Annotated in this window: 84 protein-coding genes, 1 tRNA gene and 3 pseudogenes (2 of these 88 running past the window's edge); 41 read left to right on the top strand and 47 right to left on the bottom strand. The window is 51.8% G+C overall.

Going from position 1 to position 115,343, the window contains the following annotated elements; translation table 11 throughout:
• The 18 genes from NDQ72_13385 to NDQ72_13300 all read left to right on the top strand — a co-directional run.
• Positions 1-1,250 carry the 3' portion of an acylphosphatase gene (locus NDQ72_13385; protein WKD27052.1) on the top strand. The gene continues 121 nt to the left of window position 1, outside the view, so only the last 1,250 of its 1,371 coding nucleotides appear in the window; the start codon falls outside the window, past its left edge; it ends in the stop codon at positions 1,248-1,250.
• Between the two features lie 61 nt (positions 1,251-1,311).
• The gene (locus tag NDQ72_13380; GenBank protein ID WKD27051.1) at positions 1,312-3,300 is read left to right on the top strand and encodes a glycosyltransferase; all 1,989 of its coding nucleotides are present in this window, start codon (positions 1,312-1,314) and stop codon (positions 3,298-3,300) included.
• Positions 3,297-4,838, top strand: coding sequence for a glycosyltransferase family 4 protein (locus tag NDQ72_13375; protein WKD27050.1), 1,542 nt, complete (start codon positions 3,297-3,299; stop codon positions 4,836-4,838). Before NDQ72_13380 ends, NDQ72_13375 begins: the two co-directional genes overlap by 4 nt.
• 84 nt (positions 4,839-4,922) lie before the next feature.
• Complete coding sequence (locus NDQ72_13370; GenBank protein WKD27049.1) at positions 4,923-7,205, top strand: glycosyltransferase family 2 protein; 2,283 nt, start codon at positions 4,923-4,925, stop codon at positions 7,203-7,205.
• Positions 7,202-9,472 (top strand): glycosyltransferase family 2 protein, encoded by a 2,271-nt coding sequence (locus NDQ72_13365; protein WKD27048.1) that lies wholly within the window; start codon positions 7,202-7,204, stop codon positions 9,470-9,472. The genes NDQ72_13370 and NDQ72_13365 overlap by 4 nt, the downstream gene beginning before the upstream one ends.
• A 114-nt stretch (positions 9,473-9,586) precedes the next feature.
• Complete coding sequence (locus tag NDQ72_13360; protein WKD30400.1) at positions 9,587-10,654, top strand: glycosyltransferase; 1,068 nt, start codon at positions 9,587-9,589, stop codon at positions 10,652-10,654.
• Positions 10,655-11,938: 1,284 nt separating this feature from the next.
• Positions 11,939-13,612 (top strand): aldolase catalytic domain-containing protein, encoded by a 1,674-nt coding sequence (locus tag NDQ72_13355; protein ID WKD27047.1) that lies wholly within the window; start codon positions 11,939-11,941, stop codon positions 13,610-13,612.
• A gap of 37 nt (positions 13,613-13,649) precedes the next feature.
• Positions 13,650-14,408 carry a 3-deoxy-manno-octulosonate cytidylyltransferase gene (locus NDQ72_13350; protein ID WKD27046.1) on the top strand — a complete coding sequence of 253 codons (759 nt, stop codon included), beginning with the start codon at positions 13,650-13,652 and terminating at the stop codon, positions 14,406-14,408.
• A 34-nt stretch (positions 14,409-14,442) separates the two neighbouring features.
• Complete coding sequence (locus NDQ72_13345; GenBank protein WKD27045.1) at positions 14,443-16,725, top strand: HAD hydrolase-like protein; 2,283 nt, start codon at positions 14,443-14,445, stop codon at positions 16,723-16,725.
• Positions 16,722-17,651 (top strand): hypothetical protein, encoded by a 930-nt coding sequence (locus tag NDQ72_13340; protein WKD27044.1) that lies wholly within the window; start codon positions 16,722-16,724, stop codon positions 17,649-17,651. The genes NDQ72_13345 and NDQ72_13340 overlap by 4 nt, the downstream gene beginning before the upstream one ends.
• A 34-nt stretch (positions 17,652-17,685) precedes the next feature.
• Positions 17,686-19,425 (top strand): hypothetical protein, encoded by a 1,740-nt coding sequence (locus NDQ72_13335; protein WKD27043.1) that lies wholly within the window; start codon positions 17,686-17,688, stop codon positions 19,423-19,425.
• A gap of 3 nt (positions 19,426-19,428) precedes the next feature.
• Positions 19,429-20,778 carry a phosphotransferase gene (locus NDQ72_13330; protein ID WKD27042.1) on the top strand — a complete coding sequence of 450 codons (1,350 nt, stop codon included), beginning with the start codon at positions 19,429-19,431 and terminating at the stop codon, positions 20,776-20,778.
• Positions 20,779-20,786: 8 nt separating this feature from the next.
• Positions 20,787-22,010 carry a glycosyltransferase family 29 protein gene (locus tag NDQ72_13325; GenBank protein WKD27041.1) on the top strand — a complete coding sequence of 408 codons (1,224 nt, stop codon included), beginning with the start codon at positions 20,787-20,789 and terminating at the stop codon, positions 22,008-22,010.
• A gap of 180 nt (positions 22,011-22,190) precedes the next feature.
• Complete coding sequence (gene pgm, locus NDQ72_13320) at positions 22,191-23,816, top strand: phosphoglucomutase (alpha-D-glucose-1,6-bisphosphate-dependent) (GenBank protein WKD27040.1); 1,626 nt, start codon at positions 22,191-22,193, stop codon at positions 23,814-23,816.
• Positions 23,817-23,946: 130 nt separating this feature from the next.
• Positions 23,947-24,801: a UTP--glucose-1-phosphate uridylyltransferase gene (locus NDQ72_13315; protein ID WKD30399.1), complete on the top strand. Its 855-nt coding sequence runs from the start codon at positions 23,947-23,949 to the stop codon at positions 24,799-24,801.
• Positions 24,802-25,044: 243 nt separating this feature from the next.
• Positions 25,045-25,845 (top strand): 3'(2'),5'-bisphosphate nucleotidase CysQ, encoded by an 801-nt coding sequence (gene cysQ, locus NDQ72_13310; protein ID WKD27039.1) that lies wholly within the window; start codon positions 25,045-25,047, stop codon positions 25,843-25,845.
• Between the two features lie 146 nt (positions 25,846-25,991).
• Positions 25,992-27,839: a glutamine--fructose-6-phosphate transaminase (isomerizing) gene (glmS, locus tag NDQ72_13305; protein ID WKD27038.1), complete on the top strand. Its 1,848-nt coding sequence runs from the start codon at positions 25,992-25,994 to the stop codon at positions 27,837-27,839.
• A 473-nt stretch (positions 27,840-28,312) separates the two neighbouring features.
• Complete coding sequence (locus NDQ72_13300; GenBank protein WKD27037.1) at positions 28,313-29,569, top strand: hypothetical protein; 1,257 nt, start codon at positions 28,313-28,315, stop codon at positions 29,567-29,569.
• On the opposite strand, the gene NDQ72_13295 is transcribed toward NDQ72_13300, so the two are convergent.
• Genes NDQ72_13295 through NDQ72_13275 form a run of 5 tightly spaced genes read right to left on the bottom strand, consistent with a single transcriptional unit; the run spans position 29,566 to position 34,833 of the window.
• Complete coding sequence (locus NDQ72_13295) at positions 29,566-30,573, bottom strand: spore coat U domain-containing protein (protein WKD27036.1); 1,008 nt, start codon at positions 30,571-30,573, stop codon at positions 29,566-29,568. The two genes, NDQ72_13300 and NDQ72_13295, sit on opposite strands and share 4 nt — an antisense overlap.
• Complete coding sequence (locus NDQ72_13290; GenBank protein WKD27035.1) at positions 30,564-32,891, bottom strand: fimbria/pilus outer membrane usher protein; 2,328 nt, start codon at positions 32,889-32,891, stop codon at positions 30,564-30,566. Before NDQ72_13290 ends, NDQ72_13295 begins: the two co-directional genes overlap by 10 nt.
• A gap of 47 nt (positions 32,892-32,938) precedes the next feature.
• Entirely contained in the window at positions 32,939-33,712 is a 774-nt protein-coding gene (locus tag NDQ72_13285; GenBank protein ID WKD27034.1) for a molecular chaperone, read from the bottom strand.
• A gap of 41 nt (positions 33,713-33,753) precedes the next feature.
• A complete protein-coding gene (locus tag NDQ72_13280) occupies positions 33,754-34,275 on the bottom strand; it encodes a spore coat U domain-containing protein (protein ID WKD27033.1) in 522 nt (173 codons plus the stop codon).
• 6 nt (positions 34,276-34,281) lie between these two features.
• A complete protein-coding gene (locus tag NDQ72_13275) occupies positions 34,282-34,833 on the bottom strand; it encodes a spore coat U domain-containing protein (protein WKD27032.1) in 552 nt (183 codons plus the stop codon).
• Between the two features lie 486 nt (positions 34,834-35,319).
• On the opposite strand from NDQ72_13275, the gene gdhA reads away from it, so the two are divergent.
• Positions 35,320-36,672 carry an NADP-specific glutamate dehydrogenase gene (gene gdhA / locus NDQ72_13270; protein ID WKD27031.1) on the top strand — a complete coding sequence of 451 codons (1,353 nt, stop codon included), beginning with the start codon at positions 35,320-35,322 and terminating at the stop codon, positions 36,670-36,672.
• A gap of 128 nt (positions 36,673-36,800) precedes the next feature.
• Positions 36,801-37,214 carry a nucleoside diphosphate kinase regulator gene (gene rnk / locus NDQ72_13265; protein ID WKD27030.1) on the top strand — a complete coding sequence of 138 codons (414 nt, stop codon included), beginning with the start codon at positions 36,801-36,803 and terminating at the stop codon, positions 37,212-37,214.
• Positions 37,215-37,225: 11 nt separating this feature from the next.
• Here the strand turns inward: rnk and rfaH are convergent, their stop codons facing one another.
• Genes rfaH through NDQ72_13230 form a run of 7 tightly spaced genes read right to left on the bottom strand, consistent with a single transcriptional unit; the run spans position 37,226 to position 52,140 of the window.
• Positions 37,226-37,753, bottom strand: a complete 528-nt coding sequence (rfaH, locus tag NDQ72_13260; GenBank protein WKD27029.1) for a transcription/translation regulatory transformer protein RfaH — start codon at positions 37,751-37,753, stop codon at positions 37,226-37,228.
• A 3-nt stretch (positions 37,754-37,756) separates the two neighbouring features.
• Positions 37,757-39,091: an aminotransferase class I/II-fold pyridoxal phosphate-dependent enzyme gene (locus NDQ72_13255; GenBank protein ID WKD27028.1), complete on the bottom strand. Its 1,335-nt coding sequence runs from the start codon at positions 39,089-39,091 to the stop codon at positions 37,757-37,759.
• Entirely contained in the window at positions 39,088-46,404 is a 7,317-nt protein-coding gene (locus tag NDQ72_13250) for a type I polyketide synthase (protein WKD27027.1), read from the bottom strand. Before NDQ72_13250 ends, NDQ72_13255 begins: the two co-directional genes overlap by 4 nt.
• Positions 46,401-48,023 carry an LTA synthase family protein gene (locus NDQ72_13245; protein WKD27026.1) on the bottom strand — a complete coding sequence of 541 codons (1,623 nt, stop codon included), beginning with the start codon at positions 48,021-48,023 and terminating at the stop codon, positions 46,401-46,403. Before NDQ72_13245 ends, NDQ72_13250 begins: the two co-directional genes overlap by 4 nt.
• Position 48,024: 1 nt before the next feature.
• On the bottom strand, positions 48,025-48,843 hold the full coding sequence (locus NDQ72_13240) for an SDR family NAD(P)-dependent oxidoreductase (protein ID WKD27025.1): 819 nt from the start codon (positions 48,841-48,843) through the stop codon (positions 48,025-48,027).
• Positions 48,840-50,075 carry a capsular biosynthesis protein gene (locus tag NDQ72_13235; protein WKD27024.1) on the bottom strand — a complete coding sequence of 412 codons (1,236 nt, stop codon included), beginning with the start codon at positions 50,073-50,075 and terminating at the stop codon, positions 48,840-48,842. Before NDQ72_13235 ends, NDQ72_13240 begins: the two co-directional genes overlap by 4 nt.
• 1 nt (position 50,076) lies before the next feature.
• Entirely contained in the window at positions 50,077-52,140 is a 2,064-nt protein-coding gene (locus NDQ72_13230; GenBank protein WKD27023.1) for a capsular polysaccharide biosynthesis protein, read from the bottom strand.
• Between the two features lie 325 nt (positions 52,141-52,465).
• Between NDQ72_13230 and NDQ72_13225 the strand changes: the two genes are divergently transcribed.
• The 4 genes from NDQ72_13225 to NDQ72_13210 all read left to right on the top strand — a co-directional run bounded on the left by NDQ72_13225 (position 52,466) and on the right by NDQ72_13210 (position 56,415).
• On the top strand, positions 52,466-54,463 hold the full coding sequence (locus NDQ72_13225; protein WKD27022.1) for a diguanylate cyclase: 1,998 nt from the start codon (positions 52,466-52,468) through the stop codon (positions 54,461-54,463).
• A gap of 115 nt (positions 54,464-54,578) precedes the next feature.
• Positions 54,579-55,526, top strand: a complete 948-nt coding sequence (locus NDQ72_13220) for an AEC family transporter (GenBank protein ID WKD27021.1) — start codon at positions 54,579-54,581, stop codon at positions 55,524-55,526.
• Positions 55,527-55,576: 50 nt separating this feature from the next.
• Positions 55,577-55,653: transfer RNA gene (locus NDQ72_13215), tRNA-Arg, on the top strand.
• A gap of 366 nt (positions 55,654-56,019) precedes the next feature.
• Positions 56,020-56,415, top strand: coding sequence for a hypothetical protein (locus tag NDQ72_13210; GenBank protein WKD27020.1), 396 nt, complete (start codon positions 56,020-56,022; stop codon positions 56,413-56,415).
• Here NDQ72_13210 and NDQ72_13205 read toward each other — a convergent pair.
• From NDQ72_13205 to NDQ72_13180, 6 genes and pseudogenes are all read right to left on the bottom strand, one after another.
• Positions 56,343-56,638: pseudogene (locus NDQ72_13205) on the bottom strand (integrase core domain-containing protein). The gene NDQ72_13210 and the pseudogene NDQ72_13205 sit on opposite strands and share 73 nt — an antisense overlap.
• Before the next feature lie 16 nt (positions 56,639-56,654).
• Positions 56,655-57,734, bottom strand: coding sequence for an IS110 family transposase (locus NDQ72_13200; GenBank protein WKD27019.1), 1,080 nt, complete (start codon positions 57,732-57,734; stop codon positions 56,655-56,657).
• A gap of 371 nt (positions 57,735-58,105) precedes the next feature.
• A pseudogene (ltrA, locus tag NDQ72_13195) lies at positions 58,106-59,422 on the bottom strand (group II intron reverse transcriptase/maturase).
• A gap of 334 nt (positions 59,423-59,756) precedes the next feature.
• A pseudogene (locus NDQ72_13190) lies at positions 59,757-60,231 on the bottom strand (transposase).
• Between the two features lie 361 nt (positions 60,232-60,592).
• Complete coding sequence (locus NDQ72_13185; GenBank protein ID WKD27018.1) at positions 60,593-61,648, bottom strand: DUF3137 domain-containing protein; 1,056 nt, start codon at positions 61,646-61,648, stop codon at positions 60,593-60,595.
• Positions 61,645-62,217, bottom strand: a complete 573-nt coding sequence (locus tag NDQ72_13180) for a LemA family protein (GenBank protein WKD27017.1) — start codon at positions 62,215-62,217, stop codon at positions 61,645-61,647. The genes NDQ72_13185 and NDQ72_13180 overlap by 4 nt, the downstream gene beginning before the upstream one ends.
• 911 nt (positions 62,218-63,128) lie before the next feature.
• Here NDQ72_13180 and NDQ72_13175 point away from each other — a divergent pair.
• Positions 63,129-63,608, top strand: a complete 480-nt coding sequence (locus NDQ72_13175) for a CreA family protein (protein WKD27016.1) — start codon at positions 63,129-63,131, stop codon at positions 63,606-63,608.
• Positions 63,609-63,614: 6 nt separating this feature from the next.
• Here the strand turns inward: NDQ72_13175 and NDQ72_13170 are convergent, their stop codons facing one another.
• Positions 63,615-64,193: a CAP domain-containing protein gene (locus NDQ72_13170; GenBank protein ID WKD27015.1), complete on the bottom strand. Its 579-nt coding sequence runs from the start codon at positions 64,191-64,193 to the stop codon at positions 63,615-63,617.
• A gap of 387 nt (positions 64,194-64,580) precedes the next feature.
• On the opposite strand from NDQ72_13170, the gene NDQ72_13165 reads away from it, so the two are divergent.
• The 3 genes from NDQ72_13165 (at position 64,581) to csiR (ending at position 68,273) form a co-directional block, all read left to right on the top strand.
• Positions 64,581-66,026 (top strand): NAD-dependent succinate-semialdehyde dehydrogenase, encoded by a 1,446-nt coding sequence (locus NDQ72_13165; protein ID WKD27014.1) that lies wholly within the window; start codon positions 64,581-64,583, stop codon positions 66,024-66,026.
• A gap of 40 nt (positions 66,027-66,066) precedes the next feature.
• The gene (gene gabT / locus NDQ72_13160; protein WKD30398.1) at positions 66,067-67,338 is read left to right on the top strand and encodes a 4-aminobutyrate--2-oxoglutarate transaminase; all 1,272 of its coding nucleotides are present in this window, start codon (positions 66,067-66,069) and stop codon (positions 67,336-67,338) included.
• A 224-nt stretch (positions 67,339-67,562) separates the two neighbouring features.
• Positions 67,563-68,273, top strand: coding sequence for a DNA-binding transcriptional regulator CsiR (gene csiR / locus NDQ72_13155; GenBank protein WKD27013.1), 711 nt, complete (start codon positions 67,563-67,565; stop codon positions 68,271-68,273).
• A gap of 97 nt (positions 68,274-68,370) precedes the next feature.
• Here csiR and NDQ72_13150 read toward each other — a convergent pair whose 3' ends face one another.
• The 3 genes from NDQ72_13150 to dctP form a co-directional block, all read right to left on the bottom strand.
• Positions 68,371-69,690, bottom strand: a complete 1,320-nt coding sequence (locus NDQ72_13150; protein WKD27012.1) for a TRAP transporter large permease subunit — start codon at positions 69,688-69,690, stop codon at positions 68,371-68,373.
• A gap of 128 nt (positions 69,691-69,818) precedes the next feature.
• Positions 69,819-70,361: a TRAP transporter small permease subunit gene (locus tag NDQ72_13145; protein WKD27011.1), complete on the bottom strand. Its 543-nt coding sequence runs from the start codon at positions 70,359-70,361 to the stop codon at positions 69,819-69,821.
• The gene (dctP, locus tag NDQ72_13140) at positions 70,354-71,373 is read right to left on the bottom strand and encodes a TRAP transporter substrate-binding protein DctP (protein ID WKD27010.1); all 1,020 of its coding nucleotides are present in this window, start codon (positions 71,371-71,373) and stop codon (positions 70,354-70,356) included. The genes NDQ72_13145 and dctP overlap by 8 nt, the downstream gene beginning before the upstream one ends.
• A gap of 667 nt (positions 71,374-72,040) precedes the next feature.
• Here dctP and alr point away from each other — a divergent pair.
• Positions 72,041-73,288 (top strand): alanine racemase, encoded by a 1,248-nt coding sequence (alr, locus tag NDQ72_13135; protein ID WKD27009.1) that lies wholly within the window; start codon positions 72,041-72,043, stop codon positions 73,286-73,288.
• A gap of 252 nt (positions 73,289-73,540) precedes the next feature.
• Here alr and NDQ72_13130 read toward each other — a convergent pair whose 3' ends face one another.
• The 10 genes from NDQ72_13130 to hutC form a co-directional block, all read right to left on the bottom strand.
• Entirely contained in the window at positions 73,541-74,782 is a 1,242-nt protein-coding gene (locus NDQ72_13130) for an aminotransferase class I/II-fold pyridoxal phosphate-dependent enzyme (protein WKD27008.1), read from the bottom strand.
• 57 nt (positions 74,783-74,839) lie between these two features.
• Entirely contained in the window at positions 74,840-76,249 is a 1,410-nt protein-coding gene (locus NDQ72_13125; protein ID WKD27007.1) for an FAD-binding oxidoreductase, read from the bottom strand.
• Between the two features lie 47 nt (positions 76,250-76,296).
• A complete protein-coding gene (locus NDQ72_13120; protein WKD27006.1) occupies positions 76,297-77,646 on the bottom strand; it encodes a hypothetical protein in 1,350 nt (449 codons plus the stop codon).
• Between the two features lie 160 nt (positions 77,647-77,806).
• Positions 77,807-78,733, bottom strand: a complete 927-nt coding sequence (locus NDQ72_13115) for an FAD-binding protein (protein ID WKD27005.1) — start codon at positions 78,731-78,733, stop codon at positions 77,807-77,809.
• Between the two features lie 14 nt (positions 78,734-78,747).
• Positions 78,748-79,497, bottom strand: a complete 750-nt coding sequence (locus NDQ72_13110; protein ID WKD30397.1) for an electron transfer flavoprotein subunit beta/FixA family protein — start codon at positions 79,495-79,497, stop codon at positions 78,748-78,750.
• A gap of 64 nt (positions 79,498-79,561) precedes the next feature.
• Positions 79,562-81,094 carry a histidine ammonia-lyase gene (gene hutH / locus NDQ72_13105; GenBank protein WKD27004.1) on the bottom strand — a complete coding sequence of 511 codons (1,533 nt, stop codon included), beginning with the start codon at positions 81,092-81,094 and terminating at the stop codon, positions 79,562-79,564.
• Between the two features lie 26 nt (positions 81,095-81,120).
• Entirely contained in the window at positions 81,121-82,800 is a 1,680-nt protein-coding gene (gene hutU, locus NDQ72_13100) for a urocanate hydratase (GenBank protein WKD27003.1), read from the bottom strand.
• A gap of 71 nt (positions 82,801-82,871) precedes the next feature.
• The gene (hutG, locus tag NDQ72_13095) at positions 82,872-83,837 is read right to left on the bottom strand and encodes a formimidoylglutamase (GenBank protein ID WKD27002.1); all 966 of its coding nucleotides are present in this window, start codon (positions 83,835-83,837) and stop codon (positions 82,872-82,874) included.
• On the bottom strand, positions 83,827-85,041 hold the full coding sequence (hutI, locus tag NDQ72_13090; GenBank protein ID WKD27001.1) for an imidazolonepropionase: 1,215 nt from the start codon (positions 85,039-85,041) through the stop codon (positions 83,827-83,829). The genes hutG and hutI overlap by 11 nt, the downstream gene beginning before the upstream one ends.
• Positions 85,042-85,297: 256 nt before the next feature.
• A complete protein-coding gene (gene hutC / locus NDQ72_13085) occupies positions 85,298-86,014 on the bottom strand; it encodes a histidine utilization repressor (GenBank protein WKD27000.1) in 717 nt (238 codons plus the stop codon).
• Between the two features lie 174 nt (positions 86,015-86,188).
• Between hutC and NDQ72_13080 the strand changes: the two genes are divergently transcribed.
• Positions 86,189-87,157, top strand: a complete 969-nt coding sequence (locus NDQ72_13080; GenBank protein WKD26999.1) for a GlxA family transcriptional regulator — start codon at positions 86,189-86,191, stop codon at positions 87,155-87,157.
• Between the two features lie 119 nt (positions 87,158-87,276).
• Positions 87,277-88,224: an ABC transporter substrate-binding protein gene (locus NDQ72_13075; protein ID WKD26998.1), complete on the top strand. Its 948-nt coding sequence runs from the start codon at positions 87,277-87,279 to the stop codon at positions 88,222-88,224.
• Here NDQ72_13075 and NDQ72_13070 read toward each other — a convergent pair.
• From NDQ72_13070 to NDQ72_13050, 5 genes are all read right to left on the bottom strand, one after another.
• Positions 88,215-89,048: an alpha/beta hydrolase gene (locus NDQ72_13070; GenBank protein WKD26997.1), complete on the bottom strand. Its 834-nt coding sequence runs from the start codon at positions 89,046-89,048 to the stop codon at positions 88,215-88,217. The two genes, NDQ72_13075 and NDQ72_13070, sit on opposite strands and share 10 nt — an antisense overlap.
• Before the next feature lie 102 nt (positions 89,049-89,150).
• A complete protein-coding gene (locus tag NDQ72_13065) occupies positions 89,151-90,752 on the bottom strand; it encodes a BCCT family transporter (GenBank protein ID WKD30396.1) in 1,602 nt (533 codons plus the stop codon).
• A gap of 195 nt (positions 90,753-90,947) precedes the next feature.
• Complete coding sequence (locus NDQ72_13060) at positions 90,948-91,403, bottom strand: thioesterase family protein (GenBank protein ID WKD26996.1); 456 nt, start codon at positions 91,401-91,403, stop codon at positions 90,948-90,950.
• The gene (locus NDQ72_13055; protein ID WKD26995.1) at positions 91,403-92,359 is read right to left on the bottom strand and encodes an L-carnitine dehydrogenase; all 957 of its coding nucleotides are present in this window, start codon (positions 92,357-92,359) and stop codon (positions 91,403-91,405) included. The genes NDQ72_13060 and NDQ72_13055 overlap by 1 nt, the downstream gene beginning before the upstream one ends.
• The gene (locus NDQ72_13050; GenBank protein WKD26994.1) at positions 92,356-93,276 is read right to left on the bottom strand and encodes a 3-keto-5-aminohexanoate cleavage protein; all 921 of its coding nucleotides are present in this window, start codon (positions 93,274-93,276) and stop codon (positions 92,356-92,358) included. Before NDQ72_13050 ends, NDQ72_13055 begins: the two co-directional genes overlap by 4 nt.
• A gap of 125 nt (positions 93,277-93,401) precedes the next feature.
• Between NDQ72_13050 and NDQ72_13045 the strand changes: the two genes are divergently transcribed.
• Positions 93,402-94,913, top strand: coding sequence for an amidase family protein (locus NDQ72_13045; GenBank protein WKD26993.1), 1,512 nt, complete (start codon positions 93,402-93,404; stop codon positions 94,911-94,913).
• Between the two features lie 53 nt (positions 94,914-94,966).
• On the opposite strand, the gene NDQ72_13040 is transcribed toward NDQ72_13045, so the two are convergent.
• From NDQ72_13040 to NDQ72_13015, 6 genes are read right to left on the bottom strand one after another with little or no spacing between them, the layout of a single operon-like run.
• Positions 94,967-95,248, bottom strand: a complete 282-nt coding sequence (locus NDQ72_13040) for an amphi-Trp domain-containing protein (protein ID WKD26992.1) — start codon at positions 95,246-95,248, stop codon at positions 94,967-94,969.
• Positions 95,249-96,589: a metallophosphoesterase gene (locus tag NDQ72_13035; protein ID WKD26991.1), complete on the bottom strand. Its 1,341-nt coding sequence runs from the start codon at positions 96,587-96,589 to the stop codon at positions 95,249-95,251.
• Positions 96,590-96,607: 18 nt separating this feature from the next.
• Positions 96,608-97,300 carry a histidine phosphatase family protein gene (locus NDQ72_13030; GenBank protein WKD26990.1) on the bottom strand — a complete coding sequence of 231 codons (693 nt, stop codon included), beginning with the start codon at positions 97,298-97,300 and terminating at the stop codon, positions 96,608-96,610.
• Positions 97,300-98,415: an HprK-related kinase B gene (locus tag NDQ72_13025; protein WKD26989.1), complete on the bottom strand. Its 1,116-nt coding sequence runs from the start codon at positions 98,413-98,415 to the stop codon at positions 97,300-97,302. Before NDQ72_13025 ends, NDQ72_13030 begins: the two co-directional genes overlap by 1 nt.
• Positions 98,412-99,314 carry a GAK system ATP-grasp enzyme gene (locus NDQ72_13020; protein WKD26988.1) on the bottom strand — a complete coding sequence of 301 codons (903 nt, stop codon included), beginning with the start codon at positions 99,312-99,314 and terminating at the stop codon, positions 98,412-98,414. Before NDQ72_13020 ends, NDQ72_13025 begins: the two co-directional genes overlap by 4 nt.
• A complete protein-coding gene (locus NDQ72_13015) occupies positions 99,307-100,833 on the bottom strand; it encodes an aminoglycoside phosphotransferase family protein (protein WKD26987.1) in 1,527 nt (508 codons plus the stop codon). The genes NDQ72_13020 and NDQ72_13015 overlap by 8 nt, the downstream gene beginning before the upstream one ends.
• Before the next feature lie 176 nt (positions 100,834-101,009).
• On the opposite strand from NDQ72_13015, the gene NDQ72_13010 reads away from it, so the two are divergent.
• The 9 genes from NDQ72_13010 (at position 101,010) to uxuA (ending at position 111,347) form a co-directional block, all read left to right on the top strand.
• The gene (locus tag NDQ72_13010) at positions 101,010-102,275 is read left to right on the top strand and encodes a GAK system CofD-like protein (GenBank protein WKD26986.1); all 1,266 of its coding nucleotides are present in this window, start codon (positions 101,010-101,012) and stop codon (positions 102,273-102,275) included.
• A gap of 378 nt (positions 102,276-102,653) precedes the next feature.
• Positions 102,654-103,406: a GntR family transcriptional regulator gene (locus NDQ72_13005; GenBank protein ID WKD26985.1), complete on the top strand. Its 753-nt coding sequence runs from the start codon at positions 102,654-102,656 to the stop codon at positions 103,404-103,406.
• Positions 103,403-104,614 carry a D-galactonate dehydratase family protein gene (locus NDQ72_13000; GenBank protein ID WKD26984.1) on the top strand — a complete coding sequence of 404 codons (1,212 nt, stop codon included), beginning with the start codon at positions 103,403-103,405 and terminating at the stop codon, positions 104,612-104,614. Before NDQ72_13005 ends, NDQ72_13000 begins: the two co-directional genes overlap by 4 nt.
• A 14-nt stretch (positions 104,615-104,628) precedes the next feature.
• A complete protein-coding gene (locus NDQ72_12995; GenBank protein ID WKD26983.1) occupies positions 104,629-105,651 on the top strand; it encodes a Zn-dependent oxidoreductase in 1,023 nt (340 codons plus the stop codon).
• Positions 105,652-105,736: 85 nt separating this feature from the next.
• A complete protein-coding gene (locus NDQ72_12990; protein WKD26982.1) occupies positions 105,737-106,705 on the top strand; it encodes a TRAP transporter substrate-binding protein in 969 nt (322 codons plus the stop codon).
• Between the two features lie 99 nt (positions 106,706-106,804).
• Positions 106,805-107,383, top strand: a complete 579-nt coding sequence (locus tag NDQ72_12985) for a TRAP transporter small permease (protein WKD26981.1) — start codon at positions 106,805-106,807, stop codon at positions 107,381-107,383.
• A gap of 2 nt (positions 107,384-107,385) precedes the next feature.
• Positions 107,386-108,669 carry a TRAP transporter large permease gene (locus NDQ72_12980; protein WKD26980.1) on the top strand — a complete coding sequence of 428 codons (1,284 nt, stop codon included), beginning with the start codon at positions 107,386-107,388 and terminating at the stop codon, positions 108,667-108,669.
• Positions 108,670-108,671: 2 nt separating this feature from the next.
• On the top strand, positions 108,672-110,153 hold the full coding sequence (locus NDQ72_12975) for a mannitol dehydrogenase family protein (protein ID WKD26979.1): 1,482 nt from the start codon (positions 108,672-108,674) through the stop codon (positions 110,151-110,153).
• A 15-nt stretch (positions 110,154-110,168) separates the two neighbouring features.
• Positions 110,169-111,347, top strand: a complete 1,179-nt coding sequence (uxuA, locus tag NDQ72_12970) for a mannonate dehydratase (protein ID WKD26978.1) — start codon at positions 110,169-110,171, stop codon at positions 111,345-111,347.
• A gap of 81 nt (positions 111,348-111,428) precedes the next feature.
• Here the strand turns inward: uxuA and NDQ72_12965 are convergent, their stop codons facing one another.
• The 4 genes from NDQ72_12965 to NDQ72_12950 form a co-directional block, all read right to left on the bottom strand.
• Positions 111,429-112,928 carry a sodium:solute symporter family protein gene (locus NDQ72_12965; protein ID WKD26977.1) on the bottom strand — a complete coding sequence of 500 codons (1,500 nt, stop codon included), beginning with the start codon at positions 112,926-112,928 and terminating at the stop codon, positions 111,429-111,431.
• A 157-nt stretch (positions 112,929-113,085) separates the two neighbouring features.
• A complete protein-coding gene (locus NDQ72_12960; GenBank protein ID WKD26976.1) occupies positions 113,086-113,478 on the bottom strand; it encodes a RidA family protein in 393 nt (130 codons plus the stop codon).
• The gene (locus tag NDQ72_12955; GenBank protein ID WKD26975.1) at positions 113,475-114,962 is read right to left on the bottom strand and encodes a D-aminoacylase; all 1,488 of its coding nucleotides are present in this window, start codon (positions 114,960-114,962) and stop codon (positions 113,475-113,477) included. The genes NDQ72_12960 and NDQ72_12955 overlap by 4 nt, the downstream gene beginning before the upstream one ends.
• A 1-nt stretch (position 114,963) precedes the next feature.
• Positions 114,964-115,343, bottom strand: the 3' portion of a protein-coding gene (locus NDQ72_12950; protein ID WKD26974.1) for a MurR/RpiR family transcriptional regulator. The gene runs 484 nt beyond the window's last position; the window shows 380 of its 864 coding nt (coding positions 485-864); its start codon lies off the right edge, out of view; it ends in the stop codon at positions 114,964-114,966.

The raw sequence follows: 115,343 nt of genomic DNA, 5'->3' as shown, positions 1-115,343 counted from the left end.
TGATAGCCAGAGCGGCGGCATTTGAAGGCGCTGAAGTAGTTTGGCTAAATCGTCAAATGATTTTGATTCAACATAATGGTGTCCAACTATTTTTTTGGGATGTGCGATCTAACGAATCCGCGGTGGGTGCTAAACTGGCAACCCACAAGGGATACACTCACAGTTTTCTTAAGCGTGCAGCGGTATCAACACCGTCTGCCAGACAAGTAATGGATGCTGAGTCGGCTGTTCGTTTTTGGAAGGTGCTTGGTAAACCGGTGGTTGTTAAGCCACTTAGAGGCACTCGTGGGCGCGCAGTGGCGCTTAACTTAAATGATGAATCCTCAATCAATATAGCTTTTCACCAAGCCCGCTCTAGCGTCGGTGCGTTAGTAGAAGAGCAAGTGCATGGCAGCGAATATCGTTTTTTTGTATTGGGCGATGATGTTTTGGCTGTGTTGGGGAAGGAATCTGCGCATGTTATCGGCGATGGTATCTCCACTGTGGAAGCCTTAGTTGAAGAAAAAAATAGCCTACGCTCTATGAATCCACGCTTGATGACAAGTTTGATCCCACTGGATGAAATTGCTTTTCAGAACTTGGCTCGGCAGGGTTTAAACTGGCAGAGTGTACCCGATGCTGAGCAACATGTGGTTTTGCGACAGGAAGCCAATATTTCAAAGGGGGCCGATACTTTTGATGCTACCGATCTAGTGTCAGAACGAGCTAAGGCCGTTGCTGTTGCAGCTGTAAAGGCTTTGCCCGGACTAGATTGGGCTGGAGTAGATGTAATGTTATCTGACCCCTGCAATGAGCAGGGCGAGGTGTATGTCATTGAAGTTAATACTTGTCCCGGCCTAGGTGGGCACCACTTCCCAATGCGCGGTAAGCCTCGCGATGTTGCTACAGCGGTGTGGCGGCGGGCTTATGAAAAGCAGAAAGCGTTATCAAGCACGTTTTCTATCGTCCCTATCCCGGCAGCGCTTCCAGCCCGTTGCCAGCGGTTGGTGTCTATTGAAGGTAAAGTGCAGGGGGTAGGATTTCGTAAGTGGCTGCGTCGTGAAGCGGTAACACTAAACGTTGAAGGGTGGGTGCGCTATCGTCAAGATGGAACGCTGCAAGCAGCGCTGAAAGGTAAGCGTTCGGAAGTAGAGCAGTTGTTGGGTAAGCTCCACTTTGGGCCGCGTAAGGCCACAGTTGCAAAAATGTCGGTAGCCCCGTACAACCGCAAGCTTTCCCATTCAGGCTTCAAAGTATTTCAAACCCTTTAAATCTTGGCGCAAGGATTACGTGTGATATGTGTTCAACCCATTCGAGAGTCGTTGACTTATAGTGGCTATTATCTCGTATTTGAAAGCGCTTTTACCGTTTGCTAGCGCCAAAGAGCAGGGCGATATTGGGTTGCTAAATCACCACGAGGTGTTTGAGCAAGGCTACTATAAACAGCAATTGCCAGTTTGGCAGCGGTGGCTATGGGTAAGGCCAGAGCTGCATTTTTTACGCTTAGGTTGGCGTGGGGGGTTAACCCCTAGCTCTCGGTTTGATTCCCGGTGGTACACCTCTCGTTATGTAGATGTTCGGCGAGCTAACGTTAATCCCCTGGTGCACTTTCTGCGCTATGGCATTTATGAAGGGCGCTTGCCTTCCCCCGAGGGCCATATTAGTGATTTCCCTCTTTTCCAGGAGCAAGCGGTTTGGTTGCATCACCAGGCTTGGCATGGCCACGCGGGGGTGGCTATTCCTAAATTGCAGGTGTTGGCTGCTCAGGGGCAACCGGCGGCGCTGTGGTACTTAGCAGGCTGGTATTATGGTCAATCCCGCTATGAAGAGGCGTTGACGCATTTACAAACGCTTGCGGAAGGTGATGCTGAACGTTACCAGCAGTGGATCCCACAGGCGCTGTTGAAATGTTATGTACGCTTGGGTAAGCAAGCTGAGTTTGAAGCGCTGCGTGATAAACAGCATTTTTCAGGCAATGGCCTGGATGAGGCGATGCTGCAATTGGCGTCGGTTAATCTACCTTTGGATCAGCGGTTAGCCCCGTTAAATCAGTGGCTTGTTCGGCGTAAGCTGGTACCGTTGCTGCCGTTAGAGTCTAAAGGTGGCTTAGGACGATTAAAAACACGCCGAGTGAGAGCTAAGGTGCGTCGACGTATGCCGTTGGTATCGGTGGTAGTGCCTGCCTATAACGCTGAAAACACGATTAATGTGGCGTTGAAGTCATTGTTGGCGCAGAGCTGGCCCAATATTGAAATTATCGTAGTAGATGATGCTAGTACCGATGGCACGGTTAAACGAGTAGAAAAGAGAGCGCGTTTAGAACCTAAACTCACACTGATTCAGCATGAGAAAAACCAAGGAGCTTACAGCGCTAGAAATACCGGTGTTAAGGCGGCCAAAGGGGCATTTATTACGGTGCATGACAGCGATGACTGGTCGCATCCGCAAAAGATTGAACGCCAAGTGCTCGCACTTATTCAGCGTGCCAGTGTGATGGCTACCCAGTCGTTTTGGGTGCGGGTAGATGAGCACTTACAGCCGCTGGGGCCGTGGCATTTATGTACAGATTGGTTGGAGCCTAATCCTGCGTCTGTCATGGTGCGTCGTGAAGTGCTTGATACTCTGGGGCTGTGGGATGAGGTGGCGGTAGCGGCAGATAATGAGTTTGTAGAGCGGCTTCAGAAGCATTATGGCGCTGATGCGCTATTTAAGGTGGCTACCGATGTGCCGTTGGCGTTTTCATTAGTGCAGGCAGCGTCGTTAACCCAGCGCAAAACGACTCATGTGCGCAGCATTCATTGTGGTGTGCGGCATTTATATCATCAAGCTGCAGCGTGGTGGCGAAAGCGTCAAGTAGTGCCGGTAATGTCTAATGATGGGCTTCGCCGGCTTTTCCCAACGCCTCTTGGTAACCAACCACAGCCCTGTTTGCACTTTGATATTGCCGTCGTCGCAGATGTTTCTTCTCGAAACCCTGAGCTTTTGCAGTTGTTGAATACGTTGCTGCGACTACGTCATGAAGGCTACCGCGTTGTCGTTTGCCCCTGGAGCAAGCCAGATGATTTTAATACGCGTTGGCTAGCGGATGATATGTGGGAACTGTGTCATGAAGAGGGCATAGCTGTTGCCCATGGTGGTATCAAGCTGCGCTGTGGTGAAGTGCGTGTGCAGTCGCTTGCGCCCGCGCTTAGCTGGCCAGATAGCGTGCTGCAGCTTACCACGCGGGAAGGCGTGCGTGATCTGATAGGTAAACCACTTCCGGCTGCTCAAACAGACGCATTAATGGCGTATTTCGCTGGTGGTGGCCGAGTGGTGTTATGACAGCATGGCAGGCGGTTAGAAGCCTGGGGTGGGCGCATCACGAGAAGGGGTGGCGGCAGCATGGCTGGCGCTACCCTTTTTTGTGTTGGGCGGTAGCCCGCTTGTTTAACGAACAGTGGTATTTGCAGCATTACCCCGATGTGGCCGCTGGCGGGGGAAATGCCTTCGCCCACTGCTTGCTATATGGGCTTGCTGAAGGCCGTGAGCTTGCGCCGCGTTTCAGTATCACCGGTTATGGCGTTCGTTATAGTGGGAATCAGGCGTGGGAGCCTTACCATTCCGTTATCCATTACTGGTGGTGGGGCCGTTGGCGGGGGCTGAGCCCGTTGCCCTGTTTTACGGGCAGCGGTATACAAGCAGGCCGGGGTGGGCAGCGTTGTTTAGCGGTGTTTGCCCATAGCGTTGGTTCTCGGTTATATGGGGCGGAACGTAGTTTATTGGATGCACTTTCCACCCTGGAAACGCTGGGTGTCGCTACTGTGGTGGTGGTGCCTAACGCTAGCAACCCAAGCTACCTAGATGCATTGCTTCGGGTTAGTTGCTCCGTGTGTGTTATACCGTATGGCTGGTGGAGAGAGGGGGAAGCGGACCACCCTGAAACGCTTGCGTCTATGCAGTCACTGCTTGAAGCGGCGGGTGTAAATGCGGTTTATGTGAATACATTAACGCTTCAAGCCCCTTCGGTAGTGGCCAAGCGGTTAGGCTTGCCTGTGATGACGCACGTTCGTGAGTTACCTGCGCATGACCCTGCCCTTTGCCAGGCATTAAACAGCTCGGCGCAAGGGGTAGTGGCTCATGCGGCTGCTCATTCAGACCTTTTAATTGTGAACTCTCAGTGCACGGCGAAAGCGTTCCAAGAAACCGGCGTGCCAATGGCGGTTGTGCCTAATACAATTGATATGTGTGTTTGGCAGGCGGTTCCTGCTTTTCAGCCTGATGCGCAGCGCCCACTAAGGGTTGGGCTACTGGGAAGCTTGATCTATAAAAAAGGGTTGGCAGACTTTGTGGCACTTGCCGATGCCTTGGCACGTAAGGGCGTTGCAGTAGAGTGTTGTTTGTACGGGGCGAAAACCCCAGATTTAGATGACTTGCTTGATCAGCGGCGTGAAGTGGGTGAAGCGTTAGGTAGCCAGGGCAGTATATTCCATAAAGGCTATGTGCAAGAGCCTAAGGATGCGCTGGCGAATCTTGATATTGTGGTGAACCTCTCCCGTTTTCAGGAGTCTTTTGGCCGTACTGTATTAGAAGCGATGGCCGCTGCAAGGCCGGTGGTGGCCTATGAGTGGGGCGCGCTGCCTGAACTGGTGGCACATGGAAAGACAGGGTTTTTAGCTCCCTTGGGAGATGTGCAGCGGGTGGCGCAATGGATTGAAACACTGGCCAATGACCCCGCGTTGCTTGTCTCTATGGGAAATGCTGGCCGCCAACGAGCCAACGCTCTCTTTGGTACCCCGGCGCATCAAGCCGCCATGGCGAATGCTTTAAGCCGCCTCTTTCCTGCTGTCACCACGAACGTCAATCAAACGAAGTGTGATTAGATTAGCAACGACTGGGAGTTAGGGACTATTTCAACCTCGAAGAGGCTGCCCCGGCTAGGTGTTGCGGCAGTTATTAAAAATGAATTGGATGCACTGCAAGAGTGGATTGCTTTCCATCTGGCGGTAGGCGTCGAGCATTTTATTATTGCAGACATTGGTAGTAGCGATGGTTCTTATGCCTATCTACGTGAGCTTAAACGCCTTGGTTTAGTGACATTAGTACGTCCATCGGGTGTGGATGATACGTCAAGTGAGCCGTTCTCAAGTGAACCCTTCGTTTACCACTCGCTATTAGCCGCGTGCCCCGCGACGTTAGATATCGTTGCCTTCATTGGTGTCGACGAATTTTTATTGCCGCTAGATGAGCATGGTGCTCAGACCATGATTGCCAACAAGCCTAATCCAAAACGACTGCCTAATTGGCTTGGCGAGATATTCAGTGATCCAGAAGTGAGTGCCTTGGCGCTTAATTCTGCATGTTTTGGCTCTTCTGGTGAGCGTTTTCGGGGCGATGGCTTGGTGATAGAGCGTTTTACGCAACGCTCTTCACGCACGTTTCGCTACAATCGATTCTACAAGAGTGTTGTGAGACCTTCGCGGGTACGTCATTTCGATAACGAGCGCCATGCGACGCTAAAAACGGGGCATTACGTTGATGGTGAAGGTAAGCCGCTACAAGTGGTTGATGGACGGCCCGGTGTCAGCCGCCGCGTGTGCTGGCAGGGGGCGCGGATCAACCACTACGCGGTTAAATCCGTGGAAGAGTTTGTGCTTAGCCGCGTAAAGCAACGTGCAGGCAGCGCGTTAACAGCTACGCAAGGTGATGCTTACTTCTCTCGCTTTGATCGAAATACCCGGAAGAGTTCCGTAGCTAAGGCCTGGGCCAGTTATGTTTACTTGCAGGCACTGTCGCTACCCAGCACAAGCGCATTTGCTGTGCCTTTTTATGCGCCTAGGCAGTCATGGTGGCGTAAAACGCTTTCGGCTTCCTTATCCTGGTGGAGGCATGCCCGTTATGCTTTTGTGCACTCTCGCTCTGCGCCACTAAAACCACCTATTACGGCTTGGAAACGAACGTGGCCACAACAGTCGCGGGGGCTGCTTACCCAGCGAGGTGTATTGCTTCAGGCTAGCCTGAGTGTTGCCGGTTTATCGCCTGTTAATGGCAATGTGCAGCTTGTCTGTTGTTGGCAAGAGGGCGTCGAATGCGTGCTTCCTGTTACTCGCTTTGAATTTACTGACGGCGAAAGTACAAGCGGTACTGTTCATTTCCGTGTTGAGCTGCCGGTTCGGGCTGGGAATGTAACGTTGTCTGCTGTGCTAACCACTGAAGCAGGCGAGCTGCGTATTCCACTAGAGCGTTTAACGCTGATGCCTGATGCTTCAGTGCAGGAGCTTCAGGCCAGTGCATTGATTGGCCAACAGGGCTGGCTGTTTCTTGATCAGGATACTAATGCAAGCCTGTACCAGCACCTTGGCTATATATCGTTACGGCAGGAAGCTCTCGATAATTGGGTTGCTTATGCGGAGGAGCTAACAACGCTTTCTGTCCAGGCAAACGCAAACGTCTTGATGGTGGTTGCTCCTAGCAAGGAGAGGGTGATGCACGCTTATCATCCTTACCCAATGGGCGCCGTTACACCGGTTGATCAAGTCGTTGAAGTATTACCAGATGCTTTTTGTTTGTATCCTGAAGCTTTGTTGAAACAGATGGGTGATGACGCTTACCACGTGACGGATACCCATTGGACCCAGCAAGCTGCCATGCGTGTTACCTGCGAGGCGGTGAGTCGATTAGGGCTGGCCGCGTTGGAAGATGCCGAACGTTGGTTTGCTGAGGATCAGTATAAAGTTGTGCAGGTGCGTGGAGATTTGGGAAGTAAGTTAAACCCCGTGCGCAGGGCGGCTACTCCGCGACTGAATTCGTTTGATCATCGGGAACTTAAACGCTACGACAATGGCCTGCCTAACTTTGGGCGTGTCATTGTGTGGGAAAATAGCGATGCGTTTCTTGATCAGTGTTGTTTGGTGATGGGCGCTTCTTCTAGCTATATGATGTTTCCGTTTTTAGTGCGGGTATTCCGGCGCGTGGTATTTGTACATAGCGCCGGTAATGTTGATGTGTCACTGGTTCATTCTGTCGCTGCCCAGGTAGTGTTAGTGCAGACAAATGCACGTTTTATGGTCGCGGCACCGCAAGTGACGTGGTCTTTGCAAGATACCATTCTTGAAAAAACAGAAGGCGTAAGCATGGAAGAACATACCGCTGCGTTTGCTCAACGTATGCCCGCTGAACAAACTGCTTTAGCGGGCTGGGGGGTGGATAAATGGAATGACTGTCTTCCGGAAGGGTGGTTTAGCGCGTGACGATAACAGCCAATATGCAAGTGGTGCTGGGCACGCTGTCATTTCAGCAAGTTCTACAGCCTAAAGATAATGTTGTGTGGGATGCCTTTCACCATCGCTGGGAAGCTTTAGACGAGTCGATGGAGTTTATCACCCAGCGTAATGTCTATTTACCTGGCTGGTATATGATTGAGCTGATGGTAGATCGTTCGGTCACCTCGGTAGCGGCCAGCTTTCGCTTTGAAGCAGGCAAGCGCACTTTCAATATTGATATGCCTCTACGCGTTGGCAAATTGAGTAAGCGGTTGGTGTATGTGCCCTGGGGCGTAAAGCGTATTGCTTTCAGGCCAATGAACGCGAAGGGGCATTTTTCAATACCGCATTTCCGTCTTGTGTGGGTAACGCCAGCGTTTGCGCGTGACCGCTTATTACAGCGTTTGATTAATATTCATCAGGATTATCGCGATATCACCCAAAAAGAGGCGGCTGGCATTATCCGTGAGCGCGCCCGAGAGCGGGGGGAGTCGTGGCGTAGAACGGTGATTCGTGAATATGAGTCTACCTATATTAGCTTATGTTCACGCCGAAACTACCGGCTTTGGGTGCGTAAGTTTGAGGAGACGCCTGACCCTGCGAAGACTGACCCAGCGAAGATACGGGCGGACATTCAGGCGCGTCAGGGCGTCGCTGAGACAGTACTTGAGACAGCAAGTGAGTCGGCTGGCGTTTACCATTTTTATATCCCTATCGCGGGTACCCATACTGTAGAGGCTCTTGATACCACGCTTTCAAGCCTTCAAGACCAATCCCTGGGCAATTGGAAAGCAATCTTGTTGCCTGCAGAAGCGTGTGCGGCGGAGGTTCGGCAGCACATCGAAACACGTGTTGCACAAGACCCGCGTATCACGGTGTCAGCGCCACAGGTAGAGCCTCACCAAACGGTGCTGTCTTCATCGGCGTGGGTGTCACTTCTGTGTCCTGGCGACAGGCTTGCAGCCCATGCACTTTACTCGTTGGCGGGCAGTGCGGGTGCTGACTTAATTTATAGTGATGAAGATGAAACAGATGCGGATGGAATGCGTCACTCGCCGCTTTTCAAGCCACAATGGAATCCGGACTTACTTCTTTCTCAGCCGTATATTGGCTGCGCTGTATGGGTTCGCGGAGATAAGCTACCAGCGCTAATGCCTGCCGGTGGCTTGCCTTGCGCCACCTCTGTAGGTAACTGGCAGGCTAAGCTGGCGCTAAATGCGTTATCGATTGGTTCTGAAGCTGGCGCAGTCAACGTTAAGCACATTAGCAGGATACTGTTCCATCGGGCGTCTCCGTTTACGCTGTCACCAACTGGCGATTACGCTTCGCTAGTGCGCCTTAGCCTCCAAGAAATGCAGTGCTCTGCTCAGGTGATTCCTGGGCGTGTAGTTAATTCTGCGCGGGTCAAGTGGCCTGTACCTTCTCCGCAGCCACTGGTTAGTTTGTTGGTACCTACCCGTGATGGTGTCGAAATACTTAAGCCGTGCGTGGATGCTATTTTGGAGCGAACCGACTATCGGCACTTTGAATTACTGATTCTGGATAACCAGTCTAGCTGTGCTAAAACGCTGGCTTACATGGACGAAGTAGAGCAACGCGATGCACGGGTAAAGGTGCTTCGTTGGAACCATGAGTTTAATTATTCTGCGATAAATAATTTCGGTGCTAAGCATTCAAATGGCGACATCATTGGCCTGATTAATAATGATGTTGAGCCTATTGATGGCGAATGGTTAACAGAAATGGTCAGCCAGGCATCCCGCCCAGAAGTAGGGTGTGTGGGCGCGAAGCTGTATTACCCCAATGGAACCATTCAGCATGGCGGCGTTGTATTGGGCGTAGGTGGTGTGGCTGGTCATGCGCATCGTTTTTTCCAACACAATGAAGAGGGCTATGCTGGCCGTTTGCAGCTTGTCCAAAACCTAACGGCCGTGACAGCAGCGTGTTTGTTGGTTCGTCGTGAAGTGTTTGAGAAAGTGGATGGCCTTAACGAACCCGACCTGGCTGTCGCCTACAACGATGTCGATTTGTGCTTAAAGGTTCATAAGCTGGGGCTGCGTAATTTATGGACGCCTTATGCAGAGCTCTACCACCATGAATCTATTTCGCGCGGGGCTGATGATACGCCTAAAAAACGTGCCCGTGCCTTGAAAGAAGCACGCTATATGCGAGAACAGTGGGGGCCGTTGCTCGATAGAGACCCCGCCTACAACCCTAACTTGACCTTAGCGCACGAGGATTTCTCACTTAGGTGATACACCGCGACGACCATCAATACCATGGCTGGTTCATTGCTACCGTTATCCTGTGATGCTAGGAAATATACTTAAAAATATGGAGTTAGGAAGTGAAGGAGTATTGGATTGAGCATGATTGAGCGGAAGATACCGCGAAAACGCCAGCACCGATGGGTAATGTTGCGGGACCGAGCTTACCCAACAGAAGATATCTATTTTTTAGTGTCAGCAGCACCAGAGTTAAAGAAGCTAGGTATTGAGGTTGATGAGGTTCAAACGCGTAGTCACTGGTTTCCATGGCGGTACACCAGGGCTTTGCCAGCCATGTTTGAAGAGGCGAATGTACTGGTTTGCCGGTCGCTACCTACCGTATGGCTGAAATGGTTAGCTCGTCACAAACATAAGCTGGGCCACATTGTTTATTTGATTGACGATAACGTAAAGGCAGCGGTGCACGACAAGACACTGCCTGATTCTTATCGTCGACGTATGAAGGATGTGGTTCATTATCAACCAGCTATATTGGCACTAACCGATGAAGTGGTGGCTTCCAGCCAGCAACTGGCGGATACGCTAAAGACTCAGCACTCGAAGGTGTCAGTGTTGACGCCGCCTTTGCTAGCGTCTTTACCAGGCTTTGCGCATTTTGACGCACCACCCTCTAGCAAAACGCCCTGGATGGTTGGCTTTTATGGCACACGAGCCCATGTGGCGGATTTAGAGCATATCGCGCCGGCGATGGTTGATCTTCATCATCAGCGTAAAGATGTCGCTTTTGAAATTATGCTGGGGCAGTACACACCCAAGGCTCTAAGCTCGCTGGCGCGCTGTTATACGCCTGCGCCACTGCCCTGGGATGCCTTCCGTGAATACCAGAGCCAGCAACGTATCCATATTGGTTTGGCACCGTTATGGCCAACAGAGTTTAACGCCGGTAAGTCGTACATTAAGTTTCTGGATATTGCAGCCATGGGCGGAGTGGGTATTTATAGTAACCGCTACCCATACAATGAGGTCGTTGAGCACGGCGTTGATGGCATGCTCGCGAACGATGACCCCAACGACTGGTTACAGTGCATGAAAACCTTGCTGAATAACCCTGCCCAAACCCTCGCTATGGCAAAAAACGCAGCAAAAAAAGCTGCCTCTATTGGTCATCACCAGCACGCATTTGAGTTTTGGCATGCACGAACGAGCTAGCGCCCCTATTAAGTGATTTTTATAACCGTTGCTTAGATAAAAACCGGCTCTTCAAGAGCTAATGCCAGTCAATTAAGGCTGACTGGCATTAGCCGATGGGCTGGTTTTTTTGTTTAATAAGTGCCTGACGATGGCTCTACCCCAGCCCACCGAGCCACCTCCGTCATTCCCGCAGGCCCTACCACTTCGTCATTCCCGCAGGCCCTGCTACTTCGTCATTCCCGCATGCCCTTAGCGGGAATCCATTTTGACCTTGGTTTTCGGGCTGCAGCGGAAAGGGTCAAGGTGGATTCCCGATTACCCCATTCGGGAATGACAGGTTTGAGGCTGATTCGGGAATGAAGTGCGGTGACGGGCATTAGACGATGGGCTGGGTTTTTTGTTTAATAAGTGCCTGACGATGACTCCACCCCAGCCCTCCGAGCCGCCTCCGTCATTCCCGCAGGCTCTGCCACTTCGTCATTCCCGCACGCCCTTAGCGGGAATCCATTCTGACTTGGGGTTTCGGGCTGCTGCAGGTCAAGGTCAAGGGCAAGGGCAAGGTGGATTCCCGATAACCCCATTCGGGAATGACGGTGCGGTGGCTCGGGAATGACACTTTCTATTCTGTCATTCCCACAGGCTCCGATCCGCCCTCGTCATTCCCACAGGCTCCGATCCGCCCTCGTCATTCCCACAGGCTCCGATCCGCCCTCGTCATTCCCACAGACTCCGATCCGCCCTCGTCATTCCCACAGACTCCGATCCGCCCCCGTCATTCCCACAGGTTCCGAGCCGCCCCCGTCATTCCCGCATGCCCTTAGCGGGAATCCATGTTGACCTGGGACTTCGGGCTGCTGTAGGCCAAGGTCAAGGTGGATTCCCGATAACCCCTCTCGGGAATGACGGTGCGGTGACTCGGGAATGATAGTGCGGTGCCGCGTTAAATAAAGCGCAACCTGAGGGGGAAAGCAATTTGTGGTGGTTCGCTGGTTCAGATAATTTAGGGCACGACAGCGAGACACTTTTTTCTTCACAAATATTGCCAACTCTGCCATGGTTATCCCTATTGGTATACGATGTATTCGTGAAGTGCTAATGATCACAGGCAAGAATCATGGCTCCGTATGCGCAGTGCCAAGAATCAACAAGCTGGCGTAGTCCAGCAACGCTAACAAAAACAGTAATTCACGCCAAAAAAGCTCACCTCGTAACAAAAGCTAACACTATCAGGTGCTTAGCTTGTCATGTATTAGTTTACTAAATATCTGCTTAGCAGAGTAAACATGATAAGGGGTGTGAGAAATGATGAACCAAAATGAATGCCAGGATCTGGTGGTTCTAGATTGTACTTTCCGTGATGGCGGTTACTACAATAACTGGGACTATTCCACTGAGTTGGCAAACCGCTATCTACAAGTAATGTCAGACTCTGGTATAGACTATGTAGAACTTGGCTTTCGAGCGTTGGAATCTAGCTCTTTCGAAGGTCCTTACGCCTACACCCCTGATTCCTGGATTAAGCGCCTCGACGTTCCCCACGATTTGAAGATCGGTGTAATGTGTAATGCGAAAGATCTTCTAAAGTACGGAAATCCAAAGGAAACTGTTTCCCAGCTATTTTGTAAAGCTGAAGACTCCCCCGTCACATTGGTGCGTGTTGCTGCTCACTTCAATGAAGTGGATAACTGCGGCGAGATCATGGAAGAGCTGCATAAGCTAGGCTATGTCACTGGCTTTAACTTAATGCAATCCAGTGGTCGCAGCCGCGATGAATTAATCAAGAAGGCCGAAATTGCAGCGGCTTGGCCCATTGACTCACTCTATTTTGCCGACTCCCTTGGCAACATGTTGCCCGACGATATCAGCTTTATCGTGAGTGCACTGCGTGAAGCTTGGAAAGGTCCTATGGGCTTCCATGCACACGACAATATGGGCATGGGGCTGGTTAATGCGCTGGCCGCTATTAAAGAAGGTGTAACGTGGATTGATGGTACGGTAACTGGCATGGGGCGTGGTGCTGGTAACGTACGCATGGAGTACCTGTTGCTGGAGCTGTCTAAACAAGGGATGCGTGAAACCGAGCTCGATGCATTAATGAGCCTGGTCATTGAAGAGTTTGAGCCCGTGCAACGGGAGTGTGGTTGGGGCCCAAGTATTTATTACCACCTTTCCGCGACCTATGGTGTTCACCCAACCTATGTTCAGGAAATGCTATCCGATGAGCGCTACAAGCCTGTCGCTATTGTCAAAGCGCTGAAGCGTTTGGGGGCAGCGGGTGCCAGCGGGTTCTCGCGGGATCGTTTAAAAGATGTAACTGAAAGCGAGCCACTAGTGAGTGTTGGTACGTGGGATGCCACTGGTTGGCTTGAAGGTCGTGATGTGCTGTTGGTAGGGCCAGGCGAAGAGGTGAAAAACCACCTGGAAGCGCTTGAATACTTTATTGAAAAGAAAAAACCTTACGTTATTTGTATCAATATCAACCCTTGGATTCCCAGCCACTTAATCGACTCATGGGCCGCATGTAACCCTGACCGCCTGATGTTAGATAAAGACTTTTATGCGAAAAATCAGGGGCTGCTATTAGCACCAAATGCTTTGCTCCAGTATGTAGATAAAGACACCTGGAACCACTGGACAATTCAAGACTACGGCGTCAGCGTCGAAAGTGGTGAATTGAAGGTGATGGCTGAAAACGCAACCATTCCCCACGCGCTTTCAGCAATTTATGCCATCGCGGCAGTAAATGCTGGTGGTGCCTCTAATCTTTATCTTGCTGGCTTTGATGGCTACACAAGTGAAGATCCTCGCCATAAACAGATGGAAAACGCACTAGGCCTGTATAACGAGCAACCTGGTGTCCTGCCGTTAACCTCAATTACTCCTACTAGCCTCTCTATCGCTACCGTTTCTCCCTTCTCTGAAGCTGTGTATCAGGGTGTGGAGAAAGAGATCTTTGCCCAAAGAATGTCCGCTTAATAGCAGGCGATGTATTACGTGCGCATGCAGATACTGCATGCGCAATTTATTTAATTTGGAGCAAATGATCGATATGAAGACACTTATTCTAATACCTGCACGCTATGCATCCACACGCTACCCAGGTAAGCCATTGGTAGACATTGCAGGTAAAAGCCTACTAAAGCGGGTTTGGGAGCGCTGCGTTCCTGTGTTGGGGAAAGAAAAAGTCTATATAGCAACAGATGACCAGCGGATTATTGACCACTGTGAAGAGCACGGAATGCAGTGGGTAATGACCCCTGATACCTGCCTGACGGGTACTGATCGCTTAGCGGCAGCAGCAGAAAAACTAGAGGCAGACCTCTATATTAATGTGCAGGGTGATGAGCCGATGATTCACCCTGACGATATTAAGAAAGTGATCGATCTAGCAGAAAAAACGCCTGGTGAGGTACTTAATGCCTACTGTGCTATTGAAACTGAGCAGGACTACAGTAGTAGAACCGTACCAAAGGTTGTCTTCCGGCCCGATGGTCGTCTTCTGTATATGAGCCGAGCTCCTATTCCTGGTACGAAAACCGCTGATTTTGTGCGTGCTAATAAGCAAGTTTGTATTTATGCATTTCCACCGCAGGCACTACGCGACTACGCTTCTAAAGAGCAAAAAACTCCTTTAGAGGAATTGGAGGATATAGAAATTCTGCGTTTTTTAGAGCTTGGGTATGAAGTGAGGATGGTGCCAGTTTCTGGTAGCTCCATTGCAGTAGATACTCCAGAAGATGTAGAGCGTGTGCTTAAGGCGCTAGAAGCTTAAACATTGATCGAAATAAGCCCCAGCGGATGGCGAGATGACCCAATACAAGCTAAATACACCGATTAAATCATTTAATACTTATGTATTTGATTGCGATGGCGTTTTATTAGACTCCAATCGAGTCAAAACGGAAGCCTTTTATCACGCAGCGCTTCCTTATGGGGAGCCTGCTGCACTTGCTTTCACTGAATATCATAAAGCCAATGGTGGTATTTCCAGGCAGAAAAAGTTCGAATACTTCTTTCTGAATATCCTTAACCTCTCTGAATTGCCAGAAGATAAGTACCAAAAAGCGCTGAATGATTATGGTAAGTTGACAGCCGAAGGGCTTGTTCGCTGTGAGGTATTACCCGGTGTACTTGAGTTTTTAACAAGCCTTCCAGCCCAAGCTAAAAAATTTGTTGTCTCCGGTGGGGCACAGGATGAGGTTCGTTGGGTACTTGAAGCTAAAGGGTTAGCAACGTTTTTTGACGGCATCTACGGTAACCCTGTTGATAAATTGACGTTAGTTAAAAATCTGGATTTAAAAGACAGCGATTACCCCGGTATCTTCTTTGGTGATGCCCGCTATGATCATGAAGTAGCCAAGGCTAATGGTCTTGACTTCATTTTTTTCTCTGCAGTCAGCGATTTTGATGGCTGGGAAGAGTATGTTGAAAGCCACAGTCTTCAAACATTTGAAAGTTTTACATCTCTAAGCGTCGCTGCTCAAATTGCTGAGCAAAAAGCATTGATTGAGAAGGAGAAAATTGAATCTGAGTCGCCTCCAGAGGTGGTTGAGAAGAAACGAAAGGCTTATTTCTTTGGGTTTCCTTTTTCAACAGAACGAAAATCTACCTTTACAGGTGGACACACTATTGGGCCAGGGGTTGTAAGCAAGCTCATTGAAGAGAATAACTCATCAGCTATTTTGTTTACATCATCTGCTAGCCACTATGTTAACTGGGACTCCGTAAACAGTGTAAACCAAAGAGTTGCATTCTGGGATACAGCTGCTGATAGTGTTGCTGGAATTTCAGAGTCAGAAATACAAGAATATTATTCTGTATTACCTACAGTTCAGGAAATGATTGAACGGAATCAGCTAGCCAGAAAGAAAGTTTTTTTTGATCCCAATCATCAAATAAGTAGTAGTGTAAGAAAAATTGCAATTAATAAAATAGCTTTTTGGGTTGATTGTGTAAAAACTGATAATATAGCTTTTTATATAAACTCTAACGTACCGCACTTAGCAGATGATTATGCCTGCTACTGTGTGTGTAAGGCCAATAATATACCAACGGCTTTTCCCTACCGTATGCCAATTGTTCCAGGTGTTTCGGCACGGCTTTATATTCCTGAATCACTTTATAATCATGATGAGGTTTATACTCGGGAGGGGGAGCTGATTAGCTATAGTCGAGATGAAGACTATGGTAATGAACTGCCAAGTGACTTGGAGCTAATTTATAAGGAAGTAGTGTTAGGTGATTTTACACTCGGTGGGTTATCGAAGGAAGTGCTGTTGAGAAAAGGTGGGCAGCCACCAAAGCAATATACGCCACCAGAAAAATCTAAGTCTTTGATGGAGAATATAAAGGATAATTTAATAAATAAAAAATCATTGTTTGATTTTCTTTATGTCAAGCAAGCATACACAACTAAGCAACGTAATCAGAAAGAGTACGATGAACTTTGTATTAGCGAAATCCCTGATTCACCCTTTGTTTATTTTGCGCTACATATGCAGCCTGAAGCTAGCTCTTCACCTCTTGGTGGTTTTTTTGCCGATCAGCTTCGTGCTATTAGATTTATTTCGGATAATTTGCCAAAAAGTTGGAAGTTATTAGTAAAGGAACATCCACATCAAAAATTAGAAGAGCGACCGGTAAATTTTTATAATGACATAATGAAATCAACTAATGTTAATTTGATAAGTATGAAATACTCTTCAGATCAGCTGCAAGAAAAGTCAAATGCTATCGCTACGCTCACTGGTACGGCTGCGTTTGAAGCTTGGCTAAAGGGGAAGCCAGCTTTAGTATTAGGTAATATTATATATCAAAGTGCCCCTGGGATTTATAAAATTAGATCGACTGAAGATATTGAATGTGCATTTAATAAATTGGCGTCAGGGGTGCTTCATAGCAAAGAAGATATTTGGCACTACCTTTCTTTCTTGGGATTAGCCTCATTTTTTGCGCACTTGGATGCATATATTGATCCGAGCATACCGGTCTATGAGCTAGACTTGGATGAAAATGAGAAAGAAATCGGGTATCGGTTGTCAACTGCTATTAAGGCCCAGGCTAAAAAGTTAGAAGAGGTGGTTCTGTGAATAATGCTGGTAATACTTCTTTTTCAGAAACTCCTGACGCAGTTTTTATCTGTAACTCCCCGCTGCACGTATATAATGCTCTACAGGCAGCGCATCACTGGGGGCTAGATACAGCTAATTGTGTACTCGTCTTTAAAATAATCACAGATAAAATACAGCTCGACTCCACTTTAGAAACATTGGTCAAGTGGAAGGAGGTGATAAGGATAGATCCGTTTCCTGTGCCGCCACGCTTAAAAGCAAAGGGAAACAAAAAAAGATATTTGCAGTATAAGTTTTTTAGAGAATGGCAGCGTAAGTTAGATTTTGCGAAAGGTGTACAATTTGTCTTTCTTTGCCATAATCGCCAAGTAGACAACAGAGTAATAGCTAGTTACTTAGATGCAAGAGAGCTAATCTGGTTAGAAGATGGCACGCTCTCTTATTTTTTATGGCAAGAGGAGAGGGTGTTTACTCCTGAAGTGCGGAAGCGTCGTTCCAAGGCTGCAGCTAAAAAAGCAGTTGCTGGTAAGAAACCAGCAGTGGCTAGTAAGGCGGTTGCTGGTAAGAAACCAGCAGTGGCTAGTAAGGCGGTTGCTGGTAAGAAACCAGCAGTGGCTAGTAAGGCGGCTGCTGCTAAACAACCTGCCGTAGCTAAGGCTTCAACTAAGAAACCTGCAGTAGGCAAGAAGGCAGTAGCATCTAAAAAAACAGCCATTGCTAAAAAGCCAGTTTCTAAAGCTCGGGCATCTACTGCTGCGATCAAAAAGACCGGAGCTGCTAAGCCTGCTGCAAGAAAAGCTATTAATAAAAATTCTTCTACTAAAGGGGTACCAAGAAAGTCACTAGGCTCTAAAGCTTCCGAAGGAAGGAAAGTTGGTGCTAGAGCGGCAGCTGGAAGAAAAGCTCCCGCAAAAGCTAAAGTGAATCCATCAAGAAAACGTTAAAAATTAACATTTCTTCCTAAAATTTGGTGATGCTATGAAGCTTGGTGTGCAAAAATTATATCGTAGAGCTTATAATCATTTATGGCACAGGAAGGTGCTGAAAAACCATGTGAACCTCCCTAAGAGCCAAAGCATATTTACTGTTTATGACTTGTTTCCAGTCAATGGTGTTAAGGTTGTCCATAATAGTCAACCCTTGCTAAAAGAGGCGTTGCTAGCAAAGCCATCTGATAGTAATCTTATTCATTTTCTAGGGGCTCCTTTTGTTGAGCGTGACCGGTTAAAAGAGTTTCACTATATTAACTGGCTTAAAGGTATCCGGCAGAAATTTCCCCAAGATGCTGACTTTATCTACTTGCTTCATCCTAGAGAAAGTGATGCGTTTGGCCAAAAGATAAAGAAAAATATAGGCGTGGAAGTCAAACGATTTGGTTTGCCTTATGAGCTAGAGCTAATGCGTATGGAAGTAAAGCCAACTATCATTGCCAGTTGGTTTTGTACTGCGTTAGATAATTTGTCTGAAGCAAATGTAGACCAGATTAAACTGCTGAGCTTTAAGCTACCTCCATTTAGTAAGTTACGCTTAAAACCAAATCAAAAACCAATCTTTGATGCAGCGGAAGATTTTTATCGCCGCCACAGCACGTCTGATAGCAAAGTTGAGGTATGTGAAATACCTTCATTACCTCAACCAGTTGCCCCCGTTGTTATTGAAGATCCACAAAAAGAGCTTGCAAGGCTAGTAAAGGTAGGTGGGCCGCTCTTGCGTGTGGTGCGATTACATCCTATTGAACATGCAGGTGCAACCACGCCCTTTGTAATGCTGAACCCAAAAGAAACTATCGCAATGGGGTTAAAACGCCTACTGGGTGAGTATTATGGTATCTCCCCAAATTTGAGTAAGTTACCAGATGGCGTACTATCCTTTATGGATATTACTGATGATGTGTTACAAGTACGCCAAAACTCTGCTGGCAAGACACTAAAGCGAACAGCATTAACATTTAATATCGCAGTTGATGGTGAGAAATTAATTAAATTCCTGGTGGAAGAAAATACGTTTGTCTATACAAGTGAGACACCTAAACCTGCACTTAGCGCTACCTCTACATATGGACAAACGCTAGTACCAAAACCAGTGCCGGAAGCAGAAGTAGCAGCAACTGATGAGGAGCCAAAGCCAACGCTCGCGGATCTATGTGCGGCTATACCAGAGTGTGAACAAGTCCTTATGCCGCGAACGAATCTGTCCGGTGATGCCTTTAAGTACCTGGATGCTCTTACTATTAATTATAGTAAACCGCAGCCTTTTGTTTTTTCAATCAAGATTAGTTTGGTAATTGAGGATGGCGAAGGTAGGGTGCTGATGGCTGAAAGACGCTCTTTCCCATCGCGTAACCAGTTTGATTTACCGTCAATGCGTGTTGCCCCAGGCCTTACTTTAGATAGTGCTTTTGGTAAGCTGACGAAGGATCTGCTTGGTTCTGAGGTGTTGCGTCTTCAAGCTCAACCTATAGTAGGCTTTGAACAATTGATTTCTTATCCTGAAGCACACAGGAAAGATGAATATATTCTAAATTTCGTCTATAAAATTGATGTTCCTAACAAGTATTTTGTATCTATGAAGACAACGACTGAGCTTACTAAACATACGTGGTGGGAGGCTGCCACGATTAGAAACATGCCAGTGCCTATTATTAGCACTAACGCGCTAATGGCTCTTGATTTTTATGCTGAGCGAAACACAGCTAAATGCCATTCCGTAGGGTTATAATTGATGCTGGCTGAGCACTATGCAGTGGTCGCAATTGATAAATTTAAGGAGGGTAAGCGAAAGCTTGCCCTTGCTTATCTGAAATTAGCATGCCTGCAACCAAATGTTACTGATTATATATATTTACTCCGTATAGAGGCGGAAGTGTGGGAGAGAGAATGGGTTTCGGCACTTAGCTATATAGATAGGGTACGGCCAGATAAGCTAGTGATTAGCGAGCAATGCCGTTACTACTGGGCATGCTCGCGATTATTCAGTGCCTTGGGGAAAAAGCGTAGTGCTTTATCCTATTTTAACTTGGCTATGGAGACAAGGGACTCTGAGCAGTGGAAAAGAATGATGCGAGAGTTACGGGACGCGCTGCCCGTGGCTGGCCGTGTGACTAAGCAATTTTCTTTTCCCGGCGGGTTTGCAAATAGAGGGTGTATACTTCATGTAGCCAATAAGAAGACTGAGTTTATTACTAAGTTCTACAAGGAGAAAGACAACTATATCCGCGAAGCATTTTTCTATGAATGTTGCGCTCCTCTCATCTCATCCACCTTTGTTTTAAGGCCGGTTTATTATTCTGGCCATAAAAGTCCATTTAAAGCAACTTGCTTTCCTTACATAAGTCAAGGTGAGGGTAGTGTTGAACCTATTGAAATTATTCCGCATGACAAGGTTTTAGAGTTAGTAGAGCGTTTAGGTAACGCTAGTTTTTATGCTGATAAACTAATTGGTCGTGAGTTTGATGACCATGAGCTTGAGAGTAGTGGTGGACTTTCTAGTATTAAGATAGATAGATTTCGAGTTCCGACTTTGCCTCTGTCATTAGGGCGCAATATGGTGAACCTAAGGAATACTCTCTTTAATGCGCATTATCCTACATCTTATAAATATCTTAGATTGATGCTTATTTTCTCCTTGAGAAGGATAAAGCATCTTCGTAATGTTTCGGTTTCATCAAAGCAATATGCGCTTGATATAGGTTTTTTCTTCTTAAAGAAAGCTCATTTTAATAAGCTGTTGGGTGATGATACGCTGGATAGTGGTTTTTGTCATGCTGATCTTAAAGCAGATAATGTGATTCTTTCGAGTGATGGAGAGTTTTTTGTCATTGATTGGGGGAATTTGTCTTTTGGCCCTTTGGGATATGATATTGCGACTTTTGTGTCTGAAGCAAATTTGAAATACTCTGAGGTTCAGTTTTTTTTGCATGATCAATTTCCATTTTCTGTACATAATAAGCTTTTTACATGGTGGGCTTGTTATTTTCATTGCCTTAGAAATTTAGAGAAACAAAAAGAGAGCCGTATTGGGGACGCTTTGTTGTTTTTAAGAAATAATATTATGTCTATTGATAACTGGTAGAGGAATAAGTGATTTTAAAAATTATATTTTTGCCAGTTCAGCTTTTTGTTTTTTGTGTCTCTTATTGCCGAAATTGCTTTTTTCTGAGCAATCGCTTAGATGCGTTTGCACTTTTTTTTATGAAGCAATCTTTCCCTTGGATTAAAGGAATTTTTGCCTACCGCTTGTTCGAGAAGAAGAAATTTAAAGAAGTGCTTTTGCTATATCGCCAAGGTGATTTGAAAAAATCGTCAGGCTTGTTTCTTCTTTCTATCGCATTATCTCGGCGAGCGACTGGAAAGGTGAATGATAGAACCATTAGTCTTCTAGTAGCAGCCGCTAACAGGGGGGCTAAAGTACTAAAGAATTACTATCTCTTTAAGTTAATTGCGACATTGCGAGAAACCCGCAGAATGACAGACTCTGAGTTACGTACCTTTGACTCTGAAATGGCTTCAGCTGGTCTATTGTATAAAAATTTTTACTATCGTGCTTGTTTGGAGTTGGCTTCTGAATTTTTACAGCAAAATAAAGTAGACGAGGCTAAAAAGTGGTATCAAGTTGGCCGTTTATCTCCATTTTCCTCTGCTAGCTATCTAGCACTAACCCATTATTTTGACCCATCGTCTGCGCATAGTGAAGTTGATCGATTAGTCTCCCCAGGGGTAAGTTTAATAGATATTGTCAAAATGTCGGAGGGGTCAATATGCGTAGTGGGGAATTCTCCTAGTGTTATTGGTACTAATGTAGGTAAGTGGGTTGATGCTCAACGCGTTGTGATCAGGTTTAATAACTACTCTTTAGGGCCTGAGTTTATAGATGACATTGGCTCCAAAACGGATGTTTGGGTACGAATGCTTCCGACACCACTGATTGACCGCACATTGCAACCAGGCGTCAGCTTAGTTGTTTTTACCGGGCCTAATTCTATCTATCGTTCTATACCGAAGTGGTCAGAGGTACTTGAGATTTCTTCTCAGGTAGAATCTACCGATTTTTTTGATGAAAAATTATTTTTTGAGCTGCAATCCATGATTGGTTCTCCACCTTCATCTGGCTTGATGACTTGCTATACTATTTATCGAGTTCTAGGCTACTTTCCTAAAAATAGTATGATTGGCTTGAGTATCGATGGCAACGTAGAGGAGGAGGGCGTTTATCACTACTCTGATCCGATGGCTTTTGCTGCGCCCCGTCACAACTGGAAAAAAGAGGCTAAAGTTTATAAGCAGCTTATTTCAGGTGTTCTTTGAATTGGTTTTATTGTGCTTCTTCCATTTTCTGCATTATTCCGCGTCGCTATATAATTAATAAATGTTGCAGAGCGATAAGGAGACGCCAATTAGATTTTCGTCTTTTGGTATACTGCGTTGGGTAGGGGAAAGCGTTCAAGCTGAAGTGTTTCTGAATTCTTAAATGTTAAGGTGCTCTTCATGGAAAATGCCATGGTAGCGAATATCATCAATTCCTTTTTTGATGAAACCCCGGATGCAAGTGTGCCTGAAGAGCGCGTGGCGTTCGGTACGTCGGGACACCGGGGCAGAGCGAAGGAGCGTACTTTCAATGCCGCGCATATTTTTGCGATTACTCAAGCGGTGGTTGATTACCGCTCTGAGGCTGGCTACCAAGGCCCGATGTTCGTTGGCTACGATACCCATGCACTTTCAAAACCCGCCTGGGAGTGTGCTCTTCGTGTGCTGGCCGCCAATAAGGTGCCCGTATTTATTGAGAAAGACCATGCTATTACGGCTACGCCACTGATCAGCCGTGCAATTTTGCAGTATAACTGTCCTCAAAAGCAGCATCTTCAAGATCAGGCAGTGTATGGTGCAGCGTTGGCCGATGGTTTGATTATTACGCCTTCGCATAATCCACCTGAAGATGGCGGCATAAAGTACAATCCGTCTCATGGTGGACCAGCTGATACTGAAGCTACAAAGTGGATTGAGTTTCGCGCGAATGCCTATTTACTCCGGCAATTATGTGACATTTCTCCGCTATCTTTAGAGCAGGGGCTTGCCCATGCTCAAGAGTACGATTTTACGGCTCACTATGTGGCTCAGCTGAGCAACGTGGTGGACATGGCCGCTATTCAAAATGCCAATCTTACTCTTGGTGTTGACCCCATGGGCGGTACAGCGCTGCCGGTATGGCAGGCAGTGGCTAAACACTATGGCTTGAATCTTGAGGTGGTCAATACGTCTGTCGATGCCAGCTTTGGTTTTATGCCGCCGGATCACGACGGTAAGATTCGCATGGATTGCTCTAGTCCTGATGCCATGGCTAACCTGTTACAGGTCAAAGATCGCTTTGATCTCGCTTTTGGCAATGACCCTGACGCTGATCGTCATGGCATTGTGGATGCCAATGGGCTGATGAATCCGAACCATTTTTTGGCGGTGTGCGTGGACTATTTGATTGGTCATCGGCCTGAGTGGGTGGAAACGCTCAGCATCGGTAAGACGCTGGTGTCTTCTTCAATGATTGATAGGATCGTGGTTTCTCATCAGCGTGAACTTTATGAAGTTCCGGTTGGCTTTAAGTGGTTTGTAGAAGGTCTGCACGATGGCTGGCTTGCTTTCGGAGGTGAAGAGAGTGCCGGTGCGAGCTTGTTAACGCGCGCTGGGAAGGCTTGGTCTACTGATAAAGACGGCATTGCGCTTTGCTTGTTAGCGGCAGAAATCACTGCGGTCACAGGGAAAACGCCTAGTGAATACTACCGTTCATTAACCGAGCGGTTCGGTGAGCCGTTCTATAAACGTGTGGATACGGCGTGCACTGTGGAAGAAAAGGTTGCATTTAAAAAGCTAAGTGCAGAAAGCGTTACTGAAACCATCTTGGCTGGTGACCCAATCACTGCTGTGCTGGTTAACGCCCCTGGCAATGGAGCGGCCATTGGTGGCTTGAAAGTTACCACTGACAATGGCTGGTTTGCTGCCCGCCCAAGCGGAACGGAATCACTCTACAAAGTCTATGCGGAGAGCTTCAAAGGTCCGCAGCATTTAGATGAGTTAATTGAAAGCGCCACCGCGCTGCTTTCTAGCGTGCTAAAGGAGTAAGTGTGACTTATTCGCTGGTTCCTAGCGAGAGTTGTCGCACCGCGCTACGGTAGGTGCAGAATATTTATTTTATCGGTTTTGCAGTGCGAGGTAAGCCCACAGCGCACCCGCAACAGAAAGGACGTTAATGATGACCCAAGTGCGTAAAGCGATTATCCCGGTAGCCGGTTTTGGCACACGCTTGCTACCTATCAGCAAGGCGATTCCCAAGGAGATGGTGCCCGTTGTGGATCGTCCGCTCATTCAACATGTGGTGGAAGAAGCGCTGGCGGCGGGTATTAATGAAATCATTTTGGTGACTCGGGCTGGGAAATCAGCCATTGAAGACCATTTTGATGCCCACTTTGAACTTGAGCACTCACTGGCTAGCAAGGGTAAGGATGCGCTACTAGAAACACTGTCTGCTATTTCACCGAAAAAACTCAAGGTGACTAGCGTTCGTCAGCCTAATGCCAAGGGCCTGGGTCATGCGATTTTCTGTGCCGCGCATCTGTTAGACAAAGACGAGCCGTTTGCCGTTATCCTTCCTGATGTATTGGTAAAGCCACAGGTTGGTAGCAATGCCTGTGATTTAGGCAGCATGGTAGAGCGTTGGAATACAAATAGCGCTTCGCAAATTATGGTGGAAGCGGTGCCTAGGGAAGACGTTTATCGTTATGGCATTGTTGACTGTGATGAACCTGCTGCCGGTGAGAGCGCCAACATGCGTGGTGTCGTAGAAAAGCCGACACCTGAAGAAGCGCCTTCACGTCTTTCAGTCATTGGTCGTTACGTGCTTCCTTATCGCATTATGGAGCTGCTGCGCGACCAGCCGCCTGGTGCAGGTAATGAAATCCAGCTAACGGATGCCATTGACCGTTTGATGCAGGAAGGTAAAACCGTGCAGGCGTTCCGCATGCATGGCCGCACCTTTGACTGTGGGCACATTGAAGGGTGGCTAAAAGCCAACACGACGCTCGCTCGCGAAGCGGGTTACGACGTGTAAGGTTAGAAAGAATCGTATTAGTAACTAAAGCCGCTCAGTTCATACTGCAGCGGCTTTTTTTGGTCATTCATATTACTAATTTGATCGCGGTGCAGCACTTTATAGGAGCGGGGGGAATTCACGATGGTTGAGGCTTTGCCGCTTGTACGGCCCAAGGGCGGCTGCGCCGCCATCGCCCACTGAAGTGGCCTCCTACAAGCGAGTGCCTTACCAGCGACTACATTAATCAATATAGGGGGTGGCATGCGAGCGTTACTGGAGCAGGTATTAAAAATTGCGTACGAAGCGGACGCTGCCATCGCTGCCGTCTATGCTCGTGAATTCAGTGTTGAGCTAAAAGGTGACAGCAGCCCTGTGACCGAAGCTGATCAGGCGGCGCATGATGTCATTGTGCGCGGTCTAAAAAAGCTTACTGTACAGTTGCCAATTCTTTCCGAAGAAGACGTTGATAGCTTTGCTGGCATCAATAGCGAAGGGCGCTATTGGCTGGTAGATCCGTTAGATGGCACGAAGGAGTTTATCAAACGCAACGATGAGTTTACCGTGAACATTGCGCTGATTGAAAACGGTAAGCCTATTCTTGGGGTAGTGACAGCGCCGGTGCTAAATGTTGCGTATATAGCAGCTGAGGGGGTTGGCGCTTTTAAAATTGATGCTGCAGGCCATCGTTATGCTCTTCACGTAGCGGGCAAGCCTACTTCGGGTGCCAGTTGGCGTGTGATGGGTAGTCGGTCGCACTCTAGTCCTGATCTTGCAGTATGGCTTGAAAGGTTAGGTAAGTATGAAATACTGCCCATGGGGAGCTCGCTTAAGCTCTGCGTGATTGCAGAAGGCAAAGCCGATGCGTATCCGCGCCTTGGTCCTACCTGTTTATGGGACACCGGTGCCGCACACGCTATTCTGCTTCAAGCCGGAGGGCGTGTTGAGACCTTAGATGGCGAGCCACTGAGCTATGCCAATCCCAGCGAAAAGCTCAACCCTGATTTTGTGGCGTGGGGCAGCCAGGAAGATCGTGCTTTGAAGGCTGAGCTAGGGGGAGAGTAATATGCTCCCCTTTAAAAGGCCGTTCATGGGATACTTTCTGTGGCTAATCCTTTGCGGCTAATCTTTTGTGGATAGCCATCTACTATTGGCTCTTTGCATAAGAGTGAAGGTCATTTTCGTTATAAGTCGTCATTAAAGGATTGCGTATGTGTGGAATTGTCGGCGCCGTTGGCGCAATGGAATGTACCCCGTTTTTGCTTTCAGGCTTGAAAGTGCTTGAATACCGTGGCTATGACTCTGCTGGGTTAGCCGTGCTAAGTGACTCTGGTACGCTAGCACGTGCCCGCGCCAAGGGGCGAGTGTCGGCACTTGAAGCCCGCGTTGAAGAGGAAGGCGTCGAGGGGAAAGTGGGCATTGCTCATACCCGTTGGGCAACTCATGGTGTTCCTGCTGAACGTAACGCTCATCCGCATATTTCGAGTGGATTGGCGGTGGTGCATAACGGCATCATTGAAAACTATGAAACCCTACGTGAAAAGCTTCAGGGGTTAGGGTATGAGTTCACTTCAGACACCGACACTGAAACCATTGCTCACTTAATTCAAGCCTGCTTTAAAGGTGAAATTGGCGAACCAGCGGAAAACTTATTTTCTGCGGTACGTTGCGCCGTGGCGCATTTGCATGGTGCTTTTGCTCTGGCCGTGATAAGTGAAGAAGAGCCGGATTGCTTGGTCGTGGCTCGTGAAGGTTCGCCGCTGATGTTAGGTATTGGTGATGATGGCCACTATGCCGCTTCAGATGCCTCGGCGCTGCTGTCTGTCACCCAGCGTATGATGTACCTGGAAAACGGTGATGTGGCGCGCTTAACGCGTGATTCGGTCACTCTGGTCGATGCTCTCGGCCAGCCTGCTCAGCGTGATGTAGTTATCTCTAGCCTTTCTGCGAATGCGGTTGAGCTAGGCGAGTTTAATCACTACATGCAAAAAGAAATATTTGAGCAGCCCCAAGCGTTGGGCAATACATTGGAAATGCTGAGCGGCGCCGGTCAACTGCAGCCGGGTATCTTTGGTGCAGAAGCTCAAGCCGTTTTTGAGAAAGTAGATTCCGTACTGATCCTGGCCTGTGGTACGTCCAGCTATGCGGGTATGACGGCTAAGTACTGGGTTGAGCAAGTGGCTGGTATCCCGTGCAATGTCGAAATTGCCAGTGAATACCGTTACCGCCAAAGTGTAGCGAATCCTAACCAGCTAGTGGTGGTTATTTCTCAGTCAGGTGAAACTGCTGATACGCTCGCTGCACTACAGTACGCCAAATCTATGGGCCACACCCACACGCTTGCGATTTGTAACGTTCCTGGATCTGCCATTGTGCGTGAAACGCTACTGCGCTTTATTACTCGCGCTGGTCCAGAAATTGGTGTTGCTTCTACGAAAGCCTTTACTACTCAGTTGAGCGCACTATTTTTGCTTACGCTTTTGTTGGCAAAAGCGAATCATCGGCTAGATGAAACAGCCGAGAAAGCTTATCTAGACGAACTACGCCATTTGCCAATCGCTGTTAAAAAAGTGCTGGCACTAGAGCCAAGCATAAAGGCGTGGTCGAAGCATTTCGCTAATAAGCAGCATGCGCTGTTCTTAGGCCGTGGCCGCCACTTCCCAATTGCGTTGGAAGGGGCGCTGAAGCTAAAAGAAATCTCTTATATTCATGCGGAAGCTTACCCTGCTGGGGAGTTGAAACACGGCCCGCTGGCATTAGTTGATGCTGAAATGCCTGTGGTGGTGGTTGCGCCTAACGATGAGTTGTTAGAAAAGCTAAAAGCCAATATGCAGGAAGTGAGCGCTCGTGGCGGTCAGCTTTATGTGTTTGCCGATGGGGGCAGCACCGTTAAGCCAAGTGAGGGCGTTAATGTACTGGTGATGCCGGAAAACTACGGCCTGCTTTCCCCTGTGCTACATGTCGTGGCACTTCAGTTGTTGTCGTACCACGTAGCGCTGGTAAAAGGCACCGACGTAGACAAGCCCCGTAACTTGGCGAAAAGTGTCACGGTGGAGTAATCCAGGGGCGGCTTCGCCGCCTCTGCGGGTGCCTTAGTAGGAATGTGGGGCATTCCCTCCGTTCTGTCATTCCCGCATGTCCTTAGCGGGAATCCAGTTTGGTTCAGGCATTCGGGCCTCGACGGGTAAGGTCAAGGTGGATTCCCGATAACCCCACTCGGGAATGACGGCTATGTGGAGCCGGGAATGACGCCTTCCGCCTTGTCATTCCCGCATGCTCTTAGCGGGAATCCAGTTTGGTTTAGGCATTCGGGCCTCGGCGGGTAAGGTCAAGGTGGATTCCCGATAACCCCACTCGGGAATGACGGTTATGTGGAATCGGGAATGACGCGGTTGCCCCCTTCGCTCATCCCTCACGAGATTCGTCGCTGCATCGAGAGCGGCTACACTTAGATTGGTTTCCATCGTATAGCCATTGGCGAGTATACTTTGGGCTGCGCTAGTTCCTTCATTTGGCTACAAGAGATTGCTTTATGGCACTATTGCCGAGCTTTTTTTTACGTTCATTACCAATCATTACAGCAGCTACGCCTGGTGCTTTTAGAATATTTGTTATTACATTTTCTATGTTCTTTATCGCCAGCGAAGAGGTGGTGGCTTTTTCCACGCAGTATACGCTTGCCGCATTTTTTGTGATGATTTGTGGTATAGGATTTTCTACGATACTAGTTAAAGGTATGGCGAAAGAAAGTAGCGTTAATACCTTTTTAAGCTATTCTTTGTCATCTGTTGTTGTTGGAGGGGCGGTATCTCTCATTGCTTTGCTGCTAGTGTCGTGGTTTCTAATTATTTCGGATTTTTTCTCACTGTTTTTCTTAGTGATTTCAACATCGGTTTATCAGGTGTTTAGAAATTATCTTATTTTTAAGAAAGATTTCTATCGGCTGTTGGTGAACGATATTTTAATAGGTTTTTTGTTCGTTGCTTGCATGCTGGGGGCTTATGTTTATCAAGATAAAATTGATAGCTCTGCTATTTTTTCTTTCTTGTCTTTTTCATATTTAGCATCGCTGTGTGTTGTCTTTTTCTGGCGTTACTATCAATCGTGCGAAGCGCCTAGTGAAGATGATGTAGCATTGATATCTAAGGATAAAATGGTCTCTAGCTTGGTGGTAGGCCTGTCGAATGCGGCAAGCGGGGGCGTAAGTTTTATTCTTCCTTCCTTTTTTGCCGCTTTGGGCGGGGGCGAGATCGCGATTGTTGCCTCTATTGCAGCCTTGGTTTTTAGCTCTATCTCCGCTGTTCCTAGGGGCGTGATCAATAACGGCACGGCGGCTTTATCAAAAATGATATTGGCAAAACATTTTGACAGTCAGTTTATATTTAGCCTGCGTCACAAAGTGAAAGTTATTATCGCTACGTTATTTCCTTCTTTAACACTCTTTATTTTTTTTTATTTGTATATTTTTGTCGAGATCAATGATTTTTTAGCATCGGTTGTTTTCGTAGTTGCACTTGGATTTTATATTGCCACCGCCCAGTTTGGTGTTGTTGAGTCCGTCATGATTAATTTATGTGGATATGAGCGACAAGCATTTTACTTTAATCTCATTATTTTTTTAGGCGTCATGATGGTATTTATACTGCCTAATCTCTTTCCCTCTATGCAAGATGTGTCCTTTATTGTTTATCTATTGCCAGTGCTGCTCGGGGGAATCAATATTTTTCGAATGCTCTGGTATCGGCAGTTGGTGAGCCGGTATTTTGGGATCGAAAAGAGCCTTGGCTAAAAAATAACATCGACAACAATCATATCGGTGTAGGTACCTGGTGGTGGTGTGTTTTGTCCCGGCAGTATCTCGGCACGGTAAGTAAAACCTTGAGGTATGCCGCTTGGCGTGCCGGGGTTTGTGTCGGCAGTGGAAGACGCGCGCCGTTCGCTGCCACCATTTCCCCAGCGGTTGTTGCCAGAGGCACCTTTGTAAAGCTGATAATCTAGGTATTGGCCGCTGTTTTCCATTCGACGGATGTTACCCGCAGCATGTTGGCCATCGCTTAATCCCACTGAGTAGTCGCTGCCTTTGGTGCAGGTAATATCAATCGTTCGTGTGACTGGATTAAAGCCAGCCACGAGTGGGGCACTGCCGAAGTCCACGTCAGGGGATTGAATCGAGCAGTCGGGGGTAACGGTTAGGCTCAGATTGATTGAGCTGGTGCCTGAGCCGGTGCGAAAGCTGAGACATATGAATAGTCCCGCATTGCAGATTCGCCAGTTCCAGTTAACTGTGAGCGTATCGGTGTAGGTGCCTGCAGAGATATTGGCAGTCGGCTGAGTACGAAATTCCATGGGTATCGCAACGTTCTGGCTGCCGACTAGGCCGAGTAGGTCGATCAGTACAGAGTTAAAGTAGTTATAGGTCGTATTGAGGAAGATTTCTTCGTTCTGTGAGGCAAGGGCGAAGATACGATAAGGAATTGCGTCGCTACTCGCGGCATTAACCAGTTGTCCTTGGTTGACGCTAGAGAGTGTGGCACGAATCCATTGGCTGGACACAATAGCTAGTCCGAGAAAAGCCCCTCGGCACACAGCCCCTGCGTTGGGTTGGGCTGAGGTAGTCTGGGGTGTGCTTCCAATAGCGAAGGAACTGACGTTGCCAAAGGTGGCGTTGACGCTCGGGCTGATCGTACAGGCCCAGGCATTAGGACTAATGGTTACTAAGGCTAATAGTATGAGGCCGATTAGCCAGCAGTGCTTGGGCCGTTTCGGCGTATCCTCAAGATTTCCTAACGACATAGTTGACTTCCCAAGTGGTGTATTGCATCAGAAAGAGTGTCAATGGGTAGGCTTAGCTTACAGCTATCGCCGCTGGGTAGCGTTACGTGGAGCTGATTATCACTTTCTAAACCTTCTAGGTAGGTCTGGCCATCCCAGCCTACCAGCGAAGCTGCGCCGCTGTCGGTTATGACACGGGAGCCTAGTGGTAAAGGGTTGCCCTGTGAGTCGACTAATACAAGCGTTGCTGCGATGACGCGCTTAACCGGAAAGTTAAGCAGATAGCCGCTTCTGGTATTGACGGCTACGCGCTGTTCAACGTGTGTTGCACTAAGGTTAGCGGGTAGTACTAACGGGTCTATCTCATATTTGCCTGCGTAGTAGGCGCGTGCCCAGGGGACGAGCAGGTGGCCACTGTCGCGGGTACTACCAACTAGCTGATTCTCGTAGCGCACAGGAACGTCGGCTTGGCCATCGGTGCTGACAACAACAAATCCGTCGCGTACGTAGTTAGCAGCAAACCATTGGTTGTCCATGCGTACTATTGAGCCTTTGGCATCAGCATAGTGCACGGTATCGTTGTGGGTACCGTACACGCCACCTCGAAGCTCAGTGGCGGCCCCGCGCCAAGCCAGCTCTGCTTGGCGATAGTCGCTTTCTGAACTGCGCTGTTCATAGGCTAGATTCCAGCCCCAGCCACCCTGAATTGGCGTTGTTTGGGTGTATTGGGTGCGAGTTGACATGCTGCCTTCTGCATCTCGGCGAACGCTAGCGCTTAGCGTGCCAGGACGGCTGCTTAGCGGTAGAGTAACTTGCGCTATAGCATTCCAATCCCCGCCGACTTCTCGGTTGGCCGATAGCGAGAAGTGCATACGTTCCCATAAAGGACGGCTGTAGGTCAGGTTCAGTAGCCGTGAACGGCTATCTTGATCTGTTTTAATATCGAAGTAGCCACCAGCTAAAGAGCCTAGGCGACCAAGGTTGAGGCCAGCAGTGAGCTGAGAGACCTCGCGCTGAGAGCTGTTGTTTGAATGGCGGTGCGTGTTGCTGGCTAGGTCGGTGAACTCCGCCTGTTCTATCTGATGGCGCAGCCCTAGATTGAAGCCGCGACTACGGTAGCGATATCCCGCCGTGTATGACTCGCCTGTAGTGCCTTGGCTGTAGCTCTGGCGATAGGCGCTCTCCAGTGTGCCAAGCCGCCATAGCTTAAAGGTGCCGCCTGCACCCGCCGTGGTGACATCACTGGTTGTCTCAGCTTGAAGTTCAAGGGTGAAGTAGTCATTGATGCCACGGCGGTAGCTGCCGGTCGCTGCAATGGTACCGTAAGCAAAATCGCGCTGGCCAAAGTCTTTGCGTAGGGCGCCGACGCTAGTACTGTAGCTAGTTAGGCCTGGGCTCAACAGTTCACTAGAAATATAAAAGGGTAGGTTGGTGGATACTCGGCGGCCTTGGCTATCCGTGGTTACTATCGTTGCTTCACCCGCCCCGGTAACCATTGGCATATTGGTTAGAGTGAAGGGGCCTGGAGTCAATGCCGTAGAGGATTGGCGCGTTCCATCAATAAACAGGTCGAGGGTTGTAGGAACAGCAACTTCGCCAGAGAACTCAGGCAGAGGATAAGTCACTAGGTCCGGCCGAAGAGCGAAATCACGGGAGATTTGAATGCCCCCTAAGCGTACCGCGTTGGTCCAGCCTAGCGGCCGGGTTATCACGTCACCTGCGGTGTAGTGGGTCATTGTCTCCTGGTCAGCGTGCTCCCAGCGGGTATCAAAACGTCGATAGCCTTCGTTAATGCCGCTTTCGCCCGTTAAGGCTTGTCGGTAAACCCCAGTGGTGCTGAATGTTCCGGTGGTGCCAAAAAGACGAGCTTCGTGACCAAGACTAGCCGTCGTGCTACCTTGCCGAGCATGGCTGATGTAGGCGTCATAATTGAATAACGCGCCTGGGCTGGCTTGTAGTGGGTAGCTACGGTTAGAACGTGTGCTAGCGTGATACTGATGGGGCAGCCAGTGAGCTGGAACATCGATATAAAGTCGTTGAGTCGGGCTGTGGTATTGGGCCTCAACGCCGTTCAAGCGGCCTATATTGATGGTCTCATCCTGACTGCCTAAGTGCTCGGTGGGTAGCCCGATTTCTAGCAAACGCTCGCGCTCAATCAACAGTGAACCATCTTGCTGGATAACGGGGATAACCTGCTGAGTAGGGCGTTGATTAAGGACGATTTCTAAATATAGCGCCTGAGTCGTATTGGTAGTACCCGCAGTGGGAGGTGCTGGAAGTGTTTGGCTAAGCGCCATCATTGGCGCCATTGCTAGTAGCAAGGTGCAGCAGCGAGACATTAGCCATACCTGTGTGAGGCTAGTGAAACAAACAGGCATACGAATGGCTATTTAGGTGAAATACGATGGTTTTCACCCAATATGTATGCGTGCAGCTCGCCTATCGGCCTGACCCCTGAAGGTAATGGCCAGCGGCGTGTATCGCCAGGCAGTACATAGCCGAGTAGTCCTTTGGATACTTCCTCATGGGTTGCTCCTTGCTTGAACACCACTTGGCTTAGGCGTACATGATGTTGGCCGGTATTCTGAATTTCCAACTGCGGTTGCCCGTTCTGTTGAATAATCCGCCAGCTTAGCCCTGGATAAAGCCCGCTGTTATCGCTGCTATGGTTGGCTAGACGTTCAGGTGGTGTGGCTCCCTCGCCGTAAACGAAAAGTGGTAACGAGTAACGCATCTGTAACCGCACCGCGGCACGAGGCGCGTTTTGCGGTTCATCGTTGGGTGCTAGTGCAGGAATCTCATCGACGATAATGCGGTAGGCCTGCTCTTGGCCAGTTGGCGGTGTTGCCTGCCGAATCAGGCGCACCATCTGGCGCTCGCCGGGAGCGATTGTCATCATTGGCGGGCTGCCAACGACGGACTGCTGAGGTTGGTAATGGTCATCCCCCCCTTCCTGCGACCATGAAAATATGCGCAACTGCATATTGACGGCTTGGTTGCCCTGATTTTCGAGCCAAAGGGCGCTTGCTTGCTGGTCGTTCTGAATAACAGGATAAATGGGCCAAATCAGCAGAGAGTTAGCGGTTGCGGAAAGCGGGCTCGCAAGCAGGCCCAGCAAAGTGAGAACGCCAGTCACGTAACGGAGGCGCATTGTTAGCATCGGTATTCCCCTTGGTTTCCTATTATCTCATCGATGAGATATCACCACTCTAAAGTGACCACTAATTCATCGCTATAGCTGCCAGCAGGCAGATTGCCGGGTAGCATAACCCTGCCCCAGACCGGCAGGGTAATATTGTCTGGTGTTGTCGACGTGTCTACGGATACTGGCTGGCTGATTCCTATGGCGCTCTGAAAAGCGGCGTCTCGATAGAGCTGATAGGCAAGCACTTCGTTGCCATTGGCGCGTTTGAGTTGGCGCTCTCCGTCCGGCTGCTGGCCACCATCAATTCGCAGTGTTAACGAAATCCCTGGTGTGCAACTCAACGTAAAAGAGCCTGAGGTGACCAGTGACGCACTGCGCGTTTCTTGGGAAAGCGCTGATGCGGCACCGAAGGCTAAGCTACCTATTATGCCAAGCTGTACGCCATTAGACGGGATCTCTTGGTTAACTAAGCAGCCCGGTGTGATGGTGGCCGATACTATAAAAGTATCCGTTGGCGAGGCTTGAGCAAGCCCCGCCACCATCACGATTGAGCTGACAAGTTGCCAGCCTTTGATCATTCAGCGTTACCAAGTTAGCTGAACTTGTAGTATGTCTTCGTAGGTGCCAGCAGGAAGATTGCCTGGGTTACCGAAGGCTTGGCCATAAAGCGCAATGGATTGAGTGGTGTCATCCGTAAATGGGTCTAGTGCGATGGTTCCGCTTAGAGCAAGCAGGTTCGTGTGGTTAGCATCGGTATATAGCGTATAGCCGACAAACGTGTTGCCATCTGGAGTATTTTCCATTGCATGAATAGCAGGAGCTGCTTGGCCATCATTAGCTCCCTCCAGCAAGGTAAAGGTCGGCGTGACGCCCGGTGAGCAGAGTATAGTGATGCCGTTACCGCCCGCTATCTCAGCATTGACCTGGCCGAATAGAGCTGAGTGGCTGCCAAAGGCTAGACTGCCGAAGTCGACCCCCGTACCTTCAGTGCCGCCAACCGAGCAAGCGGCTTCCAAGGTGATAGAGGCATCAATGGTGCCGGTAACGCTCTGGGCTTGGGCTAAGCTGGATGCAACAAAAAGTGTCGCTGCCAAAGTGCCAAGGCTAGCAGTGCGAGAGACGTTCAATAAACGCATGGTGAGCTCCTAAAAGAGGTGTTCCGTTGAACAAAAATGGCACCACAAAACTAGCTATAGCTGTTTATGGGGATCTAGAAGCGCTAGTGGCTAGCGACCTTTTTGCTTAATTGTAAATTAGCATGAATTGGCTTTAATGTAACTGTTATTAATATAGCTAGCGGGTGAGCGTTACATTTAGCAACACTAGTTTGTAGGCAGGTGGGTTTGGACGGTGTTGTTATCATCTGTTGAAATAGGCGTCTCCTATCGTAATGCGAGTGGTTAATGACGTTTTCTCTTTCTATTTTCGTTTAAAATTCGTTTATTAGAGTTTATTGATTGCACCAAGACGGGGCGATAAGGCTACCACTTTAGTCTATTTTTAATGTGTTTTTAGCCTATACCGAACCGGCATAGGGTATGCAGGTTTGCGTGCTCGCAGTTAAATACGTCATCGCTCTGGCCAGCAAATCGACGTTTTTAACTATAAAAGGGTGTCTGTATATGCCTTATGTTCACGATACGCTGACACGTTTAGCGAAAAGTAGCCCTGCACAAACTGAGTTTTATCAAGCCACTGAGGAAGTGCTTGAGTGTCTTCGCCCATTGTTCGAACGTGCGCCGCATTACCATCAGCACAGTATTATTGAGCGCATTGTTGAGCCGGAACGTCAGGTCATGTTTCGGGTGAGCTGGGTGGATGATGCTGGTCGTGTACAAGTCAACAAAGGCTATCGCGTACAATTTAATTCGGCGCTTGGCCCTTATAAAGGCGGTTTGCGTTTTCACCCCAGCGTGACGTCGGGCACCATTAAATTTTTAGGGTTTGAGCAAATCTTCAAAAACGCGTTAACGGGGTTGCCTATTGGCGGTGGTAAGGGCGGCGCTGACTTTGACCCAAAAGGGAAGTCTGACAACGAAATCATGCGTTTCTGTCAGGCGTTTATGTCGGAGCTTTATCGTCATATTGGGCCGCATACCGATGTGCCCGCTGGGGACATTGGCGTTGGTGGGCGAGAAATTGGCTATCTATTTGGTCAATATAAGCGTTTAACGGGCCGTTACGAGGGCGTGTTGACTGGGAAAGGCCTAAACTGGGGTGGTTCCCTCGGTCGTAAAGAGGCGACTGGCTACGGTGCGGTTTATTTTGCCGAGAACATGCTGGCAGCGAAAGGCGAAGCCTTGCGTGGTAAAACCTGCTTGGTATCTGGCGCGGGTAATGTGGCGATTTATACGATCGAGAAGCTCTATGAACTGGGTGCCAAGCCCGTTACCTGTAGTGATTCCAAGGGGACTATTCACGACCCTAGCGGTATCGATTTAGGCCTGCTAAAACAGTTAAAAGAAGTCCAGCGTGTATCGTTGGAAAGCTACCTGCATGAGCACCCGGAAGCTCAGTATATTTCGGCTCGGGATTACCCGCAGGATGGCCACGCGGTTTGGCGTATTGAAGGTGAGGCAGCGTTTCCTTGTGCGACGCAAAACGAGCTGACCGAAGCCGATGCCAAAATTCTGTTGGCGAATGGCGTTACCTGCGTGAGCGAAGGGGCTAACATGCCTTCCACCAAAGAGGCGGTAGATGTCTTTTTGGAGGCTAAAATTGCCTATGGACCCGGCAAAGCAGCGAATGCAGGTGGCGTGGCGACGAGTCAGTTGGAGATGGCCCAGAACAGCAGTATGGAGCAGTGGCCGTTAGACAAAGTTGACCAGAAGCTTAAACAGATTATGGCGGATATTCATCGACAGTGTGCAGATACGGCAAGTGAGTTTGGTGAACCTGACAATCTTGTATTGGGTGCTAACATTGCGGGCTTCCGTAAAGTGGCCGATGCGATGATTGAGCAGGGCGTTATCTAATCGCTTTTATTAGCTAAACCACATACACTGTCGTAACACAGTCCTTTCCCTCTGGGGAAGGGCTGTTTTCGTTGGTGCGTTTTATGCTCACTAACATCACTATTGATTGCTTTCCGAGGAGAGTAGAAATGGGGCAGCGTCCTCCTATTATCATTAATCGTCTTGATGCTGAACGACTTCAGCGCCTGATTGATAATGCATCTGAAAAAGACATGATGGTGGCGGAGCTACTGGAAGAGGAGTTGGAGCGCGGGGAGGTGCTTGACCCTCAGGACATCCCTGAGGATGTGGTCAGTATGAACAGCCAGATACGCTTTACTGACTTGACACGCGAACGTCAGATGATTCGCACATTAGTGTATCCTCATGCGCTTGAAAGCGTTGAGGATGGCATTTCGGTGATGGCGCCAATTGGCGCGGCGTTAATTGGCTTACGAGTGGGCGATGTCATTGAGTGGCCGCTACCCAACAACACCGAAGTACGCCTGCGTATCGATGCGATTTTCTGGCAGCCCGAGCGGGAGAAGCAGTTTCATCGATAAAGAGGGGAGTATCACCCCTCGCGCTTCTGTAAGCTATCAACAGAGATCTCGACATCCTGTGGGCGTTGTAGCACGTTAAGCAGCACAATGGCGCGCTCTTCGCCTTTGCAACGTTTGAAAACGGCTTCTAAATCTTTGAAGGGGCCGTCGGTGATCGTCACTTTTTCCCCTGCGCAGAAGTAGCTGTGGCTGCCTTCCTGATGATGCGGCTGTGCGCGAAGGGTATCTACCAAGGCATTCGGCACGGCGATGGGCGTGTTGCCAAAGGTGAGTAGGCGCAGTACGCCGCGGGTAGAGCGAATTGGCCGCCAGTTGCTGATGGTCTGATCCAGCCGAATAAACAGGTAGTAGGGGAAAAGTGGCTCGGTCACCAGCGTGAGTTTGCCTTGGCGCTTACGTTTAGCGTTAAGCACTGGGTGGAACACCTCATAGCCTTGATTGGTGAGATGTTCAGCGGCACGAAATGACTCGCCGCCTTTGCATTGAATCACATACCAGCAGGGGTTAATCCGCTCTGCTTGGGTTTCGAATTCCTCCATAAATCACCCTTTGGCGTTTGCGAGCAGTAGCGCGAGTGCATCCAGCGTTTGGTCAACATGGTCTTTCGTGTGTTCACAGGAAAGAAAAAAGCGCAGCCGAGCGCTTTTCTCGGGAACCGCAGGATACAGAATAGGCTGCACGTTAATGTGCTGTGCAAACAGTGCGTGGGAGAGGTGTGCCGCGAGCGGCGAGCTTCCCACAATAACGGGCACGACAGCAGAGCCAATACTGTGGCCGGTGTCCATTCCTCTAGCTTGAGCCTGCTCGAGGAAGTAGCGTGAAATTGCCTGTAGCTGGGTAACGCGCTCGGTTTCCTGGGGCATCAATTCCAGTACTTTAAGCGAAGGCGCGGCCACTTGAGCGGGCATGCCGACGCTGTAAAGAAAGCCGGGTGCAAAGTAGCGCAGTGTTTCGACCAGTGCTTTATTGCCTGCGATATAGCCCCCGCAGCCTGACAGCGTTTTGCTCATCGTCCCCATCCAGATATCAACATCGGTTGGATCAATCGCAAAGTGCTCTCGTAAGCCTAGGCCAGTGTCGCCCATGACGCCAAACGAATGCGCTTCATCGACCATCAGCCACGCCTGATGGCGTTGCTTTAGTTCAATAAAGCGGGGCAGGTCGGGGATGTCGCCATCCATGCTGTAAAGCCCTTCAATGACGACAAGAACGCGTTCAAATTGATGGCGATGACGACTTAACAGAGCATCAAGTGCGGCGGGATCGTTATGGCTGAAAGATATACGCTTGGCGCCGGAAAGCTGTGCGCCGACTAACGAGCTGTTGTGGATGTACTCGTCGTGAAGCACGAGGTCTTTCGGGCCCAATAGGTAGCCAAGGGTAGACACATTTGTTGCGTGACCGCTGACAAAAACAACCGCGTCTTCAACACCATAGATGTTGGCGATCGCTTGCTCTAGTTCACCGTGAATAGGTCGTTCACCCGAGACGACGCGACTGGCAGAAACGGAGGTGCCGTAGTGAGCCGCGGCGTCGGATGCCGCTTGAACAACCCGTGGGTCACCGGAGTAACCCAGGTAGTTGTAGCTGGCGAAATTGATGCACGCATGCCCATCAATCACGCTAGTAGCACCAGCGAGGCCGTCATGGACTTTAAAAAATGGGTCTATCAGCCCTAGCTGTTTTGCGCCTTGGCGCATCATGACGAGCTGTTGATAGCCCGGGTGGGCATCAAATCGTGTAAAGCGCTCGGGAACCGTCCGAGTTGCCTCGACGCCTGAGATAGCAGGGGCCTGGGTGCTGGTGGCACGGGGCGTTGGGCGCTTGCGTGCCTGTTCCAGCAGCTGTCGTTTCAGTTCAGAGCGCTTTACGGTCATGGTGTCTCGGTGGTAGATGTTGAAGCCGACTCATTGTTGAGTCCGTCCGCCCCGTGGCGAGCGGCCAGAGAGGCTAACGCATCTTGTGGCGCTTCTTCAACATCATTGTCATGCTGATGTAATTTTTGAATCAGCACACCTGCCAGTTTGTTCAGCGTTGACGCTTCACTCAACACCATCACCGGTACTTGCACGTTCAGGCGGTTCTCGATGGCAGTCATCAATTCAACGCCCATGAGCGAGTCAAACCCCATATCGTATACCGAACGATTGATGTCGATTTTCTCTTCATCAATCAGCAGGATACTGGCCAGTTCTGCGCGCAGTAGGTCGGTAATGGTGCTATGCAGCTCTTCCGGCGAGAGGTCGGCCAGTAGCGCGCTGATATCGTCATCGTGGTCAACGCTGCCATCATCATCGCTGGTGCGGGCAATTTCGTTAAACCGCGGTGCCTGGGCGGTGGGCAAGAAACGCGCCAGTGCTCCCCATTCAAGCTCAAGAACACCAAGGCTTGGCCCAGGCGTCAGCAGCATTTGTTCGAGCACGCTGAGGGCATCATCAGAGCGCAGCGCAGAACCGCCTAAGCGCTCTTGCAATGCATCCCGTGTACGCGTATTGCGCGCCAAGAAACCGACATCTTCAATGGCCCCCCAGCGGACGCAGGTAGCAGGAAGACCAGCGGCGCGACGGCGGGCAGCAAAGGCTTCTAGCCAGTGGTTGGCGGCAACGTAATTGGCCTGTCCTGGGTTGCCAAATAGCGTGGTCGCCGAGGAGTAGAGCACAAAGAAGTCGAGTGGGATGTCCTGGGTGAGAGCATCCAGATGGCGGGCACCGTCAATTTTAGGAGCCAGCACCTTTTGAATACGCTCGGCATCTAAGTTACGAATCAAGCCGTCGTCGATCACTGTTGCGGCATGCACGATGCCACGCAGTGGGCTAAGTTCGCGTTGCACGCGCGCCATAACGCTTGCTAGCGCGTCGTAATCGGTGATATCACAGGCTGCAGCCAGTACCTTCACGCCTTGGGCTTCAAAGGTCGCGATAGCGGCTTGGGCTTCTTCGCTAGCGGGGCCGCTGCGGCTTAGCAGGATAAGCTGACGTGCCCCTTTGCTGACTAACCATTGAGCCGTTTTTAGGCCAAAGCCACCCAAACCACCGGTCACTAGATAGCTGGCGTCGGCTGCGAGTGTCATAGCGCCGGTGCCTAATAGCTCGTTACGCGGTGGAGCAATAGGCTGTTCGTAGGTGACCACCACTTTGCCGATCTGGCGTGCTTGCTGCATATAACGGAAGGCATCAATCACTTGGTTGTGACTGAACGCCGTGAACGGCAGCGGGCTGAGTGTGCCATCGTTAAATAGCGCCATCATTTCACCGAACAGGCGCTGGGTGAGGGCAGGCTGCACTTTCATCAACTGGTCGGAGTCGATGCCGAAGTAGCTTAAGTTGTTGCGGAACGGGCGCAGGCCAATATGAGTGTTTTCATAGAAGTCCCGTTTACCTAATTCCAGGAAGCGACCAAACGGGCGTAATGCACGGAGGTTTTGGTTAATCGCTTCGCCTGCCAAGGAGTTCAGTACGACATCAACACCTTCGCTTTGCGTATCCTCTAGGATCTCTTCGGCAAACGTCAGCGAGCGGGAGTCGTAGATACGCTCTTCACCCATAAGGCGCAGGAAGTCGCGCTTCTCTTCAGACCCAACGGTGGCGTAGATATCGGCGCCCAGCCACTGGGCAATTTGCAGCGCGGCAATACCCACACCGCCAGCGGCACCGTGAATCAGTACTTTCTCACCGGGCTCCAGGCGCGCCAGATGTTTTAGCGCGTAGTACACGGTGAAGAATGTGGTCGGTATTGTTGCGGCAGCAGCAAAGCTGACGCCTTCCGGTAGGGGCGCGACGGCATTCTGGCTAGCAATCAGGCGGTCGCTGAAGCTGGCGGGTCCAAAGCCCACGACCGCTTGGCCGGGCGCAACGTGCTGAACATTGGCACCCACCGCGAGAACCTCTCCCGAGAACTCAAGCCCTAGGGTTGGGCCAGCGAAGCCATTTTCAATTGCTTCATCAGACAGTAAGCCAAGGGTGTACATCACATCGCGGAAGTTGAGCCCGGTCGCTTTGACACGAATTTCTACCTCATCCGCGCCAAGTTCAGGCAGTGGGCGTGGCCGCCACTGCAGCTGACGCAATTGCCCTGGTAGGGCGAAGCCCAGCGTCATTGCCTGATGAGGCGCAGCGCTTGCCTGCTTGACCGGGTGAGGCGCGGGCAGGGTACGAAGACGGGTAGCAAATCGCTCGCCTTCAACCGTTATTACCAGCTCGTTTTCGCTATCTGGCGTAGCAAGTGACGCTGCAAAGGCGTTTAACGCCGCATCGCTGGGAGCGTTTGGTAGATCGATCAGCGTGACGCTATGGCCAACCGCTTCATTGGCGAGCGAACGGCCAAAGCCCCATAGTGCGGCGTCATCGCCTGTACTGGCAGCCTGGGTCGGCAGCCAAAGCGTGACACGGCTGCCTTGGCTTTCAAGCCCACTTGCTTCTAATGCCAGTGACCACTGTTGTGCCATGTAGCAGCGTTGGGTTTGAGCGGCGGTTGTACAGCCCTTTAGCCCACGCAGATCAATCACATTGAGTGCGGCAGGTGCGTCTTGGCGTTCGCCTAGCGCTGTATTTAACAGGGCTTGCGGAGTTGCATCGCTGACGGTTAGCCATATGTTGGCGGTGCCTAACCGCTCTGCAAGCTGGGCAGCAAGTGCTTCGTTCTCAGCGTCTGAGACAATCAAATGGTATGCCTCTGCTGCCGTTTGAGTCAGTGAGTCATTGCTGGCTGCGTATTGGCCATGCAGTAGGTAAGCACCATTTTCTTCCAGCTCAACCGGCGGCGAAACGCTGAGACCTTGTTGCGCTAACCACTCGACTAGGTTGTCTTGTTCCAGGGCGGTTTGGTCGATGCCGGGTGTCGCCAGTAAGTCATCAAGCCAACGGCTCGGGTGAACACCAATCACCATTACCTGAGCGCCTGGTGCAAGCTGGCCTGGCAGCGCTTCAATCAACTGGCGAGTGCGTTCAGGCTGGGTCACGTCCACGCTGATAAACGCCAGTGGGGCTTTCTCTGCATTACTAAGCGTTGGCAGTGAATCTTCCAGTGGCTGGATATCCATCAGCGGGAAACGCTCTTGAAGCTGTTCCGCCTGATGGCGAGCAGTGTCGCTGGTAGTGATAGCACGGTAGTGGTGCGCATCTTTAGCGATCGCCGTATTCGCTAATTGTTCAAGCAGTCGCTGCCCCAGGGCGGGGGTACAGGGGCCTGCTTCTAGCAACTGCAGCCGCTGACCGGTGGGCAGCGTGTCTAGCGTGGCTTCCATTAATGCGCCAAGCTCGGCGGCTAACACTTGCCAGCCGTTTTCGCCGATAAGGACGCGATTAATGCCTGCTAGGTGCTCAGTGGTAATGCCTAGGCTTTCAAGAGTGTCGTTGCCGCTGGTCAATCGCTCACGGTGTAGCCCTAAGCGACCCACCATATGAATAGGGGCAAAATAATCGGGGTAATCCTGTACCAGTAACTGCCAAATGGTTTCCGGTGCGAGCTGATCCTCGCCAGCGTTAATATTAACACCAGCAAAGGCCTCACTAAGGCTATCGAGCAGCGGTGATACTTCTTGGGCATAGCGTTGACCGGTACTGGCAGTAAACGCATCGCTTAGCCCAGCCAGCCGGGCGATTGCACTGCCTGGCAGCGAAAGCGTCGCCGCGTTAAGCGGAGCAGGCGTTAACTCAACATCCAGGTAGCTAAAATGCTGGTGATGAGCGCGGTTTAAGCGAATCGCCTTGAAGCGGGTTTCACTAAGCACGGCCACGGCGTTGCCGGCAGCGTCATACAGTTCGAAATCGGCGGTGAAGGAGTGAGGTGCGCGCTTACCCATTACTGCTCGTGCCAGCACAGGCGCGCCGGCTTCAGCATTCACCTGGATGCGCCCAACACGAACCGGCACGAAGGCTAGCTGGGCTGCAAACTCGCTGTGTTGAGCCAGCAGCGGAATGAACATCTGAAAAGCACTATCCAGAATGCCCGGATGAACGTACAGCGTATCGAGCTGCGACTGGACACTATCGGATAGGGTAATTTCACCAATGACGCTGTCGCCTTCAATCCAGCCACGGCTAATGGCTTGGAACGCAGGTCCGTAATGTAGTCCGATACGTTCGGCCATCTGCAAGTGCTCGGCCAGGGTATAGTCTGGCGCGCGGTTTGGCAGGCTTGGCGCTTTTCGGTTGAGTAAGAAGCCTCGGCTTTCGCGCATGCGGCGGGCAACGGCATTTAACTGCCATTCGCTACCAGTGGCTGGCTCGCGGGAGTGGATGGCTAAGCGGCCATCGTCTGGGTCCAGCGTTAAGCGCATGGAGCGCCCGTTGTGGCCATCCAGCAGTAGCGGAGCGCGAATCTCCAGCTCTTCAATGTCTAAAAGCGGAGTGTCTTTCTGCTGCAGGGCCGCCGCTAGCGTAAGTTCCACAAACCCAGCGCCTGGGAAAACGGCGCCTTCGCCGACGACGTGATCGGCAAGCCATGGCTGGCGCTTGGTATCCAACTGGCTTTCCCAGGTGTGATCCTGCTGCGCCAATGGGTAGCCAAGTAGCGGGTGCTGATAGTAACGCGCGAGCAACCCTTGGCCATCGTTGGTGCCTTGCACCCAAAGTTGAGTGCGTTGCCAGGCGTAGCGTGGCAGCAGGACGCGCTGGCCTTCTACGGGGAAGAAGTGGTGACTATCGAGGCTTAATCCGCTTAGCAGCAATTGGCCGAGGCAGCGAGTTAAACCGTCTACGCCAGGCATGTGGCGCTCAATAGTACCTAGCACTAATCCGCTGCGCTCTTGCTGACGCAGAGACTCGTTCAGATAGCGGCGCAGGATGGGATGGGCACCGACTTCTACAAATACATTGTAACCCTGCTCAATAAGCACCGTAGTGGCGTTATCAAACAGGACGGGCTCGCGAATATTGAGCCACCAGTAATGGGCATCCAGCTGTGTGCCTTCACTGATGGTGCTGGTCACGGTGGACACATAAGGAATCTGGGTGGTGCGTGGACTAATGTCAGCCAGGGCTTCCACGACGCCTGCTTTGATACTGTCCATGGCGGGGCTGTGGAAGGCGTAATCCAGTGGCAGGCGCTTTGCAAAGGTGCTCTGTTCGCTAAGGGCTGCCTCGATGGTGCTTAGTTGGTCACGATCACCCGCTAACGTAATGCCTTTGGGGCTGTTAATGCCTGCCAGGCTAATATTGCTAAATTCGGGTTTTTCAAGCCAGGGGGCGATCTCTTCCGCGCTGATGGCGACAGCCGTCATTTCCCCAAGACCACGGGTTTTGCCCTGGTAGAAGCTGCGGTAATAAATAACTTTAACGGCGTCTTCTAGCGTTAATGCACCGGATGCCCACGCGGCAGCAACTTCGCCGACGCTGTGGCCGAATACGGCGGTGGGCACGATGCCCTTGGATTTAAGCCATTCGGTTAACGCGACCTGCAGTGCAAACAGGGCGGGTTGAGCGATTTCGGTGCGTTCAAAGCGGCCTTCTTCGCTGGACTCTGCCTGGTTACGCCCCGCAAGCTCGTCACGTAACGAAAAATCACCGTGCTGCTGGAACAGCGCATCCACACGATCAATGGCGTCGCTAAACACGGGTTCGCTGTCTAATAGGTCGTGGCCCATGGTTTCCCATTGGCAGCCGTTACCGTCGTAAACAAACACCGGGCCCCGGGCGTTAGCTAAGCGCTCCAGTGTCACAACGCTGTTGGTTTCACCTTCAGCAAACTGGCTGAGCGCGCTGGCGGCGGCTTCCGCTGTTTGGGCGAAACACAGCGCGCCAAACGTGTGTTGTTCGCGGTGGCTGTTCAGCGTGTGAGCGGTATCATAGAAAGCATGGTCGCTTTCGCGTAGGAAATTAGCTAGTCCACGAGCATTAGCCGCCAGTGCTTCCTGGCTTCGTGCGCTAATGCGAATTGGTAGCGCAGCATCGGGCACTTGACGAGGCGCTGGTGCTTTTTCGGGAGCACTTTCCAGTATGACGTGAGCATTGGCACCACCAAAACCAAAGGAATTAACGCCAATGACCAAGCGGCCCTGCTTTTTGAGCGCTTGGGCTTTGGTGACAACGCTAATGTTCCACTCATCAAATTTGATGCGTGGATTAAGATTGCGTATGCCAATCGTAGCGGGCACTTCACGGTGCTGCAGGCTGTACAGCGCCTTAGCGAGCCCGGCAACGCCTGACGCTGTTTCTAAATGGCCGAGATTACTTTTCACTGAGCCAATCAGCAGCGGTGTTTTACGATGCTTACCAAGTGCTTCGCCGATAGCTCGGGTTTCAATGGGGTCGCCAACAGCGGTGCCGGTGCCGTGAGCTTCAAGGTAGTCGATCTCGTCCGGCGAAATGCCTGCCTGTTCGTAGGCACGGCGCATTAACTCAATTTGGGCGCTAGGGTTGGGTACCGTCAGGCCAGATTTGTGGCCGTCAGTGTTAACCGCTGAGCCTGCTACCACGGCCAGGATATTATCGCCATCGGCCACGGCTTGATCATAATCTTTTAGTAAAAACAGCCCGGCACCCTCGGAGCGCACGTAACCATTACCGGCTTCATCGAAGACTTGGCAGCGGCCAGTGGGCGAGAGCATGCTGGCCTTCGAGAAAATAATAAAACCATAGGGGTGCAGGTGCAGGCTGATGCCGCCTGCTAGCGCCATATTGGTTTCGCCGCTGCGAATCGATTGGCATGCCTGGTGGAATGCCACCATGGAAGATGAACAGGCGGTATCCAGCGACATGCTGGGGCCATGTAGATCAAAGACGTAAGAAAGCCGGTTAGAGGCGATACTTGATGTATTACCTGTCGCGGTCGAGGCATCAATCGCCGACATGTCATCGGCAAGGCGATAGGAATAATCAAGGCTGGCGATGCCAAGGAAAACGCCACACTGGCTACCGCGCAGGGTGCTGGGCACTATGCCCGCGCTTTCCATGGCTTCCCAGGTAAGTTCTAACAGCATGCGCTGTTGCGGGTCCATGTTCGCCGCCTCACGGGGCGAAATGCCAAAAAACTCTGCGTCGAATCCGCTTATATCGCCTAGGCTACCCGCGGCAAACGTTACGCTGGTGCCGGGATGGCGCTTGTCCGGATGCAGGAAAGCATCGAGGCTCCAACGGTCGGGGGCCACTTGGGTGACGAGGTCTTTTTCGGCTTGCAAGTCCTGCCAGAACGTTTCAGGTGTGGTGCCGGGGAAACGATGGGCGGCGCCGATAATGGCAACGCGTTTAGTCATTCTTGCTCCTGAGGTTCTGGTTCTGCCTTGATCACATCGCTACTTATATCGCGTCCAAACGCTCGTTTAAATAGGTAGACGCCAAGTTCGTTTGCTTCCAGCGTGCATGAGGTGCGCTCAATGGGCGTCTTATCATGCAAATTACGATCTACTTCCGTTGACCATATCATGTACGGGGTGCTGCTAGCAGGAGGCGAATAGTGCCTATATGCGGCAGGCAGTATGGGTACGTGGTCACCGTACCAGCCCAGCAGCCCTGGTCTTATAGCAGAGTTTAGCGCTGCTTTAACGCTTCCGAGCATTTTATCTGATTCACCCAAATGGTGCAGGTAAACAGCCAAATCGCGTAAATGAGGCGGTAGCGGCCACGGCGCTGCTGGCAATGTGGACGCTACTGAGGCCTTTTCCGGTGCTTCTAAGTGTAAAGGGCCGTGATTCTCCATGGTAATTACAAACACAAAGAGAGGCCTATTATCGTTATCTTCAAGCAGGCGTCCAACTCTACGTGCAACGGCTTGGTCACCAGTGTACTGACCATGCTTATCCTGGCTTTCGAATGCACTAATGTCGATAAACGTCTCAAACCCCAGTTTGGGAATAACGCTGTCTCGCATGTAGAAAGTAGCGGGATAAGGATGAACACAAACAGTTCGATATCCTTGGGCTTTAAATGCACTGGCAATGCTGGGAAGTGTGTGGCGCGACAGCGTACGGTATGGATTAAACTGGCGCGCTCCCCAGGCATCAGGCGCTATGCCAGTTAAAACGGCGCATTCGGTGCGCACAGTGTTTGCGCCCCATGCGGGTACATTCAGTGCTCCCTGCACGATAGCTTCCTGGCAGGTAGCATCATAATTCGGCAGTAAGTCAGCGGCAATCTCGCTACACCAGGGGCGAGGATCAAAAAACGATTCACTTTGTACCAGCACAACGTTTGGCTTTACCGCATCGGCGTCTAGCTCAAGGTTATGTTGAGAAAGTGGCTGAAAGGGCGATGCGTCGGGTGTAGGCGGTTGTGAGTGCATCAGGGCAATGCCGTATGCCCACAGGCTGGAAAATAGCCCCAGTCGATTTAGGTCAATGGTAGGGGTAAGCGTGATAGGCGGCAGTTTTCGCCATCCCAGCCAAACGAGCAGCGTGCCGATTGCTATCAGCACTAGGCTATTCACTAGAAACGCTGTGCCACCCCATTGGCGAACCAGCGATGGTTCAAAAACCAAAAAGCTACCAATGGCAACCGTACCGGCGCTGCTAGCCGCAATGGCGAGACCAATGCCGAAAAAAGGCACATACAGACGTGGGTGCAGAATAGCATCCCAGAAGTATTCAAAATCGTGACAGATAAAGGGTTCGTTCAGCGTGCGTGATTTAGTGTTGCTGGACTGCACGACCACGAGTTGCAGCGATAAGATGAAAACAACAGCAAACCAAGGGCGTTGCAGAAGCAACATAAAGGCGCCAAACAGCAGTAACCAGCTACCAAGGTGCAGCGTGTTTGCGGCTATGCCGCGTTTCCAAAACGGTTGTGGGCGAGGGCTCAGCAGCGCCTCGAACAGCACACTACCTAACAAGCCTACTAAAAGTGGGCTAATAAATGTGGATGATAGAAAGAACGCCACGCTACGCGCCCCCGGTATGATTAAAGCCAAGGCGTTTGATGAGCCATTGAGAAATGCCTGCCGGTAGCACGGCCAGCCACCAAGTACCGAAATTCAGCGGGAAGGGAAAACTGATACGAGCGCGGTTAGCGGTGATGCCACGTTGTATGGCGTTGGCAGCCCGCTCCGGCGGCCATTCCCAAGGCTTGGGGCCAGGCATGGCATTGCACATGGCGGAAGTGACGTAGCCAGGCATTACCACGGTCACACCAATGCCATGGGGTTCGAGTAAGCCTCTTAGGCCTTCTCCGTAGGCTTTGATGCCCGCTTTGCTGGCGCTGTAGCTTGGCGTTGTCGGTAGGCCGTGCCAGCCTGCCAACGAGCTAATAAACACCAATTGACCGCTGCCGCGTGCTTGCATGGCGGGAACCAGTCGCTGGGCCATTGCAATGGGAGCTTTCAAGTTGACATCGAGTAGCGCTTGAACCTCGTCCCACGGTTCTAGCGTGCTTGCGCTTGGATGAGTATTGATGCCCGCATTGGCAATCACAATATCTGGAACGTGCTCGGCACATAGCGCATCAAGCCAGTCGTTGAGTTCGCTTTGGTCGGTTAAGCTGGCTGATGATAGCGACACCTGTGCGCCTTTTTCTCGACACGCCATCGCCAACCCTTCAAGCGTCTGCTGGTTGCGGCCGTGTAGCACCAAGTGCGTAGCAGGGGCTGCATAAGCACGGGCTAGCGCCCCGCCTATTGCACCGGTGGCACCGGTAATCAGCACGCAGCGGGGTGCATTAGAAGGGTAAGAGGTCGTTACATCAACGTTCACACCAACGCTCACAGCAACGTCTCCAGTGGTGAAGGGCAGGCTTCTAGTATACGCGCTGCATTGTTCACCGCTAAATCGATACTGGGTTGGCAGTAAAAACCACCATTAATTTGCGTCGTGTACATCACCGTGTTGCGAAAATAGCCAAAGAGCGCTTGGCTGGGCAGCGGCGGTTGGTGCCAAAACTCGTCTAGAGAGCCTTCGTAGGTGAGGCCCGCTAAATTGTAGATGGGGTCGCTGAGCGCAAAGGTAGGACACTGTTTTTCAAGGGAAACAATGCCGACCGTGCTGTTTACTGTGACGGTGCCCGTGGCGTGTTTAAGCAATGGGTTGAGATTGCCTGATTCCAGGTAAATGATGCGCCCATGTAGGCCGTAAAAATCTTCCAGCCTTTTAATGATGTTCGGGTAATTAACCAGCCCCATATCCAGCGGGTGGTTTTTTATACACAGCAGCGCATCACTAGGGGCGTTTAGCGCAAAGGATCCCATCACGTGATCCATCACCTCTTCCATATTGGCATAAGGTGAGTGGTCGCGAATCTGCGCATCGGTGTTGAGCTGCAGCGGCAGCATAAAATAAGGCTTTCCGCCTTCGATAAGGTTTTTAATCCGCGCAGCATCACGCTTTTTCCAGTACTTAAGTAAGGTAAAGCGTTTGGCGTAGCCCGCATACTCCACCGGCGCAGTGATCGGCGCATGGTTACGATAGTGGGGAGCCACCAGAGGATTCGCTAACCCCGCCAGGTGATAGCACATGTCGTGAGCGGCACGGATTTTAAAAGACGAACGAAAGCGAACCGGTGCAGGGAGTTTGGGCAGCGCTTTGCCAGTTTCAAAAAACCACTTGGGGTCTCTGGGCAGCAGCGAGTGACCATTAACACCCTCGCGTTCAAGGGTGACCCAGAAAGGGCGAAAGTAGCCTTCTTCAAAGACGTGGGTACGAATGCCAGCCGCGGATGCTAAGTCAACCGCGGGGCGGTGAATCGGACGCCGGTCACCAAACAGCACCTGATCGGTAATGTCGTAACGTTGCCACAACGACTGGATATAAGCCGGTAGCTCGCTTAGCGGGCCGCGAAACAAATGGTTCTGGCTATGGGTGCGCTGCCAGTAGACGATATCGCCAGCGTTGAAGTTAACCTTTACCACGCGATGGCCATCGTCGGTTAGCCGACGGGCGAGACGCTGGTAAAAGGGCGAGCAGACGCCTTGGAGAAATAAGAATGCACGCTTTTGCTTCAACTTAATGACTTCCAATGAATAAGTTACGATAGCAGCGATATAGCCGCTGCTTCCATGTAAGCATATGTTTTTGAGACTTAACTTGTTCTAATTTAGCCTGCTCCAACAGGCTGACTACCGTTTCAGCATTACACAGCTGTCGAGAGCCGGGATCGACGTAGCTTGGGTATAGAAGCAGTGTTCCTGCGACTAGCGCATCCAGCGACAGCGCCCGGTTGCGTCGCGGGCAGTGCATGGCATCCTGGGTTAGCCCCCAGCCGGCATAAAACGGAAGGCCATAGGTGCATACCTGGCGTCGACGAAGTAGCGCTTCAAAACCAGTGAGCGAGCTCATGGTATGCACTGCATCAACGCGTGCTAACAATATGGTGATATCGATATGACTAGCGTCGAGATCATACAGGCGTTTGGCGTTGGTATCGAGTGCTCCGACACGGGCACCGGTAATCACGTCAGGGTGGGCTTTGTAAACGATAAAAGCATCGGGGTTGGTGTCCCGTACGGCTTTTAACAGCGCACTGTTAGTACTTATCTCTGGCGACCCTGTGGCAATTGACGCATCGCTTTCTACCTGGCCAGGCACCAAAATAATGTGTTTGTTGGCGGGCAATTCAATGGCTGCTTTGCCCGGTACATTATATTTGGAAAGCTTCAATGCGACCAACCGTTCGCGCAATCGTTCCGCTCGCTCTAATAAGTCATCGCTGAAATCAGCGCTATTGAGCAACGTTTCTAGCTCGCTGGGCTGGCTTGGGTCGTAGTAAATGCCCTGTCGATCAATGACCAAAGAGAGTGGCTGAGTGAGGTCTACCCCAAGGCCCACGGAGCGTATAAAGCCGTCTTCCATTCGCCATAATGCCGCTATATGGTCACGATGACGGGCTTTAAAGTCATCGTTAATACGACTGGACCACACCAACAGATTGGTTTTTTCAACATCCGCCGAAAAAGCGGCTGGCAGCTCTTTTTGATAATCAATCTTGGCCGCTGGGCCAAGAAAATGGCCAATGAAGCGCTTTTTCCATGAAGAGAAGCCGCAGGCTAACCACTCACCACGCAGGCGCTCCTGCTGGCGCTTTTGGTCGGCAATCAGAGCAATCGTTTCTTCCAGCGTCGCGGCCTTGCCCGTATAGGGGTTGGCATATCGGGTGTAACGAAGATAGGCGGCGGCAAATACCTCTTCTAAGCGCCGAGAGACCCTTCTACGTGTACAGCTGAGCTGGTCGTGCGTTAATCCCCATCCCGCATAGAAGGGCAGGCCAAAGCAGTGTACTTGCTTACCTGCCATCAGGGCTTCGAAACCTAACTGGCTGGTGACGACATAAACGGTTTTAACTCGGTCAAACAGTGCCCAGGGGTTAATGTTATCGCTGATGATATGGCAACGAGGGTTCTCGTGGGCGTCTGCTAGATGCCCCTGCTTTTTACCTGCGATAACGTCAGGATGTACTTTAATAAAAATATCGGCATCAGGATGGTTGTTTAAAGCGCACGCTAACATCTGCCGAAAACTGTCTGCGTTAGCGCCACCATAGTGAATAGAGGCATCGCCTGCCGTTTGATCCACCACCAATACATTGTCAGTCCCAAATACTGTGTCAGTTCCAACATTGTCAGTTCCAGCAACGGGAAGCGAGTAATCAGGCGCGTGGTTGTATTTCGATAAGCGATAACGCGATAGTTGCTCAATACAGCGCGTGGCCTGGGCAAGCTCCTCGTCGTCAAACGTGGCATGATTAAGCCAGTTTTCTAAATCACTAGGTCGAGAGGCGTCATAATAGATGCCCGTGTAATCGACGACCATGCTATGAGGCTGATAACCTTCGACTCCTAGTCCTAAAGAACGAAGAAAGCCATCCTCAAGAGCGACATACGGTAGGCGATGACGAGCGGCATAATTTCGCGCACCATCACTTGTGGGCTTGAGCCCCCAGCCAATAACCGCATTCGGTTTAGAGCTCAGTGGCCTAATGCGTGAAAAATGCGAGTATTCAGGCAAAAAAGAAGCAAGCGCGTTGATCTTGGTAATACCGGGAGATGTATAGCCTGCTATTAGTTTTGCCATGAAAGAGCCGAAATAGAGTCAAAAACAAGCGTAAATATAAACGCAAACAATTAAAGCGGCGAACATACGTGAAAAGGTCTAGCTTATCAATTAAGCCTAAAGTGGTCTTACGGTAAGAGGGTTCCTTGTTACATAATGATACATATTAAAAGTACAACCACGTTGAATTTCACCAACGCGCACTTCTTCCACCATTTTGGTAAGTTGTCGGTTTATAACGCGATTGGGGCAGGCTCATTGGACGCAAAGGTAGCAAACGTTAATAAGAAGGTGGTGATTGGTGCGTCTGGCTCCTGCCTGCAAAAGATCGATGTTTAGGAAATCGGTGCCGAGTAAATCAATCCTTAGTTCTTTAAAAGGCCGGCTGCTGCTGGGGCTTTTGTGTGCGCTGTTGATACTGGCTGGGTTGGTGTTGGGGATGGCGTGGCAGGTGGGAAAAACCATGGTGCAAGAAGCTAATATGGCCCACATGCGTTATGAAGCCGACCTGATTGCGGATGAAGTTACTCAGCAAATCGACCACCGTTTTCAAGCGCTAGAGCGACTAAGCGACATCCTTGGAATGTCGAATGACCCTGAATGGCTTGGCTATGAGCTGCGCAAAAACGATGCACTATTGGCATGGTTCGACGCTATCGTTGTCAGCAATAGCAACGGCATAATTGTGTCTGATTGGCCAGCAGTGGCGGGGCGTGTGGGCCTTGATACAGCAGAGTTTGAATATTTTAGAATGCTCAGAGGCACGCGAAGGCCTTATGTCAGTGAGCCGTTTGTTGGTCGGGCTAGTGAAATGCCAATGGTGTTAGTAAGTGTGCCCCGGTTAGACAGCGACGGGCGATTCTCGGGCATGATTGGCGGGGTCGTCAGCTTAAATAGCAGTGGGTTATTCAAACGCCTAGCAACCATTCGATTGGGTAGTGAAGGTTATGCCGCGATTTCTACTGCAACTGGCCAAATATTATATCACCCGAATAGGGCGCTAATTAATAACGATAGCTTTGATGCAACGGCTATCCCGCTGTTGGACTTAGCACTCGATGGCTGGCAGGGCGATGGCGTTGGTATGTTGCTTGATGGCCGAGTTGGTCTACAGTCCTATGCGCAGGTATGGTCGGCGAACTGGGTGGTAGGGCTTTATCTTCCTATAAAACAAGCTCAATTACCGTTATCTGGTTTTATCCATAAACTATGGTGGATTTGGTGCGTTGCTGCGGTATTAATGATGCCTATTTTATGGTGGTTGCTGGCACGTATTTTAACGCCATTAAATCTGCTGGAAACACAAATTGGTGAAGTAGGGCTTGGACGCCGTTCTGGCGTTGATCTTGCGACCAATATGCAAGAGCTAAAACAAGTAGCCAGTACCTTTAATCGTGTTGAGAATGAGCGTCAGCTGCTAGTAGGGCACCTTCAAGAGCGTGAAGCATTTTTGGATTCGGTGCTCAATGCCTCGCCCCAAGGAATGTTTGTGGCTGACTTTGGCGGCGACATTACCTATATGAACCCCGCGCTATTAGATATCTTGGGTATTGAACCTGATATGCCTATGGAAGCCTGGCTTGAGCAAATCCATATAGATGATCGTTCCGGTGCGAAAGATATGTGGATGCATAGCTTAAAAACCGGCAATGACTACGTGCGCCAACTGCGCTTTATACGCAGTGACAAAGAGATGCTTTGGCTTGAGATTCACGCCCGTGTGGTCATGCTTTCCCAGGGTGGGAACTCGCTTGGCTTGGTGGGTGTGGTAAAAGACATTACCGAACGGCGTGAGCAGGAAGCGCTTCAACGTTGGGAAGCAGAGCATGATCCATTGACTGGCTTGCTCAACCGCCGTGGTTTTGATCGTCGTCTTGAAGAGGCCTTTGCCGACTTCCGGAAAACCAGTACACCGTCAGCGCTGCTGCTGTTCGACCTTGATCACTTCAAACCCATTAACGATGAAGGTGGACATGCGTTAGGGGACGAAATGCTGCGCCGTATTGCCCAGGTAGTCGCGTGGGAGGTTCGTCGCAGCGACCACGTGGCACGTCAAGGTGGTGACGAATTCGGGGTGTTGCTGCCGAGTTGTACCTTAGGCCAGGCGCAACGCATTGCTGAATCGCTACGCCAAGCGGTGAGCGAAGTGTCGGTTTCCCATGAAGGCAAAGAGTACACCGTGACGTTGAGTATTGGTGTGACCAGCTTTGATGAGAATGACACTAACTACAACGTGGCACTTTCCCGAGCGGATGCCGCCAGCTACGAAGCCAAAGGGCATGGGCGTGATAGTGTGGTGGTCAAACTGCCAAAGGCACTAGACCCAATGTCGTTATTTGAATAACACGTGGTCTTTGGGTTCGCCTTCTATATTGCGTCTCTTATTCATTCCCATTAGTCGACAAACCTTGGTTGACAGTAGAATATAAGCGTCTGCTTATTCGAATGAGAGGGCTTTCGTGAACCTACTTGAGCTATTTTCCCGCACGCTGGATATCACGTTGCCTGTTTTTGCCATGGTGTTCGTCGGTATCGGCTTAAAGCGCCTAAAGTGGATCGACAGAGAATTTGTCTCTACAGCGTCAGCCCTCGTCTTCAAAGCAACGCTCCCCACGCTGATTTTTTTGAGTTTAATAAAAGCCGATCTAAGCGTTGCATTAGATGTGCCGTTGCTGCTGTTTTTTGCCGCCGCGACACTCGGCCAATTCCTGATCAGTTGGCTATGGGCGAGCTATCGGGTGCCTAAAGCCGACCGCGGTATTTATGTTCAGGGCGCGTTCCGGGGTAACTGCGGCATCGTAGGGTTAGCACTGGCGGCGGGAATGTACGGTAACTACGGGCTTTCTGCTGGTAGCCTGCTGCTTGGCGTGGTGATTGTAATGTATAACGCACTTTCGGTGGTGGCTCTGGCAGCCTACCAACCTGGGCAATCGACAAATTGGCGCAGCCTGTTAAAGCATATCGTCACTAATCCACTGATTATTTCTGTGATCGCCGCGCTGCCATTCACAGCATTTTCGATTCCACTGCCCAGTTGGCTGATTACCTCAGGCGATTACTTCGCCTCGTTAACGTTACCGCTAGCATTGATCTGTGTCGGCGCCACACTCTCGGTTGCCAGCATGCGCAGCGGCAGCCAAATCGCATTAAGCGCCAGTAGTATGAAAATGATTGTGCTGCCGTTGCTTTCCACGCTAGCAGCGTGGGCGGTGGGGTTCTCTGGAGAGCAGCTTGGGCTGTTATTTCTATTTTTCGCCAGCCCAACTGCCGCCGCCAGCTTTGTGATGGTAAAAGCAATTAACGGCAATGTAGCGCTGGCCGCCAATATCATCGCCATAACCACCTTAATGGCCAGCGTCACCGTCACCAGCGGTATCTTTGTGCTGCGCCTGCTAGGATGGATTTAACTGCGCGGTTGGCTGACACTCACCAACACGCTATACTATGCGCCCCTCAAGTCCCTGTAGCTCAGTAGGATAGAGCAGCCGCCTCCTAAGCGGCAGGTCGCAGGTTCGACTCCTGCCAGGGACGCCAACGGGGGTTCTTTGCAAGTCCTGAGAAGGCCTAAAAAGAGTATAATACTCTGATATACATTGTTTTTTAGCTCCTCGCAGTTCCTTCCAAACCCCGCTGCCAAGTGGTATACATTCCGGTATATGTCTTCATTCGGAAATACTCGGTATACCGCCATGGCGCTAACTATCCGACAAATAAACGCAACTAAGCCCGGCACGAAAATTATTACCTTCTCAGATGGCATGGGATTAGCACTTAGGATCTCAACCAACGGCAGCCGTGGATGGCGTTTGCGCTACACACGCCCTAACGGCAAACGCAACATGATCAGCCTTGGCCAACCCTAAGGTGCGCCTTGCCGAAGCAAGGGAAAAGCGGACGGATATGAGACGTTTAATATCCCAAGGCATTGACCCCGTAGAGCAAAAGCAGAGTGACAAACGCCAACGACAGTATGCAACTGAAAACACCTTTGAAGTGCTGGCCATGGAGTGGCACGCTGCCATGGTGCCGCGCTGGAAAGAGAGTTCTAAGCGTGCCAATGACAGCAGGCGCGTGCTTGAAATGTATGTGTTCCCAAAAGTAGGGAATCGGCCGATAGAAAGCATTCTGCCCCTCGAATGGCTAGGCATACTGCGCACGCTTGAAGATTTAGGGAAATTCGAACAGAGACGCCGCCTGCACGCCTTTTGTCGCGATTGTAGCGGTCAACTAATCCCGAACAGTAATTTAAGATTTTCCTCAGCCACAACGGGAGGCATGCCATCGTTAAATGAGTGAGGGCGCTGCTGGTTGTAGTAACCCATCAGATAGCCACTAACGTCTTTCCTGGCCTCAGGTAGATTTCGATATCCCAGCGCCGGTATCCACTCCGATTTCAGACTCCGGAACAGCCTTTCCATCGGCGAGTGTCCCAGCAGTTGCCACGTCGGCTCATGCTTTGTTTCATACGATAGCGCCAAAGTCTTTGGCGGAACTTGCGGCTGGCATACTGACTACCCTGGACGCCCTTCTAAGTGTCAAGTGGCAATTTGCGTCTGGTTGATCTCCCGATGACGGCTGCGCAGCACATAATAGATCTCCCGGGCAATATAGCGTTTCAGGCATCGGATGGCTTCCAATTTGGAGTGGCCCTCTCCCACCCGCCGGGCAATGTATGCCTGAGTATCGGCATCCAGGCGTAGTCGCCCGATGGCGATGATATGCAGCGCACTATTGGCGGCGCGATCGCCACCCCGGTTGAGCCGGTGCCGCTGCGTCTTACCTGACGAGGCAGGAATAGGACTAACGCCACATAGCGCCGCAAAGCTGGCTTCTGAGCCAAGGCGATCCGGATTGTCGCCTGCCGTGATCAGTAGCTGTGCGGCCGTCTCGTAGCCTACTGCCGTTCGCGACACCAACTTTGGTGCCAGCTCATCGACGATAGCCTTGATCATGACGTCCAAATCGGCAATCTCGTCGTGCAGTTCCAGGTAGCGGCGCGCGAGGGATTTCAGGGCGATGCGGTAAGCCATCGTGACATCCCGGTACCCGTTCAAATCGGGTCGCCATGCCGCCAGTGTCCGAAGCAACTGCATTCGCGTCATGTTCCTTAACAGGTCGCGCAATTCCTCTGGCGCCGAGACCACTTGAGTCTGGATCATCTGGAGGGCCACACGGCGAGCCGCGACCGCGGTTTTTCGGCAAACCTTCAGGACACGCAAGGACTCGATCATCCCGTCACGTGTCTTCGGGGTGACAGTGCGAATACCCGCATAGGCCGCATGAGCGGCATTCTCTGCATCGATTGCGTCATCCTTGCCGCGCTTGCGCCGTACAGTCTTATCGGGTGTCGTGACTTCCAAAATAGTGATGCCTGCGCGCTGTAAGTAGCGCAGCAGGCCAGCTCCATAGGTGCCGGTGCATTCGATCCCCACACGGCTGAGCTCGCCGAAGGAGCGCATCCAGGTCAGCATGGTCTTGTAGCCATGCCGGGTGGTAGGAAAGCTGGCGGTGCCAAGCACACGGTCATGGGCATCCACGACGGCGGCCACATGCAGCTCTTTGTGGGTATCAACACCGCCGATAATGACAGAGCGATCACTGGGTTGCTGACTCATGGTGGATCTCCAAGCTATTGATTCAGGATGGCTTCACCGAGTTCGATAGCCTGGACACGACAGTAATGAGACAGGCTGTCAGGCCCTTCTTGAGTCACATGCTTCGACGAGGCGAAACCTCGCCGCCAGTGCTCCCGGATCACCGACAGGTCCAAGGAAAGACACACTAGCCGGGTCGATCGGAATGTGGGTCAGGAGACCCAGGAGCCCTCACGGCACCAGGTCTTCAGAATAGGTCGATTACTATAAGTGCCGGATCAACCCAGAAACACCTGGCACCTTGTAGTCTTACTATCGGAATGGAACATAACGCTCTTTGGCTGACCACGTTGTGATCCAGCGCTTTCACAACAAGACCTGCATCCGGCCGTTTAAGCGTTGGCAAGTGCCATCGCGACTTCAGGAAAGCGAGAGGTCCAAGTGTTTCTGGGCTCAGTCCTCAGGTAGGGATTACCCTCCGGGAGACGCCATCGGAATCGCTTCTTCCCATGACCGACGAGTCGGTGAAGAATAGCTCCACCGAGTAACCCCTGATTGGTTTTGCCATACAGCACCCAGGTCTTACTTTGACCCGAGACTGGGGCATTAATTGCCTGACAGCTTGGCGGTTAAAGATGCCGCAAAGTTACGGGCCTTATCCTGGGGGATCGTCGTCACCACCCGCATGCCTCCATAGCGGCTCCGCTTGCGGATGATGCGATGGCCCAGGAACACGAAGCCGTCGTTCACATGGGTAATTTTGGTTTTCTCCATGTTCAGTGTCAGCTTGAGAGTTCCTTCCAGCATTTCCCGGCATTCTTCTCTGATCGCTTCTGCCTGAGCTTTAGTGCCCTTGCCGATAACGACGAAGTCATCGGCATAGCGGCAGTAGGCGACAGCTGGCTTCCATTGCCGGTTCTCTCGGATGGCTGAGCTTCGACCGATCTGGATACTATGGTTCCAGTACCACCGATCTTTCCGGGCCTTTTTGCCAAGGTAGCGCTGGTTCAGGTGCTGATCGAATTCATGCAACATGATGTTCGGCAGCAGCGGTGATAGAACACCGCCCTGGGGCACGCCTTCACTGGCGGCCCGAAAGAGCCCTGCATCAATCTGGCCGGCTTTGATGAATCGCCAGAGAAGATTCAGGAAGCGTCGATCCCTGATTCTGCGGCGTACAGCTTTCATCAGCAGCCGGTGGTGCACGGTATCGAAGTAGCTGGACAGGTCCCCTTCGATGACCCAGCGTCCACGCGTTACTTTATTATCCGTCAGTTGCAGTTTCACTGTGCGGATGGCGTGATGAACGCTTTGTTCCGGCCGGAACCCGTAGGAGAGCGTATGAAAGTCACTTTCCCACACGGCTCCATTGCCATTACCATGGCCCGTTGAACGATACGGTCGCGCAAGGTCGGGATACCCAGTGGCCGTTGCTTGCCGTTGGCCTTCGGGATATAGACCCTTCGGACCGGTGACGGGCTATAGGCATCGGAGAGTAAATCATTCCTGATTTGTTGAAGAATAGCCGGCAGTCTGGCCTGCGCAGTCAGCTTGACCTCCCCGTCTATCCCAGGCGTATGTGACCCTTTGGAAGATAGGGTGATCCGAGCCGCTTCTGCTAGCCAGTCAGGCTGTGCTATCAGGCGCAACAACCGATCCACTCGGCGATCGGAGTCGGCTGTTGTCCAAGTCGCTAGCTTGCGTTGCATTTCGCTGATTATCAAAGGTCTTCACCTTGTTTGGTCAGGTAGTTTGCTTGGCAAACACGTTTAAACTGCTCCCCTTTGCCATGTGATGGGCTTTCCCCATCGCGGACCACTACGGGAGCTCCGCCAGTCAATTCGGCTTCGGGGTCATGCCCCCTTGGCATCCGATATTGACTTTCCCCGGTTCACCTATCTGGACTTCAACATGCTGAGGAGGCTGCCCAATGCACTCTTTTATCCTTGCTTGCCGCAAGTTGACAGGCAGCAGCAGTCCCGCCTGTGAGGGATACTGCTGTCCCGACGTCCGACTTACCTGTTCGAACTTCTTCGTTCGACAGCGGCTGCCAGCTGAGCTGCGACTCTTTTTGAAAAGGCGGCTTACCTGAGCCTTTAAGACCAAACGCTCAACATCCACGCGGTCCCGCCGCTGGCGGTACTCGTAGTAACTGGAGCGGCTAATATCAAACGCGTTACAGACCATTTCAACAGGCATTTGCTCACTCAACTGGTCTATCAGCGCATACGATTCATGTCGTCCGACATCAAGAGAGCAGTGGTCTTTTTTAGGCTGGTTTTTTCCATCTCAAGGCGTTTGCAGCGAGCCTCAAGCTCCTGAATACGCTGCTGTTCTGGAGTTAACGCATTACCCTGTGGCGTTACCCCCTGACGCTCGTCCGCAAGCTGGTGGACCCAACGCTTTCTCTGACACCCAACGAGGTACAAGCTTGGGGATAGCTGTACCCCTGATCTAGTACCAGGCTGGCAGCTTCCTGCTTAAATTCAGGCGAAAAAGTACGTCGTTTCTTAGTCATCAGACACCTCGCTTAGGGTGGCAATATTACCACCTACGTTGGTGTCCGGTTTTATTGAACCACTACAACCTACGACTGTGAAAGGTACAAAATCTAGTATTGGCAGGACAGATGGCGTTAACCATGGCTATGGCTGCACTGGGGTTCGAAACTCGTTTCGAGAAGCTTAAGGCATTGGGTGTCCGTCCTTTTTTATTGGGGCTGATATTATTTGTCTTACTGCTCGCCGTAGGTGGCCTTGCCAGCCGCCTTCTGATGGGCTTACTGGATTCTTTGTCACTACTTTACGTACCTTCTGGCCTGTTTAATGTCCACCTGCGCCCCTTTCTGACGCTGTCGAGGGAAAATGTCAGAGTTGCCATTATCCTTCGGCCAAGCGTGTACTTGCGACATTCCTGGCAGCGAGAGAGTCAAGTTTTAGTTGCTGAATAATATCTGTGATCATGGCCAGTTCCTGTTCTAGCAGTGGCATCTTGTCCAAGTCATAGGCAGAAACGTCAATATCTGCCACATCTAGCAAGTCGCCGAAATAGGACAGCATGAATAGGGCCTTATTGTCTCGGAACTCGCAGGTAATTCCCGTGCCCTTGGCCCGAGCTCGGAACAGCTCATCGAGAGCAATAATACGCTCCATTAAACTCGGTGACAGAAGATAGCGGGCGTACTGCTGGTCAGAACCGTAGACCTCGAAACGGTCCTCGAACATTGGGTTTTCCAGCGCTACTCTGGATTTGGCCAGTGGTGATACCAGGCGGTTGCCAACCTTGCCGTAGTCGGTATCTACCACAGTATATCCAGTAAATTGGAAGGGCATGACGATGAGAAGCGCTCCGCCACCATGAACTGTGGTATTTGATTTTCTGCCGCGGCGTTTGAGCTTTAACTCACAGAACTCAAACTGGACGCCTGCGATGTTGCCACTGATGTAGTCTTCACTGCTCTTACTCGAAAAACGCGGCAAAATATCGAATGACTTGACGGCTTCTAGGTCTATACAACCATCTTTGTCGTAGGTGTGATCGCCAAAGGCTTGGAGTAGTACCGGGATAAGCTTTTGTTTGTAGTGCCGCGTGTACTGCAGCTCCGGGTAGACAACCCAGGCGCCCAGTCCGCCGACTACAAACAGGGTGTAGAGCGTAGGTTCGCCAGACACCAGCATGAAGAGGTCTAGCGCTAGCGATGGCAACCAAAGCAACCAGCCAAGGCGCCGAAACAAAGTCTTGCGACGTGTCTTGCTCGCCAGCTTTTCCAGCCTGAACTGCTCTAGTGGTTCTAGCAATGGTAAGACATCTCGTTCTATCGTCGCGCGGATGTCGTCGGATAACTCGGTCGTTATCTCAGGGTGCTGGAAGGCCGTCCCGCTGCCTAGCTGCTTGAGCGCCTCACCAGCCTGAAAAAATGTCTTCAGAATACTCATGAGCTGAGATAATGGTCAGCGTTGACCGGTGCGCGATCGGTTTTAGATGCCTCGAAGAACGGCAAGGGCTCTAAGCCCATTACCTTCGCAATCAATGTCCCCGGAAAGATCTGGATGGCATCCTTGAACCGGCGTCCCGCGGCATTGTAGCTACGTCGAGCGGCTGAGATATGCTCCTCTACATCCGCATATGCTCGCTGAGCTTCCAGCATGTTGGTGTGAGACTTAAGGTCGGGGTAGTTTTCAACCGCCACCATTAGTCCCGACAGTTTGTCTTCCAGAGCCGCCTCTAACTCGAATCTCTTCTCGGCGCCTTCGCGGTCGTTTGCCTTTGCCGCTTTTAACACTTCCGTGCGCAGTTGAGTAATGTCAGTGAGTAGTGTCTTCTCGTGCTCCATGAAGCGAGCGGCAATTTTCAAAATATTGGGGATCAGGTCGGTGCGTTTCTTCAACTGGACATCAATCCCTGAAAAAGCTTCCTGAGCCGCGTTACGTCGAGAAACAATAGCGGCATACCAAAAGTAAAGTAAAATTAAAGCAGCTATGACAGCCAAGATAACCCAATTCATTACAACGTTCCTTATAATGCGCAGTGTGGGGAAGACTGCATGGTACTACAAGTTAACTTGATTATTTGTGTGATCATCTGCCAATCGACTCTAGGAAACCGCTGAACAGTCGCTATCGATGTGGCTCGAACGCCACGTCAGCGAACATTTTCTGGCTTTCTCAGGTGCTTTCCTAGGGAAGATCTGAATAACTGCCAGTACTTGTCAACTCTCACGTGCGCTGTTGGACAATCGAAAAGTCAGACACTTTTCTCCCGTTCTTTGTCTATATTCGCCTGTTTCCCACTCATTGAGTGGAAAACAGGCGCAGTAACCCTACTCCCCCAGGTATTTCTCGCGCAATGACGGAACTTGAGAAGCGACGTCTCGTCCGGCAATCGATCCAGTTTTAAGCCGGCGAGGTGGTGCATAGACTCGATCTCATAGAGAGCATCTTCCATGGTCGGATCACTCAAGTTGTAGAACACTTGCATGCAGTGGACGCGAGGCATGACAGTCAGCGGATACGACGGCCGCCCGCTCCCGCCTTTGGGATAATAACGGACTACCTTACTTCTCCAACAGCTTCCAGGGGGTCAGCCTGTCCATCCGCTTCAGAAATATTTAGCGGCGGGTCTTTGCTTCTTATTCTGGTATTCGGCTTCGGAGAAAGTGATCTGATCCATGGCAGTGCTGAATCCTGTGCGGTTGAAGATGGCCGTATTATCACTGAAGTCAGGGGTGTTTTTAATATCATCCTTAAATTTATGATATTGAATGATTTTTTAGAATTATGCCATAATCCCCACTTCGGCCTTCCTTTGCCACCGCTTTCCATTCCGATATTAAACCTTTCTTGACTGCCCCGGCTCTGTCTGTATCAGGTATGCTCTTGGCTTGCCGTTTCTGCTGCACCTGCTAAGGACATTTCTATGCGTTTCTCAACACCGGTTGCCATTACGTCGCTTGTGATGATGTCTTCGTTACTGCTGCCTACTGCGCTTCTGGCGCAGGATGCCCATATTGGCAGCGTGCGAACGGAGTTTAGGTTGATTGGCCCGAACAGTACGATTGAAGTGGAACGTTTTGACGACCCAAAAGTACAGGGAGTCTCCTGCTATCTCTCTTACTCCCAGGTGGGCGGCTTATCGGGTGCGGTCGGGCTTGCTGAGGAAGCTAGCGAGGCGAGCGTGGCATGTCGGCAAACGGGAGAGATTGTCTTCGACCCTGATGAGGTAGACGAGCAAGAAGTCGTTTTTAACCAACGCCGCTCGGCGCTATTTAAGAATATGCGCGTGGTGCGTATGCACGATGCTGAAACCGAAACCTTTGTGTACTTAACTTACAGCACCAAGCTGGTGGATGGTTCACCAAAGAATGCGATTTCGGCGGTTCATTACGGTGGGTTTTAAGAAGGGTTAGCGGGGGTTCCCCAGCATCTGTGTCCAGAAGGTGGTATAGCGCGAATCAGCATTGCTGGCCTTGGCCATGTCCATTTCGGTGAAGGTGCTATTCATCATATTGCGGCAATGGCCTGGGCTCTCTAGCCAGCCGTTTATCACGGCGGCAGCAGATGCGTGCCCAGCAGCAATATTTTCACCCAAGGCTTGCCACGCGTAGCCATGTTGATTAGCGCGTTGCTCAATTCCTGCGCTGTCAGTATCGGTATGGCTAACATAGTCGTTGTTGGCCATATTGCTTGCGTGCATCGCGGCAGCGGCCTCCAGTTGGCAGCTCCAGGTCAACGGGCTGGCTGCTGGAGATGCTTGATCGCCACATTGACGAGCATTGTTTCGTGCCTCGTTCACCAGTCTTAGCATTTCCTGTTGCTGATCAGTCAGCCCACACGCGCTGTTGGTGCTGTCGCTATAAGGACTGTCGCCGTGTGAATCACCAACGGCCTGCGTGCCGCTGCCTATCAACATCAGTGCTATCACGCTGAATAGTGCCCAGTGGGTAGGGCGCTTTAAGGTGGGGTTAGCCGTTAAGTTGCTCATTTTCGCCCATGTAGGGGCGGCCTCTTTTTTAGATTGATTTTATCCGAAAGCGATACCCGATAAAGGCTTGCTTCCTGGCCGGAAACGCTGAGGCACGCGCCTTGATCGATTTTTGTACCAATCCTGCCCGCAGCCTAGCCACCATTTTCGGTGTCATCCAACCCTACCGTCCAGTTTTTAGTGTATATGCTAAAAATATATTTTGACGTTTTTTATAAATGTAGATATTTTTGTTAGTCATTACGGTTGATGCTGCCTATCTGAAAATGAAGAAGCTGGCTCGCTAGTGCTTTCGGAAGTACAGGCAATGGCGTTGTAGCGAGTTCGTGGGAAGCGCGGCCAGCGTTTGAGAGCACGCTCTAATGTCATGGCAAAAAGGAAAACAAGATGAGTGAGTTACCCGATATTTTGATACCTGACGCATTTATTGGCGGAGAGTGGTGCGGTGCTGAAAAGCGCTTTGCGGTCACTAACCCGGCAAATGGCGAGCTATTAGCAGAAGTCCCTGACCTGGATGCTGATGGTGCACGAGCAGCGGTTGCCGCAGCGGAGGCAGCAGGATCTGGCTGGAAAAAGCGTACTGCGAAAGAGCGTGCAACGCTGTTACGCGCCTGGTTCGACGCCATCATGGCGCACCAGGAAGATCTGGCTCGGCTAATGACGTTGGAGCAGGGCAAGCCGCTGGCAGAATCCCGGGGTGAAGTGGCGTATGGCGCGTCATTTGTCGAGTTTTATGCCGAAGAGTCCAAGCGTATGGCCGGTGAAACCTTGCCGGGCCATGGTGTTGATAAGCGCATTCTGGTGTTTCGCGAACCGATTGGCGTTGTGGCCGCCGTTACGCCCTGGAACTTCCCGCTAGCAATGATCACCCGTAAGTGTGCCCCCGCTTTAGCGGCAGGCTGTACGGTGGTTATCAAACCTGCAGAAGCAACGCCACTCACGGCGTTGGCGGTGGCGCGCTTGGCTGAGCTTGCTGGCCTGCCCGCTGGGGTAATCAATGTGGTCACGGCCAGCCAGCCTGCGCCGATTGGCGAGGTGTTAACCACCGATCCGCGCGTGCGTAAGTTCTCTTTCACGGGCTCTACGCCAGTGGGTAAAAAGCTGCTTGCTCAATGTGCCGGTACGGTCAAAAAAGTATCGCTGGAGTTAGGCGGTAACGCACCTTTCATCGTGTTTGATGACGCCGACCTAGACGCCGCCGTTGAAGGAGCTGTTGCCTCCAAGTATCGCAACTCTGGCCAGACCTGTGTGTGTACCAACCGTTTCTTGGTGCAAAGCGGCGTTTACGACGCTTTTGTCGAAAAGTTTGCCAAGCGGGTGGCGCAACTGAACGTGGGCAATGGGCTGGATGATGGCGTTATGCAAGGCCCGCTGATCAATCAGGCCGCAGTCGAGAAGGTCGAGTCCCACATTGGCGATGCGTTGGAAAAGGGTGGGCGGTTGGTTTGTGGCGGCAAGCCGCACACGTTGGGCGGCACGTTCTTCGAACCGACGATTATTGCTGATGTGACCGACACCATGCGGGTTGCCCGTGAAGAGACGTTTGGTCCCTTGGCGCCTGTGTTCCGTTTCGAGACGGACGAAGAAGCCATTGCCATGGCGAATGCGACTGAGTTCGGGTTGGCAGCTTACTTCTATGCCCGTGACTACCGCAGAATTTGGCACGTAATGGAAGGGCTGGAATACGGCATGGTAGCCGTTAACGAAGGCATTCTGTCTACCGAGCTAGCGCCCTTTGGTGGGGTGAAAGAGTCTGGGCTGGGCCGTGAAGGTTCACGTCATGGGCTTGATGAGTTTACTGAGTTGAAATACGTCTGTGTTGGCGGCCTATAAGCGATTTTCACTAATTAACTGAGGAATGCAGTAAATGAAGATGAGCAATGCACAGCTGAATGAGCTTAAACAGAAATATGTCGCTAATGGTGCCGCCAGCCCTGCAACGCAATTTGCGGATCGTGCTGAGAACGCGATTATCTGGGATGCGGATGGTAACCGTATTATTGATTTCGCGGGCGGTATTGGCGTGCTTAATATCGGCCATTGCCATCCCAAAGTCGTCGAAGCGGTTAGGGAGCAGTTAGGTCGGGTGATGCACACTTGCCAGACTGTTATTCCTTACGAAGGCTACGTGAAAGTCGCTGAAAAACTCAGTCAGCTCACGCCTGTGCGCGGCCATGGCAAAGTTATGCTGGTTAACTCCGGGGCTGAAGCGCTGGAGAATGCCGTCAAGATTGCACGTGCCGCCACCGGCAAGAATAACGTGATCTGCTTCGATGGTGGCTACCATGGCCGTACCTTTATGACCATGGCAATGAACGGCAAAGTGGTGCCTTACTCGGCTGATTTCGGCAGCATGCCGGGGAATGTTTTCCGTGCGCCTTACCCCGTTCCGTTCCATGGGGTCAGCGAAGAAGACGCTATCCGCGGTCTTAAAATGACGCTGAAGACCGATGCCAACCCCAGAGACACCGCGGCTATCGTGATTGAGCCTGTGTTGGGTGAAGGTGGGTTCTATCCTGCACCGGCCAGCTTCCTTAAAGCGGTGCGTGAAATTTGCGACGAGCACGGCATGCTGATGATCGTCGATGAAGTTCAGTCTGGCTTTGGCCGTACCGGTAAGCTGTTTGCCATTGAACACAGTGGTGTTGAGCCTGACCTGATGACCATGGCTAAGAGTATGGCCGGTGGCATGCCGATTTCAGCCGTCGTGGGAACGGCTGAGCATATGGATGCGTGTGGCCCTAACTCGCTGGGTGGCACCTATTCAGGTAGTCCGGTTTCTTGTGCGGCCGTGTTAGCGGTACTTGAAGTATTCGAAGAAGAAAAGATTCTTGAAAAGAGCCAAGCCTTAGGAGAGGTTCTGGGGCAGCGCTTTACTCAGTGGCAGCAACGCTTTGCTTGTGTCGAAAACGTGCGCCATTTAGGTTCGATGGCGGCATTGGATATTGTTGCAGCTGATCAAACCCCCGATCCAGAACTCGCTGCGGCCATGTGCAAACGTGCACGGGAGAAGGGGCTTATCCTGCTGTCGTGTGGGCTTTACGGTAATACGATCCGCTTCTTGATGCCGGTCACTATTGAAGACAGCATCCTTGAAGAAGGGTTGACGATTGTTGAAGAATTGCTCGAAGAGCTTACAGCGTAATATCTAGCGTCTCATTGGTTAGTTAAGCGCCAATAGAAGCTTTTGTAGAGAGCGCTGATAAGTGTGCTGATATATAGAGAGTGTTGATAGAAGCCGGTGCAGCTAGTCTGCATCGGCTTTTTTTATTGCTTGTTGCATTTGTTATTGAGGCGGGGGAAGAACACGTTCAAACAGCTGTTACAAGGTGTGCTATTATTTTGACCCACTTTGCCAAATGCATACTCATGAATTCATCTTTCTTCCCAGACGAAAAGGCGGATGCCAAGGAAAACTTGGGTATTCGTGCCTACAAGCTACTTAAAATAGATATTATTAAAGGCACTTTTCAGCCTGACGAAAAATTGCGTATGAGTGTGCTTAAAGCGCGCTATGACCTAGGTATTGGTCCTCTGCGAGAAGCACTTTCCCAGCTTGTTGCTGAACATTTAGTGGTGGCAATTAGCCAGCGTGGCTATCGTGTGGCACCCATGTCGCTTGCTGAGCTTAACGATATTTACGATGCCCGGGCGCAGGTTGAAGCGATGATGTTGGGGCTTGCAATCGAGCGCGGCGATGATGCCTGGGAAGCTAATATCTTGGCAAAGTCTTATCAATTAGCAAAGCTGACGGAAATGAACTCGCCAGAAGGGCTGTTAGATAGTTGGGATCGTCGGCATAGTGATTTTCACACCGCGATGGTGGTTGGCTGTAACTCTCCTCACTTGATGAAAGTGCGCGCTGGGCTGTTTGATAAAGTTCAGCGTTATCGCTTTTTGTGGCTTAAAGAAACCGTGTTTTCTGCTCAGGCCCTTGAAGAAAAGCGCCAAGAGCATGCCGCGCTGGTAGATGCCACGCTTGAGCGCCGCAAGGATGAAGCAGTGGCATTGATGCACGAACACTTGATGTCTCCTGTGCCGATTATTGCCCAGGTAATGCGCCAACAAAGTGTCGCATAGGGCAACAGAAGGCAGCGAAGAAACGTTAAAAGAAAAGGCCCTAATGATTAGGGCCTTTTTAGTTGGATTTCTGCCGATAGCCGTTTGATACGCTTGTTTAGAACAGTAGGTTGGGCAACCACAGCGCAATACTTGGGAATAGTACGATAATTGCTAACCCCACTATCTGTAGAGCAACATACGGCAGTGCTGAACGATAGATATCGACGATAGTAATGGATTTTGGTGCGACTGATCGCATATAGAACAGGTTATACCCAAAGGGCGGTGTCAGATAAGCGGACTGCATACTTATAATAAACAGCACCGCAAACCAGGTAGTGTCGAACCCTAAGTCACGTACGATTGGCACATAAAGCGGAATCGTGATGAACAGGATCGCAAAGTCATCGAGAAACATGCCTAGTGCAAAAAAGCTAATCAGCATGATGATGATGACGGTATAGGGCGACAGCGAGAAGTCATTAATAAAATCACTGACGATCATACCGGCGCCTAAGCCCATATAGATACGGCTAAAGAATACCGCGGCAATGGCAATCCAGAGCAACATACCGGTTATTTTGGCCGTGCTGAGCATCGCGTAGCGCAGCAGGCCCCAGTTAAGCCGGCCTCTCAGCGCTGCAATAAGCATGGCACCGCCAGCCCCGACTGCAGAGGCTTCCGAAGGCGAGGTTACCCCTCCGATAATGCAGCCCAATACGGCAGTAACCAAAAGGCCTGGGGCAATGACGTGGCGCAAAGACATCAGCTTTTCTTTGGCACTAAAGCGTTCTTCTACTGGCGCAGCGGGACCTAGAGAAGGGTTTATGCGGCAGCGTATTAATATATAGGCCATGTAAATAGCGGCAAGCATTAGGCCGGGTACTAAGCCTGCAGCAAATAGCTTTCCTACCGATTCACGGGCCAGAAACGCATAGACAATCATTAAGATACTAGGTGGGATGAGAAAACCTAATGCACCACCAGCCATGATCGTGCCGGTGACTAGCCGCTTGTGATAGCCCCGCTTGAGCATTGCCGGTAGTGCAATGATCCCTAAGCTGACAGTGGCAGCCCCTGAGACTCCCGCCATGGCAGCGATAAGAGCGCAGATCAGAATGGTGCCAATCCCGAGCCCGCCTGGAAGGCTGCCCATCAGCTTATGCATCATCTCGAAAAGGTCATCGGTAATACCGGAACGTTCCAGTACCAATCCCATAAAGATGAACAGCGGCAGGGCCACCAGGAGAAAGTTGTCCATGGTGCTGTATGCCGATGAGAGCAAGAAGTCCAAGCCACCAGGGCCAAACATCATGTAGGCACTTCCCATGCCCGATATCATCAACGCCCACGCTAGCGGAGCGCCTATTGCCATTAGGACGATCATGGAGAGAAACATGATCGCCGTAATTATCATGGGGTCTAAATTTAACATAGGGATACCCTTTGCATGGCATATCCACAAGGACGTGCCGGGGTGTGTCTCTTATTTTTCACGGTAAAACCACGTTGAAATAGAGCGAGGGTTAAGCAGCACTCTGTTTAAACAGAGTCGGGCTGTATTTAATCAGCGTCGCTAATGTCGTCTCGCGGATCATCATAGGGAATGCCAAGTAAACGCACGATGGCCCTCACTAGCTCTGCTACGCTCTGCAGAATTAGCAATCCAACGGCAATTGGAATGGTCGCTTTTATCGGCCAAAGCGCTGGACGCCAAATGCTTCGGTTGGAATACTCGCCAATTAGCCAGGAGCGGTGGGCAAACTCCACGGCCATGGTGAAAAATATGCACAACACCAAAATACCCAGTGAGAACACAATCACGTCACACAACGCCTGCATGCGGAAGGGCAGCAGGCGATAAATGACATCACTGCGCACGTGGCTTTGGTGGCGTAAGGTATAGCTGCCAGCCAGGATGCTCAGTGCACCGAAGAACATCGTCGCTAGTTCGTGCCCCCACACCGTGGGGGCATTGAGTACATAGCGAGCGACTACTTCATAGAGCAGTACACCGATAATACCTAGCGTCAGCCAGGCGGTGACTCGTCCGACCCAGTCGGAAAGCCCATCCTGAAAGCGTAGATATCGGTTAATCTTACTCACTCAATCTTCCTTGCGCTTTGGCGTTGTTAATCAAGATTTCAACGGCTTGGGCATTTCGCTCAGAGCGTGCCGCTTCTTCTTCCCAAATCGGCAAAGATGCTTCCGCTAGGCGTTGTGAATCTTCTGCTGGCAGGGTGGCGAATTCAAACAGCTCACCTTCATCGATGATCCGTTGGTTGCCTTCTTCAAGCCAGTTGTGAACGTCTTCCAGGTACTGAGCCAGCTCATCTACCAAAATTTGCTGCTGCTCTTCGCTCATCCGTTCCCAAGCGCGGGGGTTGATGAATGCGTTTTCTGTCCAGCCTGGGTTAAGTAAGTTGATATCGGTGTAGTAGCCCGCTACTTCATTGATTCGTAGCTGTTCGTACTCAACAGGGCCACCGTAAATGGCACCGTCGATAACGCCAGTCGAAAGTGCGACGTAGAGCTCTTCACCGGGAATAAAGGCTGTCGGAATATCGAATTTTTCCAGCACCGTTGCAATGGAGCTGGTTGCGCGGATGCGCATGCTGGCAAGGTCTTCCAGGCTGGAAACAGGCTCTCGGGTGACTAGACCATAATCGCTACCAAAGCCGCGGCCAATCAGCTTAACGCCTTGCTCTTCGTAAGCTTCTGCGATGAGTTCATCAAGGCCTTGGTTGGCAAATATATCGTGGGCTTCTTCAGCGCTTACCCATGCTCCTGGTAGGCCCCCTTCGATCGTGCCGATACCCACTGTGCCAGGCCAGTAACTACCCACACCATGGCCGATATCGATGCTCCCACGGGCAACGGCTTCGACAAACTGGTCGCTGCTGACTAGCTCGCCGCCACGGAAAAATTGAATGTTGATAGTGCCATCACTCGCTTCACTTACCCGTTCCCGCAAATCAGCTGCAATCTGATCCACTTCGGTGCCATAAAACGTGTGCATGCGTAAACGAACGGTATCGGCATAAAGCGCTTGGCTAGCCATGATGGAAGCGGCGATGGACGTCGCTAGAGCGCATTTCACGGATGTTGAGAGCTTCATAAAACCTCTTTCTTGATCGCGTTTAGAGTTATAGAGGGCATCCATGCTTCAGTTTCGAAACCATGTTGCGCCCCCAGTTTAATCACACGCATGGTACTCAGGCTATAAAAAATTTCTATAAAATCGTCTAACATCAACATTTTTGCATTACGTTGACTGATGTCAAACCAAACCGAAACTGCATCTATAAATTAATTTTTTATTGATTTTCAACGAGTTGCTGTGTTTTTGAGCGATATATTGCCGATCAGGTGTATTAGGTAAGCGTTGATAAACGGTGTAGCCAACAGATCGTCGAGTCTGCTATTGGCCTAAATCCTCTTTGGGTAAGGCCTTAAGACAGCACTTAAGACAGCACTTAAGACAGCGCTTGAGACAGCACTTGAAACAGGGTTTGAAACAGGGTTTGAAACAGAGCTTGGAATGCTTGCGGGTTTTAATGAGTTTTGGCGCTTGAATACACGCAGACTTGAATACGTGACGAGCAGAAGAGCTGCCCCGCCTACAGGCAGAGCAATCAGCGAAAGAGCTTTCCTTCTCTTCGGGTTATTGCGTCCTAGCGCTGCTTTTTTTAATAAACGCGGCACGCGCTATCGTTAAGAATTGTTTAGTAGGGGTAGTGTGAGCGGTGGGGTCTTAACAATGAAAACGAATCAAGGATCTGATAATGAAATATCCACTAACCCTGTTAGCTGCCGCTGTTGCTGCCACCGTTACCACAACCAGCTATGCGGCGCCGTTGCTGAGCGACCAAGCATTGCTCGTCGATAGCCCGGAACACTTGAGTGCCAATGCCTGGGTAGAAATCTCGCAATCGGCTTTTGAAGGGAACGTGCGCGGTGTTCTGGAATTATTGGGCGAAGAAGCGGAGCTTTGCGCCATTATGAAAGCCGATGCCTATGGTCACGGCATTGCTAATTTAATGCCTTCCGTGATTGCGTTAGGTATTCCTTGTATTGGTGTGGCGAGTAACGAAGAAGCGCGAGTTGTTCGGGCATCTGGTTTCGATGGACGTTTAATGCGCGTGCGTAGTGCGACACCAGAAGAAGTGCGCGGCGCTTTCGATTACGGCATGGAAGAGTTATTCGGCGATATAACAGCTGCTCGCCAGGCCTCCAGCGATGCCGCTGAGGCAGGGGTGACACTGCGCTATCATTTGGGCCTCAATGCCGGCGGTATGGGACGCAATGGCATGGCGCTTGATAGTGAAGCAGGGCGCCAGGAAGCGTTAGAGCTTCAAGACTTAGCGTCGTTAGAGCTGGTGGGCATCATGACCCACTTTGCCTTTGAGGACGAAGATTTTGTTCGCCAGGGGTTAGCGGCGTTTCATGAACAAAGTGACTGGTTAATCGAGACGGCTAACCTGGATCGCGAGGCGCTAACGCTTCACGCCGCCAACTCATTTACCACCATGGAGGTGCCTGAAGCACGCCTTGATATGGTACGCCCGGGTGGCTTGCTGTATGGCGATCTACCCCATTATGAGCAGTTCAAGCCGGTGATGTCGTTTCGCACGCGGGTAGCGTCGGTTAACGATTACGCGCAAGGCAGTGGCGTTGGTTACGATAACGTCAGGGTGCTGGAGCGGGATAGCTTATTGGCGAACTTGCCTGTTGGCTATTCTGATGGCTACCGGCGTGTTTTCACAGACGCTGCCTTTGTACTGGTCAACGGTGAGCGCGTGCCGGTCATGGGTAAAGTGTCAATGAACACGACCATGGTAGACGTGACGGATGTCGAGGGAGTGGCACCGGGCGATGAAGTGGTACTTTACGGGCTCCAGGGTGACGAGCGAATTACCATTGGAGAACTTGAAGACCTCAATGGCGCGCTACTTGCCGACCTTTACACGGTATGGGGAAACTCCAACCCGAAGGTGTTGCGTCCAAGCGATGGCGATACAGATAGCGAGTAATTATTGCCAATACAGGTAGTAATGTACTGTGTTTGCTGACGAGGCCACCCCGCTCAACTGAGCGGGGTGGCTTCGTTTTGGGGAAGAGGCACTATTCGCTAGCAATGTTTACCCAGAAACACCTTTAAGGATGCTTTCACGTATTCTAATACTCTTGCTAAATTGTGATTATTTCATTTACTCAGTGAAATTTCATAGGGAAACGAAAATGAAGTTTCCCAGTGAGCCTGTCAAGTTGAGCGAGTGTTGGACTCACTGTCTTGTTTCTTCTGTGGCAATGATAGTTGCATAGGCGAGTACTTCAGTTGCTAGTCGTACTTCGTCCAAGCTGATGGAGGTTGGTGCAATGCGGATATGGCTGTCCTGGGGGTCGCACCCATGAGGGAAGGCGGCACCGGCAGGCGTCAACTCAACCCCAGCTTCATACGCTAGCTGAATGGTGCGCCGAGCACACCCTGTGGGTGCGTAGAAACTAACAAAATATCCTCCTCTTGGCAGTGTCCAACTAGCGAGCTCTGAGCGACCTAAGATGCTGGTTAGTGTGTTGTCTACGATCTCAAATTTTGGGCGAATCAGCTCTTGGTGTTGCTGCATATGGCGCTTCACTGCCTTCAGGTTTGGGAAAAACTGAGTGTGCCGCAACTGATTAAGACGGTCGGGCTGTATGGAGCGTTTTGAGGTCTGGCTAAGGAACCAAGCCAGATTGGCCGGTGAGCTAGCCATCGCAGCTAGGCCAGCTCCAGGAAAAGTGATCTTAGACGTCGATGAAAAAGCTAAAGGACGATTAGGACACCCGGACCGCCGGCATTCATCCAGAATATTTATGACGTCATCCTGCTTGTCGTTGATTGCATGGATAGCATAAGCATTGTCCCAGATAATCCGGAAGTCCTTAGCGGCTGTGGTCATGCTAGCCAGGCGTCTCACAACGTCAGTCGAATAAGTGCAGCCGGTAGGGTTGCTGTATTTGGGGATGCACCAGATACCCTTGATCGAGCTATCCTCAGCGACCAGTCGTTCGACCTCTGCCATATCTGGCCCATCGTCATTCAGTGTTATAGGGATCATTTTGATCCCATAAGATTCACACATTTGAAAGTGAAAATCGTAGCCGGGTACGGGGCACAGAAAAGAGACCCTATCCTCTTGCTGCCAAGGGCGAGGGCTGTCTGGATTGCCCTTAAGAAAACTATAGACGAGATTATCGTGCATCAGAGCTAGGCTTGAGCTGCCTTCAACCAAAACCTCATCAGGCTCACATTCCATTATACTTGCCATGAGTTGCTGAGCTTCAGGGGTGCAGCGCTTTCCTCCATAGTTTCGATAATCTGTGCCTTGACTCTCGAAAGGCACCGATAGGTTGAGGAGAGCTGAGGATAGGTCCAACTGTTTTGCTGAAGGACGGCCTCGGGCCATGTTGATTGACAGCTTTTGTGCTTTCAGTTCGGAGTAGCGTGCCTGAGCAAGAGCGCTGAACTCAGTTATATTTGTCATGTCCATTTCATGTGCCATGATTGTGATAATTTAGTTGTAATGATTCAAATCGTCATTTTATGAAAAATCGCTAGCGTCCCGAGGTAGGTCGAAAATCTTACCGGGATTAAGAATACCTTTTGGATCAAGGCTCTGCTTGATGCTGCGCATGGCACTAAGAGCGTGCTCATCCACACTGTGATGTAGAAAGGCTTTTTTCAAAACGCCGATACCATGTTCGGCAGAAATCGCTCCGGCATAGTTGGCAACCAAGCGATAAACGATGGCTTCTGCAGCAAGCACCGTTTCTTTATTCTGATCGGGTAAAGAGCGCGCATCGATTGTTAGATGTAAGTTGCCATCGCCGATATGGCCGAAGTTGACCACTTTTGCAGCAGGCCACTCGTTGAGGATGGCCGCGGTAGCTGATTCAACAAAATGGCCAATCTCTGGTAACGGAAGACTGATGTCGAAGTTGATCGGTGACATCTTGACGGGAAATTCGGCGGTTGCCTCGCGAATCTCCCAAAGTTGCTGTGCTTGTTGCTCGGAGGAAGCAAGCACGGCATCGATTACCTCCCCGGCTTCCATGGCTTCCGCTAGTGCTTCCTCCACCAAAGTTGCATTCCCTTCGACTTCGCAAAGTACGTAGAGAGCGTGGTGTGTCTCTATAGGAGGCATTTTCTGAAGCCAATCGCAACTCATAGTATAGAAGCAGTTCCACATGACCTCGAAGGCTTCGATCTCCAATCCAGGACGGCGTAGGCGCGCGAGCAGGTTTAGGGTGGACGCATAGTTAGGGAGTGCGCAGAGGACTGTCTCTGTATGTCCAAGGCGCGGCGATAGTCGCAGCACAGCGCGCGTAATAATTCCTAGAGTCCCTTCCGAGCCGATAAAGAAGTGTTTCAGATCGTAGCCGGTATTATTCTTGATCATTGGACTGAGCAGGTTGAGAATACGCCCGTCGGCTAGCACGACCTCTAATCCCAGAACCTGCTGGCGTGTCATTCCATGTCGGATGACTGCGTGCCCGCCGGCATTGGTGGCGATGTTGCCACCAATTTGGCAGCTACCACGAGCGCCAAAGTCCACCGGATATCGCCAACCATGTTGCTCAGCCTTTTGTTGCACGGCTTCTAGGGTATTCCCAGCCCAACTGGTTAAGGTTCCAGACGCCTCGTCGATCTCGATAGGCCCTGTTAGACGCTCTAGCGACAAGGCAACCGCATCCGCTGTAGGTTCGGCGCCTGCCGCTAGGCCAGTCAGTCCCCCTTGGGGGACGACTGGGACTCGGTAGCGGTGGCACAGTTCAAGGCAGCGTGCCACTTCCTCCGTGGTGGTCGGGCGATATAAGGCAAGTGGTTGACAGGGGGCATGGCCAGTCCAGTCGCTATAATAATGGCTTGGAATGTCATCGCCATTCAGGAGTTCTGCACCAAGGTGCTCTCTCAGGGTTGAAAGAAGTTCCTCTCGAGATACCGTTTCCATTTTTTATCTCCTTCACATAGTGGCGGATGGCCATGCTTTTTACAGCATTAAAAGATTAGGTGCGTCGCAATGGCGACTAGCGGAATCGCTAGGGCCGTTCTGATCAAGAAAATAACCACCAGTTCGAGAACAGTTAATGGAATATTGGACTCGAGCATCGCGTTGGCGCTTTCTGTGAAGAAAATGATCTGTACGGTGGAGAGGGTGCAAACAAAGAACACGCTCATCGGATCTATATTATCTACACCAGCGATTATGATTGCAGGTAGTGCAATCTCTGCAATCGATATCAGTATCGTGGGAGCGATAGCGGCAGCATCTGGTAGCTGTGTCAGTTGGATAATGGGCTCGACGAGGTAGCCTAGGTAGTCAAAGATCGGTGTGTAGGTGGCAACAAGCAGTGCGACAGTGGCAATACTAAGAACATAGGCAAGTATCTTCTGTGCAAAGGTTGCTGCGGCCCAAAAGCCTTTGAGGAGATCTTCCTTGTTAGCTTCCGCTGCTCGCAGAGAGGCGCGGCTGGTAGCTTTTGCCAACAGGCTTGTTTTAACGCCGTTGTCATCCTCTTCGATTAGATCCTCTGCTTGTTTGTCGTAGTACTCGTCTTTTTTCCTGCTGATAGGCGGAATGCGCATCATGACGGCAGCAAGCGAAAAGTTAATAATAAACGAGACCAGGATCATGTGAGGAAGATACTCGGTGATACCTCCGATGGTAGCCAGCAGAGCGAAGAAGCCGAGACTGCAGATGCTGAAATTGGTTGCGATGCCAGCAGCTTCCCGTTGGTTATAATAGCCGCTGGTATATAGCTTGTTAGTCAGGAAGATACCAACCGCTGGAGCAGCTACGAAGGAGGCAATGGCATCCACCGCTGAACGCCCAGGTAGGCGATATAGTGGGCGCATCAATGGCTCCATGAGGGTGCCGACGAAGTCTAAAAAACCAAACTCTGTCAGAAAAAGTACAAAGAAACCCGCTACCAGTACCGTGATGAAGACCGAGCCACCTAAGTATAGGGATAGGCCGCCAACATCATCGTGAAGCAACCAGTCTGGTCCAATGCCAAAAACCAATAATATGGCAAAGAAGGCGCTTAACATGAAAAGAATGCCATTCATGACGCCGTCTTTTTTGTGATACCTAGCCATCTTCGAATTAGGCATTATTAGGGATAGGATCCAGGTCGCTGCCAATATTAGTGCAAGTGCGAGAGTCATATATTTGACGGCTCCCCCCATGCCACCTTTGATTGCATTGATGATAATGACTAGAGGGATTTTGCTCGTTCCGTCATCCAGCGGTATGGGTAAAAAGAAAAACAAAATACCGATTAAGCTGCCGATAGCAGCTTTCCATAACCCGCCCTGATTCGTTTTTGCGGCTTCCAAGTTATGCATTATGTGTCTCCATCGTTGTTATTGGCTTCTTGTTAACATATTGATGACGTTATTGGTTTGTCTGGGGATATGCGCTCTACCCCAGTGCTTTTCTGCTGCAGGGGGCGTTACTTGTATTTCTCCTATGGCCGCGTAATGGCTTGGGTGAATTAACCCGCCGCTATAGTTTGTTATGCAGTTCCGGCAGCGCCTCGAAGAGGTCGCCTACAAACCCATAGTCGGCGACTTGAAAAATTGGTGCCTCCTCGTCCTTATTGATTGCCACTATCACTTTGGAGTCCTTCATGCCAGCTAGGTGTTGGATCGCTCCGCTGATACCCACGGCGATATACAGATCAGGAGCGACAATCTTACCGGTCTGTCCCACCTGCATATCATTGGGCACAAAGCCTGCATCAACAGCAGCTCGTGATGCGCCGATGGCTGCGCCTAATTTGTCGGCGACTCCATCAAGCAGCTTGAAACTCTCACTGCTGCCCATGCCGCGGCCGCCAGAAACGACTACTTTGGCAGCGTCCAATTGGGGGCGGTCGCTCTGTGCTATCTCTTCTTTAACGAAGGTGGATTTTGCGTTTTCAGCAACGTAATTGACTGCTTCGATGGTGGCACTGCCGCTTTCGCCAACTGCATCGAAGCTAGTGGGACGCACGGATATGACTATAAGGTCATCGTCGCTCTGTACGGTGGCGATGGCATTGCCTGCATAGATTGGACGCTTGAAGGTATCGGTGGAGTCCACCGCGATGATCTCGGAAATCTGCGAGACGTCCTTTAGTGCGGCCACACGCGGTAACACATTCTTGCCTGTGGTGGAGGCCACCGCCAACACGTGACTGTAATCACTAGTGAGCTCGCAGATCAGCGAACTTAGCGGTTCGGCAAGTTGATGGGCATATGCTTTGTTATCGGCAACCCGCACCTTATTGACATTGTCGAGTTTGGCGGCTGACTCAGCCACAGCCGTGACGTTTTCACCGGCCACCAGGATATCGATATTGCCACCGATCTCCTTTGCAGCTGCGACCACATGGGCTGTAGCGCTACCCAGGGTGCCATTGTGATGTTCGGCCAGGATAAGAATGCTCATAAAATTAGCTCCTTTCAAAGCACTTTGGCTTCATTCTTGAGTTTGTCGATCAGCTCGTCCACTGAGCTCACCTTGATTCCTCCTTCACGCTCAGTTGGCGGGGCTACCCCGATCAGTTTTAGCTTGGTAGTAACGTCAATACCCATTTCCTCGGGGGTTGTGGTGTCCAGCGGCTTCTTTTTCGCCTTCATTATGTCCGGCAGCTTGGCGTAGCGTGGCTCGTTAAGGCGTAGATCGGTAGTGATGATGGCCGGGAGCACCAGTTCGATGGTCTGCAGACCGCCATCAACTTCGCGTGTCACCCTGGCTTTATCATCTTGAATAATTATCTCGGAGGTGAAAGTCCCCTGAGGCAGGCCAGTTAGGGCAGCGAGCATCTGGCCTGTCTGGTTGTTATCGGTATCGATGGCTTGCTTGCCGACGATAACAAGTCCCGGCTGTTCCTCTTCCACCACTTTGGCGAGTAGCTTGGCCACCGCCAGTGATTCGATGCGTTTGTCAGACACAATGTGAATGGCTCGATCAGCGCCTAATGCCAGGGCGGTACGCAGCTGCTCCTGGGCGGTTTTGGGGCCGATGCTCACGACCACAACCTCGGTGGCCACGCCGCGCTCCTTCAGTCGTACTGCCTCTTCCACAGCGATCTCGCAGAAGGGGTTCATAGCCATCTTGACGTTAGTGAGGTCGACGTCGCTATGATCTGGCTGGACCCGGATTTTGACGTTGTAGTCGATGACGCGTTTGACCGCGACGAGGATTTTCATTAGTTGGAACCCCGCTTTGTTGGGTGAAGAATCTATCGCGTTGGCTGTGCTCATGTGCTTAGAGTCAATGACTGGGCAGTAGGCCTGCGGGTGCCAGACGATTGAGGTGGCGTTTCGCGAGGAGTTGGCTGGCCGCCTCAATGTCTGGCGCAAAGAAGCGATCCTGTTCGTAGTGGGCAACGTGCTCACGAAGTAACTGCTTTGCTTGCTCCAGCGGCGCAGTGGTAGTTAGACCGTGGCGCATATCCAACCCTTGGCAGGCACAGAGCCACTCAATGGCAAGGATGTCACGCACGTTATCGGCCATTTCCCATAGCCGTTTACCCGCTGCCGGTGCCATGGAGACGTGGTCTTCCTGGTTGGCCGAGGTAGGTAGGCTATCAACGCTATGCGGGTGCGCTAACGCTTTGTTTTCACTGGCAAGCGCTGCCGCGGTCACTTGCGCGATCATAAACCCAGAGTTAACACCGCCTTTCTCGACCAGGAAGGGCGGCAACTGGGACATGTGTTTGTCCATCATTAGCGAGATGCGGCGTTCCGCTAGCGAACCCATTTCGGCAATTGCCAGGGCTAAGTTATCAGCAGCCATTGCCACCGGCTCAGCGTGGAAGTTGCCGCCGGAGATGATGTCGTCGGTATCTTCAAACACCAGCGGGTTATCAGACACCGCGTTGATTTCTATCGCCAATACGTCGGCAACATGGCGAATTTGGGTGAGCGCGGCGCCCATCACCTGCGGCTGGCAGCGCAAGGAGTAAGGGTCTTGTACTTTATCGCAGTTGGCGTGGGAGTTGCCGATGTCGCTGCTCTCGCCGAGTAAATGTCGGTAGGCCGCCGCCGCATCGATCTGGCCACGTTGGCCACGTACTTCATGAATGCGCGCATCGAACGGTGAGCGCGACCCTAGGGTGGCTTCAACTGTCAGTGAGCCGCAAACCGTGGCGGCAGCATAGAGGTCTTCGGCATCGAACAGGCCGCGTAGCGCGTAAGCCGTTGACACCTGGGTGCCGTTGAGCAGCGCGAGACCCTCTTTCGGAGCTAGTGCAATCGGGCTAAGACCGGCGACTTTTAGCGCTTCTTCGGCACTGAGCCACTCGCCTTTGTGGCGTGCTTTGCCTTCGCCAATCAGTACCACACTCATATGGGCCAGTGGCGCGAGATCACCTGACGCACCCACAGAACCTTTGAGCGGAATATGCGGATACACCTCGGCGTTGATCAATGCGATAAGGGCATCAAGCACTTCACGACGAATACCGGAAAAGCCGCGTGCCAGGCTGTTAACCTTAAGCACCATGATCAGCCGCACAAGGCTGTCATCCATCGCAGCGCCCACGCCGGTGGCATGAGAAAGCACTAGCGAACGCTGCAGTGCTTCCAGGTCTTCATCGGCGATACGTGTTTGAGCAAGCAGCCCAAACCCGGTGTTAATACCGTAGACCGTGCGGTTTTCCTCAACTACCCGATTGACGCAATCGACGCTTTTTTGGATCGCCTCGTCGGCACTGCTTGGCAGGCTAACCGTGACGGGGGATTGAAAGACCTGGCGCGCTTGCGCCAGTGTCATTTTGCCGGGCTGAATATCGAGATGGGTCATTATGAGTGCTCCTTGAAGTTGTTGAATTAGCTCTTCAGCATCGGCAAATCGAGGCCGTTTTCACGGGCAGATTGTTTGGCAATGTCGTAGCCTGCATCGGCATGGCGCATAACTCCAGTGCCCGGGTCGTTGCGCAGCACGCGGCCAAGGCGTGCGTGGGCATCATCGGTGCCGTCGGCGACGATAACCACCCCGGAGTGTTGTGAATAGCCCATGCCGACACCGCCACCGTGGTGTAGCGAGACCCAGGTCGCACCACCGGCGGTGTTAAGCAGGGCATTCAGCAGCGGCCAGTCGGAGACCGCATCGGAGCCATCCATCATCGCCTCGGTCTCGCGGTTGGGGCTTGCCACGGAGCCGGAGTCCAGGTGGTCACGGCCAATCACGACGGGTGCTTTAAGCTCGCCGTTTTTGACCATCTCGTTGAAGGCTTGGCCAAGACGCGCACGGTCTTTCAGGCCGACCCAGCAGATACGTGCCGGAAGGCCTTGGAAGCTGATGCGCTCGCGGGCCATATCCAGCCAGTTGTGCAGGTGCGGGTCGTCGGGGATCAGCTCTTTGACTTTTTGATCGGTTTTGTAAATGTCTTCCGGGTCGCCTGAAAGCGCGGCCCAGCGGAAGGGGCCAATTCCCTGGCAGAATAAGGGGCGGATATAGGCCGGTACAAAACCAGGGAAGTCGAAAGCATTCTCAACGCCTTCTTCTTGAGCCATTTGGCGAATATTGTTGCCGTAATCGAAAGTGGGCACGCCCATTTTCTGGAAGTCGAGCATGGCTTGTACATGCACGGCCATCGACTGCTTGGCCGCTTTTACGGTGGCTTGTGGTTCGGATTTACCACGTGCCACGTACTCTTCCCAGGTCCAGCCTGCAGGCAGGTAGCCGTGTAGCGGGTCGTGGGCACTGGTTTGGTCAGTGACCATGTCGGGCTTCACGCCACGCTTGACCAGTTCGGGTAATACATCCGCGGCATTCGCACACAGGCCAATCGAGACGGCTTTGCCTTCGGCAGTGTAGCGTTCGATACGCGCTAACGCATCGTCGAGATCGTCTGCTTGCTCATCTAAATAGCGCGTGCGCAGGCGGAAGTCGATGCTGGTTTGCTGACACTCGATATTCAGCGAGCAGGCACCGGCCAGGGTAGCGGCGAGCGGTTGAGCACCACCCATGCCACCCAGGCCTGCAGTGAGAACCCAGCGGCCTGTTAGATTGCCGTCGAAGTGTTGGCGGCCCGCTTCAACAAAGGTTTCGTAGGTGCCTTGGACAATGCCTTGAGAGCCGATGTAAATCCATGAGCCTGCAGTCATCTGGCCGTACATCATTAGGCCTTTGCGATCCAACTCGTTGAAGTGCTCCCAGTTGGCCCAGGCGGGGACCAGGTTGGAGTTGGCAATAAGTACCCGCGGGGCGTCTTTATGGGTTTCAAATACGCCTACCGGTTTGCCGGATTGCACCAACAAGGTTTGCGTATCTTCCAGGCGCTGCAGAGTCTCAACGATTTTGTCGTAGCACTCCCAGTCACGCGCGGCGCGGCCAATGCCGCCGTACACCACCAAGTCCTCGGGGCGTTCAGCCACGTCAGGGTGAAGGTTGTTCATTAGCATGCGCAGCGGGGCTTCGGTCAGCCAGCTTTTGCAGCTGAGCTGGCTACCGGTAGGGGCAGCAATCTTACGGGATGCGTCGTGACGTTTGTCGTTAGTGGACATGGCGAAACTCCTCTTGAGTCATCGGTTTGTTATTAAAGGGCTAGTAATAGATGGATTAACGAATCCGGGCGCTAGGTGTCGAGCGCCAACTGAAAGACAATTCGTGCTGCCGCGCGGGCCGTACGGCTATCGATATCGTGATCTGGATTTAGCTCGGCGAGATCAGCTAAACGCAGCTTGCCGCTGTCGCGAATGGTCTCAATCAGTGGTTCAATCAGTGCGAGTGAGACGCCGCGAGCGGCGGGAGCACTAACGCCAGGGGCTTCCCCAGCGGGCAGTACATCCAGATCGATGGTCAGATAGAGGTGATCGCAACGCACCATGAAGCGCTCCAGGTCGCGCCGAATGCACTCAAGGTGGGCCGGTTGAAAGTCCCTGTCTTCACGAACCATGACGCCGAGTTGTGCAGCACGGTTAAACAGCGCGCGCGTGTTGGCAGCGCGGCTTACGCCTAAGCAGGCGTAGCGAAACGGCCAGCCGCGCTTGGCGCATTCATCAGCAATTTGCGTAAAGGGGGTGCCCGAAGAGCGAACATGAGAGGGATCGCGAAGATCGAAGTGGGCATCAAAATTGATAATGCCGATGCGTGGTGCTTTTTCACCGTTATCAGCGAGATGCTGGGCAAGCCCCAGCCAACTGCCATAGGCCACCTCATGGCCGCCACCTAGCACAACGGGAAAGTGTTCAGCCTTAAGCAACGCTGCTAATCGATCGGCGAGGGCTTGTTGGGCGGTTTCTAGGGCATCGCCTTCGCAGCGTACATTTCCCGCATCATAGGCTGGGCCTGTGCGGTGCCACGCCAGCGGTGCCAGCGCTTTACGCAGTGCCGAAGGGCCTTGCGCAGCACCGGTACGCCCCTGGTTTCTGGCCACACCTGCATCGCTTTCAAAACCTAATAAAGCACAGCCCGGCGCTGCCGCTGGGCTGAGCGGTTGGATCTTTTGATGCCAGCGCTCACTGTTGGGTTCAGGGTCTGTTCGGCCTGTCCAGAGTGACATGTCGAGCTCAGTGGCAGTGGCTTCACTGTTAATGGCCATGGGTAAGCACTCCCTGGAACATGCGCTGACGAAGGCGTCCTGGTTGTACGGCGTAAGCGAGCTCGGCGGGTGCATCGATATCCCATACGCAGAGGTCGGCTTCTGCACCTTCGTGGATGCGTCCTTTGCCCGATAGGCCTAGCGCAGTTGCCCCATGGGCTGTCATGCCCGCCAGTGCCTCTTGGGGAGTCAGGCGGAACAGCGTGCAGGCCAAGTTGAGCATTAGCGTGGGCATAAACAGTGGGGAGCTGCCGGGGTTGGCGTCGGTAGCCACTGCCATTGGAACGCCTGCGCTGCGCAGCGCCGCAATCGGCGGTTGTTGCGTTTCACGAAGGGTATGGAAAGCACCGGGCAGGATTACCGCCACACTACCGGCCTCATGCATGGCAGCGATGCCAGTGTCATCCAGGTACTCAATGTGGTCAGCAGATAGGGCTCCGTGGCGTGCGGCCATGGCCGTTCCGCCCAGGTTAGAGAGCTGTTCGGCGTGGGCCTTGATGGGTAGGCCGTGGGCCTCGGCGGCTGCAAACACTCGCTCGCACTGTTCCACTGAGAAGGCGATTTTTTCGCAGAACACATCAACCGCATCTGCCAGGCCTTCAGCCACTGCTGCAGGGATCATTTCCTGGCAGACAAGATCGATATAGCCGTCGCTGTCATCTTTGTATTCTGGGGGGAGGGCATGGGCGCCCAGCAGCGTCGTGACGACGTTGACTGGCAGCATCTTGCCGAGACGGCGCGCGACACGCAGCATCTTGAGTTCATCTTTGACGGTAAGCCCGTAGCCAGACTTAATCTCCACGGTGGTAACGCCGTCGGCAATCAGTGCTTCAAGACGCGGTTTAGCGAGTCTTAGCAGCTCATCTTCGCTAGCCTCGCGCGTGGCACGAACGGTACTAAGTATGCCGCCACCGCGTTTAGCAATCTCTTCATAGCTAGCCCCTTCAAGCCGCGCTTCAAACTCTTCAGCCCGAGAACCGCCAAAGACAAGGTGGGTGTGGCAGTCCACAAGACCAGGGGTCATCACACCGCCACTGCCCATCTCTGTGCAGTTATTGGCGAGTTGCTCGTCGAACTCACTCATGGGCGACAAGGCGATGATGTGTGCCCCTTCGGTAATAACGGCCATGCGGTCGGGCAATGTCCGCAAGCCATCGAAGACGCTGATATCGCGCCAGAGGCGACGATCCGTTGCATTCGGCATGAGGAGCTCCTTAAAAATCTTAATGTATATACAATTAAGATCAATAAGCGCTTCCTCGTCAAGATGCTTAGTAGAGAAATGTCAGATAGCGGTAAAGTGAAAAATAATTGTTTTTATATTTTTATATACAAATCAATTTATTACATTTTTTTGGCAATGTTGATGATTTGTTTAGTTAGACTAATGTCTATGTATTTGTTCGGCTTTATGTATATACATTTGGTGTGAGTAATAGACGTCAATGCAACGAAAAGAATTATGACGCTTGGCGATGCACCGAGGAGCGCAGTTTGTAGCGGTCGCCTGGATGCAGTAGGCGGGCATAGCTGATGAGCTGCTCGCCTGACCACGTGCGCCGTACCATGCTCAAGCAGGGGGTGGCGGTATCAATAGCAAGCCAATCGGCAGTTTGCTGGTCGACAAGCACGGCTTCGACAGTGTGCTCTACGTCAGTAATCGGGCAGGCCGCTACCAATACTTCATTGGGTGTGTGCAGTGAAAAATCACTGGTTAAGTAGTTGGGTACCCAGCGAGGGTTAACATAGCGGTTTTCAAGCTGAATAGGCGTGTCGTCTTCCAAATGTACCAGCAGCGTTTGAAACACGCGGCTACCTAGGCGAACGCCTAGCCGTAAAGCGACTTCGTCATCCGCTTCAATGGCTTCGCATACCAGTACGTGATTACTGTAATGGTGTCCCCTGAAGCGCACTTCATCGGCAATGTTGTAGACCTCGACCAGGGATGACTCTGCCTTGCGATCTGTCACGAAGGTACCTAACCCAGGCTGGCGTGTTAGGTAGCCTTTATGGACGAGATCACGAATCGCTTTATTAGCCGTCATTCGGCTTACCCCAAAATCTCGGGCAAGTTGCTCTTCGGGAGGGATCTGGTGGTGTGCTGGCCAGGCACCGCCCTGGATTTTCTCTAACAGGTGCTGCTGTATTTGCAGATAAAGTGGGGGAGCGCTGGTCATGAAGTGCCTTTCAAATGAATCTAATGTCTAACCATCTCCAGTGTACCTTGTGCAAAGGCCCAAGGCATCCTGTTGCTGGTTGGGCGTGTATTATGTACGCGGATTCATTGGCGTTGCCTGATTCGTTTAGTAATCGTCAGCATCGATAAGAAAGCGCTTATTTTAGGAGTTATTTTGCGCCTAAACTATTCTGGATCACTGCCAGAGCGCGTTGGTTTTTTATTATTACCGCGCTTTTCAATGATGGCATTTTTTTCTGCGGTAGAGCCGTTACGCATAGCCAATCGGATCAGCGGCCAAACGCTGTTTGAGTGGACGCTCTTTAGTCGTGATGGTGAGCCTGTCACTGCAAGCAATGGCATGACGCTATTAGTCGATCAGGCTATGGGAGGTGGTCTCGACCTGCCATCGTTGGCTGTGTGTAGCGGCTTTGAGCCTGAAGACCATTTAAGCCGAGCACTTATTTCGTGGTTGCATCGGCTTGATCAAGCCGGATGTGCCTTGGGTGGGTTGGACACTGGAGGGTTTATATTAGCTGCTGCCCAGTTATTGAAAGGTGAGCGGGTCACCTTGCATTGGGAGAGCTTGCCGGTCTTTCGTGAGCGTTTTCCAACGATTGAAACCACCGACGAGCTATTTGAGATCGGGGAGCGGCGTTTTTCCTGTGCGGGCGGTGCCGCAGCCGTGGATATGGCCTTAGCCGTCATCGCCAGACGTCACGGGAGCAAATTAGCCGTCGATGTCTCGGAACAGCTTATTCATGAGCGGTTACGTAGCCGCAGCGACCAGCAACGGATGTCGTTAGCGCAGCGGTTAGGCACTCATAACCGGCGTTTAGTGGAAGCCGTTGCATTGATGGAAAGACATTTAGAGGAGCCTCTTGCTTTGGCTGAGATTGCACGCCGAAGCGGTGTGTCATCTCGTCAGCTGCAGCGGTTGTTTGAGGATCACCTTCATCAAACACCGCGCCAGTGGTATTTGTCACTTCGTTTGGCGCGGTCAAAGCGTTTGCTGATTGAAACTGATATGAGCGTACTCGCCATAGGGGTAGCCTGCGGCTTTAGCTCTAGTTCGAGCTTTGCCAGAGCGTTTCGTGCTTGCTTTGGCTGCTCACCGATAGAGGCGCGCCAACAGGGCCGCTAACTGAGCGATGTACGACGCAGCTCTGTCGTTTTACGCGTAGATAATGTCGCTTTGTGTCGTTTCCATTGTTGTCTAGTCGTCAAACTTGGTGCGGTATATTGCCAAAAGAGGACATTATAATGAAGAACGCACTTGTTGGTTTTAAGGGTATGTCAGCACTTAGCGCCGCTGGGGTGGCAGCGCTTGCGTTGTCAGGGCCCGCCGCAGCCGACCTTGATGAAGTACGGTTTGGTGTTCCTCCCTGGCCAGGCGTCACCGTGAAATCTGAAGTAGCAGCGCAGCTGATGGAAGCGATGGGCTATCAAACAAGTCAGCGTGACTTGGCCGTAAGCGTGATTCTTGAGGGGTTAGCGCGCAACGATGTGGACGTCTATCTGGGCGGCTGGTATCCGGTACAAACCGATATGGTAGAGCCTCTGGTGGCTGATGATAAAATTGAAAAAGTGGTCTCCAATATCCAGGGGGCGAACTCTGGCCTGGTGGTTCCTCAGTACGTTTACGATGCCGGTGTAACATCGGTGGCCGACCTGGACGCCTACCGTGACCGCTTTGGTGGTGAAGTTCAGGGCATCGAGGCGGGCACCGGGATTAATACCGCCATTCTGGCGGCTATTGATAATGACATTGCAGGTTTAGGAGATTGGCGTCTACGTGAAAGCTCCACCGCCGCTATGTTGGCGCAGGCAGAGCAAAAGATGGCGGATGAAGAGTGGGTGACCTTTGTTGGTTGGGAGCCCCACTGGATGAACGTCAGTTTCGACATAGCTTATCTGGATGATGCCGATCAGGCGGGCATTGCCCAAATTGAGAGCACGGTTTGGACTATCGTTCCGGCCAATATGGCTGAAGATGATCCCCAGCTGCATCGTTTTCTTTCACAGTATGTAGTGGATATTGAGGATCAAAACGCGTGGGTGCATGACTACAGCTATGAGGATCGTCCCGCCAACGAGGTAGCGTCTGAGTGGATTAGTGCTAATTTAGACACCGTAGAGACATGGCTGGATGGCGTGACGACTAAAGATGGGCAGCCAGCGATACAGGCGGTACGTTCGACTTACCAGTAACCAATATTTCGCGTTAACCGTTTGTTAAGCGCTTGGCAAAAATCTTGCCAAGCGCTTTGCATTTCAGGCAGGTCCGCGTGGGCATGCAATGCCGCATGAACCATGTTTTTTGCACAGCGATAGCCTACCGGCATACCGTTGTTCCTCCAGTCCGCAATGGCTTTTTCGAGCGGTGCGGTTAAAGGGTCGTGCTCAACTGCAAGAACCTCAATCTGCATGTTGGGTGGAAATGTATCGACGTGGTTTTCAATCCATGGGCAGTAGCCAATGAGCGACAAAACATCGTGTCGGCTAAGTAACGGCGCATTGGCTCCCAGCGTCTGCTGATTTAGTTTGCCGACCGGCGGATAGATGAGTCCTAGCAGCACAGAATGATGCAGTAAGGGGGCTAAATCTATGGCTATGCGACCGCCAGCGCTGTCACCGACTACTGCAATGGGCTTTATGGCTTTAGCAACCTTGAAGCAGTCTTCTAGCATGTTGTGGTAGCTCGCCTCGGGCGCTAAGCGGTAGCTAATGCTGATAACGTGACGCTTTAGCTGCTCTGCTAGGTTTGCTGCTACCCCATGGTGGCTGTCGATAGACCCCAGGGTAAACCCACCTCCATGAATGTATAGCACTTGGCCAAACTGAGCGGATGCAGGGATAAAGTGTCGAATGACGATGTTTTCCCGCGCTTCGTCAGTGATTGTCATGCCTGACGGATTAGGCGGTGCAAACGTTTGGCATAGTTGGTCGTAGCGCTGGCGTGCTACTGCAGAAGCGTCATTTTCGATATCTTTTAAGCCCGCACCGAAGCGGGCGATAAAAGTGTTAATGTCCATCAGCGGCGTCACCCGTCAGTCGTTACTGGGTTGGTTTGATGCTTTCTCGCTGGCAATCAGGCGCTGCCGTTAAGCACGCCTGATGTCATCGGGATGGTTAGATCAACGCCTTCTGCGCTGTGCATCGAGCGTTTCGCGGAACAGCGAAATCAGCACACCAGCCGTCATCACTAGCACTACAACACTGAGTGGCAGGGCGGCTGCAATAAGGGCTGTTTGCAGCGCCGTAAGACCACCGGCAACCAGCAGTACCGCCGCCACTAAACCAATCACCACGCCCCAGAACACTCGGAAGCGTTTAGGCGGTTCATTGTCACCTAACGATAAAATGGTGGTCAGCACTAATGTGCCGGAGTCTGAAGAGGTGACAAACCAGCTCATTAGCAGAAAGACCATCATGGCTGAGAGTATCCAGCCAAACGTGCCACTGCCAACAATGCCATCAGCCGTGGCAAACAGTGCTGAGGGTAGGTTCCAAGCGTTAACCAGCTCGATGATACCGGCGCTGCCAGGGCCGCCCGCAGCGTAGAGTTCCTGATACATGGCGTTGCCACCGAAAATGATCAACCAGATAAAGATGATCAGGGTTGGCACTAACAGAACGCCCAATACAAACTCGCGTAGCGTACGGCCTTTAGAAATTCGCGCGATGAAAAGACCGACAAAGGGAGCCCAGGCTAGCCACCAGCCCCAGTAGAAGATTGTCCAACCTTGTTGCCAAGCGGCGGTTCCTTCCTCATCAGCGTACCAAAGTCCCATGGGAATAAAGTTGATAGCGTAGTCGAGCATGGTTTCGCCGAATGCCATGATGAGCCACAACGTGGGGCCTGCAATCAGGAAAATGCTCACGACCACTAGGGACACCCAGATATTCATCTCGGAAATAAGACGAATACCGCCGCGTACGCCGGATACGGCTGAGAGTATTGATATAACTGAAATACCCGCGATAAGTATTAACTGGGTATTTAGCCCTGGGTCGACACCTATTAGCCGTTCTAAGCCAACGGCCATTTGGCTAACCCCAAGCCCCAGCGACGTAGCGACGCCAAAGACGCAGCCCAGCACCCCGAGGATATCGAAAAGATGGCCGATAGGGCCAAAGATGCGTTCACCGATAAAAGGATAAAGCGCCGAGCGCAGTGCTAACGGCAACCCTTTTCGATAAGCAAAATACGCCAGCGACATACCGACAATCACATAGATGGCCCAGCCGTGAAGGCCCCAGTGAAAAACGGTGACGCGTAACGCATCGATAGCGCGCTCGTGACCGATGGCGGCGGCACCTGCCATATCGGCATGAGGGTTGTTGGGATAGCCAAAGGCGCCAGTATCGTCAAGGTAGAACACGGGCTCAGCGACGCCAAAAAACAGGATGCCAATGCCGATACCTGCAGAGAAGAGCATCGAGAACCACGCAAAGTTGCTGAACTCTGGGCGGCTGTCGTCAGTGCCAAGCCTTACGCTTCCATAGCGGCTGAAGACAATGAAGGCGCAGACTGCTAGTAGCAGCATGACGGTAATTAGGTAATACCCGCTAAACGTGCTCTCGATCCAGGCGCGAGTTGCTCCGAACACGCTGCCCGCTGTATCTGAGCCAAGCCCGGTGAAAAGTACGAAGAGCAGCACTAGGCCGCTAGCGGTTAGCGTCATTCCCTTGTGCATGCCTTGGAAGAAACCGCCTTGGGCGAGCTCTGTCACCATGTAGTCTGTACTGAGTTCGGCCTTGGGTGAGTTGTTATGCGAAGGCGGCGTGGGTCGGTGAGGGGAAGTTGGCGTAGCGATATGCTTGTCCTCTTGGGCCGGACGTCGGGCCGGCAATCCCGGTGAGCCGTCCGCACTGATGGACGGTTCTCATTATTTTTTAGTGTTGCTTTGTTATGTGGTTTTGCCGTGTCGTTATCGCCGTATGGCAATAGTGCGGCCGGCCAACTCTGGCCAGGCCGAAGGCTGAGCTTGGGGTAGAGCTGCAATGGCTTCTTCAACGGGGGCAGGGAAAGGCGCAGGGCGAGCGGTATTGATGTCAATGCCCATCAGCATCTGCTCGCTGGTGGCAAGTAGGTTGCCTGTCTCATCCTGTAGCTTGAAGAAAACATGCAGGCGTTTGGTATCGTGATCCAGCAGGGTCAGCTCCACGCTGAGTGGCTGTCCTTCGTGGGCCTCGCGGCGATAACAAAGATGCGTCTCAAGGGTGTAGATCGTGTAGCCGTAGCATGCTCGGCCTGCGCTATCTAAGCCGATATGCTCCATGAGTTCTTCTACTGCCAGTGAGAAGACCCGGGCATATTCGGCGTCGTTCATATGGCCGTTGTAGTCGACCCATTCTGAGGCAACGCGGCTTTGTAAAATAATCATTAGATACGTCCTTCCAAACCTTCGGCTTCAGGCCAATATTTTTGTACTAAGCCGAGCAGTTCCACCAGAAAGTCATCACGGCGGCGATCCAGCTCGGCCACTGAGCGACCAGCGGCTTGATGCTCGCAGCCTTCTACCACGCGATCAATAAGCTCGTTGGTAAGCTCGGGAGCTTCAAGCTTTGTCCACGGTAGTTTTAACGCCGGACCGAACTGTTCAAGCATATGGCGCATCCCTGACTCGCCACCAGCCAAATGAAAGGTGAGAAAGGTGCCCATTAGTGACCAACGCAAACCACAGCCGTAGACGACGGCGGCATCTATCTCTTCGGTTGTTGCAACGCCATCATTGACTAGGTGCAGCGCCTCACGCCAGAGCGCTTCCATCAGGCGGTCAGCAATATGCCCCTCTATTTCTCGGCGCACGACCAGCGGGCGCATGGCGAGTGTTTGGTAGAGGGCCTGGGCACGCTCTAACTCGTCAGGCGTGGTGGCTTCTCCGCCCACCAGTTCCACGAGCGGCAGTAAATAAACGGGATTAAAGGGGTGTGCGACGATCACGCGTCCCGGTGCTCGTGTGCAGGCATGCTGCAAATCGGTGGGCTTGAAGCCGGATGTTGATGATCCGATCAAGACATCTGGAGCTGCAGCGGCATCCAGGGCGGCAAGTATCTCACGCTTTAGCGCGAGTCGCTCTGGTACGTTTTCCTGGATCAGGTCGGCGCCTTCAACCGCTGCCTCAAGGCTTTCCACGAAGCGCAGCCGCTGGGGGCTGGCATCCTCGGCAAGACCCTGGCGCTGCAAAGATCCCCAGGCATTCTCAACGAAGGCGCGAGTACGCAGTGGCGCATCAGGGTCTGGATCAAAGGCCACGACATCCCAGCCCTGCGCCAGAGCGCGCGCGATCCAGCCATTGCCAATAACGCCCGTGCCTATAACCGATAGCTGCTGACTCATGCTTGACCCTCTGTAGCTGGCGCGGAGGAGTGCTTGCTATGCGGATCCCGTAAGTTGAGGTGCACACGAGTTTCTGCGGGTGTCATTACTCGGCCACCCAGGTTGTCAATTAGCGTGGCGGCATGCTCTACCAGTTGGCCGTTAGTGGCCAGGATGCCTTTTTTGAGAAAGAGATTGTCTTCCAGGCCGACGCGGGCATGGCCACCTAGTAGTACCGCTTGAGCTGCCATGGGCATCTGGTGGCGACCGATGCCGAAGGCTGCCCAATGGGCATTTTCTGGCAGCTTATTACGCATCGCTAGCATACTTTCTGTGTCGGCTTCAGCGCCCCAGGGAATGCCTAAACAAAGCTGATAAAGAGGATCACCGTCAATCAGTCCTTCCTGCTGTAGCTGGCGTGCGAACCAAACGTGGCCCAGGTCGAAACATTCCAGTTCTGGCTTGACGCCAGCGGCCTGCATCAGGCGGGCGTGCTCGCGTAGCCAGTCGGCAGGGTTTACGTAGACCATGTCGCCGAAGTTGAGGCTGCCGCAGTCTAGGGTGCAGAGTTCGGGCAAAAGCTCACCGACTGGCTCATGGCGTTGGGCGGGCGTCTGGATATCCGTGCCGGGGCCGCCGCGTGTGGGGTCCTGGGCGTCAGGAATCCAATCACCGCCGCCGCCAGCGGTAATGTTCATGACAATATCCACGTTCGCTTCGCGTACGCGTTCCATTACTTCGCGGAAATGATCGAGAGAGTGGCTGATGCCGCCGGTTTCAGGGTCACGAACGTGGATATGCGCAACGCTGGCACCGGCTTTCGCTGCGGCAATACAGTCGTTAGCGATTTGTTTAGGTGTGATCGGCACATGTGGGTTTTTGCCGGTGGTATCGCCTGCGCCGGTAACAGCGCAAGTTAAAATAACGTTGCGGTTCATTGGCCGCTCCTTGAGAGTGGTTCTAAGTAACGTGCTTCAGTATGGCTAAATAGCGTGATGAAAATTGACATTAAACGACGTTGGGTGTGCGTAAAGCGTCGTTATTAATCAGTGGAGTTAATGCGATGCATCTTGAGGATTACCAAACGTTTGACGCTACTGGCCTTGCTGAGCTGATTCGCCGCCGAGAGGTAAGCCAAGCGGAGGTGTTCGATGCGGCAGTGGCTGCGATTGAAACGCTTAACCCCTCTCTTCATGCAGTGGTTCGAACACGCTTTGAAAAAGCAAAGCATGAGTGTGACCACGTGTTGGAAAACTCGGTGTTTGCGGGTGTCCCCACGCTAAGTAAAGACTTATTGATGGCACTAGCAGGCGAGCCGCTGGCGTTCGGAAGTGCATCGTTATCAGCGTGGTGCCCTAAGCAAGATTCGCTGATTATTCAGCGTGTGCGGGCGGCAGGGTTAGTGGTGGTGGGGCAAACGGCCACGCCGGAATTAGGGCTAATGGGGATTACAGAACCTAAGGCATTTCCCCATCCGCAAAACCCATGTCGAAAGGGCTATTCCCCAGGCGGCTCAAGCGGTGGTGCCGCAGCGGCGGTCGCTAGCGGAATGGTGCCTATTGCGTTGGCAGGCGATGGTGGTGGTTCTATCCGCATTCCCGCCAGTTATTGTGGTTTGTTCGGTTTTAAACCTTCTCGCGGGCGGGTGCCGTTAGCGCCTGCCCACGGTGAAGTATGGCAGGGCGCGGTGGTCGAGCATGCCATCACCCGTAGCGTGCGCGATAGTGCAGCGTTGCTAGAACAGATTAACGGCATGGCGCCTTCTGGGCCTTACCCCGTTCCGCGGGAAACGGGCTATGTGGATGCCTTGTCAGCCTCCTCTAAGCCGCTGCGCATCGCTGTGTCGCTGGGTAATTTTTTAAGTTACGGACTGGATACCCAATTAAGTACCGATGTGAAAATAGCGGTTGAGAAGGCCGCCAAGGCACTGGCCGACATGGGGCATGAGGTGGAGTGGTGTGAGCCACTGGTTGATGGCGATGCCTTGGCCGATAGTTACCTGACGCTCTACCTTGGCCATTTAGCCGCTGACCTTCAGTGGGTAAGCCAGCAAATCGGTGTGCCGGTGCATCGGTTAGCCATTGAGCCATCTACCCGCGCCGTTGGCAGGCTGGGCGCTAAGCTTTCGGCGAAAGATTACGAGCTAGCCAAGCGCTATTGGCACGAGGCTGCCGAGCAGATGAGCCAGTTTCACCAGCGTTATGACGCCCTGGTGTTGCCGGTAACCGCGGATACTGCTCCCAAAATAGGCGAGCTGTACCCCTCTGCGGCTCGCGAGCGATTAATGTCTCTGTTAGCGGTTCCTGGTGCATCAGCGCTGGCACTAAAAGCAGGGGTGTTAAAGCACCTGGCGGTGGATGCGCTCAGCCGCACCCCGTTCACGCAATTGGCGAATCTTACCGGTCAGCCTGCTATGTCGGTACCTTTCCATGTGGCGGCCAATGGATTGCCCGTTGGGGTGCAAGTGGTAGGGCGCCTGGGTGAGGATAAGCAACTGCTACAGCTGGCGGCGGATATGGAGCGGCATGGTGGTGTGCTGGCCATGAAGTGCCTTTCAAATGAATCTAATGTCTAACCCTATCCAGCGTACCTTGTGCGAAGGCCCAGGCCATCCTGTTGCTGATGAGGTTACTGTTTTCCAGCGCTGGTTTTGATTTTTGGCGGTGTATCGGAAATTTTTTTCTCTTTGGTGCGCCATTTAATCTTCACTTCCACTTCCTGTTTATCGCCTTCATCGCTTGCCCGCAGGGAAACTTGCAATAGCTGTTGAGGTGAAAGCACTAGGTCATCGCCACTTTCCTGAAAGGCTAACTCGCCTTCTTTGATGGCATTTGCCAGAGTGACCAAAAGCGCTTGGGTTGACTGACGATCCAGTAGTGAGTCGTGGCTGAACTTAGTTTTTGACTTCATTTAGTTAGCTCCCGCCAGTTTTCCTTTGTGGTTGGGTTTGAACACTTTTGCCTGGGGGTAATCGCAGCTAAGGCCTATAACACCGCGTTTTTTATCAATGAGTGTTACTCCGACACCCTGGCCATCTAGCCCTTCATTTTTTCTAGAGTGAGCATCCAGAGTGATATCGGCTTCGATATGGATGAGACCGTTTTTAAGCGTTACTCGTTGCCCAAAGTGCTGGTTGATATGACCGTGAACGAGTACTTGAATACCCGCCCGGCGAGCAACGTTGGCACCGTACGGGGTAAGGGGTAGGTCGACTTTGCGATATTTCGTTCTGAAGGTATTGGCGAGTGAGCCATAATAAAAGCTGAATAAATTTTGGCTCAACAGGTTCTTTTTGAAGGCTTGATTGGCATGCTTTACGCCATGATTAGCGAGTAGTTCGGCCATCTTGTCGTCAAGACCAGCATGCAGGAACAGAAATGAGCCACGCTTCTTTACGAGCTGCATCCGGCGAAAAAACCAGCCAAACTCGCCTGATTCTTTTAGGAACAGCGAGCGGCATTTCATGGCAGCCGCGTAGACTTGCTGGAGTGATAGGTCGACTTTTGCGCAATGTGCCTCAAAACTCTGGGCTTTGCTCTCCATCTTGCTAATTTCACGATCGATACCTTCAGGGGTAAGAAAACCTGCGGCATAGAAAGGGAAGTTCTCGAACCACGCCTCGCTTGGAAAAAGGGCTTTACGGCATGCAGCCTCAGAAGGTATCTCCCTGTCCCATTGAGTATCGGCTAAGTACTGGTCGAAGACTTCTTTGAACAGTGGAACCACTTTCTTGCCCATGCGAACAAAGAGATGCTGGCTTCCGGCATCTGTCTCGCGTTTCAGGGATAGTAGCCCCATGAGCAAGCGTAAATCATGGTTGCCGGCAAGCAGGGTGATGTTCGCGTTGAGGCGGTATAAGTGAGCTAAACTGCGTAGCATCGTCAGGTTGCTCGGCCCTTTGTCCAGGCAGTCTCCACCCACCACAATTTCCGCTTTTGTACCGAACTTTGTCAGCTCGTATTCACACGGGTGCGGTCCATCCCGCTCAATCACTCCTGCGGCAATTAATGAGGCCTCAAAAGCCTCGGCATCGGCGTGAGGGTCGGAGATAAATACGACAGGCTGCTTGGGCCAGGCAAAGCAACTTTTCCGTGAGCGCTTTAGAAAGGTGCTCAACGCATCATCATGGTTGACCGAGCTTTGGTCATTAGGCCAGGGGACCCAATCTGTCGGCAGGCGCGCCAAGATAGCATCATGATACGGTTGCTTGCTTACCTTCGGAATAAAGTCCAACGCGGTCATCGTCGCCATCTTATAAGTCGCCACCTTTTAATCGATTGGGTCTGTCAAGTGCCGGTGCTTCCAGTTTCCATACAATCGGTTCCAGCCTTCCGCCTGTTGCTCAAAAACGACGGGGTGTCCGTAAAACATACTTAACCGCTTAATATCGCTGAAGTGTATGACATTTAAATGATAGCTAGCGTGACGTATGGATGCGCCATGGCCAACAACCAGCTGTAGTCGGTTATCCGTTGCGCATCGTGATGGTGTCTTTAAAAGTGCCGTTAAGTGCGCCGCGACTCGTTCGCCTGCCTCGATCAGGGACTCAGCACCCTCGAAAGGCAGCTTGAAGTGGCTGGCTGATTTCCAGCCTTCTGGTAAGGGCGTTAGGCGAGGATCCTGGGCAACAATCCTTTCTATTTCCTTAACACTGAGGTTAGCCAGCGCTCCAACACTGCGTTCACAAAGGGCTGAGAAGCAGCGTGAGCAGGGGGGATCTGTAAAGAGTGTTGCTAGCTCTTCGCGATAGATCTCAGCTGTTTGCCAGGCTCTTAACAGTGTCGAGGAGTGTATTTCGCTATTCAGTTGGTAGCCTGACGTAGATAGCCACTCGCCGAATTGCCGAGCTTGCTGTCTAACGTCTGCTGCCCCTTTATCGGTCAGCGGATAAGGCTGTAGAGCGCTGGGTGTGTCCGCCCGTTGTGCGTACTCACCATGCCTGATTAGGGCCAGTGCCACCATCAGAGAATGCCTTTGGCTTGCAGTAGTTCAATGGCACGCTCAAAGTCTATGCTGCCGGTAAGGCGCAGCACCTGAACGCCCCGTAAGTTATCGGCATAGGTCTCGACAGATTGAGTCTGTTCGGGAGGGAAATGGCCATCCGCCTGCTGAAAAAATGCTCCTGGGCTTTTGCGTAAACCCTCAAGTGCCTCCGGCGTTTTCTCGCTATCCACACTGCTCAAGCGTGTGGGTTCCAGTGAGCTTAAGGACCAGTCAAGGAGTACCAGATTGCGTAGATTTCCGGAAATAGCTGTTTTGTTCTCGCCGTAGGCGTTGGGGATCAGCACATCATATTTTTGCTCAAGATCCCACAGCTGCCTTTTCGGCATGCGATCCAACTTGGCGCATTCCTCGCTGGTAAGCAGCGCAACCAAGCGTTCAGAGTTAAGCAGCGTGCCTGGGTTAACGCGTGGGTGTTTGGCGACACCGATAACGTTGACCTGACCCTCTTGTGGCTTAAATAAAATCCGATCGTTAGAGAGAAAGCACGCTTTTTCACTCTCCAGCGCTTTCAGCATTAACGTCGATTTACCGCCACCTGAGCTTGCGGCAATGGCGGTGGTGCTGCCATTAATGTCAAAGGCTGATGCGTGGCCCAATAGGTAGCCGTCACGCTGATGATAATTAAGAAACTGATTGTTTATAAAATTGACTACTTGAGATCGATGTTGGGTTAAATCGCCAGTCGCAACCGGGTCGGTTAACGACTGGAATAGCACCATTCCCGTACGTACTTTATGTATCCAGCGTCCTTTCGGTGTATCCACATAGGCTTCTTTTAGGCCAAGAGGACTGACTTTGTTGCGCTTAACGGGCACCCACTCAATCCCACTGGTATCAAACTGCCTATCGAGCAGGAATATCCGCTGTTCAGTGTGAGGAGGGAACGTGTGAGGGGAGAGCGAGTGAGGAGAGGAGCTTGCCGTCAAGCTGGCGTAGTACTGCTTAAGATAGTCCAGAATAGCTGGATTATCAGCCAGGACATGCAGTGTTAGTCCGTGGAACACCAACGGCAGCTCGTAGAGACAAGCAGCCTTAGCCAGCATTATTTGCTTCTCATCAAACAGATGGGTCATTCGGCGGCCTCTGCTTCAAGTTGGCTAAGGACATAATCACATAACTTTTCGCTGGCATCGATGCCACAGCCTTTTAACGCGCCGCTAAATCCGCCAAAGGCCGAAACCTCAAATACCACAGGGCCCTCATCGGTCAATGCAATATCTACGGTGGTAAAGCTTAGCGTGAAGCATGACTGGGCTTTTTGGCCAAGCTCAATCAGTTCCTGGCTTGGCTCATAGGCTTGATACTTTCCACCGCTGTGTATCGTTGTGTTCCATGCATCGCCACTGGCAACACGGGCATAGGTGCATAAATACTGGCCGCCCAGAAAGACCATGCCTAAGTCCTGACCACCTAAGTTAACGAATTTCTGTAGATAAAAAAGTCCATGTTTAGACTTAAACTTATTCAACTTTTGGGTGTTGGTCGCGACACCATCGGACGCTTTTAACACCACCATGCCTCGGGCTTTGGTCGAGTAGAGTGGTTTTAGGATTGCTGTTCCGAACACCTTGATGGCCTTTAATGCAGCCTCAATACTTTCTGTAACACGTGTTGATGGTAGAGCAATGCCGCCCGCGGCCAATGCGCCAGTGCCCTCAAGACGATTAATCAAACGCATTACCTCGCTTGGGCTACTGAAGCAGCGCACACCAGCCGCTTCAAGGCTGTAAAGCATCCGCAAACGATCATCTGCAGCAGGGGAGTACGTTTCGCTTATTTTTTTGATGATCACCCCGTCAAGCTCGTTGAGAACAATGTCTCGGTAGCGTAGCTTGCCTGTCTCTAGCTCTAGCACTACTTCAGACATATCGACGATGCAGCGGAAGCCGGTGTGCTTTTCCAAGTGATTTGCAAGAACTTCGGTTGACCACTTGCCAGGTATCCCGATAACTGCAATCCGCTTTTTAGTCATTAAAAATGTCCTCTAGGGGAAACCTGTAGTTCTCAAGTTCTTCAGGGTTCAGAAGTGTGATTGCTTCTAGCAGATAGCTCGCTCTTAGCGCGAGTCGGTTGGCAAAGCTTTTGTCATAAATAAAGCGCGTGGATGTCGCAAAGGAGCGCCCTAATGCAATGGCTAGACGCGCATCAAAACTTGTATCTTTATTGTCTTTGGCAAATCGACACGCAAATTGATATAGCTGTCGGATCAATGCCATTAACTCGGCCCGTGGGGAAACATCCATAATGGGCAGCCGATAAATGGATGCCATGAGTACTGATAAGTCCTGAACATAGTCAGAGTAAGAGGCTCGGTGCAGATCGATAAAATAGATACGGTCTTTGAATTCGTCATAAATAATGTTGTCGACGTTGAAGTCACCGTGGATCAGAACTGAAAACGGTGCCCGGATGTGCTGCTCAAGCTTTTCAACGTGATCGATCAACTGGTCAAAGCTTGGTCGAGACAGTCCACAAATTAGCTGGCCCGTACTAAGCAGGCTGGGGTGAGTGTGGCGGGTTTCCGGCATCCGTTTACGCAACTGCTGCATATACTCGGGCTGAGCAGATTCGTTGGTACGTGACGTCTTCCAGATTTTTCTCAACGTCCGCTGGAGTGTGCGGGTAAGTTGCTTGGCCGATTTCCACTGGCCGTTTAACAGCAGCGATTCAAGCGTACGGCCGGGGAGGTGTTCAATCACCATCGAACCCAGCTCATCCCCCTGCTCGACATGATGCGAGAGCACCGTGGGCGCCACCTTGGGGTAGATCCGTTTCCATTGGTCTACCCCGTAAAGCTCTTCAATTACTTTCTGACTTTCCCCCTCTTTGTAGACTGCCATCATTTTGCCAGAGGTGGCGTGCTCGGCTTTAAGGGTAGCGATGGTGCTGCCGCTGCGGGTAAGCGCCAGCCGCTCAACGGTAAAATCGTCACTCTGGGCGGTCATTACGTGAGCGGCGTTTTGCAGCTGCTTGTAGTTTTGTAAGCGTACGGCGGGGCCAAAGTTGGCGGAGAGTAGGGCGTCGGCAAGCTCCGAAAGTAGATGAATCATGCGGTGAAGTTGAAAATCCACTACGGCGTGGTTACGCATGCCCGAAGCGCCAGGCTCGAAAGCAGCGGTTAAGCGGGCGGTTATTTTGGGAATTCGGTGACCGACTTTCAGGCCTTGTCGAGTGTTTGCATCATCGACATTAATCATCACCAACTTCAATGATTTACCTATCGATCGAATCAGCTTGGCATACTCTTTACGTGACTTGTCTGGGAGCTGTTTCAGAGCATTGATAGCGGTAAACTCTTGGCAGGCCTGCCCCAGTTGGTCAAGCAATCTTGCCAAGCGCTCAAGCGACTTGGATTGTTGAAAACCTGCACCGTCGACTTTACGTCGATGTACATCAACCGCTACGGCAAGTTCAACTTTCTCCAGTAGCGTGTTCCGGTAACCCTTGCGATTAATTAGGCGTCGCGCAATAGAGCCACTTGGCTGAGTCACATAAACTTCAACTAACTCGAAGTGATTTTCGACTTCGAATCGTAGAAAATAAAAATGCTCTAGAATTGATGCGTTGATAGACTGCCTCACCGTAAAAAGTGTCAATCAAGGGGGGATTACTATAAGTAACTGTGCCATTTTTTATGTTACGTTTTCGTTACAATTCAAAGGGTTGTATGAAGAAAAATCGCTTTACTTGTGCTCATGTTAATATGCCCCGAGAGCTTTCTCAGGGGCAGGATTTGCGTCTTGCCAGATACCGTAAAACGCCGGAACTAGGGCCAAAAATACTTTTTTTCAGCGGTGGTTCGGCACTCAGGCACTTCTCTGAGGTACTGACAGACTACACTCATAATTCGATTCATCTTGTGACCCCTTTTGACTCTGGTGGCAGCTCCGCCGAATTGCGTCGAGCTTTTGCGATGCCTGCCGTTGGAGACTTGCGAGCTCGGTTACTTTCATTGGCTGACGATTCGGTGACTGGCCATCCTGACGTTGCTGCACTGTTTTCGCATCGTCTGACGGCTAATGAGCTGAAAGAAAGCGAAGAGAAGGCCGTGCTGGAGCAAAGCCTACAGGCCCTGGTGAGCGCTAAGCATCCACTGCTCAAGGCGATTGCAGAGCCTATGCGGTCGCTGATTCAGAGTTATATCACTGCGTTTTATAAACACATGCCACAGGATTTTGACCTCGCTGGGGCTAGCGTGGGGAACTTGATCTTGACCGGTGGCTACCTTATTCACAATCGCTCACTGGACCCGATTGCTTTTCTATTTGGTCAGCTCATCAAAACACGCGGCACTGTTCGCACAACAACTGACGCTGACCTTCAGCTAGAGGTGTTGTTAGAGAATGGCCAGACAATTATCGGGCAGCATTGCTTTACCGGCAAAGAAACAGCAAAAATTGATTCACCCATTAAATCGATAAAACTATCGGGGGAAGCGGATGATATCGATACTTTGGATGTCTCCAAAGTTTGTAAAGAAACTCGCTTACTCATCGACTCTGCTGAGCTGCTGGTTTTTCCACCGGGTAGTCTTTACAGCAGCATTATTGCCAATTTACTCCCCAAAGGCGTGACCAAAGCATTGGCTAAAAATCCAGCGCCGAGGGTGTATGTGCCTAGTTTGGGAACCGATCTTGAAACGTTTGGGATGACGTTGGTTGACCAGATTAGAATGCTCAATTACCACTTGTCACTCAAACCAGTGCCATTCAAGTCTATGTCATTCAAACCTCAAACGAGGTCGCCAGAACGACCCTTAATAGACTTTCTGCTGTTTGATTCGCAGTTACTGAGTGTTTCAACTGAGCAGATGGAAATCATCAGTAAGCAGATGGGTATTCAAATTATCGATACGGATCTTGCAGCAGATAACGCTGATATAGACCGTTACGATGACGTTAAGTTGGCAGAAGCCCTACTTGGTCTTACCTAATCCCTCGCTAAATCCAAAACAGTGTTGAACCCGCGTTGCTAGATGTTATTTGGAATTGCCTAAGAGGCGTTAAAAATTGATTTGCGCGCGAGTTTTATCCATCTGTTTCGTCAACGATTCCTTCCTTTTTAGGCCTTCTTCGCACGCCCCCTCGACCGTTGGTGTTTAGCTTTGAATCAGGAACTAGGTTGAGTAGTTTCTTTTTCAAACTATACAAGTGACTGATATTTAAATATCTATTGACGATCTAAGGCTGGGGGCTGACTGTTTCTGCAACCAAAGTATAAACAAATGGGGCTTTCGCTTGCCTCGCCATACTACCATACTAGTTGTATCAGATGAGGGCCGTATAGCGGTCATCGAATTTGGAGGCTCGTTATGAATACGCTTCAAGCACTGTGGGGGGAGACTCGCGAAAGCGATCCCGTTCGGCAGCGCCTTTATCAAGTATTACGTCAGTCGGTTATTCAAATGGTACTGGCACCAGGTCAGGCGCTATCGGAAAAGGAAATTGCTGACACTTTTTCGGTCAGCCGCCAGCCAGTGCGGGAAGCCTTCATTCGGCTCTCTGAGGCAGGATTGGTGGAGGTAAAACCCCAGCGCGGTACTTACGTCGTAAAGATCTCTCAACGGGCGGTGCTTGAAGCGCGCTTTGTGCGTGAGGCGGTGGAAGTCGCAGTTGTAAAGCTAGCTGCTGAAAAAGGGCTTGAGCCAGCCATATTGGTGGAGCTACATGATTTGTTAGCACGTCAGCGTCGTTGTATTGAACCTAATGATAACGATCGCTTTTATCGCCTTGATGAAGAATTCCACCGAACGCTTTCACTGGGTGTTCAGCAGTACGCGGCTTGGAAAGTCATTGAAGAAGTTCGTGCTCAGCTTGACCGAGTACGCTACCTCAGTGTGCCGCATAGCACCCCGCTGGAACGGCTTGTGAATCAGCACGCCAACATTATTGCCGCCATTGAAGCACGAGATATATCCCAAGCAGAGCAGGCGATGTCACTTCATTTACGTGAAATTTTGGTCTCGATGCCTGACTTGATTCGTCGTTTCCCTGCCATGTTTGAAGAACAAGCAGTGTTTGAAGAACAAGACTTCCCCGTGCCGAAGCAGGAGCTGACGCAATGAAGATTGAGCACGCTTATACCATCGTGACATCGCCAGGCCGCAACTTTGTCACACTGAAGATTGTCACCGATCAAGGCGAGTATGGCATTGGTGATGCCACTCTCAATGGCCGTGAAATGGCCGTGGTGGCTTATCTGGAAGAGCATGTTATTCCGATGCTGATTGGGCGAGACCCCCAGCGCATTGAGGATATCTGGCACTACCTTTATCGCGGTGCATACTGGCGGCGTGGGCCGGTCACCATGAGTGCCATTGCCGCTGTGGATATGGCGCTGTGGGACATTAAAGCAAAGCTCGCAGGCATGCCGCTGTATCAATTGCTTGGAGGCAAGAGCCGTGATCGGGTGATGGTGTATGGCCATGCAACGGGGCGTGATATTGAAGCGTGCCTGGAAGAGGTCGCCCGCCATGTGGATGAGGGCTACAAAGCGGTACGTGTGCAGGCTGGTGTGCCCGGTATTGCCAGCATTTATGGCGTCGCCAAAAAAGATGGCGAGCCTTACGAGCCTGCCGACTCTGATTTGCCCGCCGAGCACGTCTGGAGTACCAGCAAATACCTGAATCATGTGCCTAAGCTATTTGCCGCCGTGCGTGAGCGTTTCGGCGACGATCTGCATGTACTCCACGATGTTCATCACCGTCTGACGCCCATCGAAGCCGCTCGTTTAGGCAAGGAGGTTGAGCCTTACCACCTATTCTGGCTTGAAGACTGCGTACCGGCTGAGAATCAGGAAGCGTTTGGATTGATTCGTCAACACACCACCACGCCGCTGGCGGTGGGCGAAGTCTTTAACAGCTTGTTTGATGCTAAAGCACTGATTGAAAACCAGTGGATCGACTATATCCGCGCCACCTTAACTCATGCTGGTGGTATTACCCATGTGCGCCGTATCGCCGATTTGGCAGGTCTTTACCACGTGCGTACCGGTTTCCACGGACCAACGGATCTTTCGCCTGTTTGCCTGGGCGCTGCGATTCATTTTGATACCTGGGTGCCTAATTTTGGCATTCAGGAATATATGCCGCATACCAGCGCCACTGACGAGGTTTTTCCCCATGATTATCGCTTTGAGGATGGCCATTTCATCGTCGGTGAGAAGCCTGGGCACGGTGTTGATATCGATGAGCAGTTAGCCAAGCAATACCCCTATAAGCGCGCCAGCCTACCGGTGAACCGGCTAGAAGACGGCACCTTGTGGCACTGGTGAAGGAGTCCATCTCAATGAAAGCATTTCAGGTAAAGGCCCCCCATGACTATCAGGTCGCGGAAGTTGAGCCGCCCAAGGTGGCCGCTGGTGAAGCGCTGGTACGCGTAGCATTTGCCGGTATCTGCGGCTCGGATATGCACATTATCCATGGCGATAACGCCTTTGTGCGCTTTCCGCGCATTACTGGCCACGAGTTCGCTGGTGTCGTGGAAGCGGTGGGAGAAGGCGTGGCTGACGTCGCCGTCGGGGATCGGGTGTGCATTGACCCCGTTATCAGCTGCGGTGAGTGCTACCCCTGCCGTATTGGCCGTCCCAATGTGTGCAGCTCGCTGGAAGTAATCGGCGTGCATCGCGATGGTGGGTTTGAAGAGTTTGTCGCCGTGCCTGCCGCTAATGTGCACCACCTGCCTGACCATATCGGGCTAGACGCTGCTGCCTTAGTTGAGCCCTACACCATTGCGGCCAATGTGCTTGATCGGATGCAACCACACCCCGGTGATCGGCTGATGATTTTGGGCGCGGGTGTGATTGGTATGACGATTCTGCAGATGGCTTTGGCCAAGGGGATTGAAGAGGTCATCGTCACGGACGTTATCAACGAGCGATTAGCTGTCGCGAAGCAGCTTGGGGCGACGCAGGTATTCAATAGCCGAGAGCAAGATGTTGAAAAAGAAGTACTCGCGCTAACCCAGGGCGAAGGTGTGCCACTGATTGCCGATGCGGCCTGCGTGCACGCGCTGTTGCCACAAATGCTGCGCCTAGCATCGCCGGCAGGGCGCATCGGTTTACTGGGCTTTAGCGCCCAGCCCAGCGACCTTGTGCAGCTAGAAGTGATTAAGAAAGAGCTGACCTTAGTGGGGTCGCGCCTTAACAACCGTAAGTTTCCGGAGGTGCTTGAGCTAATGGCAAGCGGGCAGTTGGATCCGTTGGCGCTTGTCAGCCATCGGTTGCCGCTAAACGACATGCCTAGTGCTATCGATATGCTTGATCACCGACCAGAAGAGGCCCGTAAGGTGCTGATTGAAATCAGCGCTTGAAGGGGCTACGCCAACGCATGCCAACCCACGCGTAGTTAACCGCTGCAATTAACAACTAACAACACTCGTGTGCAGGAGAAATACAATGATCAAAAAACTGATTACCAGCGCTGTTCTGGGGGCCGCCATACTAGGCAGCCATTCTTTATTGGCAGCCGATTTCACTCTGCGTTTTGGTCATTTGGCCAATGAGCAGAACATTTGGCACCAAGCTGCCGAAAAGTTTAAACAGGAAGTGGAAGCTAACTCAGATGGGCAAATTGAGGTGCGTCTTTATCCCAGCGAGCAGCTTGGCAACGAAATGGACGTGATTAATAGCATCCAGCTGGGCACAGCGGATATGACTATTACGGGGGAGAGCTTACAGAACTGGGCGCCCAAAGCCGCCATGATGGCAGTACCGTACGCCTTTAGAGATTCCGAGCATCTCCATGCTGCCGTTAACGGCGATATCGGTGCTGAGATTGAAGCGCAAATCACTGAGCGTACTAACTTAGTCCCTCTGGCGTGGTTTGAGCGAGGCCCCCGCGAGTTGACCTCTAATCGCCCCATCCGTCATCCAGACGAGCTTGATGGGTTACGCCTTCGCGTACCTAACGTGCCGCTGTTTGTTGATACATGGCAAGCAATGGGCGCACGCCCTACGCCAATGGCGTTCAGCGAAGTGTTCACTGCGCTTCAACAAAATACCCTGGAAGGCCAAGAAAATCCGCTTAGCCTGATTGAAAGCGCCAGCTTCAATGAGGTGCAGGACTACGTCAACATGACCGGCCATGTGCGCAGCTGGATCTATGTAGTGATTGGCCGCAACCAGTTGGAGAGTATGCCCGAAGATCTGCAGCAAGTGGTTCGCGATGCTGCGCAGACCATGCAAGCGTATGAAGCTGAACTGTTTACTGAGGATCAGGCACGCCTTGAACAAGCATTACAAGATCGCGGCATGGAGCTTATCGAGGTTGATGTTGATGCCTTTGCTGAGAAAGCTCGCCCCGCCGTACTTGACGCCTTAACCCCAGAGCAGCGTGAAATCTTTGACGCTATCCAAGACTTATAAAGCCGTTCGTAGAGATTTTGTAGTGAATGACTAATGAAACTGGGCGGGTAGCACGCCCAGTTTCTACTGCAATAGCGGCTTGCCCCTGAGGATATGGTTATGAACTCGGATCACAAAGCGCTTGAACAGCAAGCGTTGGAGAGTCTGGATTCAATGTCGGCGGTGCCTAAGTTTAAAGGCTCCATTGGGCGTGTGATCGGCTGGGTGGATAAATGCTTTTTAACCTTGGCTGTCATGGCGCTGATTGCCATTGCTGCCACGGTACTGCTGCAAATATGTTCGCGGCTGTTTTTACCGTTTTCGATTGCCTGGACGGAAGAGCTTTCGCGCTACTTGTTCGTATATATGGTGGCGTTATCTGCCGGGGTGGTGCTACGCCAAAACCGCAACATCAGCGTTGAGCTTTTTCATCATCTGCTGAGCCCACGCATGAAAGCGGCTTTCCAGGTATTGATCTGCTTGTTGGTTGGCCTATTTGCCTTTCTGGTGCTGCCTTACGCTTGGCAGTATGCGCAAAACGGTACCTGGCAAACCTCACCAACGCTGCGTGTACCCATGCTGTATATCTTTTTCTCAACGGTTATCACCTTTGCGCTACTCCTGGTTTACAGCTTACTGGGATGCCTTGAGGGGATTATCGCAATGTGTCGCTCTTCTGCCTCCCTTCAGGAGTCGTAAGCATGGAAGTCATTATCCTGTTTAGTGTTTTCTTGGTTCTGCTATTGGTAGGAATGCCTATAGCATTTGCGTTGGGGCTGGCGTCACTTTCTTACCTCCTTCTAGAGGGCATTTCGTTGACGATTGTGCCGCAACGCATGTACGCGGGAATCGATACCTTTGTGCTGCTCTGTATTCCCGGCTTTGTATTGGCCGGTAACCTGATGAATGCGGGCAATATTACGGAACATATTGTGCGCTTTGCCAACGCATTATTAGGCCATATTCGTGGTGGGCTGGGGCTGGCGAATGTCGGTGGATCGATGATTTTTGGCGGTATTTCAGGTACCGCTGTGGCGGATTCTGCCAGCATCGGTTCCGTGATGATCCCCGGGATGGCCCGTTCAGGCTACGATAAGACGTTTGCTGCTGCGGTGACCGCGGCGTCATCTACCATCGGGCCCATCATTCCGCCCAGCGTGCCGATGATTATCGCTGGTTCGCTAAGTGGTATTTCGGTAGGGCGGATGTTTCTCGCAGGCGCCGTACCGGGGCTGCTAATGGGCCTAGCGATGATGATCACGGTGTATATTTTGGCCGTTCGCCGTGGCTACCCTAAAGAGAAACGGGTGCCTTTCCTGCAACTGCTGCGTGAAGCGAAAACAGCATTTTGGGCTCTGCTGATGACCGTGATTATTCTCTACGGCATCATCGGTGGTTTCTTTACCCCAACGGAGGCGTCTATCGTTGCCTCTCTTTATGCGTTAGTTGTGGGCATGTACGTCTATAAAGGCCTGGCATGGAGAGACCTACCGTCAATCTTATCTGACACGGTATTAACCTCTGCGGCGCTGCTGTTGATGGTGGGGTTAGCCAACTTGTTTGGCTGGATACTGACCAGCGAACAGATCCCACAAATGATTGCCTCACTGATTCTCTCTATTAGCGACAACCCGCTGATTGTTTTACTCATCCTTAACCTGATTCTGCTATTTGTCGGCGCTTTTATGGAAACCATTGCAGCGCTGATTATTCTTTTCCCCGCCTTGGTGGGTGTGGCCACTGGTGTCGGTGTTGACCCGGTGCATTTTGCGGTTATCGCGGTATTAAACCTGATGATTGGTCTAACAACGCCGCCGGTAGGGGTATGTCTATTTGTAGTAGCAGGGATTGGCAAGCTGCCTATGTTGACGGTGGCAAAAGCCATCGTGCCATTTTTGCTGTGCAACTTAGCCGTGTTGCTGCTGGTAACTTATGTCCCCGCGATCTCGCTTTGGTTGCCTAACTTGCTGATGGGGAGTAATTAACGATGGCCCTGCAACGTATTGACGCTTCGCCAAAAAGTGGCCAGATCGCTATCGTCCACCTGGGCTTGGGGGCTTTCCACCGAGCTCACCAAGCCGTTTATTTAGAGCGCTATCGCCAGCGTAGTGGCGACGTTGAGTGGGGCGTGTGTAGCGCGAATTTACGCTCAAGCATTGGCTTGGTCGATGGCTTGCGTGATGCTGACTACCGTTATCAGGTAGCCGAATACGCTGACAGTGACACCCTGACCCTACGTGAAATAGGTGTGATCGAAGAGACGCTATTCTCGGGCCGTGATAACGCGGACGAAGGTATGGATAGCTGGGGCAGAGACCGAGAGACGCTGCTGGCGCGAATGGCCTCTGCCGATACGGGTATTGTGACTCTAACGGTGACCGAGAAGGGCTACTTTCTAAACCCAGCTAGCGGTGAATTAAGAGTCGATGATCCGATGATCATCGGTGATATAGCCTCGCCCCAACAACCGCGTACCGCCTCAGGACTATTGGTGGAAGCGTTAGCACGGCGGCGCGAGGCTGGCATTGGCGCCTTTACGGTGCTGTCTTGCGACAATATGCCGGATAACGGCAAACGAACACGTCAGGCGGTGGTACAACTGGCCGAGCATCGAGACGCAGAATTGGCCAGTTGGATTGCCAGTGAAGTGGCTTTTCCCTGCAGCATGGTGGATCGTATTGTGCCCGCGATGACCGATGCCGACTTTGAGCGCTTAACGGCATTGGGAGTTTCCGATCCAAATGCTGTGGTATGCGAAGCGTTTACGCAGTGGGTGGTCGAAGATAACTTTTCACTCGGGCGGCCGAGCTGGGAAGTTGAGGGCGTGGAGATGGTCGCCGATGTGGCGCCCTTTGAAACCATGAAGCTACGTATGCTCAATGGCAGCCACTCCTTACTGGCTTATCTGGGGGCATTAGCGGGTATTGAAACGGTCTTTGACGGCGTCAATCATTCCGAGCTTCGTGCTGCCTTACGCCGCTATATGCTTGAAGAGGCGGCCCCCACTCTTGAAATGCCCGATGGCATCGATTTAGGCGCCTATGCTGACTCGCTGCTGGCACGCTTCGCCAATGACAGTTTGCGTCATCGCCTGCAGCAAATTGCGATGGATGGTAGCCAAAAACTCCCGCAGCGCTGGCTCTCGGGCATGTTGGAGCGCAGTGTCGCTGGGCAATCATCTCCCTGCGTAGCGTTGGGGATGGCTGCCTGGATTCGCTACACCGCAGGCCAAGACTTACACGGCAATAGTTACCCTGTGGATGATCCGCTAGCCAAACGCTTTGCGGAGCTGCACCAAGCGCATGGCAGTGATCCCCGCGCTTTGGTAGCGGCCTATTTAGCCATGGACGACGTGGTGCCTAGTGAGTTGGCAGCGGATAAGCGGGTTGCCCAGGCTGTGCTGACCGCTTATCAGACGTTGACCCAAGATGGACTGGCTGGAGCGCTCGAAGCGCTTGAGCGCAACTAACATTAGGAGATCTCCATGGAGCATACTTGGCGCTGGTTTGGCCCAAACGATGCGATTCGCCTGGGAGAGATTCGCCAGACAGGCGCAACCGGTATCGTCACGGCACTGCATGAGGTGCCCAATGATCAGGTTTGGCCGGTTGAATCGATTCGTGAGCGTCAGCAGATGATCGAAGCGGCAGGCTTGGCATGGTCGGTGGTGGAGAGTGTGCCGGTACATGAGTCGATTAAAAAGGGGCTGCCCGAGCGGGATGCGCTGATAGCAACTTACTGTCAGACACTGCGCAATCTGGCGGCCTGTGGTATCGACACCGTTTGCTACAACTTTATGCCGGTGTTGGACTGGACGCGTACCGACCTGACCTACGAACTGCCCGATGGCGCTTTGGCGCTGCGCTTTGACCAGGTGGCGTTTGCCGCCTTTGATCTTTATTTGCTTCAGCGGCCAGCCGCCGAAGTGGAGTATAGCGACGAGGAGAAAGCCCTGGCACGCCGCTATCTGGACGCATTGGATAGCGCAGGGCGCGACAAACTAGTCAATACGCTGATCGCAGGGCTACCGGGTGCCGAAGAGCACTACACCCTTGAACAGTTTCGCGCGGTTTTGGAAGGGTATGCTGATATTGATGCTGCTCGGCTGCGGGAAAACCTTGGCTATTTTCTGCAAGCGGTTATCCCGGTCGCTGAAGAAGTGGGCATTCGTATGGCCATCCATCCAGATGACCCACCTCGACCGCTGCTGGGGCTTCCACGGATTGTCTCGACTCGTGAGGATGCCCAATGGGTTATCGATCGCGTTCCCAGCCCCGCCAATGGATTGACGCTTTGTACGGGCTCATACGGCGTTCGTGCAGGCAACGACTTGGTGGCGATGACTCGCCACTTTGCTGCGCATATTCACTTTATTCATCTGCGCGCCACCCAGCGAGAGGCGGATACGCTCTCGTTTCACGAGGCTCCGCACTTGGCCGGTGATGTGGATATGGTTGGTGTTATTCAAGCGCTGGTTGAAGAGGAGCACAGACGTGAAAGAGAGGGCGGAGCGCGTTTACCGCTGCGCCCAGATCACGGCCACCAACTTCTTGATGATCAACAGCGCAATACGGCACCCGGCTACCCGCTTTATGGGCGCATGCGCGGCCTAGCTGAGTTACGTGGTGTAGAGCTTTCGGTGCGGCAGTTAACTGCTCGATAACCCATTCTTACTCTTCAGCATATAAAAGCCCCACTGAGGTAATTCATCAGCGGGGCTTTTTGGCGCACTACTGGCTAACAATTAGCGAGATGCAGCGGGCACTTCATCATTGGTGAGTGTTGGCTCGGGCACTTGCTCCATACGCTGGCGCTCTTGGTCAAGAATCGCTAGCGCCTGCTCCGGGGTAACGCGGGAAGCGGGTGTCACTAGACTTACCATCACGCCTGCTACCAGTGCTACAAGCACCGCCGGAATGCTTGGGTTACCCCAGAAGGCTGTCCAGTCGCTATTGGCGATAATCGTTAAAGAGGTCGCCGACGCGCAAATTAGCGTGGCGATCGCGCCCTGCCAGTTGTAGCGGGGCCAGAAGCGACCGAGCATGGCACTCACAAACAGTCCTGACAGAATTGTCGAGATCATGCGGGTGATGTAGGTGATGACATTATCCGAGGCTAGTGCGAACAGCAGTGCCAGACCAATGGTTGCTACGAGTGCAATACGCGAGAAGCGTACAACATTTCGTGCGGAGGGCGTGCGGCCCGTTGCCAGCACATACAGATCGCGAATCAGCGTGGAAACGCCGGCAATCGCATCGGAGCTTGCACTCGACATGGTGGCGGAGAGGCCTGCTACCAACAGCAGTAAGCCCAGCCCAAGCGGCATGATTTCAGTGGCTAGAAAAGGGAAGGCGTAGTTGCTGTTTTCGAGCCCAGGGTTAAGCGCGTGAGTCGCCATGCCGATAATTGCGGGAATGATCGAGAAGCCCAGGTAGAGCGCGCCTGTAATTAAGAACGAGCGGCGTACCGAGCCCACTGATTTACCTGAATAGATGCGCTGACGAAAAGAGGGTGTTGCCAGTACGCCGATAGCAATAACGGCGGCAAGTGATAGCGCCGGTAGTCCGCCAATCTGACCAATGCCTAGAAAGCTCGTGGCGCCTGCATCCATACCCGCCGTAAGCCCTGAGAAGCCGCCAACCTCTACTAGCGCCAGCACTGCCATTAAGATAAAGCCCGCGAACAGTACGACCGCTTGAATAGTGTCAGTCCAGATAACCGCGAAATAACCACCGACCACGCAGTAAATGCCGAAGCCCAGAGCAACCAGAATACGTGCAGTCGTTAGATCAATGCCCGCCATCCAAGAGAGGTAAAGGCCACCGCCAAGAATATGGGCGCCCAGCCAGCCTATACAGGCAATATAGATAAGTAGCGCGACCACATTGCGCACCAGCCGGTTGGCGCCGACGTAGTAGGCGAGTTCCTCGCTCATGGTCATAAAACGCAGCTTACGAACGGGGGCAAAACACACGGCGAGTAGTAAAACTCCAATCGCGCCGCCAATGCCATATAAAGCGCCTGCCCAGCCGTTGGCATAACCGAACCCAACGGCACCCATGCTTGAACCAGTACCTACCATGGTGGCAACCGTGGTACCGACGGTAAGAAAGAGCGGTACGCTTCGCCCGCCGAGCAAGAAGTCGTCGCCGCTGCCCCGTTTGTGTCTTGAAATCCACCAACCAAACACAATCATGGCGACGATGTAGAGCACAAAGGTGGTAAGGAATAGTTGGCTGTTCATGTTAACCTCTTATCGTTGTTGATCCGGCCGTTGCCGCGGCCGGAGGTAGGCAATGGAAGCGATTACCGCAGGGCTTTTATCTGAATCACGCGGTAATCTGGCGCTGTGCCCTTGCCGGGGTACGGCGCTTTTTTTTGTGGTAGTTATTTTTAGGTGTTTAGGCGCGATCAGCGCGGAAGCACTTCACGTCAACCTCAACTTTGCAATCCACCACCAAGTCTTGAACGCTGCAGATGCGTGCCGGTGGGTTGTCGCCAAAGACCTCCTTAAACACTTTGTTGAAAGAGCTGAAATAGCGCGCATCGGTGAGCACGGTGGTGACATGTACGACATCTTCAACGCCGTAACCAGCTTCATGCATAATGGCCAGGCAGTTGTTGAAGGCGAGGCGAGTCTGCTCAACAATGCCGCCTTCAACGACTTCGCCATCGGTCATGGGAGTTTGGCCGGAGACGTATAGCCAGCCACCTGCCTCTACAGCGCGGGCAAAGGGCAGCTTCTGACCGCCGGTGCCTACGCCGCCTTCGGTGCCGTATCGTGTAATGCTCATGAGGTTTGCTCCTGGTTGGGGTGAAAGGTGGGAATTGATTGCAAAATGCGCTCTGTTCTGCGCAGCATCCTGCCCGCGCGTTGGTCTGAAATTGTGCCCTGGTGATAGGCGATTTTGCCGTTCACTATGACCATTTCGATGCCTCTAGCGGCCGCAATAGGGGTCTCGTAATTGGCCGTATCTTCAAGAGTTTTTAGATCAAAAAGGGTGAGGTCTGCGTAGGCGCCTATGCGGATCATGCCGCGATCTGTTAGGCCAAAATTAGCTGCCGAAAGGCTGGTCATTTTGCGCACCGCTTCGGCCAGCGGCATTAGCTTTAAATCGCGGCTGTAGTGAGCCAGTACACGCGGAAATGCACCCCAAAGACGCGGGTGAGGGTGCGGGTCGTTCGGTAAACCATCGGAACCGACCATGGAGAGCGGATGCGCTAACACTTGCTGCATATCCGCTTCACTCATGTTGTGGTAAACCGCCCCCGCTGGCTGTAGCTGTTTGGCAGCGTCTAAAAGAGATACTCCCCACTCGGCGGCGATCTCTTTAAGTGGGCGGCGCGCCTGCTCTGGGTGCGGTGTCGACCAGGTAATGGTGATCTCGATCTCATCTGTCACTTGGCCGAGATCGAGGGTGGAGGAGCCAGCGGTGTAGGGGTAGCAGTCGCAGTGAGCATGCTGATGTTGGGCGGCTGCCTCTAATTTACCCAACGCCTTACCAGCGCCTCCCCAATTACCCGCGCCGGCGCATTTTAGGTGCGAGATCACCAGAGGCACCTGGCCATTGCGAGCAGTGGAAAATGCTTCGTCCATGGCATCTAGCAGACCCGCAAACTCATCACGAAGATGGGTGGTATAGACGCCGCCTGATTTCCCAACGGCGGCCACCAGGGGAGCCATTTCGGTGGTCGGCGCATGTATCGCGTTGCGGTAGGCAAGCCCCGAACTGAGCCCTAATGCACCTTCATCCAGCGCTTGGCTTAGCAAAGCTTCCATGTTGGCAATTTCTTCTCGATTCGCAGGCCGGGAAAAGCTATCCATCACCTGGCTGCGTAGACTGGTATGCCCCACCAAGGCGGCGACGTTAATACTTGGTGCGGCAGCGTCCACGGCGTTGGCATAGGCGCTGAAACTTGGGTAGCGAAAGTCTTCTAGCTTGCCCAATAAATTCATGGGGTCGGGAACTTCGCTAGCGAGCGTCACGGGGCTGGCGCTGATTCCACAGTTACCCACCACCACCGTCGTTACTCCTTGTGTCAGCTTTGGCAGCATTTCTGGAGTACGAATAACATTGGTGTCGTCGTGAGTGTGGACGTCAATAAAGCCAGGAGCCAGATAGCGCTCTTGGGCGTCAATAATGGTGGTGGCGGTGGCGTAGGGCATATCACCGATGGCGCAGATACGTTCGCCTTGAATAGCCACATCGGCACGAAAATGGGCTGCGCCGGAGCCATCCAATACGTTGGCGTTACGAATCAGCAGGTCGTAAACCATCTTAATCTCCTAGTGGCTGGCGGTTGTCGCCACCGCGATGGTCATCGAGGCTAAGTTTGAGACGGCGTAATTTAGTTCGTGAACGCTCACGGTGGCGCATGGCAAGTTCAAGCGCTAACACGTCGATGACCGCCAGCATGGCGTAGCGGGAAGCTGAAGGGTGATAGATGAAGTCGGTTTCCCGCGAGGTAATCGGTAGCACAATGTCGGATGTTTCGGCTAAAGGAGAATTCAGAGCGGTGATGGCAATTACTTTTGCGCCGTACTGCTTGGCAATTTGTGCAGACTCCACCATCTCCGGTGTGTAGCCAGTGACTGATAGCACAACGACGACGTCATTCGGCTCTAAGGTTGACGCCACCATGCGGGGCAAGAGTGCTT

Source organism: Halomonas sp. KG2 (assembly GCA_030440445.1).
Classification (GTDB): Bacteria; Pseudomonadota; Gammaproteobacteria; order Pseudomonadales; family Halomonadaceae; genus Vreelandella.
The sequence above is the reverse complement of the archived record's forward strand: the minus strand, read 5'-3'. Positions and strand labels throughout refer to the sequence as shown.

What these genes read in the sequence shown, in the direction of transcription:
- NDQ72_13285 (WKD27034.1), bottom strand. Translation starts at nt 33,712, where the DNA reads ATGCTAACAATGCGCCTCCGTTACGTGACTGGCGTTCTCACTTTGCTG.
- NDQ72_13000 (WKD26984.1), top strand. Translation starts at nt 103,403, where the DNA reads ATGAAGATTGAGCACGCTTATACCATCGTGACATCGCCAGGCCGCAAC.
- glmS (WKD27038.1), top strand. Translation starts at nt 25,992, where the DNA reads ATGTGTGGAATTGTCGGCGCCGTTGGCGCAATGGAATGTACCCCGTTT.
- NDQ72_13120 (WKD27006.1), bottom strand. Translation starts at nt 77,646, where the DNA reads ATGCATAACTTGGAAGCCGCAAAAACGAATCAGGGCGGGTTATGGAAA.
- NDQ72_13275 (WKD27032.1), bottom strand. Translation starts at nt 34,833, where the DNA reads ATGCGTTTATTGAACGTCTCTCGCACTGCTAGCCTTGGCACTTTGGCA.
- NDQ72_13350 (WKD27046.1), top strand. Translation starts at nt 13,650, where the DNA reads ATGCGCAATTTATTTAATTTGGAGCAAATGATCGATATGAAGACACTT.
- NDQ72_13005 (WKD26985.1), top strand. Translation starts at nt 102,654, where the DNA reads ATGAATACGCTTCAAGCACTGTGGGGGGAGACTCGCGAAAGCGATCCC.
- pgm (WKD27040.1), top strand. Translation starts at nt 22,191, where the DNA reads ATGGAAAATGCCATGGTAGCGAATATCATCAATTCCTTTTTTGATGAA.
- NDQ72_13035 (WKD26991.1), bottom strand. Translation starts at nt 96,589, where the DNA reads ATGGCGACGATGACCGCGTTGGACTTTATTCCGAAGGTAAGCAAGCAA.
- NDQ72_13130 (WKD27008.1), bottom strand. Translation starts at nt 74,782, where the DNA reads ATGACAAATATAACTGAGTTCAGCGCTCTTGCTCAGGCACGCTACTCC.
- NDQ72_13065 (WKD30396.1), bottom strand. Translation starts at nt 90,752, where the DNA reads ATGGTGACAGAGCTCGCCCAAGGCGGTTTCTTCCAAGGCATGCACAAG.
- NDQ72_13295 (WKD27036.1), bottom strand. Translation starts at nt 30,573, where the DNA reads ATGTCGTTAGGAAATCTTGAGGATACGCCGAAACGGCCCAAGCACTGC.
- NDQ72_12960 (WKD26976.1), bottom strand. Translation starts at nt 113,478, where the DNA reads ATGAGCATTACACGATACGGCACCGAAGGCGGCGTAGGCACCGGCGGT.
- NDQ72_12965 (WKD26977.1), bottom strand. Translation starts at nt 112,928, where the DNA reads ATGAACAGCCAACTATTCCTTACCACCTTTGTGCTCTACATCGTCGCC.
- NDQ72_13185 (WKD27018.1), bottom strand. Translation starts at nt 61,648, where the DNA reads ATGAGTATTCTGAAGACATTTTTTCAGGCTGGTGAGGCGCTCAAGCAG.
- NDQ72_13315 (WKD30399.1), top strand. Translation starts at nt 23,947, where the DNA reads ATGACCCAAGTGCGTAAAGCGATTATCCCGGTAGCCGGTTTTGGCACA.
- NDQ72_13335 (WKD27043.1), top strand. Translation starts at nt 17,686, where the DNA reads ATGAAGCTTGGTGTGCAAAAATTATATCGTAGAGCTTATAATCATTTA.
- NDQ72_13355 (WKD27047.1), top strand. Translation starts at nt 11,939, where the DNA reads ATGATGAACCAAAATGAATGCCAGGATCTGGTGGTTCTAGATTGTACT.
- NDQ72_13075 (WKD26998.1), top strand. Translation starts at nt 87,277, where the DNA reads ATGAAGAACGCACTTGTTGGTTTTAAGGGTATGTCAGCACTTAGCGCC.
- NDQ72_13255 (WKD27028.1), bottom strand. Translation starts at nt 39,091, where the DNA reads ATGACCGTAAAGCGCTCTGAACTGAAACGACAGCTGCTGGAACAGGCA.
- hutI (WKD27001.1), bottom strand. Translation starts at nt 85,041, where the DNA reads ATGCCGAATGCAACGGATCGTCGCCTCTGGCGCGATATCAGCGTCTTC.
- dctP (WKD27010.1), bottom strand. Translation starts at nt 71,373, where the DNA reads ATGAAGCTCTCAACATCCGTGAAATGCGCTCTAGCGACGTCCATCGCC.
- uxuA (WKD26978.1), top strand. Translation starts at nt 110,169, where the DNA reads ATGGAGCATACTTGGCGCTGGTTTGGCCCAAACGATGCGATTCGCCTG.
- NDQ72_12985 (WKD26981.1), top strand. Translation starts at nt 106,805, where the DNA reads ATGAACTCGGATCACAAAGCGCTTGAACAGCAAGCGTTGGAGAGTCTG.
- NDQ72_13055 (WKD26995.1), bottom strand. Translation starts at nt 92,359, where the DNA reads ATGAGTCAGCAGCTATCGGTTATAGGCACGGGCGTTATTGGCAATGGC.
- NDQ72_13330 (WKD27042.1), top strand. Translation starts at nt 19,429, where the DNA reads ATGCTGGCTGAGCACTATGCAGTGGTCGCAATTGATAAATTTAAGGAG.
- NDQ72_13280 (WKD27033.1), bottom strand. Translation starts at nt 34,275, where the DNA reads ATGATCAAAGGCTGGCAACTTGTCAGCTCAATCGTGATGGTGGCGGGG.
- NDQ72_13175 (WKD27016.1), top strand. Translation starts at nt 63,129, where the DNA reads ATGCGTTTCTCAACACCGGTTGCCATTACGTCGCTTGTGATGATGTCT.
- rnk (WKD27030.1), top strand. Translation starts at nt 36,801, where the DNA reads ATGGGGCAGCGTCCTCCTATTATCATTAATCGTCTTGATGCTGAACGA.
- NDQ72_13300 (WKD27037.1), top strand. Translation starts at nt 28,313, where the DNA reads ATGGCACTATTGCCGAGCTTTTTTTTACGTTCATTACCAATCATTACA.
- NDQ72_13025 (WKD26989.1), bottom strand. Translation starts at nt 98,415, where the DNA reads ATGACCCATCTGTTTGATGAGAAGCAAATAATGCTGGCTAAGGCTGCT.
- NDQ72_13030 (WKD26990.1), bottom strand. Translation starts at nt 97,300, where the DNA reads ATGGTGGCACTGGCCCTAATCAGGCATGGTGAGTACGCACAACGGGCG.
- NDQ72_12980 (WKD26980.1), top strand. Translation starts at nt 107,386, where the DNA reads ATGGAAGTCATTATCCTGTTTAGTGTTTTCTTGGTTCTGCTATTGGTA.
- NDQ72_13180 (WKD27017.1), bottom strand. Translation starts at nt 62,217, where the DNA reads ATGAATTGGGTTATCTTGGCTGTCATAGCTGCTTTAATTTTACTTTAC.
- NDQ72_13360 (WKD30400.1), top strand. Translation starts at nt 9,587, where the DNA reads ATGATTGAGCGGAAGATACCGCGAAAACGCCAGCACCGATGGGTAATG.
- NDQ72_13115 (WKD27005.1), bottom strand. Translation starts at nt 78,733, where the DNA reads ATGAGCATTCTTATCCTGGCCGAACATCACAATGGCACCCTGGGTAGC.
- NDQ72_13230 (WKD27023.1), bottom strand. Translation starts at nt 52,140, where the DNA reads ATGGCAAAACTAATAGCAGGCTATACATCTCCCGGTATTACCAAGATC.
- alr (WKD27009.1), top strand. Translation starts at nt 72,041, where the DNA reads ATGAAATATCCACTAACCCTGTTAGCTGCCGCTGTTGCTGCCACCGTT.
- gdhA (WKD27031.1), top strand. Translation starts at nt 35,320, where the DNA reads ATGCCTTATGTTCACGATACGCTGACACGTTTAGCGAAAAGTAGCCCT.
- hutC (WKD27000.1), bottom strand. Translation starts at nt 86,014, where the DNA reads ATGACCAGCGCTCCCCCACTTTATCTGCAAATACAGCAGCACCTGTTA.
- NDQ72_12955 (WKD26975.1), bottom strand. Translation starts at nt 114,962, where the DNA reads ATGGTTTACGACCTGCTGATTCGTAACGCCAACGTATTGGATGGCTCC.
- NDQ72_13040 (WKD26992.1), bottom strand. Translation starts at nt 95,248, where the DNA reads ATGAAGTCAAAAACTAAGTTCAGCCACGACTCACTACTGGATCGTCAG.
- rfaH (WKD27029.1), bottom strand. Translation starts at nt 37,753, where the DNA reads ATGGAGGAATTCGAAACCCAAGCAGAGCGGATTAACCCCTGCTGGTAT.
- hutH (WKD27004.1), bottom strand. Translation starts at nt 81,094, where the DNA reads ATGACCCATCTCGATATTCAGCCCGGCAAAATGACACTGGCGCAAGCG.
- hutU (WKD27003.1), bottom strand. Translation starts at nt 82,800, where the DNA reads ATGTCCACTAACGACAAACGTCACGACGCATCCCGTAAGATTGCTGCC.
- NDQ72_13170 (WKD27015.1), bottom strand. Translation starts at nt 64,193, where the DNA reads ATGAGCAACTTAACGGCTAACCCCACCTTAAAGCGCCCTACCCACTGG.
- NDQ72_13045 (WKD26993.1), top strand. Translation starts at nt 93,402, where the DNA reads ATGCATCTTGAGGATTACCAAACGTTTGACGCTACTGGCCTTGCTGAG.
- NDQ72_13125 (WKD27007.1), bottom strand. Translation starts at nt 76,249, where the DNA reads ATGGAAACGGTATCTCGAGAGGAACTTCTTTCAACCCTGAGAGAGCAC.
- NDQ72_13070 (WKD26997.1), bottom strand. Translation starts at nt 89,048, where the DNA reads ATGGACATTAACACTTTTATCGCCCGCTTCGGTGCGGGCTTAAAAGAT.
- NDQ72_12975 (WKD26979.1), top strand. Translation starts at nt 108,672, where the DNA reads ATGGCCCTGCAACGTATTGACGCTTCGCCAAAAAGTGGCCAGATCGCT.
- cysQ (WKD27039.1), top strand. Translation starts at nt 25,045, where the DNA reads ATGCGAGCGTTACTGGAGCAGGTATTAAAAATTGCGTACGAAGCGGAC.
- NDQ72_13050 (WKD26994.1), bottom strand. Translation starts at nt 93,276, where the DNA reads ATGAACCGCAACGTTATTTTAACTTGCGCTGTTACCGGCGCAGGCGAT.
- NDQ72_12995 (WKD26983.1), top strand. Translation starts at nt 104,629, where the DNA reads ATGAAAGCATTTCAGGTAAAGGCCCCCCATGACTATCAGGTCGCGGAA.
- NDQ72_13250 (WKD27027.1), bottom strand. Translation starts at nt 46,404, where the DNA reads ATGACTAAACGCGTTGCCATTATCGGCGCCGCCCATCGTTTCCCCGGC.
- csiR (WKD27013.1), top strand. Translation starts at nt 67,563, where the DNA reads ATGAATTCATCTTTCTTCCCAGACGAAAAGGCGGATGCCAAGGAAAAC.
- NDQ72_13200 (WKD27019.1), bottom strand. Translation starts at nt 57,734, where the DNA reads ATGAGTCAGCAACCCAGTGATCGCTCTGTCATTATCGGCGGTGTTGAT.
- NDQ72_13060 (WKD26996.1), bottom strand. Translation starts at nt 91,403, where the DNA reads ATGATTATTTTACAAAGCCGCGTTGCCTCAGAATGGGTCGACTACAAC.
- NDQ72_13020 (WKD26988.1), bottom strand. Translation starts at nt 99,314, where the DNA reads ATGACTAAAAAGCGGATTGCAGTTATCGGGATACCTGGCAAGTGGTCA.
- NDQ72_12990 (WKD26982.1), top strand. Translation starts at nt 105,737, where the DNA reads ATGATCAAAAAACTGATTACCAGCGCTGTTCTGGGGGCCGCCATACTA.
- hutG (WKD27002.1), bottom strand. Translation starts at nt 83,837, where the DNA reads ATGGCCATTAACAGTGAAGCCACTGCCACTGAGCTCGACATGTCACTC.
- gabT (WKD30398.1), top strand. Translation starts at nt 66,067, where the DNA reads ATGAGCAATGCACAGCTGAATGAGCTTAAACAGAAATATGTCGCTAAT.
- NDQ72_13345 (WKD27045.1), top strand. Translation starts at nt 14,443, where the DNA reads ATGACCCAATACAAGCTAAATACACCGATTAAATCATTTAATACTTAT.
- NDQ72_13010 (WKD26986.1), top strand. Translation starts at nt 101,010, where the DNA reads ATGAAGAAAAATCGCTTTACTTGTGCTCATGTTAATATGCCCCGAGAG.
- NDQ72_13290 (WKD27035.1), bottom strand. Translation starts at nt 32,891, where the DNA reads ATGTCTCGCTGCTGCACCTTGCTACTAGCAATGGCGCCAATGATGGCG.
- NDQ72_13165 (WKD27014.1), top strand. Translation starts at nt 64,581, where the DNA reads ATGAGTGAGTTACCCGATATTTTGATACCTGACGCATTTATTGGCGGA.
- NDQ72_13375 (WKD27050.1), top strand. Translation starts at nt 3,297, where the DNA reads ATGACAGCATGGCAGGCGGTTAGAAGCCTGGGGTGGGCGCATCACGAG.
- NDQ72_13110 (WKD30397.1), bottom strand. Translation starts at nt 79,497, where the DNA reads ATGAAAATCCTCGTCGCGGTCAAACGCGTCATCGACTACAACGTCAAA.
- NDQ72_13150 (WKD27012.1), bottom strand. Translation starts at nt 69,690, where the DNA reads ATGTTAAATTTAGACCCCATGATAATTACGGCGATCATGTTTCTCTCC.
- NDQ72_13210 (WKD27020.1), top strand. Translation starts at nt 56,020, where the DNA reads ATGAGACGTTTAATATCCCAAGGCATTGACCCCGTAGAGCAAAAGCAG.